General features: G+C 37.4%; 93 protein-coding genes, 3 tRNA genes and 2 pseudogenes (1 of these 98 running past the window's edge). 45 read left to right on the top strand and 53 right to left on the bottom strand.

Going from position 1 to position 115,343, the window contains the following annotated elements; translation table 11 throughout:
* Together rpoB and rpoC are read left to right on the top strand one after the other, a co-directional pair.
* On the top strand, positions 1-1,641 hold the 3' end of the coding sequence (gene rpoB, locus BUC21_RS11135) for a DNA-directed RNA polymerase subunit beta (protein WP_073402363.1). Its footprint begins 2,172 nt before the window's first position; the window shows 1,641 of its 3,813 coding nt (coding positions 2,173-3,813); the start codon falls outside the window, past its left edge; it ends in the stop codon at positions 1,639-1,641.
* Between the two features lie 32 nt (positions 1,642-1,673).
* Complete coding sequence (gene rpoC, locus BUC21_RS11130) at positions 1,674-5,960, top strand: DNA-directed RNA polymerase subunit beta' (RefSeq protein ID WP_073402361.1); 4,287 nt, start codon at positions 1,674-1,676, stop codon at positions 5,958-5,960.
* Positions 5,961-6,549: 589 nt separating this feature from the next.
* Here rpoC and BUC21_RS11125 read toward each other — a convergent pair.
* Positions 6,550-7,173, bottom strand: a complete 624-nt coding sequence (locus tag BUC21_RS11125) for a phosphatase PAP2 family protein (protein ID WP_073402524.1) — start codon at positions 7,171-7,173, stop codon at positions 6,550-6,552.
* A gap of 400 nt (positions 7,174-7,573) precedes the next feature.
* Here BUC21_RS11125 and BUC21_RS11120 point away from each other — a divergent pair, with 400 nt between their 5' ends.
* The 3 genes from BUC21_RS11120 to BUC21_RS11110 are packed head-to-tail and all read left to right on the top strand — an operon-like array spanning position 7,574 to position 11,014.
* Entirely contained in the window at positions 7,574-8,251 is a 678-nt protein-coding gene (locus BUC21_RS11120; protein WP_073402358.1) for a succinate dehydrogenase/fumarate reductase cytochrome b subunit, read from the top strand.
* Between the two features lie 50 nt (positions 8,252-8,301).
* Complete coding sequence (locus tag BUC21_RS11115) at positions 8,302-10,245, top strand: fumarate reductase/succinate dehydrogenase flavoprotein subunit (protein ID WP_073402355.1); 1,944 nt, start codon at positions 8,302-8,304, stop codon at positions 10,243-10,245.
* A gap of 13 nt (positions 10,246-10,258) precedes the next feature.
* Entirely contained in the window at positions 10,259-11,014 is a 756-nt protein-coding gene (locus BUC21_RS11110; RefSeq protein WP_073402353.1) for a succinate dehydrogenase/fumarate reductase iron-sulfur subunit, read from the top strand.
* A 304-nt stretch (positions 11,015-11,318) separates the two neighbouring features.
* On the opposite strand, the gene dprA is transcribed toward BUC21_RS11110, so the two are convergent.
* The 3 genes from dprA to BUC21_RS11095 form a co-directional block, all read right to left on the bottom strand.
* On the bottom strand, positions 11,319-12,431 hold the full coding sequence (gene dprA, locus BUC21_RS11105) for a DNA-processing protein DprA (protein ID WP_073402350.1): 1,113 nt from the start codon (positions 12,429-12,431) through the stop codon (positions 11,319-11,321).
* Positions 12,428-12,835 (bottom strand): acyl-CoA thioesterase, encoded by a 408-nt coding sequence (locus BUC21_RS11100; RefSeq protein ID WP_073402522.1) that lies wholly within the window; start codon positions 12,833-12,835, stop codon positions 12,428-12,430. The genes dprA and BUC21_RS11100 overlap by 4 nt, the downstream gene beginning before the upstream one ends.
* Before the next feature lie 97 nt (positions 12,836-12,932).
* The gene (locus BUC21_RS11095) at positions 12,933-14,207 is read right to left on the bottom strand and encodes a peptidase U32 family protein (protein WP_073402347.1); all 1,275 of its coding nucleotides are present in this window, start codon (positions 14,205-14,207) and stop codon (positions 12,933-12,935) included.
* A 73-nt stretch (positions 14,208-14,280) separates the two neighbouring features.
* On the opposite strand from BUC21_RS11095, the gene dusB reads away from it, so the two are divergent.
* A complete protein-coding gene (gene dusB / locus BUC21_RS11090) occupies positions 14,281-15,261 on the top strand; it encodes a tRNA dihydrouridine synthase DusB (RefSeq protein WP_073402520.1) in 981 nt (326 codons plus the stop codon).
* A gap of 76 nt (positions 15,262-15,337) precedes the next feature.
* On the opposite strand, the gene BUC21_RS11085 is transcribed toward dusB, so the two are convergent.
* The 4 genes from BUC21_RS11085 to BUC21_RS11070 all read right to left on the bottom strand — a co-directional run bounded on the left by BUC21_RS11085 (position 15,338) and on the right by BUC21_RS11070 (position 20,952).
* On the bottom strand, positions 15,338-16,468 hold the full coding sequence (locus BUC21_RS11085; protein ID WP_083547680.1) for a PepSY-associated TM helix domain-containing protein: 1,131 nt from the start codon (positions 16,466-16,468) through the stop codon (positions 15,338-15,340).
* A complete protein-coding gene (locus tag BUC21_RS11080) occupies positions 16,468-18,834 on the bottom strand; it encodes a TonB-dependent receptor (RefSeq protein WP_073402344.1) in 2,367 nt (788 codons plus the stop codon). The genes BUC21_RS11085 and BUC21_RS11080 overlap by 1 nt, the downstream gene beginning before the upstream one ends.
* 151 nt (positions 18,835-18,985) lie before the next feature.
* Positions 18,986-19,951 carry a phosphatase PAP2 family protein gene (locus BUC21_RS11075; RefSeq protein ID WP_073402341.1) on the bottom strand — a complete coding sequence of 322 codons (966 nt, stop codon included), beginning with the start codon at positions 19,949-19,951 and terminating at the stop codon, positions 18,986-18,988.
* A complete protein-coding gene (locus BUC21_RS11070; protein WP_073402337.1) occupies positions 19,942-20,952 on the bottom strand; it encodes an NAD-dependent epimerase/dehydratase family protein in 1,011 nt (336 codons plus the stop codon). Before BUC21_RS11070 ends, BUC21_RS11075 begins: the two co-directional genes overlap by 10 nt.
* Before the next feature lie 234 nt (positions 20,953-21,186).
* Here BUC21_RS11070 and rnr point away from each other — a divergent pair, with 234 nt between their 5' ends.
* The 3 genes from rnr to BUC21_RS11055 all read left to right on the top strand — a co-directional run bounded on the left by rnr (position 21,187) and on the right by BUC21_RS11055 (position 24,340).
* Positions 21,187-23,331, top strand: coding sequence for a ribonuclease R (gene rnr / locus BUC21_RS11065; RefSeq protein WP_073402334.1), 2,145 nt, complete (start codon positions 21,187-21,189; stop codon positions 23,329-23,331).
* A 68-nt stretch (positions 23,332-23,399) separates the two neighbouring features.
* Complete coding sequence (locus tag BUC21_RS11060) at positions 23,400-23,870, top strand: lipocalin family protein (RefSeq protein ID WP_073402331.1); 471 nt, start codon at positions 23,400-23,402, stop codon at positions 23,868-23,870.
* The gene (locus BUC21_RS11055; RefSeq protein ID WP_073402329.1) at positions 23,867-24,340 is read left to right on the top strand and encodes a pyridoxamine 5'-phosphate oxidase family protein; all 474 of its coding nucleotides are present in this window, start codon (positions 23,867-23,869) and stop codon (positions 24,338-24,340) included. Before BUC21_RS11060 ends, BUC21_RS11055 begins: the two co-directional genes overlap by 4 nt.
* Positions 24,341-24,499: 159 nt before the next feature.
* On the opposite strand, the gene porN is transcribed toward BUC21_RS11055, so the two are convergent.
* The 20 genes from porN to BUC21_RS16315 form a co-directional block, all read right to left on the bottom strand.
* A complete protein-coding gene (gene porN / locus BUC21_RS11050) occupies positions 24,500-25,543 on the bottom strand; it encodes a type IX secretion system ring subunit PorN/GldN (RefSeq protein ID WP_073402327.1) in 1,044 nt (347 codons plus the stop codon).
* Between the two features lie 14 nt (positions 25,544-25,557).
* Positions 25,558-27,123, bottom strand: coding sequence for a type IX secretion system motor protein PorM/GldM (gene porM / locus BUC21_RS11045; RefSeq protein WP_073402324.1), 1,566 nt, complete (start codon positions 27,121-27,123; stop codon positions 25,558-25,560).
* Positions 27,124-27,137: 14 nt separating this feature from the next.
* The gene (gene porL, locus BUC21_RS11040; protein ID WP_073402322.1) at positions 27,138-28,157 is read right to left on the bottom strand and encodes a type IX secretion system motor protein PorL/GldL; all 1,020 of its coding nucleotides are present in this window, start codon (positions 28,155-28,157) and stop codon (positions 27,138-27,140) included.
* A gap of 2 nt (positions 28,158-28,159) precedes the next feature.
* Positions 28,160-29,587: a T9SS ring complex lipoprotein PorK/GldK gene (gene porK, locus BUC21_RS11035; RefSeq protein WP_073402319.1), complete on the bottom strand. Its 1,428-nt coding sequence runs from the start codon at positions 29,585-29,587 to the stop codon at positions 28,160-28,162.
* 4 nt (positions 29,588-29,591) lie between these two features.
* The gene (locus BUC21_RS11030) at positions 29,592-30,533 is read right to left on the bottom strand and encodes a PorP/SprF family type IX secretion system membrane protein (RefSeq protein ID WP_073402316.1); all 942 of its coding nucleotides are present in this window, start codon (positions 30,531-30,533) and stop codon (positions 29,592-29,594) included.
* Positions 30,534-30,694: 161 nt separating this feature from the next.
* Positions 30,695-30,916 (bottom strand): DUF2795 domain-containing protein, encoded by a 222-nt coding sequence (locus BUC21_RS11025; protein ID WP_073402313.1) that lies wholly within the window; start codon positions 30,914-30,916, stop codon positions 30,695-30,697.
* A gap of 69 nt (positions 30,917-30,985) precedes the next feature.
* The gene (locus BUC21_RS11020) at positions 30,986-31,549 is read right to left on the bottom strand and encodes a cob(I)yrinic acid a,c-diamide adenosyltransferase (protein ID WP_073402310.1); all 564 of its coding nucleotides are present in this window, start codon (positions 31,547-31,549) and stop codon (positions 30,986-30,988) included.
* Between the two features lie 44 nt (positions 31,550-31,593).
* The gene (locus tag BUC21_RS11015) at positions 31,594-32,319 is read right to left on the bottom strand and encodes an O-methyltransferase (protein WP_073402307.1); all 726 of its coding nucleotides are present in this window, start codon (positions 32,317-32,319) and stop codon (positions 31,594-31,596) included.
* Positions 32,320-32,712: 393 nt separating this feature from the next.
* Positions 32,713-36,057 carry a DUF4450 domain-containing protein gene (locus BUC21_RS11010; RefSeq protein WP_394332757.1) on the bottom strand — a complete coding sequence of 1,115 codons (3,345 nt, stop codon included), beginning with the start codon at positions 36,055-36,057 and terminating at the stop codon, positions 32,713-32,715.
* Positions 36,058-36,107: 50 nt separating this feature from the next.
* Positions 36,108-38,213: a hypothetical protein gene (locus BUC21_RS11005; RefSeq protein ID WP_073402304.1), complete on the bottom strand. Its 2,106-nt coding sequence runs from the start codon at positions 38,211-38,213 to the stop codon at positions 36,108-36,110.
* Positions 38,214-38,763: 550 nt separating this feature from the next.
* Entirely contained in the window at positions 38,764-39,678 is a 915-nt protein-coding gene (locus tag BUC21_RS10995) for a helix-turn-helix domain-containing protein (protein WP_073402299.1), read from the bottom strand.
* A 171-nt stretch (positions 39,679-39,849) separates the two neighbouring features.
* Entirely contained in the window at positions 39,850-41,157 is a 1,308-nt protein-coding gene (locus BUC21_RS10990; RefSeq protein WP_175550516.1) for a glycoside hydrolase family 88/105 protein, read from the bottom strand.
* Positions 41,158-41,251: 94 nt separating this feature from the next.
* Positions 41,252-42,061 (bottom strand): rhamnulose-1-phosphate aldolase, encoded by an 810-nt coding sequence (gene rhaD / locus BUC21_RS10985; RefSeq protein ID WP_073402297.1) that lies wholly within the window; start codon positions 42,059-42,061, stop codon positions 41,252-41,254.
* Positions 42,062-42,088: 27 nt separating this feature from the next.
* Positions 42,089-43,120, bottom strand: coding sequence for an L-rhamnose/proton symporter RhaT (rhaT, locus tag BUC21_RS10980; protein WP_073402295.1), 1,032 nt, complete (start codon positions 43,118-43,120; stop codon positions 42,089-42,091).
* Between the two features lie 91 nt (positions 43,121-43,211).
* Positions 43,212-44,465: an L-rhamnose isomerase gene (locus tag BUC21_RS10975; RefSeq protein ID WP_073402292.1), complete on the bottom strand. Its 1,254-nt coding sequence runs from the start codon at positions 44,463-44,465 to the stop codon at positions 43,212-43,214.
* Positions 44,466-44,483: 18 nt separating this feature from the next.
* Positions 44,484-45,956: a rhamnulokinase gene (gene rhaB / locus BUC21_RS10970; RefSeq protein ID WP_073402289.1), complete on the bottom strand. Its 1,473-nt coding sequence runs from the start codon at positions 45,954-45,956 to the stop codon at positions 44,484-44,486.
* Positions 45,957-46,200: 244 nt separating this feature from the next.
* The gene (locus tag BUC21_RS10965) at positions 46,201-47,772 is read right to left on the bottom strand and encodes a glycoside hydrolase family 28 protein (protein WP_073402286.1); all 1,572 of its coding nucleotides are present in this window, start codon (positions 47,770-47,772) and stop codon (positions 46,201-46,203) included.
* Positions 47,773-47,881: 109 nt separating this feature from the next.
* The gene (locus BUC21_RS10960; protein ID WP_139261414.1) at positions 47,882-50,662 is read right to left on the bottom strand and encodes an alpha-L-rhamnosidase; all 2,781 of its coding nucleotides are present in this window, start codon (positions 50,660-50,662) and stop codon (positions 47,882-47,884) included.
* 107 nt (positions 50,663-50,769) lie between these two features.
* Positions 50,770-53,187, bottom strand: coding sequence for a glycoside hydrolase family 88 protein (locus tag BUC21_RS10955; protein WP_394332758.1), 2,418 nt, complete (start codon positions 53,185-53,187; stop codon positions 50,770-50,772).
* Between the two features lie 316 nt (positions 53,188-53,503).
* On the bottom strand, positions 53,504-53,617 hold the full coding sequence (locus tag BUC21_RS16315) for an RNA-binding protein (protein WP_139261412.1): 114 nt from the start codon (positions 53,615-53,617) through the stop codon (positions 53,504-53,506).
* Between the two features lie 354 nt (positions 53,618-53,971).
* Between BUC21_RS16315 and BUC21_RS10950 the strand changes: the two genes are divergently transcribed.
* The gene (locus BUC21_RS10950; RefSeq protein WP_073402281.1) at positions 53,972-54,307 is read left to right on the top strand and encodes a DUF3795 domain-containing protein; all 336 of its coding nucleotides are present in this window, start codon (positions 53,972-53,974) and stop codon (positions 54,305-54,307) included.
* A gap of 95 nt (positions 54,308-54,402) precedes the next feature.
* Here the strand turns inward: BUC21_RS10950 and BUC21_RS10945 are convergent.
* Positions 54,403-54,486 (bottom strand) — tRNA-Leu (locus tag BUC21_RS10945).
* Positions 54,487-54,633: 147 nt separating this feature from the next.
* On the opposite strand from BUC21_RS10945, the gene BUC21_RS10940 reads away from it, so the two are divergent.
* The gene (locus BUC21_RS10940) at positions 54,634-55,716 is read left to right on the top strand and encodes a mannose-1-phosphate guanylyltransferase (protein WP_073402278.1); all 1,083 of its coding nucleotides are present in this window, start codon (positions 54,634-54,636) and stop codon (positions 55,714-55,716) included.
* 54 nt (positions 55,717-55,770) lie between these two features.
* On the opposite strand, the gene BUC21_RS10935 is transcribed toward BUC21_RS10940, so the two are convergent.
* The 3 genes from BUC21_RS10935 to BUC21_RS10925 form a co-directional block, all read right to left on the bottom strand.
* The gene (locus BUC21_RS10935) at positions 55,771-56,184 is read right to left on the bottom strand and encodes an HIT family protein (protein ID WP_073402275.1); all 414 of its coding nucleotides are present in this window, start codon (positions 56,182-56,184) and stop codon (positions 55,771-55,773) included.
* 14 nt (positions 56,185-56,198) lie between these two features.
* A complete protein-coding gene (gene greA, locus BUC21_RS10930; protein ID WP_073402272.1) occupies positions 56,199-56,663 on the bottom strand; it encodes a transcription elongation factor GreA in 465 nt (154 codons plus the stop codon).
* Positions 56,664-56,875: 212 nt separating this feature from the next.
* Entirely contained in the window at positions 56,876-58,027 is a 1,152-nt protein-coding gene (locus BUC21_RS10925; protein WP_073402269.1) for a thioredoxin-like domain-containing protein, read from the bottom strand.
* Positions 58,028-58,245: 218 nt separating this feature from the next.
* Between BUC21_RS10925 and pnp the strand changes: the two genes are divergently transcribed.
* Entirely contained in the window at positions 58,246-60,381 is a 2,136-nt protein-coding gene (gene pnp, locus BUC21_RS10920; RefSeq protein ID WP_073402267.1) for a polyribonucleotide nucleotidyltransferase, read from the top strand.
* Positions 60,382-60,516: 135 nt separating this feature from the next.
* On the opposite strand, the gene BUC21_RS10915 is transcribed toward pnp, so the two are convergent.
* From BUC21_RS10915 to BUC21_RS10905, 3 genes are all read right to left on the bottom strand, one after another.
* Positions 60,517-61,929, bottom strand: coding sequence for a BNR repeat-containing protein (locus BUC21_RS10915; protein WP_083547678.1), 1,413 nt, complete (start codon positions 61,927-61,929; stop codon positions 60,517-60,519).
* Positions 61,930-61,934: 5 nt separating this feature from the next.
* The gene (locus tag BUC21_RS10910; protein WP_073402264.1) at positions 61,935-63,476 is read right to left on the bottom strand and encodes an alpha-N-arabinofuranosidase; all 1,542 of its coding nucleotides are present in this window, start codon (positions 63,474-63,476) and stop codon (positions 61,935-61,937) included.
* Between the two features lie 220 nt (positions 63,477-63,696).
* Positions 63,697-63,924: a hypothetical protein gene (locus BUC21_RS10905; RefSeq protein ID WP_139261410.1), complete on the bottom strand. Its 228-nt coding sequence runs from the start codon at positions 63,922-63,924 to the stop codon at positions 63,697-63,699.
* A gap of 210 nt (positions 63,925-64,134) precedes the next feature.
* Here BUC21_RS10905 and BUC21_RS10900 point away from each other — a divergent pair, with 210 nt between their 5' ends.
* From BUC21_RS10900 to BUC21_RS10860, 9 genes and pseudogenes are all read left to right on the top strand, one after another.
* Positions 64,135-64,545 carry a hypothetical protein gene (locus tag BUC21_RS10900; RefSeq protein WP_073402258.1) on the top strand — a complete coding sequence of 137 codons (411 nt, stop codon included), beginning with the start codon at positions 64,135-64,137 and terminating at the stop codon, positions 64,543-64,545.
* 976 nt (positions 64,546-65,521) lie between these two features.
* A complete protein-coding gene (locus BUC21_RS10895; protein ID WP_073402256.1) occupies positions 65,522-66,250 on the top strand; it encodes a hypothetical protein in 729 nt (242 codons plus the stop codon).
* Between the two features lie 203 nt (positions 66,251-66,453).
* Positions 66,454-67,143 (top strand): hypothetical protein, encoded by a 690-nt coding sequence (locus tag BUC21_RS10890; protein WP_073402508.1) that lies wholly within the window; start codon positions 66,454-66,456, stop codon positions 67,141-67,143.
* Between the two features lie 21 nt (positions 67,144-67,164).
* Positions 67,165-67,419, top strand: a complete 255-nt coding sequence (locus BUC21_RS10885; RefSeq protein ID WP_139261408.1) for a hypothetical protein — start codon at positions 67,165-67,167, stop codon at positions 67,417-67,419.
* A 75-nt stretch (positions 67,420-67,494) separates the two neighbouring features.
* The gene (locus BUC21_RS10880; RefSeq protein WP_073402251.1) at positions 67,495-68,271 is read left to right on the top strand and encodes a YoaP domain-containing protein; all 777 of its coding nucleotides are present in this window, start codon (positions 67,495-67,497) and stop codon (positions 68,269-68,271) included.
* 179 nt (positions 68,272-68,450) lie between these two features.
* On the top strand, positions 68,451-69,374 hold the full coding sequence (locus tag BUC21_RS10875) for an AraC family transcriptional regulator (protein WP_073402249.1): 924 nt from the start codon (positions 68,451-68,453) through the stop codon (positions 69,372-69,374).
* Between the two features lie 3 nt (positions 69,375-69,377).
* A complete protein-coding gene (locus BUC21_RS10870; RefSeq protein ID WP_073402246.1) occupies positions 69,378-69,809 on the top strand; it encodes a YjdF family protein in 432 nt (143 codons plus the stop codon).
* A 223-nt stretch (positions 69,810-70,032) separates the two neighbouring features.
* Positions 70,033-70,266 carry an ISAon1 family transposase N-terminal region protein gene (locus BUC21_RS16800; protein WP_449374832.1) on the top strand — a complete coding sequence of 78 codons (234 nt, stop codon included), beginning with the start codon at positions 70,033-70,035 and terminating at the stop codon, positions 70,264-70,266.
* A 49-nt stretch (positions 70,267-70,315) separates the two neighbouring features.
* Positions 70,316-71,239 (top strand): annotated as a pseudogene (locus BUC21_RS10860) (ISAon1 family transposase); the annotation flags it as partial.
* Between the two features lie 132 nt (positions 71,240-71,371).
* Here BUC21_RS10860 and BUC21_RS10855 read toward each other — a convergent pair.
* The 10 genes from BUC21_RS10855 to prmC form a co-directional block, all read right to left on the bottom strand.
* A tRNA-Leu gene (locus BUC21_RS10855) sits at positions 71,372-71,455 on the bottom strand.
* A 13-nt stretch (positions 71,456-71,468) separates the two neighbouring features.
* Positions 71,469-71,541, bottom strand: a tRNA-Gly gene (locus tag BUC21_RS10850).
* A 73-nt stretch (positions 71,542-71,614) separates the two neighbouring features.
* Positions 71,615-72,058, bottom strand: coding sequence for a hypothetical protein (locus BUC21_RS10845; RefSeq protein WP_073402240.1), 444 nt, complete (start codon positions 72,056-72,058; stop codon positions 71,615-71,617).
* Positions 72,059-72,070: 12 nt separating this feature from the next.
* Complete coding sequence (locus BUC21_RS10840; protein ID WP_073402236.1) at positions 72,071-73,075, bottom strand: aldo/keto reductase; 1,005 nt, start codon at positions 73,073-73,075, stop codon at positions 72,071-72,073.
* 24 nt (positions 73,076-73,099) lie between these two features.
* Positions 73,100-74,440: an argininosuccinate lyase gene (gene argH / locus BUC21_RS10835; protein ID WP_073402233.1), complete on the bottom strand. Its 1,341-nt coding sequence runs from the start codon at positions 74,438-74,440 to the stop codon at positions 73,100-73,102.
* Between the two features lie 16 nt (positions 74,441-74,456).
* Entirely contained in the window at positions 74,457-74,867 is a 411-nt protein-coding gene (locus tag BUC21_RS10830) for an SRPBCC family protein (protein ID WP_073402230.1), read from the bottom strand.
* Positions 74,868-74,879: 12 nt separating this feature from the next.
* Positions 74,880-75,518, bottom strand: coding sequence for an orotate phosphoribosyltransferase (gene pyrE / locus BUC21_RS10825; protein WP_073402227.1), 639 nt, complete (start codon positions 75,516-75,518; stop codon positions 74,880-74,882).
* Between the two features lie 254 nt (positions 75,519-75,772).
* Positions 75,773-76,459: a ComF family protein gene (locus tag BUC21_RS10815; protein WP_073402506.1), complete on the bottom strand. Its 687-nt coding sequence runs from the start codon at positions 76,457-76,459 to the stop codon at positions 75,773-75,775.
* Positions 76,443-76,922, bottom strand: a complete 480-nt coding sequence (locus BUC21_RS10810; protein ID WP_073402222.1) for a regulatory protein RecX — start codon at positions 76,920-76,922, stop codon at positions 76,443-76,445. The genes BUC21_RS10815 and BUC21_RS10810 overlap by 17 nt, the downstream gene beginning before the upstream one ends.
* A complete protein-coding gene (gene prmC, locus BUC21_RS10805) occupies positions 76,919-77,755 on the bottom strand; it encodes a peptide chain release factor N(5)-glutamine methyltransferase (RefSeq protein WP_073402220.1) in 837 nt (278 codons plus the stop codon). The genes BUC21_RS10810 and prmC overlap by 4 nt, the downstream gene beginning before the upstream one ends.
* Positions 77,756-77,789: 34 nt before the next feature.
* Here prmC and ribD point away from each other — a divergent pair, with 34 nt between their 5' ends.
* The 9 genes from ribD (at position 77,790) to BUC21_RS10760 (ending at position 87,643) form a co-directional block, all read left to right on the top strand.
* Positions 77,790-78,860: a bifunctional diaminohydroxyphosphoribosylaminopyrimidine deaminase/5-amino-6-(5-phosphoribosylamino)uracil reductase RibD gene (gene ribD / locus BUC21_RS10800; RefSeq protein ID WP_073402217.1), complete on the top strand. Its 1,071-nt coding sequence runs from the start codon at positions 77,790-77,792 to the stop codon at positions 78,858-78,860.
* A 209-nt stretch (positions 78,861-79,069) separates the two neighbouring features.
* Positions 79,070-79,768 (top strand): type IX secretion system protein PorG, encoded by a 699-nt coding sequence (gene porG, locus BUC21_RS10795; RefSeq protein ID WP_073402214.1) that lies wholly within the window; start codon positions 79,070-79,072, stop codon positions 79,766-79,768.
* A gap of 8 nt (positions 79,769-79,776) precedes the next feature.
* The gene (locus BUC21_RS10790) at positions 79,777-80,508 is read left to right on the top strand and encodes an isoprenyl transferase (protein WP_073402211.1); all 732 of its coding nucleotides are present in this window, start codon (positions 79,777-79,779) and stop codon (positions 80,506-80,508) included.
* A 10-nt stretch (positions 80,509-80,518) separates the two neighbouring features.
* Positions 80,519-83,137, top strand: a complete 2,619-nt coding sequence (gene bamA / locus BUC21_RS10785) for an outer membrane protein assembly factor BamA (protein ID WP_073402207.1) — start codon at positions 80,519-80,521, stop codon at positions 83,135-83,137.
* A gap of 26 nt (positions 83,138-83,163) precedes the next feature.
* Positions 83,164-83,679 (top strand): OmpH/Skp family outer membrane protein, encoded by a 516-nt coding sequence (locus tag BUC21_RS10780; RefSeq protein WP_073402205.1) that lies wholly within the window; start codon positions 83,164-83,166, stop codon positions 83,677-83,679.
* 54 nt (positions 83,680-83,733) lie between these two features.
* Complete coding sequence (locus BUC21_RS10775; RefSeq protein WP_073402202.1) at positions 83,734-84,246, top strand: OmpH/Skp family outer membrane protein; 513 nt, start codon at positions 83,734-83,736, stop codon at positions 84,244-84,246.
* Positions 84,247-84,339: 93 nt separating this feature from the next.
* Positions 84,340-85,182: a glutamate racemase gene (gene murI, locus BUC21_RS10770; RefSeq protein ID WP_073402199.1), complete on the top strand. Its 843-nt coding sequence runs from the start codon at positions 84,340-84,342 to the stop codon at positions 85,180-85,182.
* 142 nt (positions 85,183-85,324) lie between these two features.
* Complete coding sequence (locus BUC21_RS10765) at positions 85,325-87,382, top strand: fibronectin type III domain-containing protein (protein WP_073402196.1); 2,058 nt, start codon at positions 85,325-85,327, stop codon at positions 87,380-87,382.
* A gap of 12 nt (positions 87,383-87,394) precedes the next feature.
* Entirely contained in the window at positions 87,395-87,643 is a 249-nt protein-coding gene (locus BUC21_RS10760) for a hypothetical protein (RefSeq protein WP_139261404.1), read from the top strand.
* A 68-nt stretch (positions 87,644-87,711) separates the two neighbouring features.
* Here BUC21_RS10760 and BUC21_RS10755 read toward each other — a convergent pair whose 3' ends face one another.
* Genes BUC21_RS10755 through aroQ form a run of 5 tightly spaced genes read right to left on the bottom strand, consistent with a single transcriptional unit; the run spans position 87,712 to position 91,848 of the window.
* The gene (locus tag BUC21_RS10755; RefSeq protein ID WP_073402191.1) at positions 87,712-88,944 is read right to left on the bottom strand and encodes an FtsX-like permease family protein; all 1,233 of its coding nucleotides are present in this window, start codon (positions 88,942-88,944) and stop codon (positions 87,712-87,714) included.
* A gap of 4 nt (positions 88,945-88,948) precedes the next feature.
* Positions 88,949-89,281: a 30S ribosome-binding factor RbfA gene (gene rbfA / locus BUC21_RS10750; RefSeq protein WP_073402188.1), complete on the bottom strand. Its 333-nt coding sequence runs from the start codon at positions 89,279-89,281 to the stop codon at positions 88,949-88,951.
* 5 nt (positions 89,282-89,286) lie between these two features.
* On the bottom strand, positions 89,287-89,928 hold the full coding sequence (locus BUC21_RS10745) for an O-methyltransferase (protein ID WP_139261418.1): 642 nt from the start codon (positions 89,926-89,928) through the stop codon (positions 89,287-89,289).
* Complete coding sequence (pyk, locus tag BUC21_RS10740) at positions 89,928-91,376, bottom strand: pyruvate kinase (protein WP_073402182.1); 1,449 nt, start codon at positions 91,374-91,376, stop codon at positions 89,928-89,930. Before pyk ends, BUC21_RS10745 begins: the two co-directional genes overlap by 1 nt.
* Positions 91,377-91,422: 46 nt before the next feature.
* The gene (gene aroQ, locus BUC21_RS10735) at positions 91,423-91,848 is read right to left on the bottom strand and encodes a type II 3-dehydroquinate dehydratase (RefSeq protein ID WP_073402504.1); all 426 of its coding nucleotides are present in this window, start codon (positions 91,846-91,848) and stop codon (positions 91,423-91,425) included.
* Between the two features lie 73 nt (positions 91,849-91,921).
* Between aroQ and xerD the strand changes: the two genes are divergently transcribed.
* From xerD to BUC21_RS10710, 5 genes are all read left to right on the top strand, one after another.
* Complete coding sequence (gene xerD, locus BUC21_RS10730) at positions 91,922-92,914, top strand: site-specific tyrosine recombinase XerD (protein WP_073402179.1); 993 nt, start codon at positions 91,922-91,924, stop codon at positions 92,912-92,914.
* A 160-nt stretch (positions 92,915-93,074) separates the two neighbouring features.
* Positions 93,075-94,772: a tetratricopeptide repeat protein gene (locus BUC21_RS10725; RefSeq protein WP_073402502.1), complete on the top strand. Its 1,698-nt coding sequence runs from the start codon at positions 93,075-93,077 to the stop codon at positions 94,770-94,772.
* A gap of 149 nt (positions 94,773-94,921) precedes the next feature.
* Positions 94,922-96,046: a TlpA disulfide reductase family protein gene (locus BUC21_RS10720; protein WP_073402176.1), complete on the top strand. Its 1,125-nt coding sequence runs from the start codon at positions 94,922-94,924 to the stop codon at positions 96,044-96,046.
* A gap of 9 nt (positions 96,047-96,055) precedes the next feature.
* Complete coding sequence (locus tag BUC21_RS10715) at positions 96,056-97,594, top strand: YifB family Mg chelatase-like AAA ATPase (RefSeq protein ID WP_073402173.1); 1,539 nt, start codon at positions 96,056-96,058, stop codon at positions 97,592-97,594.
* Positions 97,595-97,668: 74 nt separating this feature from the next.
* The gene (locus BUC21_RS10710; protein WP_139261402.1) at positions 97,669-98,223 is read left to right on the top strand and encodes a hypothetical protein; all 555 of its coding nucleotides are present in this window, start codon (positions 97,669-97,671) and stop codon (positions 98,221-98,223) included.
* 214 nt (positions 98,224-98,437) lie between these two features.
* Here BUC21_RS10710 and BUC21_RS10705 read toward each other — a convergent pair whose 3' ends face one another.
* The gene (locus BUC21_RS10705) at positions 98,438-100,498 is read right to left on the bottom strand and encodes an acetate--CoA ligase family protein (RefSeq protein WP_073402167.1); all 2,061 of its coding nucleotides are present in this window, start codon (positions 100,496-100,498) and stop codon (positions 98,438-98,440) included.
* A gap of 403 nt (positions 100,499-100,901) precedes the next feature.
* Here BUC21_RS10705 and metG point away from each other — a divergent pair.
* From metG to BUC21_RS10675, 6 genes and pseudogenes are all read left to right on the top strand, one after another.
* Positions 100,902-102,953, top strand: a pseudogene (metG, locus tag BUC21_RS10700) (methionine--tRNA ligase); the annotation flags it as partial.
* 16 nt (positions 102,954-102,969) lie between these two features.
* Positions 102,970-104,433: a lipopolysaccharide biosynthesis protein gene (locus tag BUC21_RS10695; RefSeq protein WP_073402161.1), complete on the top strand. Its 1,464-nt coding sequence runs from the start codon at positions 102,970-102,972 to the stop codon at positions 104,431-104,433.
* Positions 104,430-105,431, top strand: coding sequence for a glycosyltransferase (locus BUC21_RS10690; protein WP_073402158.1), 1,002 nt, complete (start codon positions 104,430-104,432; stop codon positions 105,429-105,431). The genes BUC21_RS10695 and BUC21_RS10690 overlap by 4 nt, the downstream gene beginning before the upstream one ends.
* Positions 105,432-105,434: 3 nt before the next feature.
* Complete coding sequence (locus BUC21_RS10685) at positions 105,435-106,328, top strand: FkbM family methyltransferase (protein WP_073402155.1); 894 nt, start codon at positions 105,435-105,437, stop codon at positions 106,326-106,328.
* Positions 106,329-106,331: 3 nt separating this feature from the next.
* Positions 106,332-107,231 (top strand): glycosyltransferase family 2 protein, encoded by a 900-nt coding sequence (locus BUC21_RS10680; protein WP_073402153.1) that lies wholly within the window; start codon positions 106,332-106,334, stop codon positions 107,229-107,231.
* A gap of 37 nt (positions 107,232-107,268) precedes the next feature.
* Positions 107,269-108,474, top strand: a complete 1,206-nt coding sequence (locus tag BUC21_RS10675; protein ID WP_073402151.1) for a glycosyltransferase family 4 protein — start codon at positions 107,269-107,271, stop codon at positions 108,472-108,474.
* Positions 108,475-108,529: 55 nt separating this feature from the next.
* Here BUC21_RS10675 and wecB read toward each other — a convergent pair whose 3' ends face one another.
* Positions 108,530-109,660: a non-hydrolyzing UDP-N-acetylglucosamine 2-epimerase gene (wecB, locus tag BUC21_RS10670; RefSeq protein ID WP_073402148.1), complete on the bottom strand. Its 1,131-nt coding sequence runs from the start codon at positions 109,658-109,660 to the stop codon at positions 108,530-108,532.
* 11 nt (positions 109,661-109,671) lie between these two features.
* Positions 109,672-110,880: a UDP-N-acetyl-D-mannosamine dehydrogenase gene (gene wecC / locus BUC21_RS10665; protein ID WP_073402146.1), complete on the bottom strand. Its 1,209-nt coding sequence runs from the start codon at positions 110,878-110,880 to the stop codon at positions 109,672-109,674.
* Positions 110,881-110,983: 103 nt separating this feature from the next.
* Here wecC and BUC21_RS10660 point away from each other — a divergent pair, with 103 nt between their 5' ends.
* The 4 genes from BUC21_RS10660 (at position 110,984) to BUC21_RS10645 (ending at position 115,280) form a co-directional block, all read left to right on the top strand.
* A complete protein-coding gene (locus BUC21_RS10660; RefSeq protein ID WP_073402144.1) occupies positions 110,984-112,249 on the top strand; it encodes a glycosyltransferase family 4 protein in 1,266 nt (421 codons plus the stop codon).
* A complete protein-coding gene (locus BUC21_RS10655) occupies positions 112,242-112,994 on the top strand; it encodes a glycosyltransferase family 2 protein (RefSeq protein ID WP_073402141.1) in 753 nt (250 codons plus the stop codon). Before BUC21_RS10660 ends, BUC21_RS10655 begins: the two co-directional genes overlap by 8 nt.
* Positions 112,995-113,101: 107 nt before the next feature.
* On the top strand, positions 113,102-113,785 hold the full coding sequence (locus BUC21_RS10650; protein WP_073402138.1) for an SGNH/GDSL hydrolase family protein: 684 nt from the start codon (positions 113,102-113,104) through the stop codon (positions 113,783-113,785).
* A gap of 415 nt (positions 113,786-114,200) precedes the next feature.
* Entirely contained in the window at positions 114,201-115,280 is a 1,080-nt protein-coding gene (locus BUC21_RS10645) for an IS110 family RNA-guided transposase (RefSeq protein ID WP_073402135.1), read from the top strand.
* The last annotated feature ends 63 nt before the right edge of the window (positions 115,281-115,343 follow it).

Here is a 115,343-nt window from a genome sequence, read left to right as displayed (position 1 = left end):
AAAACTAACCAAAATATGACAATTGACCTTCGTCCAATATGCTCTAAAGGACAAAGAGTCAAAGCTGGAGATATCTTAACAGAAGGTTATTCTACACAAAATGGTGAACTTGCTCTTGGTAAGAATCTTTTAGTAGCATTCATGCCATGGAAAGGTTATAATTATGAGGATGCAATCGTTTTAAATGAGAGAGTTGTTCGTGAAGACTTACTAACATCTGTACACGTTGAAGAATATGCATTAGAGGTTCGTGAAACAAAACGTGGTATGGAAGAATTAACTGCTGATATACCAAATGTTAGTGAGGAAGCCACAAAAGACCTTGATGAAAACGGAATTGTACGTATTGGTGCAAGAATCCAACCAGGGGATATACTTATTGGAAAAATTACGCCAAAAGGCGAATCTGATCCTTCTCCAGAAGAGAAACTTCTTAGAGCTATCTTTGGAGATAAAGCAGGTGATGTTAAAGATGCATCTTTAAAAGCTTCTCCTTCGCTGAAAGGAGTCATTATTGATAAAAGACTCTTCTCTAGAGTGGTTAAAAATAGGAGTTCAAAATTAGCAGATAAAGCTCTATTACCAAAAATTGATGATGAATTTGAAGCTAAAGCTGATGATTTGAAATCAATTTTAATAGAGAAACTCCTTACTTTAACAGAAGGAAAAACATCACAAGGAGTAAAAGACTACTTAGGCGCAGATGTTATTGCAAAAGGAGCACCTTTTACAGCAACAGTTCTTGGTAACCTTGACTACACTGCTATCCAGCTAAGCAAGTGGACTGCAGATGCTCATAAGAATGAAATGATTCGTGACTTGATTCTTAACTATTTGAAAAAATACAAAGAATTAGACGCTGAATTAAAACGCAAGAAGTTCAGTATCACTATTGGTGATGAACTACCAGCCGGTATCATCCAAATGGCTAAAGTTTATATCGCTAAGAAACGTAAAATCAGCGTAGGTGATAAAATGGCAGGACGACATGGTAATAAAGGTATCGTATCTAGAATTGTAAGACAAGAAGATATGCCATTCCTTGCAGACGGTACTCCTGTAGACATTTGTCTTAACCCATTAGGTGTACCATCTCGTATGAACTTAGGACAGATTTTTGAAACTGTTCTTGGATGGGCAGGTAAAGAACTTGGTGTAAAATTTGCAACTCCAATATTTGATGGTGCTACACTAGAGAGCATCACAGAATGGACAGACAAAGCAGGTGTACCTCGCTTCGGTAAAAGCTACCTATATGATGGTGGTACTGGTGATCGTTTTGACCAACCAGCTACAGTAGGTGTAATTTACATGCTTAAGTTAGGACACATGGTTGAAGATAAGATGCATGCACGTTCTATCGGACCATACTCATTAATCACTCAACAACCGCTAGGTGGTAAAGCACAATTTGGTGGACAGCGTTTTGGAGAAATGGAAGTTTGGGCTTTGGAAGCATTTGGTGCATCGCATATTCTCCAAGAGATCCTTACAATTAAATCTGATGACGTGGTAGGACGCTCAAAAGCTTATGAAGCTATTGTTAAAGGTGATCCTATGCCACAGCCTGGTATTCCAGAATCTCTCAATGTATTATTGCATGAATTAAGAGGTCTTGGACTAAGTATTAACTTAGAATAATTAATAGATAACTCTTTACATAAATTAATCGTATGGCTTTTAGAAAAGAAAATAAGATAAAGAGTAATTTCTCGAAAATCTCAATAGGATTAGCTTCTCCTGAAGAAATCCTTGAGAATTCGAGTGGTGAAGTATTGAAGCCTGAAACTATCAATTACCGTACATATAAACCCGAACGAGATGGTTTATTTTGTGAGCGTATTTTTGGTCCAATTAAGGATTACGAATGTCATTGTGGTAAATACAAAAGAATTCGTTATAAAGGAATCGTTTGTGACAGATGTGGTGTTGAAGTTACAGAAAAGAAAGTTAGACGTGAACGCATGGGACACATCCAATTGGTTGTTCCAGTTGCACATATCTGGTATTTTCGCTCACTTCCAAACAAGATTGGCTATTTGCTAGGTTTACCTACCAAGAAGCTTGATTCAATCATTTACTATGAGCGTTATGTAGTTATTCAGCCAGGTATAAAAGAAGCTGATGGCATTAATGCATATGATTTATTATCGGAAGAAGAATATCTAGATTTGCTAGAAACACTTCCAAAAGAAAACCAATATTTAGAAGATACAGATCCTAATAAGTTTATTGCTAAAATGGGAGCTGAAGCTATCTATGATTTATTGGCACGTCTTGACCTGGACTCTTTGTCTTATGAATTAAGACATAAAGCAAGCAATGATTCATCACAACAACGCAAAAACGAAGCGTTAAAGCGTTTACAAGTTGTTGAATCATTTAGAGCTTCGAAAGGACGCAATAAGCCAGAGTGGATGATTGTACGTATCGTACCAGTTATTCCACCTGAATTAAGACCATTGGTTCCTCTGGACGGAGGTCGCTTTGCAACATCAGATCTAAATGATTTATATCGCCGTGTTATCATTCGTAATAATCGTCTTAAGAGATTGATCGAGATTAAGGCTCCTGAGGTTATTCTACGTAATGAAAAGCGTATGCTTCAAGAATCTATCGATTCATTATTCGATAATTCTCGTAAATCAAGTGCTGTTAAAACAGATGCTAACCGTCCTTTGAAATCTTTATCTGATAGTTTAAAAGGTAAACAAGGACGTTTCCGTCAGAACTTATTAGGTAAACGTGTTGACTACTCTGCACGTTCTGTAATTGTTGTAGGACCAGAATTGAGAATGCACGAATGTGGTATTCCAAAACTGATGGCTGCAGAGTTATACAAACCATTTGTCATTCGTAAACTGATTGAAAGAGGTATTGTTAAGACAGTTAAATCTGCTAAAAAGATTGTAGATCGCAAAGAGCCTGTTATTTGGGATATTTTGGAATATGTAATGAAAGGTCATCCAGTTCTGTTGAACCGTGCACCGACATTGCACCGTTTGGGTATCCAAGCTTTCCAACCTAAGATGATTGAAGGAAAAGCTATCCAACTTCACCCACTTGCATGTACAGCGTTCAATGCCGACTTCGATGGTGACCAGATGGCTGTTCACTTGCCACTTAGCAATGAAGCTGTTTTGGAAGCTCAGATGTTGATGCTTGCATCACATAACATTCTTAACCCAGCTAATGGTGCTCCTATTACTGTTCCTTCACAGGATATGGTGCTTGGTTTGTATTATATTACAAAACTAAGAAAGGGAGCTAAAGGAGAAGGTCTTACTTTCTACGGACCAGAAGAAGCAACAATTGCATATAACGAAGGTAAAGTAGACATACACGCCATTATCAACGTAGTTGTTAAAGACCTCGATGAGAATGGTAATATTGTTGATGTATTGATGAAAGAAACTTCTGTTGGACGTGTTATTGTAAATGAAATTGTTCCTGCAGAAGTTGGATATATTAATAGAATTATTTCCAAGAAATCTCTTCGCGAGATTATTGGTGATGTAATTAAGGTTTGTGGAGTTGCTAAAACAGCAGATTTCCTTGATGGTATCAAGAACTTAGGTTATAGAATGGCATTCCAAGGTGGTCTGTCTTTCAACTTAGATGATATTATCATTCCAAAAGAAAAACAAACATTAGTTCAGCGTGGATACGATGAAGTTGAACAGGTTGTAAATAACTACAACATGGGATTCATCACCAACAACGAACGTTATAATCAGGTTATTGATATTTGGACACACGTAAATTCAGAGTTATCTAACATCTTGATGAAAACCATTTCTACGGATGACCAAGGTTTCAACTCTGTATATATGATGCTTGATTCAGGTGCCCGTGGTTCTAAAGAACAGATCCGTCAGCTTTCAGGTATGCGTGGTTTGATGGCTAAACCACAAAAAGCTGGTGCTGAAGGAGGTCAAATTATTGAAAACCCAATTCTTTCTAACTTTAAAGAAGGGTTGTCAGTACTTGAGTACTTTATTTCAACTCACGGTGCCCGTAAAGGTTTGGCCGATACAGCGCTTAAAACTGCCGATGCCGGATACTTGACTCGTCGTTTGGTTGACGTTTCACATGACGTTATTATCAACGAAGAAGACTGTGGTACACTTCGTGGATTAATCTGCACAGAGCTGAAAAACAACGAAGATGTTATTGCAACTCTTTTCGAACGAATCCTTGGCCGTGTTTCTGTACACGATATTATTCACCCAACAACAGGAGAATTACTTGTTTCAAGCGGTGAACAGATCACAGAAGAAATTGCACAAAAGATTGAGGAATCTCCTATCGAAAGTGTAGAAATCCGTTCTGTTTTAACATGTGAATCAAAGAAAGGGGTTTGTGCTAAGTGTTATGGTCGTAATCTTGCAACAAACAGAATGGTTCAAAAGGGAGAAGCAGTCGGAGTTATCGCTGCACAATCTATTGGTGAGCCAGGTACTCAGTTGACTCTTCGTACATTCCACGCCGGTGGTACTGCTGCCAATATTGCAGCAAATGCAGGTGTAAAAGCAAAATACAATGGACGCTTGGAATTTGAAGAATTGCGTACTGTAGATGCTGTTGACGAAAATGGTGAAGCTATTAAGATCGTTGTTGGACGTCTTGCAGAATTAAGAATCGTTGATGTAAATACAAATATAGTTCTTTCAAACCACACAATACCTTACGGTTCTACTTTATATGCTAATGAAGGAGAAGTTGTAGAAAAAGGTAAAGTTATCTGTAAATGGGATCCATTTAATGCAGTTATTATTACTGAAGCAACTGGTAAGATTGAATTTGAAAGCGTTATCGAAAACGTTACATATAAAGTTGAATCTGACGAAGCAACAGGTTTACGCGAATACATCATTATCGAATCAAGAGATAAGACAAAAGTTCCTTCAGCTCACATCTTAGATGAGAATGGCGAACTAATTCGTACTTATAACTTTCCAGTAGGTGGTCACGTTGTAATTGAGAATGGGCAGAAAGTTAAATCCGGAGATATTCTTGTTAAGATTCCTCGTGCTGTAGGTAAGGCTGGTGATATCACTGGTGGTCTTCCTCGTGTTACTGAGTTGTTCGAAGCTCGTAATCCTTCAAATCCTGCTATTGTATCAGAAATTGATGGTGAAGTAACAATGGGTAAGATTAAACGCGGTAATCGTGAAATCGTTGTTACATCTAAAACTGGTGAGGTTAAAAAATATCTGGTTTCTCTTTCTAAACAGATTCTTGTTCAGGAGAATGACTATGTACGTGCAGGAACTCCTCTATCTGATGGAGCTACTACACCTGCAGATATCTTGGCTATCAAAGGTCCAACAGCAGTTCAGGAATATATCGTGAATGAAGTTCAGGATGTATACCGTCTTCAGGGTGTAAAAATCAACGATAAGCACTTTGAGGTAATTGTACGTCAGATGATGCGTAAAGTTCAGATCAATGATCCAGGTGATACTAGATTCCTAGAGCAACAAGTTGTAGACAAACTTGACTTCATGGAAGAAAATGATCATATCTGGGGTAAGAAAGTTGTGACTGACGCAGGAGACTCTCAAAATTTACAACCTGGACAGATTGTTACAGCTCGTAAACTTAGAGATGAAAACAGTATGTTGAAACGTCGTGACTTGAAACCAGTAGAAGTACGTGATGCTATTGCTGCTACATCTACACAGATTCTTCAAGGTATTACTCGTGCAGCACTTCAGACTAAGAGCTTTATGTCAGCTGCTTCCTTCCAGGAAACAACTAAGGTATTGAATGAAGCTGCTATCAATGGTAAAATTGACAAGCTAGAAGGTATGAAAGAAAATGTTATATGTGGACATTTAATTCCTGCCGGAACTGGTCAGCGTGAATTTGATAAGATTATTGTTGGTTCTAAAGAAGAATATGATCGAATCCTTGCAAATCGTAAAACAGTGTTAGACTACAGTGAAGTAGAATAAACATTAAATATATTTAAAAAAAGAGAGTGTTCTAAAAGGGCACTCTCTTTTTTTTGATTATATTGTCTAGTTCTAAAAAGCATTACACAAAAAAACGTGATAGACTAAGAAATTGACAATCAGTATGTAAGACGAAGTAAAAAGGATTATAAGATAGAGCGGGGCGATATAAGTATAACCATTCCAACTAAAAAATATTGTATACAAGTTAGTGTAACAGCTAATAATTGGTTCGGGGAATTTGGTCTCTTGACAGAGAAACTCTAACTAATTTGGTCCAGTAGATGCAGTTACATTTTAAATTTGGGTCTTTGATTGCGAAACCAAACCCCATCGAATATACCAAAGGAAAAAGATCAAAAGATTCTGGGAGTAAAATAGAAAATCAAGATTTTATTGAAGTAAGAGTTCTTTTTGAAGAAGAAAATTGAACTCTCAGACAAGACAGTCGTCTTCTCCAATATATCTTGTCCTGATTTTAGTTGGATGTGATTAATAATAAAACTAGCACTACTCGTTTCGTGCTGATTAATTTCTCAAGAACATAAAATGCCCAATTAGAACTGATTTTCGCAAATGGAATTAAAATTTAATAACTAACAAGGCGAGTATGATTCTTTTCAAACAACAATTCATTAAGCCATTTGTTAACATACACATTTACTACTGCACAGCCAGAACCTATAGCAGCGCCAGCAATAACATCAGAAGGATAATGCACGCCCCTGTTCATTCTTGAAAATCCAACAGAGCAAGCCCACAAATAACCTGGAGCAATAATATACCATTTAGGATATCTAATGCTTAAAGATGTAACTAAAGAAAAAGCAGTAGCAGTATGAGCAGAAGGAAAAGAAGAACTCGATACAGATTCTCTATTCTCAATCAAATCAGGATAACGTTCAAAAGGACGTTCACGATCAACAGCATACTTAATTCCGGAAGTAATAACAACAGCTTCGACTACACTTGTGCCGATATAAACAGCATCACTTAACAAATCACGATCTTTATTCAGCAAAGCATAAGTACCAAGAATTAGAGGTACTCCAACAGCGATAACAGGCTCTGTATTTGAAATGGTCTTACTATAGCCTGTTACAAATTCATTATCAATACCATTAATTTTCTTCAAAGTATTTATATCCCAGTTTTGCGCATAGCAATCAAAACCAGAAAAGAGAGCAATCAGGAGCAAGAGAATTTGTTTCATCAGCATTAACTATACAATTATATATACAAAGATATATATTAAAAGTTATAAATAGCGCATATTAAGACTATCATTCATAAAATGGGAAATGATGAATTTATCATTTAAATCACTCTATACAGATTTTTTATATTCAATGTATTTGGGGAAAGTATAATCATCGTTTCATTATCATCACTTTACATAGAAGAATTAGCTCTTTAGGAATATTTTTAATAAGCGCCAAATAAGAAATTAAGTTAAAAGTGAGAACGGTAAAAACCCGGTATGTTTTAATTAACGAATAATTTCTTTAATCCCTTGCTTAATAGGTGGATTTCATGTACTTTTGCGCAAATAAAGCAGACACTCAAAAAAAAATTATAGTTCTAACAATTAAATAATTTAAATTCAATCATTTATGTGGTTAACTAATTCATCTGTAGGAAGGAAAGTAGTCATGAGCGTATCAGGACTATTCCTTGTCCTTTTTCTAACATTTCACATGTCGATGAATCTTGTGGCGGTTTTCTCTGAAGACGCTTACAACATGGTATGTGAGTTTTTGGGAGCAAATTGGTATGCTATTGCTGGGACACTGGTTTTAGCTGCTGGTTTTGTTGTACACATCGTTTATGCTTTCTGGTTAACAATGCAAAATCGCAAAGCACGCGGTAATGAGAGTTACGCGGTATTTGAAAAGCCTAAAAATGTAGAATGGGCTTCTCAAAACATGCTAGTTTTGGGTATCATTGTTGCTCTTTTCTTTGTTCTACACCTTGCACAGTTTTGGTTTAAAATGCAGTTTGTAGAACTTAGCGGCCTTGAAAGTATCAACCCTACTCCACAAGACGGTGCTGCTTTAATTAGTCAAACATTTGCTAATCCTTTGTTTGCTGTACTTTACCTTGTATGGTTTGTTGCTATTTGGTTCCATCTTACTCACGGTTTCTGGAGTGCACTTCAAACTTTAGGTTGGAGCAATAAGATCTGGTTCGAACGTTGGAAATGTATCTCAAACATTTTTTCAACTGTAATCTTCTTAGGCTTTGCCTTAGTAGTAGTAGTTTTCTACGTAAAATACGGATTACTTGGTTAATTAACCAGTAAATGTGAACTCTAATAAAATCAGAAAAAAGAAATAAAATTATGACTAAGATAGATTCAAGAATTCCTGAAGGCCCATTGGCTGAGAAATGGAGTAACTATAAAGCTCATCAGAAACTCGTAAACCCTGCTAACAAACGTCGTTTAGATATAATCGTAGTTGGTACAGGTCTTGCTGGAGCATCAGCTGCCGCTTCTCTAGGTGAACTAGGTTTCAAAGTATTTAACTTCTGCATTCAAGACTCTCCACGCCGTGCTCACTCTATTGCTGCACAAGGTGGTATCAATGCTGCAAAGAATTACCAGAATGACGGTGACTCTGTTTACCGTTTATATTATGATACAATCAAAGGTGGAGACTACCGCGCACGCGAATCAAACGTTTACCGTTTGGCTGAAGTTTCCAACGAAATTATTGACCAATGCGTAGCTCAAGGTGTTCCTTTCGCTCGTGAATACGGTGGTACACTTGATAACCGTTCTTTCGGTGGTGCTCAGGTTTCACGTACATTCTATGCTAAAGGCCAAACAGGACAACAGTTATTACTTGGTGCTTACTCTGCATTGAGCCGTCAGGTTAACAAAGGAACAGTAAAATTATTCACTCGTTACGAAATGCTCGACGTTGTACTTATCGAAGGTCGCGCACGTGGTATCATTGCACGCAACCTTGTAACAGGTAAAATTGAACGTTTCTCAGCTCATGCTGTAGTTATTGGTACCGGTGGTTACGGAAATACATACTTCCTTTCTACAAATGCAATGGCTTCTAATGGTTCTGCTGCAATCCAATGCTACAAGAAAGGTGCTTATTTCGCAAATCCATGTTATGTACAGATTCACCCAACTTGTATTCCAGTACACGGAGATGTTCAGTCTAAACTGACTTTGATGTCTGAATCACTTCGTAACGACGGACGTATTTGGGTACCAAAGAATTTGGAAGATGCAAAAGCACTTCAGGCTGGAAAGATCAAAGGATCTGATATTCCTGAAGCTGACCGCGATTACTATCTAGAACGTCGTTACCCTGCATTTGGTAACCTTGTACCTCGTGACGTTGCATCTCGTGCAGCTAAAGAACGTTGCGACAAAGGTTTCGGAGTTAACAATACAGGTTTGGCTGTATTCCTTGATTTCTCAGAAGCAATCAACCGTCTTGGTGAAGATGTTGTAAGAGCTCGCTACGGTAACTTGTTTGATATGTATGAAGAAATCACCAATGAAAATCCATATAAGACTCCAATGATGATCTTCCCTGCTATCCACTATACAATGGGTGGTATCTGGGTTGACTATGAATTGATGACTTCAATCCCTGGATTGTTTGCTATTGGTGAAGCTAACTTCTCAGACCACGGAGCTAACCGTCTAGGTGCTTCTGCTTTGATGCAAGGTTTGGCCGACGGATACTTCGTATTACCATATACTATTCAAAACTATTTGTCTAATCAGATTCAGGTTCCACGTTTCTCTACAGATCTTCCTGAATTTGTTGAAGCAGAAAAGGCTATTAATGACAAGATCAACAAGATCAAAGACATCAATGGTAACCACTCTGTTGATTCAATTCACAAGAAACTTGGTCACGTGATGTGGGAATTCGTTGGAATGGGACGTACAAAAGAATCTTTGGAAACAGCTATTGCTAAGCTTAAAGAAGTTAAGAAAGACTTCTGGACAAATGTTCGTATCCCTGGAGATGTAAACGATCAGAATATTGAGCTGGAAAAAGCTCTTCGTTTATCAGACTTTATTGAAATTGGTCTGTTGATGGCTTATGACGGTTTGAACCGCGAAGAATCTTGCGGTGGACACTTCCGTGAAGAACATCAGACACCAGAAGGTGAAGCTAAACGTGATGACGATAAGTTCTCATACGTAGCTTGCTGGAAGTACACAGGTGAAGACTCTAAACCAGAGTTGATTAAGGAAGATTTGAACTATGAATTCACTAAGGTTCAAACACGTAATTACAAAGCTTAATAATTAGTAGACAATGGAAAAAATTATAAATTTCACGCTAAAGGTTTGGCGTCAGAAAGGTCCGAAAGCTAAAGGTGCTTTTGAATCATATCCAATGGAAAACATTTCAGGCGATACTTCATTTCTTGAAATGCTAGACATCCTGAATGAAAAACTTATCAACGAAGGTAAAGAACCAGTAGTATTCGATCACGACTGTCGCGAAGGTATCTGCGGAATGTGTTCACTTTACATCAACGGACACCCACACGGACCTGCAACCGGAGCTACAACTTGTCAGATTTACATGCGTCGTTTCGAAGACGGGGATACAATCACTGTTGAGCCATGGCGTTCTGCTGGTTTCCCAGTAATCCGCGACTTAATGGTAGACCGTAATGCATTCGATAAGATTATGCAAGCTGGTGGTTACGTATCAGTAAATACTGGTGGTACTCCAGATGCTAACGCAATTGCTATTCCAAAGCCAATCGCTGACGAAGCAATGGATTCAGCTTCTTGTATCGGTTGTGGTGCTTGTGTTGCAGCTTGTAAGAATGGTTCGGCTATGTTGTTCCTTTCTGCAAAAGTTAGTCAATTATCTCTTCTTCCTCAAGGAAAAGCAGAAGCTGGCCGCCGTGCAAAAGCTATGGTTTCTAAAATGGATGAACTTGGTTTCGGTAACTGTACTAACACAAGAGCTTGTGAAGCTGAATGTCCAAAGTCTATTTCAATCAGCAACATTGCTAGATTGAACCGCGACTTTATCGCAGCTAAACTGAAAGATTAATCAACTGATTAGATCACTACATAATAAATCCTCTGCCTGGGAACGGGTAGAGGATTTGTTTTTTATATGTATTAACAAAAGAATGGGCTAAAGTAGCCAAACTGCTAATTTTAGTTTCAAAATGATATTTCGTGTGCGGAAACAATAAAAAGTCGTGAAAGAAAATTAAAAGAAAGGGCTACAATGGTCAAAAGTTTGGTGGGAATGGCCAAAAGGTTTACATTTGCAATGTGTTTTTCATAGTATTAGATTTAAGGTTAACAAAGATTGGTTGTCGTGATGACAACCATTTTTTTTGCCCCTACTAAAGTAACTGATACATCCCTCCCGCAAGCACTCTGACAACGCCTTTCATTTCCAGTTCAAACAAGATGGTATTCATTTTATTCACAGGCATATCCGCTTCTACAACAAGGGAATTAATCTGAGAATCTCCGTTTTCCTGAAGGATATCCACAACTATCTGCTCCTCTTCAGTAAGGTCAACGAAAAGCTGACGTTGAACAGCCACTGGAACAGCTTTGGAATCTGCATCCCAGCACATTGCTTTTACAAAATCTTCCGCAGAAAGAATTAATGCTGCCTTATTATCCTTAATAAGATTGTTGCAGCCAATAGAAAATTCATCGGCAACACGACCAGGAAAAGCAAAGCAATCGCGGTGATAACTTTGAGCAATATCCGCAGTAATAAGTGCACCGCCCTTTACAGCCGATTCAACCACAATAGTTGCATCACTCATACCCGCAACAATCCGGTTTCGTTTTACAAAATTCTGGCGATCAGGGTTAGTCTCCGATAGAAATTCAGTGAGCAAGCCACCATTTTCGAGCATATCGATAGCAGTTTTTCGATGAACAGACGGATAGATACGGTCCAACCCATGGGCTAACACACCAATAGTTGAAAGACCATTATTTAAAGCACCCCGATGAGCATGTATATCAATTCCGTAAGCAAGACCGCTGACTACAAGTACATCCGGACAAAGAGCCTTAAGATCTGCCAGAAAATCCCGACAAATACGTTGTCCGTAATCGGTAGCATTACGAGTTCCTACCATATTAATCACCCTCAATGCATTCATATCAGTGTTTCCTTTAAAAAACAACGCAACAGGAGCATCGGGACATTCCCTTAACCTGGAAGGATAAGCCTCATCATTTATAGTAATACAATTTATTTTGTTTTTCTGTGCAAAAGAGAATTCAGCCTCAGCACGTAAAAGAGCCTGAGGTGAACTGAGCATCTCCATCATGCGTGGAGTAATTCCTGGTACAATTTGTGTAAGTTCTGCATGGTGAGAAAAGATTTTCTCAGCACTACCCACAGCATTTATTAAATTCCGGGCACCAACAGATCCCACTCCCGGTATCTGTGTAAGCGCTATGCTGGCAATTATTTCCTGCTCCGTCATTTGGCGAAGTAAGGTTCGAATGCTTTATCAAAAAGTTCACTGTGTCCTAATCGCCCGTTGGTAATGCACACCAACTCTACTTTTGATTTAATGGATGGCTTTCCATCCGATAGGCGAAATATATCCTGATAGAAAACATACTTCACCCCTTCTTTCTCAATATAAAGCTTGGAAACAAATTCTTCCCCGCTATGTAATGGAGTTTTATAAGCAATAGAAATCCGGGCAACTACAGGATCGAGTCCTTGCCCGTGCAATTCGGCAAAATTAATCCCGAGGGTGGTTATAAATTCGTGGCGTGTATGTTCCAGATAATGCTGATAGATAGCATTATTGACTATTCCCTGCATATCACATTCATAGTCGCGCACTTTCATGTTCAGTTCAAAAATATATTTATTCATAAGAGTGTTTTTAAGGTTATTAGAATAATTAAAATTCTCTTGTACAAAAGATTGTATTCTTCTGTACAAAAGAATTAATTGTTCTGTACAAAAGAAATCATTCTTTTGTACGAGATTTCTTTAACTCCTCGGCGGAGATTAATTTATATAACTTATCGCTTGGACGAATCTTCTCGGCAAATTTCATAGAGAAGTGCTCTCTTTTATGAACTACCTCTACAGGCTTCAAATCTACCCGCGCTTCTTCGAGTGTAGCAAAGAGAGCTCCGGTAGTAGGACCGGTAACCAGCAGTTTGTCTCCCAGTTTCAGTTCGCCTGCTTCCAGCATAAATTCGGCCACATTGATGTTGCTGAAGTATTTCACTGCCTTACCTACATAAACTTTCCGTTCAGTAGCTTCCGAACCATAGTTTTTGCTCCACTCTCCTAGCTTTTGTCCGAGATAATATCCGTTCCAGAATCCACGGTTAAAGACAGTCTTCAATCGATTATCCCAGGCCTCAACTTTTTCGTCGGTAAATGTTCCGTCCAAACAAGACTGAATAGCCTGTTTGTAACACTCTACAACAGTACGAACATACTCAGGTCCGCGAGCCCGACCTTCGATCTTGAACACTCTTACGCCCGCTTCTATCATCTCATCCATGAAATGAATTGTTTTCAAATCCTTCGGAGACATAATATATTCGTTGTCCACTTCCAGCTCAAGGCCGGTATCCTTATCTTTCACTTCGTAAGCCCTGCGGCATATCTGCATGCAAGCTCCGCGATTGGCAGATGAATTCATTTCATGCAAAGAAAGATAGCATTTACCCGACACTGCCATACAAAGCGCACCGTGGCAAAACATCTCAATACGAAGTTCTTCTCCGCTTGGTCCGCATATATTATCTTCTTTTATCTTATCGTAAATTGCACGCACCTGCTTTAAATTCAGTTCGCGGGCAAGTACCACAACATCGGCAAACTGTGCGTAGAATTTCAAGGCTTCAGCATTCGAAATATTAAGCTGAGTAGAAAGATGCACTTCCTGATCAATAGACCGGGCATAAGTCATCACTGCAACATCTGCAGCAATAATAGCAGAAATTCCGGCTTCTTTTGCAGCATCAATAATGCTACGCATCAAAGGAATATCGTTATCGTAAATAATTGTATTTATAGTCAGATAACTCTTCATGTTATGCTCATTACATATCTGAGCAATCTCTTTCAAGTCATTTATAGTAAAGGTGTTTGCTGAGTGGGCACGCATGTTCAGATTCTCTATACCGAAGTAAATTGAATCTGCTCCTGCCTGAATTGCGGCGGCTAAAGATTCGCGAGAACCCGCAGGCGCCATAATTTCAAAATCTTTTAACTGGTGATTCATACCTATTTTATAATTAGTTGTGTGCAAAGGTAGTGGTTTTTTGTGTAATTTTGCAGCCAAGAATAAGATGATTATGAAAATTGGCTCTATAGATTTAGGGGAACGCCCCATATTCCTTGCTCCCATGGAGGATGTTACAGATATTGCTTTCCGACTGCTGTGCAAGCAATTCGGGGCAGACATGGTATATACAGAGTTTATATCTAGCGATGCATTGGTGCGTTTTGTGAATAAAACCACCCAGAAGCTCACCATTTGCGATGAAGAGCGCCCGGTTGCCATGCAAATTTACGGACGTGAAGTAGAACCGATGGTTGAAGCAGCAAAGATAGTAGAGGCAGCAAAGCCAGATATTTTGGATATTAACTTTGGTTGTCCCGTGAAAAAGGTAGCAGGTAAAGGTGCCGGAGCAGGTATGCTTCAAAACATTCCTAAAATGCTTGAGATAACTAAAGCAGTGGTAGATGCGGTTAATATTCCTGTTACAGTTAAAACTCGTCTTGGTTGGGATAGCAACAGCAAGGTTATTGTAGAACTTGCCGAGCAATTACAGGATTGTGGTATTGCTGCTCTTACCATTCACGGCAGAACAAGAAGCCAGATGTATACTGGTGAGGCCGACTGGACACTTATTGGTGAAGTGAAAAATAACCCACGTATGCATATTCCGATTATTGGTAACGGAGACATAACAACCCCTCAGCAAGTAAAGGAATATTTTGACCGCTATGGCGTTGACGCTATTATGGTTGGTCGTGCAACCTTTGGCCGTCCGTGGATATTCAAGGAAATAAAGCACTATCTTGAAACCGGAGAGGAACTTCCTCCACTAACCTTTGACTGGAAAATGAATGTCCTTCGTGAACAGGTAAATCAAAGTATTGACAGACTTGATGAGCGTAGGGGAATTATACATGTGCGCCGCCACTTGGCAGCATCCCCATTATTCAAAGGCATTCCAAACTTCAGGGATACGCGTATTGCAATGCTAAGAGCAAATACCAGAGAAGAACTGTTTACGATATTTGAGAAGATTATCCAGGAACATGCATAAATAGCAAAAAGATAAAAAGGCGGAAAGATATCACATCTTCCCGCCTTTTACTATAATAAGTGATTAACTATAAATTTCAATGTTTCTTTTTCTTTTGTGTACGTCTCCACCATAACAGAAAACCTGTAACCGGCAATGTAGCGCCTATCAAGGCAGCAAAAAATACAATAACTTTTCCAGGTAATCCCCATATAGCTCCAACATGGATATCATAATTCATTCTTCGAAGCTTATCTCCAAAACCAGCATCAGCATACTTACCCACATAAGGACCTTTTTGAGGAATTTCCTTCAAGGAGTAACGGTCGAATGAAAAAACATCACGGTTATAATATTTATCTACGTCAGGATAAACAGCAGCATATATGGAAGAAGATGCCTCTTCTGGGCTGGCATAACCAAATTGAAAACCTTCGGCTTCAGGATATTCGGGCAATAATTTAAAGAAAACATAATCAACAGCCTTGTCCAGCGTTATTTTTGTTCCTGTTTTAAGGGTATCCGACTGAGCAACTCCCCAATCCGGCAGTTTCTCGCCTCCGGTTGTTAGCCAATATGTTCCTTCCGACCACCATTCCAATCCCCAAACCATACCTGTCATCCCAATAGCCAATAACACAATGCAGGCATAAAAACCCAGAACATTATGCAAGTCAAACAGGCGCTTAGTACTCCCTGTAGACTTTTTCCACATAAATCTAGTTCCGTTACGTAATCCTTTCCGGCTTTTAGGCCACCAAAGTACCAAGCCTGACAATAGAGTGATGACGAAGATCATCACTCCGTAGTTAACAACCAGATGTCCTATATCTTTAGGCAGCCAAAGAGTGCGATGCCCATTCAAAACAAAACGGAAAAAGTCAAAGGAATTCCCCTTTCTATATATCACAGCACCTGTATAAGGATTAACAAAAAGCTGCGTTCTTTCTTTTTCCTTCATTAAAGTTAGTTGAGCTGCTCTGCCCTTATTGTATTGTACATTCACAGCTTCCGCCTCCGGGCAATAAGCCTCAGCAATAGTCTTTAATCTGGAAGGAGGAAGCAGGTGTCCCGAATTCTGAGCAGACATATCGGGAAGAAATGCGCTGTTTATTTCTTTATTAAACACCCATAGACAACCTGTAACACAGACAATAAACACTACGATTCCAGAAGCCAATCCCAACCATAAATGTATCTTCTTTATTGCTTTCTTTAAACTAATCATTAGAAGTTATATGTTAAATTCAAACGGAAATTACGAAGTGGTTCTGTTTGCCAATAATAGAAATTTCCATAAGGAGAACCGGAATAAAGGTAGTCATTTAATAGATTATTCACATTAAGCGACAAAGAAATCTTATCTTTTTTCCAGGATACAGCACCATCCATTCTAAAATAATCAGGCAACTCTGAATTTGTACCACTAAATACATACCAGGCTGAGCGGTCTAGCTGCCATTGGTAGCCTAAAGAAAATCCTATATTAGCCAAAACTCCTTCCTGAATTGTGTAGTTTACCCAACCATTGGTAATATGTTTGGTTGTGCCAGCCATACTTTGTCCAACTTTGTTTATATCAGCGTCTTTTGTAACCTTTGAATCTGTATACGCATAATTAAAAATCACATTCATACCTTTAAACAGACGTCCTTTTAAGTCGAATTCAACACCCTGAGTACGGCTCTGGCCTAACTGAACTGAATATTGCGGATGATTTTCATCGGTTGTTAATACATTGTTCTTTGTTATTCTATATACGCTGACGGTTGAATTCCAGTTACCATCAAACCAATTTTTCTTTACCCCAAATTCAAGATTGTTCCCGGTAATAGGATCAAAAGCCTTTCCAGTATAGTCGGTTCCTGTTTGAGGAACAAATGCCTGATCATATAATCCGTAAACAGAAGTAGTCTTATCAATAGCAGCGCTGACTCCTACACGAGGAGTGAATTTTGTATCATTAGTATTACTTCCGTAACTACTTGTTTTATTTCCGGTAACACGCCCCGCAAGTGTTACACGAAGAATATCATTAAAAAATCCAAGTTCATCCTGAACATATAATGCTGTATAATTCTGGTTTACAATATTATTACCGGCACGGGCTCTAAGGCTGAGACTTCTATCAAACTTTGGAAGTGTGGATGCGGTGAGCGTTCCATGTTGTGGATTATATATATTAAAGGGAACTGATCCTTCTAAATCAAAAGCTTGTCCCCAATCAGCAATATAATTTTTACTTCCCATATCAAGGCCGGCCAAAATGCGGTGATTTATACCACCCGTAGTAACTTTTCCATTAACAAAGAATTGCCCGAGTTTTGCTTCATTAAAAGCATCCCATATTGTTAAGCGGCGATGTAATGTTCCATCCAAGTCCAATGATGTAGGCCATATAGAAGAACCTTTCTGATTAAAATTTAAATAAGCGAGCTGTCCGGTAAATTTCCAGTCTTTATTAAACTGATGATTCAAAGTAAGAAATAAACTATGATCGTTAATACTGGTTGGATCAAGATTAGGTTCAACCGTAGTAAAGTCATAAGGCAATTCACCATATCCATTTAGTCCGAAAACATAATTAGAACCAACAACAGACATTTGCTGATGCTGATAAGTATATTCGGCAGTCAAAGATGTTTTATCGTCAAACTTATAACTCAGAACAGGAGCAATTATATATTTCTTACTCCACTCATTCGGTCGGTGAGAACCAGCACTCTGCCCCATCATATTTAATCTGACAAGAAGCTTTTTATCTTTTGTAAGTATACCATCAACATCTAATGCTGCACGATATAAATCGTTGCTTCCTAAAGAGGTAGAAATACTCCCCTTAGTATTACCTGTAGGTTTCTTTGTTACAATATTATAAAAACCGCTGGGCTCACCGTTAGCTAACATGAATCCGGCTGGTCCTTTTACAAACTCAATTCGGTCTACCATGCTCATGTCTTCAGCTAAAGGCCCCCACGGCATCTGAACATTCATTCCATTTCGGAAAGCGGCAACCTGAGACCCACGCATATACAACAACGCATACGTATCCCAATGTTCCATACGTCTTACTCCACTTACATTTCTTGAAACTCCTTCTAGCATTGAATTGACTTGCTGATCAGCCAAAAGCGACTGATCAATTACCTGAACATTCTGAGGTATATTTAAGATAGGAGTTCCCAGCCTCAAAGATGAAGAGATTTCTTTTGGATTATAAATTTGTTTCGAGGATATAATTGTTACCTCATTAAGGTGGTAAGCATTATCATCCAGCATAAAACTGCATTCAGTAATTTCTCCTGATGAAATTGTTATTTGCTTCTTCTGAGTTCTATAACCTATCATTGTTACAACCAACGTATTACTGCCTGATTGAACATTATCCAGAGAGAATTCTCCGGAATTATTGGATATAGCATTTACAGATGTGCCTTCTATTGCAACGTTAACATTCTGAAGAGGCTTATTCTTTGTATTCTTCACAAAGCCTTTAATTTTACCAAATCCAGTATCAGCATTAGCTATTAGTACGCCAAGCAATAAAAATAAAGTAAAACAAACGTTGAATTTTAAACTAAATCTCTTTCCCATTTACTTATACCATTTATATGTTTATTAATGGCAGCAAAGGTACAGCACCTAGTAATCAAAGGAAATCACCACATTTAGGTAAAACAAGGATACAACATCACCAATAGTAGTGATATTCTTAAATCTATTTAGCTATTTAACGAAATATGTCTCAACGAAACATCGGTTCAGCAAACCATTTCTTATAAATCTTCGATGTAAGAATATAGATAAAGAAAGCAGAGATAAATCCTGCAATTGCATCAATCAGGTAATGAGCCTGAATGTATACTGTGGCACAACAAAGAAGAAAATAGAAAGGCAAAAGGAAAGAGGCTAGTTTTCTGTTTTCCCTGAAAGCAGACAACATTAATATGGTCGACATTCCCACGTGCGAACTTGGGAAAGCTGCTGTTGGACGTTCACCCACTTGCTGTGAGCCATCAACCAGACTATAAAAGAATCCATGGGCATAATCTGGTCCGGGGAGTAGCTCATGATGGAAATTAAAATAATTACCTATAGCAGGGAATATTCCTTGCGACACATTCTCCATACCAATGGCAGGAAAATAGAACTGAGGGCCGGCAACAGGAAGAAAAATATAAATAAAATAATAGATAAAAAACGAAGTAACAATCACAAAAGACCATTTCTCAAACAACTCATACCGGTGAAAGAAATAGTATAATGCCACAACCAAAATCATTGGATAATAAGAAAAATAGCCCAGATTTAATGGTTCACTTACCCATTCATAAGGCAAATGCTTACTAAATTCTACAGCTGGCTGACAACCAAATATAAACTGTTCAGCAGAGGCGAATATGTGATCCAGGTTAGTGAATAACCTATTGAGTTCATAAGTATCCGGGTACCAGTAAGAAAGAAGCCCCATTTGAACTGCAATTCTTACAAAAGCTGAAAATTTACAAGGAGCAAGGCGATAAAGGTACATCAAGCAGAAGGTTAATACTGCAATTACGATTCTATCCCACAGCATTTGCATGGGATGACTCATTTGAGAAAACATAAAAAGAATCAATATTGATGTCAGAAGATTATATATCAACGAAATCTTCTCTACGGCGAATAACCCTTTCTGAGTCTCAACCTTCTTAAACAAATCTAAAGCCATCCTTCTTTTTTATACCAGGCAATTGTTTGCTTTACTCCTTTATCCAATTGATATTGGGGCATATATCCCAATTCCTCTATTAAAGGGGTAATATCACATTGCCAGTTTCTTTGTTTCATTATTTTGTATTTATCTGCATTCAGCGTACTGCTTTTTCCTGAATATGATGCAAAAAAATCAGCGCACAAAGATATAACTTTTAAAACAATTAATGGACACTTAACATGTATTACAAAAGGAATTCTTAGCTCTTTTTGAATTAAATCTGAAAAATCCCTGCTTGTATAGACTTTTCCGTCACTCACAAAATAAGATTTTCGGCAAACATCCTTCTCTATTCCAAGGAAGATTGCCTGAGCCAAATCGGCGACATACACAAATGTAAGGAGCTGTTTACGAAATCCGGCTGCAAAATCAATATGTTTCTGAATAGACTGAGCCATCATAAAATAATCTTTCTCGCGTGGTCCATAAACACCTGTTGGACGATAAATAAGATATGGAAAATCGGGAATTTCTTTAATATATTCTTCGGCATGCAATTTGCTCAGACCATAAGCTGTATTTGGCTTAGGAGTATCGTCTTCCGAAATTGGAACCATTTTCTTTTCATGGATAGGGCCAAATACACTTAAAGAGCTTAGATATATAAATTTCTTAGGAATCATATTCAGTTTGGTTAAGACCTCTATAAAGTTCTTCGTACCAACATAATTTACCTTATCAAAATCTTTTTTATCGTTGCATTTGGTTAAACCAGCAGTATGTATAATATAATCCCATTTGGTATTAGTCTCTTTAAAATCAGCAAGCTGCACTTTTAATGTTGCCGGGTGAGCAAAATCAAGTTCTATTAAATTGATATTATTGGCCTGTAATCCTTCCAAATTACTTGTAGCACGAACTCCAGCCCATACATCATAGCCTTTGCGTAACGCCTCTTTAACTATAAAGTTGCCAATAAATCCACTTGCGCCTGTAACTAAAATACTTTTGCTCATACAACCTGACTCTCTCTTATTAAAATAGTTCCCCTCTCCATAAACAACTAGCTGAGAATATACTCAGAGCTTACAAATCAAAAACTTGTGTTTTCGGCAAAGTTAACATTTTTATTCATTTAACGAATCTTATCACTACAATTTTGATTTTAGTACTGAACTTTCCTATAAATGAAGCACACTGAATACAATAATTTGTTTACTTTGTATTTAATAACTATAAAAATAGTATTTATGGCTAAAAAAGATAAAAAGAAAGCAGGAAAGAGAATGAAGAAAGCCCAGTTAGCTGACCTAATGATGAGCCTGTTTCAAACTAAATCGGGAGAAGTCCTTAACTTAAAATATATTTTTGCAGAATTAAATCTGAACACACATCCCCTAAAGATGCTGTGCATGGATATTCTTTACGAAATGCTTTCTGATGATTATATCAGTGAAGTAGAAAAAGGAAAATATAAATTAAATACTCGCGGAACTGAAATGGTGGGTACTTTCCTTAGAAAAAGTAATGGAAAGAACTCTTTCATTCCCGATGGAAGTGAAGAATCTATTTTTGTGGCAGAACGAAACTCCGCTCATGCAATGAATGGTGATCGCGTACGCATAGCTTTTTATGCGAAATGCAAGAATAGAGAAGCTGAAGGGGAGGTAATTGAGATTTTGGAACGTGCTAATACAAACTTTGTAGGAACATTGGAAGTTTCCAAAGCTTATGCGTTTCTGATTACAGAAAACCGTACCCTGGCCAATGATATATTTATTCCAAAAGATAAACTTAAAGGTGGGAAAACCGGTGATAAAGCTGTGGTAAAAATCACAGAGTGGCCGGAAAAAGCCAAGAATCCTATTGGTCAGGTTATTGATATTTTGGGAGTTGCAGGAGATAACACAACAGAAATGCATGCTATCCTCGCAGAATTTGGACTTCCATATATTTATCCAAAGGCCGTAGAGGAAGCTGCTGACAAAATTCCTGCAGAAATTTCTGAAGAAGAAATTGCAAAACGTGAAGATTTCCGTAACGTTACAACGTTTACTATAGACCCAAAAGACGCAAAAGACTTTGATGACGCACTTTCCATCCGTAAAATGAAAGATGGCCTTTGGGAGATTGGCGTTCATATAGCGGATGTTTCTCACTACGTAAAGGAAGGAAGTATCATAGACAAAGAAGCAGAGAAACGAGCTACATCTGTTTATCTGGTTGACCGTACAATTCCTATGCTTCCAGAACGTTTATGTAACTTCATCTGTTCACTAAGACCAAACGAGGAAAAACTGGCATATTCAGTAATCTTTAATATTACAGATAAAGGAGAAGTAAAAGATTCCCGTATTGTTCATACAGTAATTAAGTCCGATCGCCGTTTTACTTACGAAGAAGCTCAGAATATTATAGAAACAAAAGAAGGTGATTATAAGGAAGAAGTACTGGCTATGGATCACATCGCTAAGATTCTTCGGGAAAAAAGATATAGTGCCGGGGCTATTAACTTTGATCGTTACGAAGTGAAATTTGAAATAGATGAAAAAGGGAAACCAATCAGTGTATATTTCAAATACTCTAAAGACGCAAATAAGTTAGTTGAAGAATTCATGTTATTAGCTAACAAAACTGTGGCAGAAAAAATAGGAAAAGTTCCGGCTGGTAAAAATCCAAAGGTTCTTCCTTATCGTATTCACGATCTTCCAGATCCTGACAAACTGGATAATTTATCTCAGTTTATTGCTCGTTTTGGATATAAGCTTCGTACCAGCGGAACAAAGACTGATATCTCGAAATCTATTAATCACTTGTTAGATGATGTTCAAGGGAAAAACGAGGAAAATCTAATTGAAACAGTATCCATACGTGCAATGCAGAAAGCAAAATATTCTGTTCACAACATTGGACATTACGGATTAGCTTTCGATTATTACACTCATTTTACATCACCTATCCGTCGTTTCCCGGATTTAATGGTTCACCGTTTACTGACCAGATATCTGGAAGGAGGAAGAACTGCTTCGGAAACAAAATATGAAGAGCTTTGTGTGCATAGTTCGGACATGGAACAGATTGCAGCCAATGCAGAACGTGCCTCAATAAAATACAAGCAAGTTGAGTTTATGAGCGAACGTCTTGGACAAATCTACGACGGAGTTATTTCGGGCATTACTGAATGGGGATTATATGTAGAACTAAATGAGAATAAGTGCGAGGGAATGGTTCCGATCCGTGATCTGGATGATGATTATTATGAATTTGATGAAAAGAATTATTGCCTAAGGGGTCGTAAGAAACACAGAACATATAGCTTAGGAGATTCTATCACTATAAAAGTTGCCCGGGCAAACATTGAAAAGAAACAGCTTGATTTTGCATTGGTTGAATAATTCTTTCTACTTTTACAAAACCTTTTTTCCATAAAATTGTTACTTACGTATTAAGTTTTATTAAATAAATGAAGCGAAAAAAAACAATAGAGCCTGTTCCCTATGTTGAAATAGATAGATATGCCGGAGTGTGGTACGAAATTGGCCGATACCAACACTGGTATGAGAAAGGCGCCACTAATGTTTCTGCAGAATACATTCAAAAAGATGGTTATCTGGAAGTTATCAACCGATACAAGAAATCAAATAAAGATGGCGAAATTAAGGGTAAAGCTTTTATTGTACCAAATAGCGGAAATGCAAAACTTAAAGTTCAGTTCCATTGGCCATTTAAAGGTGATTACTGGGTTATCGATTTAGATGAGGATTACCAATGGGCTGTTGTTTCAAACTCTTCAAGATCCAATTTATGGATTCTTTATCGCAAACCAATAATTGACAATGAAGAATTACGCCCCATCGTTTACCGATTGGTAAATAATGGATTTGAACTGGCAAAAGTACATTGGACAAAACAAACTAACGAGATAAAAGAATGAAGACAGTAGTATTAGACGAACAGGAAAAAGTAGAAGAAATAATCTCCAGATGTGATATTTGTTATGTAGGAATGGTTGATAATGAAAACAATCCATATGTTATCCCCATGAACTTTGGATATCAGGATGGAGTAATCTATCTGCATTCCGGTCCTACAGGACACTCTATTGATATTCTAAATCACAATAACAATGTTTGTATAACTTTCAGCATTGATCACGAACTGGTATTTCAACACCCTCAGGTTGCTTGCAGCTATCGCATGAAAGCAAAAAGTGTTATCTGCAGAGGAAAGGTTCACTTCATTGAGAATTTAGAGGATAAACGAGATGCACTTAATATCATTATGAAACAGTATTCTGATAAAACCTTTGAATACTCTGATCCTGCAGTAAAGAATGTGAAGATATGGGAAATTCCTATTGACAGCATTAGTGCAAAAGAATACGGAGTACCTCATAAAAGATAAAGTTAAGGCTTTATTGTACACCTCAAAAAGGTTGTAGATATAATAAATTAGTGGTCGATAAATAGTTGTGTTACTATTTATCGACCACTAACACATTTTACTCTCAGCTAATCAATTAAGATTTAAATAGTGACAGATAGCAGAATGTTTATAAAATAATTATCTTCTTTGACGGCGAACAGATGCTTTTGGTGCAGAAACAGAAGAAGACTTCTCTTTTTTCACCTTCACTTCAGATACGGCCTGTGCTTTTCGTCTGGAACTCTTTATCGCTTTCGATTTAATTGAGGAAGCCGCTTTCTTACTTGCAATATTCTTCTGTGAGATTGTATCACTTTCCCATAAATGTTCCTCAAAAGCTTTCAGCTGACCTTCTATTTTTTTCTGCTCTTTTACCATAGCACTATCGGTAGTGCAATACTGTGCAAGAGTCTGATTCATCATATTGGTAGTTTTATAAATATCCCCACTAAACTGACGAGTTGTAAAATAATCATCCAGACTTATATTAGAAGTGTTATTCAAATTGCTAGTCATCACATTCATGCGAACCAGATAAGGACTAAGATCACTGTAGTTTAACCAAAACATAGGATATTTAGTTACTTCCATAGAGAAATCACCACTACGATGAAGCACCGGACAAATTGCTACCACCTTTGAATTGTAGGTTGATGAATGTTGATCAAAGAACCAAACCTCTTTTATAAAATAACTGAGAACTTCATTGCTGGGTATATCACTATTATCAAAAGTAAAAAGAGTATCTTTGGTCTGCGCATCTTTCTTTATCTGATAATAAATATGAAAACGGTCGAGAACATCTTTAAATTTCACTTTATTATCAGTGGTCAATACTTCTGTGCCATCCAGGCGGTATTCATAAGCAGGAATCTTGCCCTCTGCCATCAATTTAAATATTAAAGTAAAAAGATTCATTTTATCCCCCATCGGTTCCACAGGATAGTACAAGGCAGTATTCTTTTCCTTCTTCAGATCAAGCGTTCTGTAAATCTCACGTTTCCAAACCACTTCCTCAGGCATATCAAGTTGCCCGGTATACTGAGTTTGTGCTCTTACAGAAAGAATCGGAGCCGATTCCTTAACTTCTTGCTTAGCTTTACGCGCTTTAGGTTGCGCAGCTACCTGATACATACCAAGTGATGTGCAAAGAAAAGCCATGATACATATAAAGCGTTTCATATCTTCGTCTTTTATTAATTAACAATTACTTCCAGAGTTGTTGGGAGCAAGCGCTCAATACCATCAGGCCCTACAGCTCTTACCCTCGAAATATAGAATCTTTTTCCGCGAGACAACTTACGGAATACATCTCTTTGTCTTGCCGAAAATTTACTGCCGGTCGAAACTTCCGGAACAGCATTCCCCATATTATCAAAAAATACCGTTTCAAAACTGAGAACTCGGAAATTTACATTTAACAGTCCATCGTCAATTGCCGCAACAATACCATCAGTCCCCATAAGAAGCGCCTTAGAAAAACCAGTTCCTCCACGATATCTTTTAGGATTATCAGCACTACCATATTCAATGAACGGCATTGGATCAGGCAACTGACGTACACGATATACAAAATTACCCATTACCTGATTCCTTCCCCCTACGTTGGCAGTTACAGCAAAATTAGTCTGTCCAATCCTTGAAGGACGAACAACATATCCTCCCGAAACTTTTCTCAATATTCCATTACCATTAGTAATGTTCATTTGCACATTTTGATTTGCTACCCCCGGAACAGATACACTCATCGGATTATCATAACCTGCATAAAGCACGTTCATCATGGTTGCCGATACCGTAGCCGATGGATCTATCACTGTATATTTCTGAGAGAAATTACGTTTCAATATATCTCCATTACCCTTGTTCAATTCCAGATAACCAGTTAAGTTAAACTCTCCTGTATTACTGCAAATAGTTTCAAACAAGCCATTACGCACACCAGGCAATAATCTGTTTCCTATATAAATAGAAGGTTTTTGTGTGGAATCTACTGCAGCCAGAATAATCTGAGCACTGAATTTTCCTCCACGTACAATGGTTTGCGCATTAGGAATAACATAAGCATTCACCTCATTTACCCGGATATCTCTTACATCGATATTCTTCACTAAAGTATGAAGAACCTCACCCTCAGCATAGCGTATATCATTTTGCAGTTTAGTCAGTAAAGTTACTGCGGCTGCCACAGGGGTATTCTCAAAAATATATTCCTGCCAGTTCTTGCCAATAGTACTAGCCCTCCGAGGAACAGATGTGCTTAGATTACTGCTTATAATCTTTCTCTGTGTACTGTCTACAACCATTGTCAAAATGGCTTTTTTATACTTGTTAACCGCGTTATACAGTTTCTTGCCCTGTCCGGTAACCGGAGCTAACATAACAAAATTTGCAGCTTCAAGATCTTCCTGATTCCTGACTTCCGCTAAATTATTAGCATCACTATCAGCAACCTTTATTATTTTCAATTTCAGTTCATCTACATACTGGTAAAGAGAGTCCGACATTTTCCGAACATACTGCGCTCTATTAAACCATTCCTGTACCTTTTCCGGATTCATTTCCAGAAAATCAGACATATCTTTATACAAAGACTTATTCTGTTTCGTGGAATTAGCAGTTGATCTGTTCAAGCTCTCATCTACAAGTGAAAAACCATTGAGCACATCTGAAGAAACATTCAAAGCCAACAAAGCCATCAAGACGAGATACATCAAGTTTATCATCTTCTGCCGTGGAGACTCCGGTCCGATTGATGCCATATCTATCTACTTGTTTATAATTGTTGTTGATTATTCATGTTCACCGTCATAGCCTTCAGCATGCGAGCATAAACTTTGTTTAATTCTTCCATTTGCTGTGCCATTTTTTCGGCTTCTTCATTGAACTTCTCACTATTACCTGTTGATCCTTCATACATCTCTTTGATGCGTTTCAAACCAACGTTTACTTTATCTATTGTATCAATCTGAGAACTGATACTCTTTAATTGAATTTCATAAATAGTATTTAACCCCATCAGGTTACGGTTCAAGGATTGCATCTGATCTACATATCCAGCCGAGTTTGTAGTGATAGAATCTGAGTTATCACTAATGCTCTTATAAGATTTCAGTAAAGTATCTGAAACCTCAGCCAAAGCATTAGTTGCTGAATTGAAACGTTCCAATGTATTTGCCATTGATTCCAATTTTGTCAGATAGACAGATGTTGCATCTGCTACCTCAGGAGAATTAGCAGCTACCTCACCACTAATCATTGATGCCCAGTCCTCACCACCAGAAACAGGAGCACCACCAGAAACTGATGCTCTTTGTGCCTGCACACCAACCGAAGCATTCAGAGCACTTACCTGTGAAGATGCCGGAACAACCGGGGAATAAGTAGGTTGTGACACTACATCACCAACAGATTTCTTAGTTGCAGACTGATTTATTGCTTGTTGAACAACATTCGGAAGTTTCGTTTCCTCGGTACCATTATCAGCATCCGGCCATTCTTTCCTTTTAGCATAAGTAGTTCCTGATATCTTTATATCAGGAAACACACTTTCCCATTTATATGTCTTAGCTGGACGATCGAAGGCAGAGATAAAGAATACCAATATTTCGGTACCCATACCAATCCACAACATCATGTTTGCACCCGGCAAATGGGTTAACTTAAACAATACACCGGTAATTACAATAGAGGCCCCCCAACTATAAGCATAATTGAGTAAAACTTTTCCTTTATAGCTAGCCATAAAATCCTGAAATCTATGGAATAGCCCTCTCTTTTTAATATTGTTCATCATAGTTATCTGCCTTTTTTATTATAACCAACCTGAGTTCTCACACAGCGGAAACCTATATAAGATCTACTTTCGTTTTGATATTCATAAGAACGTGCATCAGATCGTACATAAGCAGCCACATCTTTCCAGGATCCGCCACGAACGGTTTTCTTCTTCATCACATAAGGATCTTCCTTCGCTGCGTTGTATTTTAGTTCGGGATTCATATCATTCATGGACAATACTCCTGCTTCTGTATAAACAGTAGAAGTCCATTCAGAAACATTACCTGCCATATCGTATAAACCATTTGAATTAGGAGAATAAGAACCCACCTTTGTTGATATCAGATTTCCATCTTTTGTGTAGTTTCCCCTACCCGGTTTATAATTTGCATAATAACAACCTTCATCCGATTTTGTATCTTTTCCTTTCCACGGATAAGCATTATCTTCCTTACCCCTTGCTGCAAATTCCCATTCCACTTCGGTCGGTAAACGATAACGTTGTAAATAGCGGGCAGCACCACGAAGGCCGGCTAACAAATAATTAGTTCTCCATGCACAAAAAGCATTTGCTTGTTCCCACGATACACCAACTACAGGATAGTCGTTATAACTGGGGTGACTAAAATAGAGCTTCATATAAGGCTCGTTATAGGAATTTCGGAAATCGTTCACCCAGCAAGTTGTATCCGGATAAACGTTCACGATATAACTATTCTGAAAATCATATAAAGATGAAAGTCTGCGAGTAATTGTCCTATTCACAATTCGTCCTTCATCATCAATATATGCAGTATCTTTAGATATCATTACCACTTCATCATAATTAACCGGAACATCTGTATTCTTATTCCTTTGAGCCGGATTTAATCTGTTTTTACGAAGCGCAGCCTGAGTATAATCAAAGTCTTCATAATAATAATTCATCTGGTCGGCATCAAGCATCCTTGTTCCATCAATCGGATGAGTTTTGTAAACACTGTTAATAGCAGCCTGCTCTTCTTCAGAAGCTCTTCTCCATGGAATAGGTTTTGCCCAATTGAGATGAGGTTTTACAGGATCGCCATATCTGTCTTCAGTTATTTTATATACTTCGTTTCCCCCATAGGCAGGATCTGCCAGACGTTCACGGATAATAGAGTCTCTTACCCAAAATACAAACTGTTTATATTTGGAATTGCTCACTTCTGTTTCGTCCATCCAGAAAGCATCTACAGATATATCTTTAGACGGAACAGACTTGCCCCAAAGGCTATCGGTTTCACTTGGGCCTACCTTTACTGATCCCCGCTTAATCAGCACCATACCATAAGGTGCCGGTTCATCCCACGCCACTGCACTTATGCCGGTCAGCTCTCCTCCGGAAGAAGACTCTCCCACAGGGGCACCGCATGAAATTAGTGCAACTGTTATTACTAAACTAACTATGAATAAGAGTTTTTTCATAATCTTATAAAATACGTATACTTTTATGTCTGTTTTTACTGTGTCCCGAAAAGTTTATATCAGTCGAATAATTTATAAACAGATCGTGGCTTCCGCTTCCAATCCCTATCTGCGACGTAAACATTTCGTAAGCATAGCCTACAGTAATATTCTTTATTTTTGTTCCAACTAAAAACGTGACTGATGTTGCAGGACTGTAAGAGAGTCCTCCATAAAGAGTCTTTTCGTTATAGTTGTAGAACATTCGTCCCGTAAAATCTACTTTTGTAGATACTAAATCACTCTTCAACAAGAATGATGGCTGTAACCAAATTAACGGATTTTTCGTTTTTATATTGCATCCTCCCGTTAAATAAATAGTAGGATCCACTTTAAACTTGTTATTCTCGCCCATCAAAACAGTTGGAGCAGAAAGATGAGTGACAGATAAACCGCCATAATATTGAGGATGTGTATAATAAAGACCTACGCCTGCATCCATACTTGTTCCGGAAACAGATGTTGCAGGGAAAGCGTCGTCATTGGTCTGGTCGCCTAAGTTGATATTTGTCGGATCAAAAGATAAATTTAATGCACCAACCTGCAGGCCAACACCCATTTGTCCTTTACCCAATTGCTTTTTATAAGAATATTGCAAGCCAACTATCTGATTTCTGAAAAGGCCGATACCTTCATTAAAAAGAGTTACGCCTACACCATGTTTACTTCCTAAGAATTTAACAGGCATATCGGCAGCAAAAAACATTGATTTCGGGGCATTGGTAAACCCCATTAATTGCTGACTGTAGGCTCCGGTAATAATTAGTTTGTCGGTTTGCCCGGCATAGGCGGGATTGTAATATCCGGTCACCGCCCAATACTGACTAAACTGCACGTCGAACTGTGCTTTGACGGAAAGAGAGCAAAGCAAAGCGAAACAAAATAAAAAGTATTTTATTAAATTCATCGAAGCGTATCAATCAAAGTAAACACCTACCTTAATTAACTGCTAAAAGGTTAATAAATTGTATTCCTGAAGAAAAATTAAAAAGAAATACGAAAACAGATAATGAAGAATAAGTCAACAAAAAAGGAAGGTAATTCAAAATTCCTTCCTTTAATAAGTTTTTAGTACTCTTCTTCGTTAAAGAAGAAGTCTTCTTTGCTGGGATAATCCGGCCAAATATCTTCTATACTTTCATATATCTCACCTTCATCTTCCAAATCCTGAAGATTTTCAATAACTTCAAGCGGTGCGCCAGAGCGCATTGCGAAGTCAATAAGCTCGTCCTTACTTGCAGGCCAAGGTGCATCTTCCAGTTTAGATGCCAATTCCAACGTCCAATACATAACTGTTAGTATTAAAAATGATTACTAAACTCGTGTTTTAATTTTCCCGCAAAAGTATAATAAATAATCTCATTTGCAAGTATTATCCCAAAATATTTCATTGCGATTTATATTTATATTCTGTTTTCGGGATAAAAGGAACAAATAATCGGACAAACGGTTCATAAAGACCATTATATTTTTATCAATAAAGCAACTCTTTGATAGAGATAATATACGCCTCTCCGCTCTTCGGCAAACAGTACGGCAAACGTGACAAATTGCCGTTCCTCTACACCCGCCTGGAATAACAAAACGATTGATTGGTGGCAATTGTTCATCTATCATGTCAATCTCCCTTTCTATTTCTTCAATGTGTGACGGCAAAATAATGCTACATTCCTTCAGTGGTGTTTTATCCTGATCAGTAGCCAGGTAAGAACCAACTGAAAACAGCTTATGCTGTATCTTCAAAAGGAATTCTTTATCCGCATCATCCTCAATATACGTCATCAGCAAACCTAGGTGAGCATTCAGCTCATCTACAGTGCCGTACGATTCTAAACGAATATCTGTTTTAGAGACTCTTGTCCCTCCTACCAGTGAAGTCGTTCCTTCGTCTCCGGTTCTGGTATATACATTGCTTTTTTTCATAGTGTTTTTATTTATAGTCCAGACTGAGTTTAGCAAAATTATATCTAAAAATTAACAATATAGTGTTGTTTTATTTTTTTTCTATCGAAGAAAATAATACCGAAATCGTAAAGATCAAACGTAATGCCCACCCGTTCGTCAAGCTGAATTTCTTTCCACCATCTTTTCAAAGCTGAAGATTTATGTATATCCTGAATTAAAAAGACAGAACCTGCATTGCTTTTACTGATGCATTGTTCAAACATTGACTGAACGGCGTTCAATGGATAATCTCCCGCATGAAGAAATAAAAAATCGAGTAAGTCTAGTTCTGATATTGCTCCCGAAACCAAAGCTGAAACATCGCCAAAGCGAAAATCTATATTGCCACTATAATTTTTAAAAAGAGTAGCAGCCAAAGTATTTGTCGGAGAATTCTTATCAACAGTTATGAAACGAGCATTTTTTCTACTGCATGAAAGATAAACACTGCCTGCTCCAACAGAAGTTCCTATTTCGAGAATAGTTTGCGGATGGGCATAATTAGCCAATCTAAAAATAAACTCATATATTTTAGCACTCTCAAGATAACGATTCCAGGAAGAAGAATACTTCTGACTGGTTTTCTCAATTAAATCGTTTAAATACTCATAATCGTAATATTGAGCTTTCTCATAGATTACTCCGGTTATCAGATTAAAGGCAAAAGGAGAATGCACTCCATAGCCTTTACGATGCCTGAATCTTAACAACCAAATCAGTATTCTTTTATAAAACATTTGCTTCTTCATAAGGTAAAAAACATATCGTCATCACATTCATCCTGCTTTTTATTAATGACAAATATAGTACTTTTGGTTTAATATAATTGAGGATACAGCTTATTATTAAAAAAGCTGGCGGAAGGTTTTAAACATCTTGTACAAAAGATTGTATTCTTCTGTACAAAACAATTCTTTCTTTTGTACAGAAGAATTAATTGTTTTGTACAAGAATTCATAGACCATTCGCCATATTAAATAAATAACTCAGCAGGTTATACAAACACTTCACAAGAGTGCTTATAAAGTTCTTAAAAACAACAAGGGCAGAATTTCGCTCCTTCACAGGACTAAAATTCCGCCTCTTGTAACACTAACAAATCTAATCTAAACAAACATATATTTTAATTCTAACTAATCATCTTATCTCTGCAGAGTTGCAGCCATCAAACCAATAATCACATCATTAGCTTCAGTCCCCAACTCCAGACTCTTTAATTCTTTATTCTTATTCAATGGAAGATCAAGTAATACACCGGCACCTCCTTTGATACTTCTTCCGTAAACACCTTCTATGTGAAGTTCCTTTTCCAGATTATCACTCACAATACCCGATAGCAGATGTAATCTGTAAGGACGAGGAGATTGAAGTTTAAACGCAGCTCCATCTACAAAATAATCTTGTTCGATAGGGCACCAATTATCCGGATTAATTAAGTTCAGCACTTCTGCTGATCCATCCTTATAAGTCACTTTTACAATTCCATTTACTATATGACTCTGCATGTGGTTTGTTGTACCCGCCAAAAGCAAATAAATATGAGAAGCTTTTCCATTTAATTCTACAGAAACCCTTTCTGGATAGTTTTTCCAGAGAGATGTAAAAGCAATATTATTACCCACAGTTGGAGTTCTGAAAGGCACTCCAAGAGTAGTTGACAATATTCCATCACGAACTTTAGAACGAACACCCGAGTCGTCAATATCCGCTGTTGTCTGAGGATGACACCATTCACCAATACCTTGCTTTGGCAACTGAAGCGTTGTATATGGTGAGCGTGGCGACAGATATTCATTTTTAAATATCTTACTTACCGAATCGTTCAATGCTCCATCCATATTAACCGGTTCGCAAGTGGAGCCGTTTACATCGACAAATGCCTTAAATGCAACTTTGTTTTCTCCTTTCACATTAATATTAACCGGCATCCACCACTCCATTTTTCCCTGAGAAACAAGAGCAAACAGTGTATGACTACCAGCCTCAGCAATTACATTACCCGATAAGTTATTACCAGAGATTTTTGCATTAGCTAAAATATTCTGCGGATCATAGATCTTCTTTACTGAACAATTCAGATTTACTGAATAGGAAGAACCATTCATAACAGATACTACTTCCGGAGATTTAACCAGCTTATTTTCTCCCCAAACAATTTCTATCTTGTTCTTCTTAGCAGAAGGAGAAGATATTTTCATTATTGGATATCCGGCAGCAGACTCAACAAATGACCACTTAGCATCTTTACCGTTTACCTTTACAGATTTAATTTTATCTGAGAGAGCACGAACTTGTAATTCCAAAGCCAGCTGCTTTTCAAATTTAAGTTCAACGTTATAAACTTCTGTATTATTAGTACGCTTAAAAGCAATATCAATATCCGGTGTGGAAATAGATGCATGATCCCAGGCTGAAGGAAAACCGGGGCGAACCAAAACTCGTCCATTCATTGCATCAGGCAACACACCAAAAAGTCCCTGAACAAGCGCACGGGAGGCAACTCCTATCGGGTCACCAAAATCCCGGTAGCATTCTCCGCGTGCTGCATCGTAAAAGCTGACTTGTCCGAAGTTACCCGGACTGCTACCCAAATACATTCCATCGAGAACCGAGCTCTTTAATAATTTAAATGCTTCTTCATTTCTTCCGGCTTGCCAGTAAGCAAGCGAAGTATGCATTACCTCGGCAAAAGCAACATTATTGATTGACCATGAATAAGGAAGCCAGTTGGTCGTGGAAACTGTTGCATAACCTTCATCCTTTAAACCTTTTGCAACAACCGGAATATGAGGAATCTCTGTATCTACATAACGGGTAGCCTGATAACCCTGGAATGGATTATGAATATCCGAGTCTATTGCATGATAGATAGTCCACACCGCAGCACTCTCATGAAGCTTCTTTTTGCCCATGAAATCTTGGAATTCAGCCCAATGTCCTTTGGAAGGAATCCACAGTCGGGTATTCAATGCATTCAAAATCTTCTTAGCCTCATCGGCATAAGGTTTAGGATCTTCTCCTATCTTGGCAGCAATCTCGGCAGCCATACTGTTGGCACGATAATTATAAGCTGAAGAGTGTGTAACCGCTCCACTGTTGTAATACAAGGCATCACTGGCCCAGATACAACAATAAGCATCATACAATCCATCATTATCCGGATCAAAGTTTCTTTTTTCCCAGGCTAAGTGACGGGTAATAACCGGCCACATCTGTTTTGCATAGGCTAAATCTCCCGTCCAATTAAAATGCCACAAGAGTTCATCGATATAACACAAGTTCATATCGTAATGATGCATCTTGTTATTCTCACGAGGATTGCGACAAATATAGCCATTGCTATACATCTGAGTACCCCACTTCTTTTCCGAACGGGAAAGATTCATTGCACTATCCTGAGTTGGATGAGGATACACAGCGGGAACATCAGTAACCTGACTTGCTGCATAAGCATTGAAATGAGAACGGGCACGATCGTGCCAGCCCAGTGCATCTCCTGTATAAGCTGCACGCCAACCACTAAGAGGCATTCGCCAACCTACTGCTCCGTGAAGCCATACTTCTCCACTCCATATACCATCTGCCGCTACAGCCAGTGTTGGACCAAGCGTATTAAAGTAAGGATCGGGAGTATTTATTTTAATTCTTGAAGCCAGCTGAACACGAGCAGCTTCGGACTTAGCAAAACAATCTGCCAATGCCGGATAATCTAATGATTTATCCAGATTTGAACTTTGCAAAGCCATATAATATGTTTTACCTCCGGCAACAGATAATTTTCCATCCAGTACAGGTAAATCTGTGGTAACATTCAATTTTGCATCTAAAGGAAATATTCCTTTCAACTGACGTGGTTCTTTTTTTCCAAACTTCAGGGTAAAACTGTTGCGGTCTATTGAATAGACATTACCCGCACAATATTCGGGTTTAAGATCGAAGCTGTCATAAGGATCAACACCCAAATCACCTTCCCGGCTGAATCGTTTATCGGCAGCACCGCCAAAGCGCCAGGTTAGAAAAGTATTACCTGGCAAATTATTCGTTTCAATTTTAAACACAGCACCATCGGCGCCATACATTGAAAGAACTGTTATACGAATAAATCCTTTTCCCAAAACAGGATCTTTAATAGTATATATACGCGAGCCGGCTCTATAACGGCTTTCAATATAAGATGCTTTATTTAGTGATAAAGTTTTAGAATCGCGGACAATTCCAAAGCTAAGGTTTCCACCCATTCGTGGGAGGTAAAGAGCAAATTCGGGCACATCACCTGTCTCTACACGAAAACCTGTATGATCACCGTAGAGTGCACGATTAAACTTCTTATCACCATTAACAATCACAAAGTCTTCCCCATCGGGAGTATAACGTAATTTACGTTGCGCTCCTCGCTGAGAATCATTAAGTGAAGCTAATGGCTGTGCAGAAGCTGTAATTCCCAAAAAGAGGAATAGCAGCATCTTCACTAATTTCAGATTAAACATATCTTTTTTATTTTATCAAGATCTGATTATTATTCATCAAATAGATCCTGTTAAGGCATTGGAGAAAGCCCTTCCCACTTCACATCCCAGTTTCCATCTTTAGGGAAGCCCGGATTCTTTTCCTTACAACCATCCCAGCCTGCACACATCATAGAGATAGCAGTCAACAAGCCACCATTCCCAGGAAGATAGATACGCAAACGATCGTCCTGATAATTGTGTCCGTTCACCAGATAAGTATTTGTGCGTTTATTCATCAACAGTGCACCAACAGCTTTTTCCGGTTCACCAAGGCGAGCCGCATTCATTGCAGTCATCGGATAATCCCATCCCCAGGTTTCGTTCCAGTTCCAGTTATCCCAGATCCAGTTTAATGTATTCTTCATATAATCTTCACGAACAAGATTACACTTAGGCAAGATACCTTCTGCACCAAGTACAGCCATGTGGTCGGAAGTAAAGCGAATATCTTTATATGTATCGAGTGCCGTTTCTGCTGCCAGATATAAAGTATCTTGTGCAGCAAGCGGAGAAAGCTTCTGTATCAGTTCATCCCATTTCTTATTACGTTCTTCACCGATACGTTCGCGCCATTTCTGAGCAACACTCATAGCAAAGTGCCAATAAGAAAGTTCAAAAGGAGGATTTACAGTTTCGGCAGCACGAAGAGTTTCCTGTGCAGGGATAGCTCCTTTCAACACAAAACGATCTTTATCTTTTTCGTAAGTAGCAAACGAGTACATAAATTCAGCAGTTTCCTGCACCAGTTTGTTATATTTCTTAAGAACCTCAGCATTAGGATTGCTGCGATAAAGCAGTTCGGCCATATAGATTAAGTGAGGCTGTTGCCAGATAAGGAATGAACCTACTTTTGAAGGAGCTTCAATTCCTGAAGGGTCTGTCATCTTCATCCAACGAATGCCATCAAAACCTTGACGTTTTGCAATTTCTTTTGCTATCGGATAAGCTTTCTCATACCATCCCAGCGTGCGGTCCAGAAGTTCCGGACGATTCCACAATGCAAACTGTGCCTGGTGCCACCAGATCATTTCAAGGTGGAACTTGCCAAACCATGAATTATAAGTCAGTCCGGTTTCTTGTGGAGGTGTAGAACCAGCACATTGAATTGCAAGAAGATATTGTGAAAGCACAACGCGACGTTCAAGTTCTTTAGCACGAGCATCTTTACATGCAGAAAAGTCTACTGCACCACCATTCTTCCAAAAGGAAGTCCAGTATTTACCCGACGCAGCAAATGTATTTGCAACACCAGGTTGCTTATCATATTGAATATTTGAAGTAAATAAACAAGTAAAAGCAAACTTATCTGATTGGGGAGTAAGTACAAAATAGTTTTTCTGCTTTTCCGATAGTTTCGCTTTTCCTTCCCACTTTATCTGAACATAATAAACTGTTTCACCAAGTTGTCTTTTAAGAATTGCCGAGTTTGCATCCTGAGAAACAACAACAGTGGTGTGAAGATCATTCTTTGTCCAGTCGCAAGCATCGTCACAATGTCCGCCGGTTGGATAAGGGAAACGGAAATTAACTGCAGGGCGCAATGATGAATTGATTTTTGCAGCAATCATATCCTTCTGAGGATGACAAGCTGTTTCCACTTGCACAGATTTGCCATTCAGGGTAAAGTTGCTTATTATATCACCTTTCCACAAATCTAATTTCTGGTTGATGTTAGTAATATCGCTTGCTTTTATATTCTTTCCTAATTCGAAACCTACAATTCCCAGGTGTAAACGATGAGGATTTACTCTAAACCAGTTGGACGCTTCTTTTGGGCGACCATCTTCATTAAACTGCGTTGAGTAAGGTTCTTGCTTTCCATGACCAAAATCATAGTTTTTCAGCGTCTCTTCATGTTTGTAATTATTAGGATTGGCATAACTGTGCCATCCCCACTGAGATTGAGTTCCTAGTGGTACTCCATTTGAATAGATTTCAGGGAATGTTTGCAAACCTGTAGCATCAACAGTATAAGCAAACTCTCCATTCCCTACTGAAAGAGAAGAAAGAGAATTAAATGCTGTAACCTGTGGATTATTACGGGTAACCAAAGCCAGACGATTAATCGGCGTTTGTTTTGCAACTCCGCTCACTGAACAGATGAGTGCTAAACAAGAATATAAAATCTTTTTCATAGTGTTTCTTGGCTATTTAGATAGTATTTTGATTATAAGCACAAATATAGACGTTTATTTTTCCTTATTTTATATAAACAATGACATTTATGCTGTGTTATTTGACTGTAAACTAACGCAAATACAAGATAAATGCTATCTTGTATTATCATTAAATTTTAATTATTCACCAATAAATAAAATCCATTGGTGAATGGCTGAAAAGCAAAGGCGAATAAAAAATAAAAAGCAACCATCACTCCATCACTTTCTTTGTGCATCTATTTGATTACTTGCTAATTAAATGGTGATGGTAGCATTTTCATCCATCACTATTTCCCTCACTTTCGAACCCATCCCTCACCATTTCGTGCCATTTCTTGCCATTTCCGGCAAAGGCTCAGGGGCGAGATACCATATACACAAAGAGGATTTTAATATTAATGGAAGTGTTTTTTCATTGAATCTCTTCCCAGAATCTGTTGATTGTGGTTAAAATAGTGAGAACAGAACTTTTTTCGTGATGTTTCAGTTAGGGATAATAACACTCAGCATATTCATTATTAAAGTTTTAGAGTTCAGACTCTGTCTCACGACCAAAACTACGATATTCAAGTGGTGTAAATCCTGTTCTTCTCTTAAATAAAGAGAAAAAGTGTTCTGTTGAAGTATAATTTAATTGATACGAGATTTCTTTGACTGATTGTGAGGTGCCAACTAAAAGTTGCTTTGCTTTACGCAACTTCAGTTCCTGAAAATATTTTGCAGGAGCATATCCGGTATAGTCCTTAAATATTTTTCTGAACCAGGAATAACTGATATTCAGCTTCATAGCAAGTTCTTCAGGATCAACATCTTTAAAGACATTTTCGTTCATAATAATTTTAGCTTGCTCTATTTTTTGATCCATATCTCCAAGCTCAAACATTTTATTCTTGGATATGGATAAAATCATTCCAAGCATATGCAATACAATTCCTGCGAGATATTGTTGGGACGATATCTTATCGGTTTCTGCAACCTCTATTGCACGCGAGAACAGATTTACCAGTTCTTCATTTAAACCAACTTCAAGAATCTGCTTTTCTGGTGACAAAAATGAATTTTTGACAATGTTATCAATCATTTCTCCCTCAAATCCTATGTAATATTCATTCCATCCGGTATGTATTAGTGGATGGTAAGTGTGCCATTGACCTGGAAAAAGAACCATTAAGCGGCCTTTACAAATTTGAGTCTCAGGTGTTGAATCAGAAGTGAAAAGTCCGCGGCCTTTTGTGATATATACAAACTGATATTCTCTTAATATACGGCCTTTTTGAGCATTAAAAAAATAACCTGAAGGATGGTCTTTCAGAGGATAAGGAGAATTTGGAACTATAGATTGAAAACCCACAGTATTAACAGACAGACCAAACTTGTGGTCCATGTCATTAACAATTAAATATTTAAAATCTACACCCAAATCGTTATAATCCCTTGTCATTGTTGCTTAAAGTGTTGTTATCTAGGCAAAAATAGATATTATTTCTGACAATGAAACGACAAAGAACAAAAGGAACCCTAAAAAAATAAAAAAATAAATGTGAGTTTTTTGCAAAAACAAATATATATTTTTACAAAAAACTCACATAAAGATAATAAAATAAGGTTATTCTTATTTCTTCACTACTATTTTATCATATTGTTCCTCAGCTCTTATTTCTTTATAACTAGGAGCATCAATCATTTCAACCAGTGCCCTTAAAACAGGACCTTCTCCCATTGGATCATTTTCCTGAGTAGGACGATTATAATAATATGTAATAGCAGGCATAATTCCGGTACCTACACAGATACCAGTAACATCGCCATTATCTGTAATTAACTTCATCATTCCTTTAAGCCCCTGCTCAGCCACATAAATAAAATCAGGGTGCAACCACCCTTCTTTAACACCACGAGCAATACCAAATACAAACATTGCAGTACCTGTTATTTCTTCAAAGGAATCTTCTTTATCAAGAAGCTGATGCCATAAGCCATTCTTACCTTGATAACGGGCTACACCACTAGCTTGTCGCTGGAAATTCTTAATCACAGCATCACGCAATGGATGATTCTTTGCCATTCTGGTAAGAAGATCTGCCTGTGCCATAAATACCCATCCATTTGCACGGCTCCAATGAGCAACTCCATGCTCATTATTATCAGTATGGTAACAGTGGTAATATATATTTTTCTCAGGGCACCACAAATACTTAGTATAATTCAAAATCTGAGTAGCAGCATCAGTAAAATACTTTTCATCTCCTGTCAGAGTGCCCATTCTGGACAAGAAAGATATAGCCATAAAAGCATCATCAGCCCAAATTGTATTAACATGCGGCCAAAGGCGCGCTATAGTTCCATCAGCCAAACGTGGCTCTGCATAATTTAAATGATCAGCTGTCTGATTAATATAATTCAAGAATGATTTATTAGGATGACGTTTCTGAAGTTCTATCAAACTTGCTCCCATGGGTCCATTATCATCAAGACGTTTTCCACGGAAAATCATGTGCCAGTTTACTTCACGAACAGCTTTCCATCCTCCTTCTTTTAATGTCTTATCATATAATTTCCTGAAATAATCAAGATTTCCTTCATTAAATACGAAGTTCATGTTTTTTAAGACATATTCATCATACTTTTTGTCGCCAATCTTATCTGCTAATTCAAGTAAAGCAATGTTTGTTACACCATTTGTATAATGCCAATCATTATATTTACTTTCAACTTTAACATCAGTTGTAAGAGGCACATTTTTAAGTGACTTATATACCTCTCCTGTCTTTTTATTTTTAAACTCACATGTAGTACTGCTTAAAATACGATCGGCAATTTTAACAGCAGCCTCTTTTGGAGTCATCTTAGTTTGAGCAGAAATAGGCACAAAAAAAAGGGTGATAACACCCAGCAATAAATTCTTCTTTAAATTCATCATAAACGAATATAGATTATATTAGAACAAGAGATGAATTTGATTTTTCAAATTCAATTCTCTTATTCTAACATAATATTTTTAATTATACACTTTACTATTTAGGGAGATTAAAAGCTACTTTCAATTCTTCCATCAATTCATCGGCCATACCTGTAGGTTCAAAGCCCATAGACTTTGCTGTCAGATATATCTGAGCTGATTTAGAAAGTGTGTCAACCATATCAAATGCTTCCATTACATTTTCGCCAACAGCACAAACACCATGCTTTTCCCACATTACTACATCGTAATCTGCAAGTTCCTTAACTGTCGCTTCGGCCAATTCAATTGAACTAGGTAATTTATAAGGAATAATACCTAATCCTCTTGGACAGAATGCTCTTGTTTCAGGAATCATACTCCAAAGTAGTTTTGTAAGCACATCTTTTTCCAGGAATGCAGGATTGTGAGTCATAGCAACCAAGTCAATTGGATGAGTATGCATTGCTGCTTTATAGTTTGATCCGCTGCCAATTAAATAATTGTGCATAGACAAGTGAGCAGGAAGTTCTGAAGTAGGGCGAACAACCTGATCTGCTATAATTTCATAACTTGCACAATCGTCACAAATACGGATAACAGAACCGTTTTCCATTGGCCAACGTGCTAAGTCGCGCATACGTTTGTTAGTACCTTTGCAGAAGAAATAGCAACCTTTAAGATGTGGAAGAGTTGTTCCTATTTGCATCTTATCGCTAATAGCTTTCATCTCTCTGATTTCATCAGTAACTACATCTGTAATATTTATAGTGATGTTACCACCATTACGTTCTGCCCAACCTTTTTGCCAAAGGTATCCAGCTACTTCAGCCACTTCAGCTACTTGTTTTGCAAGAGCCGGATTATTTTCTAAAATAGATTTCATATATTCTAATACTAATTAATTATCATTTTAAGATTGCGCCATGGCAACTACGATTATTGAAGATATAAGAACCACTAAACCAAGAACTAATACTCCAATAGTAGCACTACTTGCACCTTTCCATTCCTTAAGGATAATTCCCCAAAAATTACTAAAAGTAACATTAAGAGACATAAGAATACTCCATGAGAAAGCCAATAAAACAGGACTGTCAAGAAGAAAACTTTTACCCATTTCTAAACCAAAGAACTGTGAATACCAAAGTACACCGGCAAGAGCACAAAATAACACATTATTTGTTAAAGTCTGACTACCAACCGAGAAATATTCTTTTCCAGTCTTGTTTTTTATATTTTGCTGTATGCAATATGCTGCATTGGTTAAGAATCCACCAAGTGTTACAAGGAATATAACCGGAAGACCAGCATACAAACCTTCAACTCCACCTGCTATTGCAGCTTCTTTAATTGGTGTACCAGCGTCGAGTCCTAAAGCAAAGCAAGCACTCATTACACCTGCAAGTAAAGCAACAAGCAAACCTTTAGTTAAAGCAAAATCCTTAACAGCAGCTTTCTTCTCCTCTTCAGTCATATTTTTAGAGCGAAGACTTCCTGCATATCCGATAACAGCTATTCCGGCCAAAGTAATACATACTCCGATAAGAAGCATTAAACCTTCTCCGTGAAACAAATCTTTACCGCTGAATATTGCAGGAAAAAGGGTTCCAAATCCGGCACAAGTACCAAGAGCAATACTCTGCCCCAGAGCAACTCCAAGGTAACGCATACTTAATCCGAAGGTCAAACCTCCTACTCCCCAAAGCACACCATAAGCCATTGAAGGAAGAGCACCACCAGAACTTAGTAATTGAAAGAGATTGCTACCTGCAGGGATTGCAAGTAATGCACCTAGTAAAGGGAATACTAACCAGGCAAAGATACCTTGCACGAGCCAAAAACTTTCCCAGCTCCATTGCTTAACTTTTTTAATAGGCACATACGAACTACTTTGTCCAAAACTACCTATAGCAATAATAATTAAACCAATCAGTGTATTCATAATATTATATCAACATTACACCTATTTGTACGAATGAACCCATATGCTAAAAAGCATATGGGTATCCATGCACATTCGGCTTAATTAATTATTATCTTTTAATTGTTACGTCAGCTTCGTATTTCTGTATTTCAGCGATGAACTCTTCACCTACTGGAACATTGTTCTGTAAGCAGAACATATCCCAAACTGCATTCCAAGGAAGACTCTTAGCTTCTTCAAGAAGAGCAAGACGTTCAAAGAACTGACCGTTAGCTTCGTATTCACGTAACTTAGCGATTGGTTCAAGTAATGCTTGCATGAAACATTTTTGTGTTGCACGTGAACCGATAACATAAGCACCGATACGGTTAATTGAAGCATCGAAATAGTCAAGACCAATATTTACACGATCAAGTGCATTGCAACGTACAATTTCTTTAGCTAAATCTAAAGTATCATCATTCATGATAGTTACGTGGTCAGAATCCCAACGGATAGGACGACTTACGTGAAGCATGATTTCTGGAGTAAATAACAACAAAGATGAAATCTTATCAGCAATGCTTTCTGTTAAGTGGAAGTGACCTGTATCCAAAGTTACGATCTTATTGTTCTTAGCACCGTAACCTAAGTAGAAGTCATAAGAACCTACAGTGTAGCTTTCAGCACCAATACCGAACAATTTAGCTTCGATACAGTCTTTCATGTTATCATATTTAGTTGCAAAAATCTCATCCAAAGAGTCTTTCAACAATTCACGATACTTAAGACGATTAACTGTTTGATCCTTAGAACCGTCATGAATCCATAAGTTCATAACACAAGGAGAACCCTGGAACTTACCCATTTCTTCAGAAATAGCACGGCTACGTTTTGTATGTTCAATCCAGAAATCACGAATTTCTTTGTCTGGGTTAGCCAAAGTAAGGCTTCCACTCTTTGGGTGAGAGAAAGAAGAAGAGTTGAAGTCCAACTTCATATTCTGTTCTTTTGCCCATTCCATCCAGCTTTGGAAATGTTTTGGTTCAATTTGGTCGCGATCAACAAACTTGCCACCGAAATCGCCATAAATAGCGTGCAAGTTCAAACGATGAGTTCCAGGGATATAAGAAGCAGCCTTCTTTATATCAGCTCTAAGTTCCTCAATGTTGCGAGCTTTTCCAGGATAGTTTCCTGTTGCCTGAATACCACCAGACAATTGTCCGTCTGGATTTTCAAAACCAGTTACATCATCCGCTTGCCAACAGTGTAGTGATAATGAAATCTTTTGTAGATCTTCCAATGCTTTGTTTACATCTACCCCAACTGCAGCGTATCTTTCAACTGCAATGTCATAAGCTTTTTTAATTAATTCGTCTTTCATGATGTTTTTGTTTTATTTTTAAATATCCTCTCTATATACTTTTAAGAATTCAGCATAAGCACTACTCCACAGCTCTTCATCAGCTGGAGTAAACACATTTACTTCAACAGAGCTACGAATTAGTTCGCGCATTTTTTGAATATCAGGCACCAGTCCGGCAGCTTTAGCCTGCAACATAATATTTCCTATAGCAGTAGCTTCAGAAGGTCCGGCAATTACTTCAATACCCAATGCATTAGAAGTAAATGAATTCAGTAGATTATTCTTTGAGCCACCACCAATTACATGCAATTTTTCAATTGGGTAAGTTGACATTTTCTGTAAGCTTTCCAATACCTGACGATATCTTAAAGCCAGACTTTCAAAAATACAACGTGTAATTTCACCGAAGGTTTCAGGAACTGCTTGATTAGTCTTAACACAATAATTCTTAATCGCATCAATCATTGAAACCGGATTTGCAAAACATGGAGCGTCCGGATTAATCAGGCATTTAAAAGCTGGAGCAGCTAATGCCGCATCAATCAATTCGCCATAAGAGTAATCTTTTTCCCATTCTTTACGGCAGCGTTCGAGCAACCACATACCACAGATATTCTTTAAGAAACGAATTGTACCTTCAACTCCACCTTCGTTTGTAAAGTTCAGTTCATAACTTTCTTTTGTTACAACTGGCTTATCCAATTCAATACCCATCAATGACCAAGTACCAGAACTTAAATATGCAAAGTTTTTGTTTTCAGCAGGAACAGCAGCAACGGCAGAGGCTGTATCGTGTCCAGCAACTGCAACTACAGGAATATCTCCCAGGCCTGTTTGCTCTTTAACTGATTTAGAAAGAGAACCAACAACTGTTCCTGGATAAACTATATCATTGAACATTTCTTTCTTAATCCCAATAGCTTCCAACAATTCCGGATCAAATCGCTTTGTTTCCGGATTAAGCATCTGAGCTGTAGAAGCAAATGTATATTCAGTAACCATTTTTCCAGTAAGCATGTAAGACAACGCATCTGGAATAAACAAAATCTTGTCTGTAACAGGCAATACTGAAGAGTTATTTTTCTGAATGGTAGCCAACTGGAACAAAGTATTGAAGTTCATAATCTGAATTCCAGTCAAACCATATACTTTCTCACGAGGCATTTTCTTAAAGAATTCTTCAGGAGCTCCCACAGTGTGAGGGTCTCTATAACTATAAGGATTACGAAGGATCTCACCATCTTTACCAATGCAAACGAAATCCACACCCCATGTATCAATACCAATAGAGGTAATTTCAATTTTCTCTTTAGCAACAAGCTTCAGTCCATTAACTATCTCATTATACAGAGCAAATATATCCCAATAAAAATGTCCATTAACCTCAATTATATTATTGGGGAATCTGGTCAATTCTCTAAGTTCTATAGAACCATCTTTAACTGTGCCAAGAATTGTGCGTCCACTAGTTGCACCTAGATCTACGGCAAAAAAGTTTTTGTTCTCCATTACGTATTTTCTTTTATAATTTAACACTCCAGAAGTTATTCACTGTAACTTTCTCGCCATTGATTGTTTTACAGAGAAATCATTAAAGGTCAATCTCTTAGCAAAACAAATTTCCTAAAGATGCCCCCTCAGACATATAACCGGATTATATAATAATTAATATTGATTTTATCGCAAATATACTTATTATTATTTGAGTGTTATTGTAAAATTTGATTTTAAAACTGCTCGTTTTGGTAATTGATTATTTGGAATCATTTATGCGTTTTACGTCCCCTTTAAAATCACCAAGATTAACTTCTTTACAGTTTCTGATAATCAAAGCAGGTCCCTCAGCCGGATGTATTATTACATTGTTAAGTTTAATATGATCTGATTCTGCTATTTCTCCTCCAATTTTTGAAGTTACGAAAACATCTTCTATGGCTATACCGTGTATGTTTTGCTCCGGCAAACCATTAAAAAACATTGCACGTCGTGCATTACTACAATTTAATCCTTTTATATGAATATTCTTAAAAGCCGGTGTAGTTTCATCAACCTTAGGCAACACTTTCACCTTAGACTGTCCTTCTTCACCATCTTCCAACACCTCTACAGCTGATTTCCCAGCATAATAAAGATCAAACAGCAGTGGCTCAGTTGCAATATCCATCATACTGACATCTTTTACAAAAATATTTTCTACAACTCCACCTCGTCCACGACGACTCTTAAAACGAAGTCCTACATCTGTTCCTAAAAATTTGCAGTTTGTAACCATCACATTCTTAACACCACCAGACATTTCACTACCAACAACAAAGCCTCCATGACCTTTAAAAACCGTACAATTATCAACAATCACATTTTCACACGGACGAGCACGGCGTCTACCATCTTCATCTTTACCCGATTTAAGACAAATGCCGTCATCACCAACATCAAATGTACTATTAATGATCAAAGCATTTTTGCATGATTCAAGATCAAGCCCATCGCCATTCTGAGCAAAAGAAGGATTCCGAACTGCAACATCCTCGATAATTATATTCTCGCACATTAACGGATGAAGATTCCATGCCGGAGAATTTTGAAATATAACGCCTTGAAGATATACATTTTTACATTCTATCAGGCTAACCATTACCGGACGAAGGAAATTTTTAACAGCAAGCCACTCTTCTTCTGTTTTCAGATTACGAGGAACGTTCATATCTGCTATTTTATCACCCATCAATGTTTTCTCTGAAGGAAACCAGTAATCATCACGTTTATAAGTACCACCCCGTGAAGTAAATTCTTTCCATTGACTTTCAGTTACTTTCTGTCTTTTAACCGGACGCCAGTAATCTCCATTACCATCAATTGCTCCTTCACCTGTAATAGCTACATTGGTTAGATTACGTCCTGAAATTGGTGACTGGCAACGACGTGTGTCAAGTCCTTCAAAAGATGTTTCAACAAGTGGATAAAGATCTACATTAGGAGAAAATAAGATTATTGCTCCTTTTTCAAGATGAAGATTTATATTACTCTTCAAAACAATAGGACCAGTAAACCATACGCCACTAGGAACAACAAGTTCACCACCACCTTTCTTACTTAAACTTTCTATTGCTTTATTAAAAGCCTCGGTACATAAATCAACGCCATTACCTTTTACGCCAAAATCTGCAATATTAACTCTATTAGAGGGAAATACAGGCACCTTAATACGAGGCATCTCAAAAGGAAGATTTTTATATAAAGAGCTATATTTATCAGAGTTTCCCGATGCAAATACGGCACCACTCAAAGCTAAAGCAGCAAGAAAAAGTTTTGTTTTCAAAATCATATAAATATTATAAGTTAATTAATCGTTTATTCATTTTTCATCAAAAAAAATATCGACAATTGAGACTCAATTACACACAAAGCCCCAATTGCCGATATCAAGAATACAACTATTCATTAATCAAGTTAACCGGAATAAGCCTTACCGGTCCCAGCAAGCCAGATGGTACAACTTCCCAATTACCGTATTTAGTTGGTTTATAATTGATATCAACTAAGTTTATTTCTTTAAAGTTTCTCCATTCAATGCCACGACGATCATAATCAGCAATACGATTTGCCGGTAGATTAGTTACTTCTACTTCAATCTTATTTTCACCCGGTTTCAGGAATTTTCCAACTTTAGCAGTAAAAGGAACCGACCAGAGTGTTGCAACTTCTTTACCATTGATTTTAACGCGGGCACTTTCTCTTACATCGCCTAAATCAAGCACCCATTCTTCTGCTGCAATCGTTGGAAGATTGAAATTTACGCTATAAACACCAGTTCCCATATTTATCTTCGCCTTAGGCTCATTCAACTCAGTCCATGAGCACAATTTACCAATATTATAAACATCATCTATTTCAGGTTCACTTTTAACAAAATGAAGTTTCCAGTTATTATCAATTGTCAGCCCTACAGTCTGCGGAACTATATATTCCCAATCAGCCATCTGTACATCATCATTTGTGAATGTTTTCAAGATAATAGACTCACCCGATTTGATTTGAACATATACCTGAGTACGTCCATTGGCTTGTCTGATTTTCGCTTTACCACTTTCACCATTTAATGGGTTATAAATAACTGCCGAAACCGCCTTTACACCAAGATTAATCCAGCCTTCAACATCTTTTGGCTGTAAAGAAGCTATAAAATAGTGATAACCTGACTCATTAGAACGACGGATACAGTTCAAGCCATTAATGGTTTTCATTTCTTCGTTAACTACACCTGTTGCAGCCAACGTTTTCAGATAGTCACTTCCAGTAATAACCGTTCCTTTTTTCAAAGACTTACATGCTGTTTCTTTAAAATCGGGAGCAACAGGAAGCAGACTCAATAAGTTTTTAAAATGAGAACGTCTCTGTTCCAATTTAGAAAATCCAGGAACATCCAAAGGATAATTCTCTATAAAAATAATCTTAGCACCTTGCTCTGCGAGAGATATGAGATGAGCTAATACATCATCGGGCATCTTTTTTACAGCAGGAATAATAATTGCTTTATATTTAACTCCACCTTTTGTAAGCAGCATACCATCAACACACTTTGTATTGCGAATGAAATTATCAGAGATATAATCTACATCATATCCACTTTGATTAATCTTATGAACGGTTTCAATAAATTTTGGAGCGTTTTTATCCATTTTATGAATATCAAACTGCAACAAGCGACCATTCACATCATTCCACATATCATAAACCGGCAAATAAACAAGGAAGTCATTATCCGGTTTACCCATTTGCAAGAAAGACTGGCAACGAGTAATATACTGGAAAAGTGCAGGAGCATCATGCCAGATTGTATTAGTTGGCGACATATTTATTGAAGCATAAAACAACCAGCCCGGCCACTTGGCATCTTGGGGAGAATAAGGAGTTCCATGAAAATAAGTATGATTTATACCCGAAACAAACATCAAATCAATATCAGGTTTACATTGAGACAATGAAGTACGGAAATGCTCAGTAAGCCAGGTAAATGTTTCGGCAGAAGTATAAGGTTTCCCGGAAATGTGAGCTGCAGAAGATGCATATTTCAACATAGAGAGATCTGAGAAATTCTTCAAAGTCAATGAATCCTTTCTTAAACCTTTAATTCCAAAATTCGAAAGACCAAAACCTTCACATTCCGGTACATCTACAGTTGCGTAAAGATCAATGAGATTTCCAGGTGAACCATGAGCCTGATTACGTGTCATGCTTCCATGAGAATGCGCCCAGTTAGTCCACTGACTGGTAAAGTTTACCTGAAGCAGTTCAGATATTGTTTCCCGATAATCGGAAATAATACGGGCTGTTATCTCATTACGATTCTGATCCAGAAATTCCGGAAGATATTCCTCCAGTTTGTATCCGCGACGTTTATAGAATTGTTCGAGAAGATCGGGAGTCCAGTCTGCATTATATACTTCGTAAGAATCATTAAAAAAGTTATGTGGATAAGGAGTTTTTGTAGAAGCAAATGCTCTTTCAAAACGATTAAGATAGTTAGCTACAGCTTTGCGTGAAAAATGATTCATAACATATCCTTCACCACCAGGAGCCGCACGCTTTACTTTTTGTAACGTTTTACCATTAAAGACTGCTATCAATCTCCATTTGCCGGCAGGTGCAACCCAATTAAGTTTGCCTTGTTTATCTACTTTTGAAGTAATATCCTTACGCTGGCCATTATCAGAAAAAGCCATTAAACGATAAAGAGTAGCAATAGATTTTTGCTTTTCATCAGAAACCTGAATATTTGTAGTAAGACGTTCGCCTCCATTAAGTTGGTATTCTTCAAAAAGAACCTTACTTGCAGCATCTTCAATACTAACTTCAGGTCCACCAAATGGCCAACCCGTACCAGTATTCATATCCATTTGCATATCCAGCCTTTTTGCTTCAGACTCTGTATGACGTAACATCTTCATCCATTCGGGAGAAAGAAAATTAAGATCACGAGCTTCATTACCCATTACTCCATAAATAGGAGTAATCTCCATTGTTCCCATGCCTGCATGAGAATATTCCTGCAAGTTATAAGTAAGATTCTTTTCATCTACAGCACTTCCGAGCCACCACCAACGTGCTGCAGGTTTAGCTTCTGTTTTTACAGCAGGCCATCCAAGCTGCTGAGCAGAACAATAGATATAAAATGAGGAAAAGCAACTAACTAATAAAATTCTTTTTATCATCATAGTACAGTTTAAGTTCATATAATTAGCAAAAAGCACAAAGTAAATCTTCTCAGAAAATAAACTCTGTGCTTTCTTTTTAACCTGTTATCCTTTTTACCTTAAAAAAATTAATGTCCCAATTCTATACATCCCATTATATAAGGACCTGTAGCCTTAGCATCATTATCGCGCATTTTTTCTCCAATATAATATTCAAAGCTTCCGTCACGATAAGGGTTTCCACCTAAACCACCAACCTGGCAACAACGTGTCAGCGTAAGTGTTCCATCTTCATTTTCCTTAATCAGCTTATTTTTCAATCCTTCAAATGCCTTTTCTGCATAAGCACGATACTTCTTATCAAGATATCCTTTGTTTACAGCTTTTGCATACGCATACATAAACTGAGTAGTAACAGATGCTTCAGGGAAGTTACCTTCGCGTTTAGGCTGATCAAGAACCTGATACCACAATCCATCCTTATCCTGATATTTAGGAAGAGCATCAGCTAATCCTTGTATTTGTTTAATGACAACTTCGCGTCCTTCGTGTCCTGCCGGAATAAAATCAAGCGCATCAACCATAGCCATGAAATACCATCCGATGCTTCTTCCCCAGAAGTTTGGAGAAAGTCCGGTTTCCGGATTAGCCCAACGCTGTGATTTGCTTTCATCCCAAGCATGATAATAAAGACCTGTTTTTGGATCGTAAGTATGTTTGTGGCAAAGAGTGATTTGCTTAACAGCTTCATCAATCCATTCTGGCTGATTAAACTCAGCACCATACTGAGCCATAAAAGGGGAAGCCATATAAATACCATCCAACCATATTTGGTGTTGGTAGACCAACTTATGCCAGTAACCACCTTCCAAAGTTCTTGGCTGATCTTTTAATTGCTTAATAAGTACATCCATGGCAAGTTTATACTTCTTATTGCCAGTTTCCTTATATATATCAAAAAGAACTTTTCCTGAATTCACAAAATCAACATTATAAGAAGACTTGTCATACAGATAAATATCGCCATTATCACTAATAAGACTATCAGCCCATTCTTTTACATAATTGAAATAACGTTTGTCACCAGTCTGTTTCCACATCTTAAGCATTGCGCAGCAACCCACTCCCTGAGCATAGCCAAAGAAAGGTTTCTTTCCATGATCTAACATATAAGCCTTAGGGAAACGTCTCATTTCAGAATCAGCAAAACGTCTGGCATAAGTATCTTCCTGAAAAGAATCTGTTCTAAAAGGAGAAGCAGGCAAACCAGCTTCATTGAATAAGTTAGTACGGAAGAAAAATCCCCATCCGTAGCGTACCGCAACAGGATCTAATACCTCAGGTGCAGAAACTTCAACCTTATTATTAACAATCACAGCTTTCGCCGGATAAAAGCGTCTGTCTGTCCCCGCAATAAAGAAACCCTTTAAAGCGTCACCTTTTGATGTTAGTCCACCTTCTACATAATCAAAAGTAAGGATAGCTTTATTACCCGATATCTTCATTGATTTATACAGCGGACCCGAATATGCACAATTTCTTCCGTAAGTTTTAGCTAATGCCCATAATGCAAGACGCTCTCCTGTAATACGTTTATTACGAGGATGAATATCTGTAGAATCACCTGCATCTGTAATCACAGCCAGACCCGTATTCTTAACTGTTTGCCAGGTTTTCAGCTGAGCTTCACGAATTCCGGCAGGTTGTTTATACTGAGGAGCAATTTGCACAAAGTAGAAAGGCATTTCCGACTGCGACCATTCTTTACGCCAGCTGCTAATTAAATCGGTAAGAACTTCCTGATACTTCTCAAAACGTACAGAATTTGATTCACCCTGATACCAAATATTTCCTTTTACAGTGAAAGGAAGAATTGGATTAATCATACCATTCCACAAAGTAGCCGGAACTTTACAATAATCTTTTTCTCTTTTTACATTACTCAAAGCAAAATCCTTAAGAACGTCTGCATAAAGAGGTTTGCTTTCCATCAATTCTTTCTTCATCCATGATTCTGCATGAGTTCCACCCCAGGTAGACTGAATTAACCCCACAGGAACATTCAAACTTTTATAAAGTTTGCGCCCAAAAACAAAACCTACGGCAGAAAACTCTTTAAGGTTAGTCGGATTACATACGACCCAATGTCCTACGCAATCATCCTTTGGTCCTTCAGGAGATAGTTGATGTTGTACCTGAAATAATCGAATCTCAGGATAATCAGCATCCTTCATTTCTTCTTCTTCATTCAACATTCCGGTTTTCCATCCTTTGTCTTTAGCAACCTGAAATTCCATATTCGACTGTCCTGTACAAAGCCAAACTTCACCAATCAATACATTATTGATTTTGATCACATTTTCACCCTTTACAGTAATATTCTGTTCTTTTGTTGCTCTAGGAGTTTTTATTTTCAACTCCCACTTTCCGGCAGCATCAGCAGTAGTAACATATCTTTTAAAATTCCATGAAGTAGTAATGGCTACTTTCTCATTTGCAGAAGCTGCACCCCAGATATTAATCCATGTATTTTGCTGCAATACCATATTATCAGAAAATATAGCAGGCAGCTTAACCGTTGCATTGATCTTAACCGAACATGCAATAAAAAATAAAACAGTAAATAAATAAGTGATTTGTCTTTTCATAATGTATGTTATCTGTCGTTCTAGTTTTCGCAAAACAATTGACTTTACAAAAATAAAGAATAGAAAGCATAAAAGTATCTGTATTTTGATGGGAATATTGTCTTTTTTGTTGTTTATTAGCATTATAGCTAACAAAACTAACCGAGCGAAATAAAAGAGCCCATTGAAAAAAGTTTTTTCGATGGACTCTATTTGGGTAAGAAAAGGGACTGAATTATTTTTTATGCTTGCCGCCAACAACAGCAGTAGCCTGTTCCAATTGATACTCAGATTTAACTTTCAACTTGTCTTTTGCCTTTTTGGGCTTTTTGTTTCCTGCAGCTCCCATTTTTCTAAAATTTAAAAAGTTAATTTATATGTCTGACAATTTGTGACAGTTCACAAATTGTTATATCAAGATGCAAAAAGTATACCAACAGAGATCAATGGCAGTTAAATAAGTTAAACGAAAAGATTAGTAACAAAACAGAATTCAATCTTACTTCAAATAAAAATGATCTAAAGAAAATTATTGCTCACAAATTTTCCTAATATTCCTATTTTAAAAAAGTGACAATTTTCTGAAGAAAAAAAATCTCTCAGAAAATATTATTTTTGAAATTTAATTTTGCAATTTAGCGACTTATCTCATGATATGAATTTTCACTAAAACTTTGATAATAAAAATTGTAATTAAAAAAAGATGAAACAATTGATTGCATGTTGCGGATTAGATTGCGAAAATTGCGACGCCCGCATAGCCACAGTCCAAAATGACAATGAGTTAAGAGAAAAAACTGCCCAGAAATGGAGTTCCATGAACAATGCACCGCAAATTACAGCAGCAACCATAAATTGCATGGGCTGTCGTGTAGACGGAGCAAAGTTTGCATATTGCAGCGAATATTGCGAAATCCGTAAATGTGTACATGAAAAAGGATTTAACACATGCGGTGACTGCAAAGAATTGGATAATTGTCAGATCGTTGGCCCTGTTTTTCAACACTCTCCAAATGCTAAAGAAAATCTTCTGTCTTAGGCAATAAAATAGATTATTATATTAAAAATGGTGCAATTGTAGTGTGACTTTTAAAAGAAGAAGCCTCTCAATCTAATGATTAAGAGGCTTCTTAGTACCCAGAGCCGGGATCGAACCGGCATGGAAGTGAATCCACTGGTGTTTGAGACCAGCGCGTCTACCAATTCCGCCATCTGGGCGAATTGCGAGTGCAAAGATACAGCTTTTTTCTATATTTGCAATAGTTGAACTAAAAAAAGATGAAAAAAAGAGAAATAGGTTAAGATGAACACGCTTTTTATAAAATTAATAGTACCTTAGCGGAAACTTTTAAAATAGCTATTATCATGACAAACAGCAATAATTATTGTGTAATCATGGGTGGAGGTATAGGAAGTCGTTTCTGGCCTTTCAGTCGTAAAAGTCTCCCCAAACAATTTCTTGATTTTTTTGGAACAGGACGTTCTCTACTTCAACAAACTTATGATCGTTTCAGCAAAATTATACCTGCAGAAAACATATTTATTGTAACCAATGATTTATACTCTTCGTTGGTTAAAGAACAACTACCACAGTTATCACAAGATCAGATCTTATTAGAACCAACTCGCAGAAATACAGCACCTTGCATTGCATGGGCATCATATCATATTCAGGCAATTAATCCAAATGCAAATATAATAGTAGCTCCATCCGACCACCTGATTTTAAAAGAAGGTGAATTCCTGGAAGCTATAGAAAAAGGCTTGAAATTCGCAGCAAGCTCTAACAACCTGCTTACATTGGGTATTAAACCTAACAGACCAGAAACTGGTTATGGTTACATCCAGGTTGACGAGCAAAAAGACGGTGATTTTTATAAAGTAAAAACATTTACAGAAAAGCCTGAATTAGAGCTTGCTAAGGTTTTTTTGGAAAGCGGTGAATTCTACTGGAACTCGGGACTATTTATCTGGAATGTAAATTCTATATTAAAAGCATTCAATGAACTATTACCCGAATTAGTAGCCAAACTATCAGTCGGCGATAACATTTATGCAACCGAAAATGAGAAAGCATTCATCGATGAAAATTTCCCGGCATGCCCAAACATTTCAATAGACTTTGGAATAATGGAAAAAGCAGACAATGTGTATGTTTTAATGGGTGATTTTGGTTGGTCAGATCTTGGAACATGGGGATCGCTTTATGACTTATCTTCAAAAGACGAGAACAATAATGTTTCTCTGAAATGTGAGACATTAATGTATAACTGTAAAAATAACATTGTTGTATTACCAGAGGGAAAATTGGCAGTGCTTCAGAATATGGAAGATTATTTAATTGCAGAATCAGATAACGTTTTGTTAATCTGCAAGAAAGATGAAGAACATGCTATACGTAAGTTTGTAAACGATGCCCAAATAAAGATGGGCGAAGATTATATTTAATAGATCAACTATAAAAAAAGAATGCGCGTGATTATAATCATGCGCATTCTTTTTTTATAAATCGACCTTATTTTTCTCCCAAGCTGCTTTAATAGCAGAAGCTATCCCAACGAATTCTTCGTCAGACAGTTTTTGTTTAGGATTTGAGATAATCATATCTGATTCCTTATTAATTGGAATAAGATGAATATGAGCGTGAGGAACCTCCAGCCCCATAACAGCAACACCAACTCTTTTACAAGGAATAGCTTTCTCAATAGCCTTAGCTACGCTTTTTGCAAAAAGATGCATATCTGCCAATTCTTCATCTTCCATATCGAAAATATAATCCACTTCACGTCTAGGAATAACTAATGTATGTCCCTTAACCAAAGGATTAATATCCAGGAAAGCATAGAATTTATCGTTTTCAGCTATTTTATAGCTTGGTATCTCACCTGCTGCAATTTTACTAAATATTGTCGCCATTGTTCTATTGAATTTTATAGAGAAATATTCACCACTTCAAGAGATATCTTTCCTTGTGGAACTGTTATTTCTGCTATATCTCCAACTTTCTTTCCAAGAAGTCCTTTAGCTATCGGAGTTTTAACAGACAACTTGCCTTCTTTCAGATTAGCTTCACTTTCAGAAACAATAGTATACACCATCTTCATTCCGTTCTTTACATTCTTAAGTTCTACCTTATTCAGAATCTGAACAGAATCTGTTTTCAATTTAGACTCATCGATAATTTTAGCGTTGCCAACAATATTCTTCAACTGACTAATTTTCATTTCAAGCATACCCTGTGCTTCTTTTGCCGCATCATATTCTGCGTTTTCAGACAAGTCACCTTTATCTCTTGCTTCAGCAATCTGTCTTGAAATCTCAGGACGATTTACAGTTTCGAGAATTCTCAGTTCCTCAACTAATTTCTTGTAGCCTTCTTCTGACATATAAGCCATATTGATCCTCCTATTTTAATTAATTAATAATATTCTTTTTAAGCAATAAGCAATTTAACGGTCATATAAACAAAAAAGAATTCCAACATAGATATGTCGGAACCCTCTTTCTATTTGAATACTTTGCAAAGATAAGATTTTAAATAACACATGTCAAGCAAATTGGTATGCTTTGTAACATGTTTTACATAAAAGTCCTATATATTAGCAAATTAAAGAAGTTTTTGCAATCCAGATTCTATATTTTTAAGACTTTCAAAACGTGAATTAAGCTCGTTATTCTTATTAATCAAGAATAGAGTTGGCACGTTCTTTATATTATACAATGGAATATATCTTGATTCTGCTCCATCTTCATCACGAACACAGATCCAAGGTAATTTGTCTGTTACAGTTTTCCAATAATGTTCGTCGGCATCTAAAGAAACCTGATATATCTGCAAACCTTTGGATGCATATTTATTGTACAACTCACGTAAGTTAAGATTATGTTCGGCAGAAGCCTGACTCTGATAAACTACAAAATCTAATAACACGACCTTACCCTTTAACTGACTCAATTTACGAGAAACGCCTTGAACGTCTTTCAAGTCTATATCTATTAATCCTGCTTCTGAAATTTTATTTATTGGAATTTGCAGTGTTTTTTGTTTCGCCGGTCTGGTATTCTTCAGACCCTTGATAACAACATTATATAAATTTTTTGTTCTTACAGCATTTGGATAAGCATTGGTTAAACTTGTAGCCACAGCCTGAAAGCATCTAATATCTTCTTTGCTATTCATAGGATCGAAAGCATAATAATCGCCTATTCTCTGAAAAAGGGCAAAATAAGCATACGTCATATTAGGAGCAGCAAAAATATATTTAGTTTTCACCTTATCTTTATATTTGCTTATCATATCAGAAACGCTATCCTGAAAGACATCATTTGTAATCTTATTTCGTTGAGCATCTTTAACCAATCCATCAATCTTGTTTTGAAGATCAATCTGCATTAATGTAAGCTCTTTTATTTTTGCACAATTCTCTGAGCCAGTAATAGTGTAGCCAGTTGAAAAATCACCATATTTAGCTTTAAGATCAAGATTTTCAGTGCTGTCAACAGAAAAATTGATCACCTTCTCATCAATTCTCAATCTATAAAATTCTGGAGATTCCGGGCGCACCTGTTTAAAACTAAACTCCCCATCACTTTTCAATTTAACAGAATCAAGCGCTTCAACTCCTTCAATGCCAGAAGCTTCAAGATACAACATTTTTCCTTCGGCATCAGATACGGTTCCTTTGATATTGAATTTGGGCTCCTTGTTACAAGATGCTAAAACGAAAGCTCCAAATATGAATAAACTAATTTTTTTCATGATATAATTCTATAATTCGAACGGTTAATTTGTCATTAATGAGTTGCAAATATAGCCTTTTTCACGTTTAGACAAAGCATTTACTTATCTACTTCTCTTTAAAAAACGAAAAAAAACGATTTTACAGTAACTTTTTCACTCATTTACACTGTCTTAGAAATAAGAAATATATATCTTTGCCATAATTTTGAAAGAAAGAAATAGATAAAACAATTTTTATGATCAACCCAATTGTTAAAACAATCGAGCTAGGAGATGGAAGAACCATCACACTCGAGACGGGAAAATTGGCAAAACAGGCAGACGGTTCTGTAATGCTTCGCATGGGAAACACCATGTTGCTAGCTACTGTTTGTGCCGCTAAAGATGCAGTTCCCGGAACAGATTTCATGCCCTTACAGGTAGAGTACAAAGAAAAATACGCCGCATTCGGTCGTTTCCCTGGTGGTTTCACAAAAAGAGAAGGTAGAGCTTCTGATTATGAAATCCTTACCTGTCGTCTTGTAGACCGTGCTCTACGCCCATTATTCCCAGACAACTACCATGCAGAAGTATATGTAAACATTATCCTTTTCTCTGCAGATGGTGAAGATATGCCCGATGCTTTGGCAGGACTTGCTGCTTCTGCAGCATTAGCTGTTTCAGACATACCTTTCAACGGACCAATTTCTGAAGTACGTGTTGCACGTATTGACGGTAAGTTTGTTATTAACCAAACTTTCACTGAACTTGAAAAAGCTGACATGGATATCATAGTTGCTGCAACTTATGATAACATCATGATGGTTGAAGGTGAAATGAAAGAAGCTTCAGAAGCTGAACTATTGGAAGCAATGAAAGTTGCTCACGAAGCAATCAAAGTACATTGCAAGGCTCAAATAGAACTAGCTGAAGCTGTAGGTTCAACTGTTAAACGCGAATATTGCCACGAAGTAAACGATGACGAACTTCGCAAAGCTGTTCATGAAGCATGCTATGATAAATCATACGCAATAGCAGCATCAGGAAACAGAAACAAGCACGAACGTGAAGATGCGTTCAATGCTATCCGCGATGAATTCAAAGCTCAGTTATCTGAAGAGGAATTAGCTGAAAAGGGAGCTTTGATCGACAAATATTATCACGATGTAGAAAAAGAAGCTATGCGTCGTTGCATTCTTGATGAAGGCAAACGTCTTGACGGAAGAAAGACTACCGAAATTCGCCCAATCTGGAGTGAAGTAGGTTACTTACCAGGACCTCACGGATCTGCGATCTTTACCCGTGGTGAAACTCAATCTCTGACTTCTGTTACTTTAGGTACCAAGATGGATGAGAAAATCATTGATAATGTATTGGCAAAAGGAAAAGAACGTTTCTTGTTACACTATAATTTCCCTCCATTCAGTACAGGTGAAGCAAAAGCTCAACGAGGCACAGGCCGTCGCGAAATCGGACACGGAAACCTTGCTCACATGGCTTTAAAAAATATAATCCCAGATAACTATCCTTATGTAGTTCGTGTAGTATCTGAGATTCTTGAATCAAACGGTTCTTCTTCAATGGCTACTGTATGTGCCGGAACATTAGCTCTTATGGATGCTGGTGTGAAGATTAAGAAACCAGTTTCTGGTATCGCAATGGGATTAATCAAGAATGCAGGCGAAGATAAATTTGCTGTATTATCTGATATCCTGGGTGATGAAGACCACTTAGGCGATATGGACTTCAAGGTTACAGGAACAAAAGACGGTATTACTGCTACTCAGATGGATATCAAGGTAGACGGACTTTCTTTTGATATTCTGGAACAAGCACTGAGTCAAGCTAAAGAAGGTCGTATGCACATTCTTGGTAAGATGATGGAAACAATTCAAGAGCCTCGTGCTGACTTGAAAGACCATGCTCCACGTATTGAAACATTGATTATTCCTAAAGAATTCATTGGTGCAATTATCGGCCCTGGTGGAAAAATCATTCAAGGAATGCAGGAAGAAACTGGCGCAACTATCACTATCGAAGAGATTGAAGGTGTTGGTAAAATTGAAGTTTCAGGAACAAATAAAGCTGCTATTGATAATGCAATGCGCTTAATCAAGGGTATTGTTGCAGTACCTGAAGTTGGTGAAGTTTATAAAGGCAAAGTACGCTCAGTTATGCCTTATGGTGCATTCGTAGAATTCCTTCCAGGAAAAGACGGATTACTTCACATCTCTGAAATTGACTGGAAACGCCTTGAAACAGTTGAAGAAGCTGGAATCAAAGAAGGTGACGAAATTGAGGTTAAGTTAATCGATGTTGATTCTAAGACTGGTAAGTTCAAACTTTCTAAGAAAGCTTTAATGCCACGTCCACCAAAGAAAGAAGATAAGTAATTAAATACTTCCTTATATAACGAAAGGGGTTGTTCATTTTGAACAACCCCTTTTTTATGCTTATTCGGGTATCTTCTAAGCTTGTTTTCAAAGATTCAATTCCCGGAATATATTTTTAGCAGTAAAGGTCTTCTTTTACTTAGTCAATTCATAGAGTCGAAGAACCGATGGTTGAGGAAGTTTACCTGTTCGTTTCTGGTCACGATTAGGCGACAAAGCCTCCCAGCGAAGTACATACTGAATGTTCTTTTTGCTAGCTCCTGAATCTTTTATCTTATAAACCAACATACCCGGAAATGTAGAATCCAGAGTTTCCATTTCTTTTGGATAGATAGACGGAATAGATTCTTCACCTAAAGGAGCAAACGCACTCTCACTGGCAATAATCTGAGCATCTTTCAAGTTAAGTCGATGATATCCCATTGTTACCTTACCGTCTTTCACAATAGGGGCATCAATTAATAACTCATTGACAATAGTTCCACCACCTTTGAAATCCCAACGGTAATCCCAGTTGGTTTGCTTTACTGAATTCCACTTTCCACCTTTATTACGTGATAAGTAAAGCTGTGTATTCCCTTTATCATCATATTTATGATAACCAATCATTACCCGATTAGAAGAATCAAAACCTAGTTTAATACCTATATTAATAAGCCCCCCTTTCTCTGGAGTATTATCAACCACCAGACAAGAATCTTTCAAAGTAATAGGGAATCCTGCTTTTTCGCCATTCACACTTTCCCAATGAAGCAAATCTTTGCTACGTGCATAAGATAGAGTGTGATTACTTGAGCAATCAGGAGTTTCTCGCCATACCCATAATAAATGGAAATATCCATCCGGACCAAGAATTGGTCCCTGCATATAGGCATTTCGTTCTCCCTCACCATCAATTAAAGGTTTATCAATAAGTCTGCTCCAGGTTTGAGAAGATACATTCAACTCATTAAACACTTCATATCCATTGCCACTACGACCGTATCGATAATGAAAAAGAGTTTCACCCTTCGGACCATACATAAACTCAGGATAAGTAGTAACATCCTCTTCCTTTCCGGTCATCTTATGAAGAGCCTGAATAGAACTAATATCCCAAGGTTTTGCGCTTTTAAAATAAACAAGAGGAGAAGAGTGCATATTTCCTACTACATGAATATATCCGGCTTCATCCACAAGTAATGATATATAATTATGACTATCCCAAGGCACTTTTGTATCCAAGGACTCATAACTCCACTTTTTCTGATTCAGCTTACGGGAAGCCACAACCATCTGATGAGTAGTATCATAGTAAGCCAAATACTGATAATTGCCCTTAGTATAAAGAGCAAAGTTCACCGGAAAATCAGCCGGGACTTTTGCTATATCTACAACTCTTTTAATCTTTAATTTACCCTGCTCAACGACTTTCGACTGATTCAAATGAGCTGCTTTTCCAGTAGCTAAAAGAACAGCCCCCTCAAAAGAGGAAGCTGTTTGCGCCGTTGCTGATATTGCAGCGGCAAATAATAAAGTCGAATATAGAATTCGTTTAATACCCATCATCTTAATTAAATTATCTCCAATACAACAATCGACTTAGCTGGCATCTTCACCTTTAAGCCCTGTTTGGTAATTTTTGCATCCTTAAATTCTTTTGGCTGAACCTTTTCAGGAGCACCAAACTCATTATAATCGTCTACCTCTTTAGAAGTAAGGATACGGCCAGTTACCTTCGCAGCTTTTAATGAAGGAATATTAATTTCCACTTCTTCAGCATTGTCAATATCCGGATTTGCTATTGTTATATGTATAGCTCCCTTAGCATCTTTAGATGCAGAAGCACTCAACATAGGAACCGCACGATTCTTTTCAAGCTTCATTGTATCGCAAGAAAGAGTAAGCGGAAGATAAGTAGCATCCTGATGCACTTTATACATATCAAACACATAGTAAGTTGGAGTAAGTACCATTTGCTTTCCTTTGGTGAGAATCATTGACTGAAGCACATTAACAACCTGAGCAATATTCGCCATTTGAATACGATCACCATATTTATTGAATACATTCAAGGTAAGAGCAGCTACAAAAGCGTCACGCAAAGTATTCTGTTGAAAAAGGTGTCCAGGATTTGTACCCGGTTCTACATCCCACCAAGTTCCCCATTCATCGACCATCAATCCAATTTTCTTCTTTGCATCATATTTATCCATAATAGCAATGTGTTTCTTCACAACATCCTCTATTTCCAAACATTTGCCTAGAGTCCAGTAGTAATCATCCTTTGAGAATTTAGTAGCAGAACCTTTGCTTCCGTCCCATCCTTTCACAGTATAATAATGAAGAGATACACCATCCATCTTATTACCTATTTTCTTCATCAGAGTCTCTGTCCAGTCATAATCATAATCACTGGCACCACTGGCAATCTTGAACAACTTATTATCGTCATAATTTCTGCAGTAAGTAGAATAACGACGGTACAAATCAGCATAATAAGCAGGTTCCATGCTTCCTCCGCAACCCCAGCTTTCGTTTCCTACACCCAGGAACTTAACTTTCCAGGCTTTGTCACGACCATTTTTACGACGAAGATTAGCCATCGGACTATCGCCATCGGAAGTCATGTATTCCACCCATTTTGCAAGTTCTTCCACAGTACCACTACCTACATTTCCACTAATATAAGGTTCACAACCTAGCAGTTCGCAAAGATTAAGGAACTCGTGTGTACCAAAACTGTTATCCTCTATTGTACCTCCCCAGTTATTATTAACCATCTTAGGACGATTTTCTTTAGGCCCGATACCATCCGTCCAGTGATATTCATCGGCAAAACATCCACCCGGCCAACGAAGATTTGGAATTTGTAAATTCTTTAAAGCTCCCAACACATCTGTACGATAACCTTTCGTGTTTGGAATATCAGAATTTTCCCCTACCCAAAGTCCGCCATAGATACAGCTGCCAAGGTGTTCGGCAAAATGTCCGTAAATGTGTTTACTGATTTTTTGTGTTCCTTGTTCAGGATTAATTTCGATTGTAGCTTTCTTCTGCGCGGAAAGAGATAAGCTTGCGGCAAGTAAAGTGCCTAAAAGAAGCGATTTCCTCATGTCTTTAAAAGTATTAAATATATTTATAATGATATCATAACAAATTATACATTACAAATATAACTACTTTCAACCAATTTATGGTTCAAATAAGGAGCATAAGGGTAGACAAATGTATCAAAAGCACCAATTTAAGCAATTATTAGTTGCTTTATAAGCACTGCTATTTTGTGATAGATAAAAAATTAGCGAGATTGTTTATCTCGCTAACAAAATATAACTAAGCCTTCCTGGCTCTTCGCCCAGCACATGCCTGCATGTTGGTTTTTCCTGGTTTAAAGAATGCTTGTCTCACTGCTTTCTCAAAACTTTCATGCATGCTTGATTTACCAAATTTAGGAATCACCGGTTTGGTTGTTTTTCCTGGTTCGGGAAGGACAGATCTCGGCATTTTTTCTCCCCCAAAGTTCGGCAATATCCTGGTAATGAATTTCCCGAGATTGCTCATCTTCGATTTTTTCTCCATGATAAATTGAGTTTAAATATAAATACCCTTGTATTTATGTAACGCTCCTATTTCGCATTTGTTCGGTAAAAAGCCGACAAATTCAACCCATCTGATATTATAAAAAAAGGAATATTTAACCGTTTTTACATTCATAAGCGGAGCAAATGCACTTTCTTTGCAGAGAAAGAATGAAGCATAAACATTATTTAAATGAAGTTTAAAGTAAACAACAAGCAATTACTTCTCTTAGCTGGAATGGTATGGATAGTGGCCGGAATTAACATCTTAAGAATTGGCATTCTCACATGGCTCACAGACTCCCAATGTTGGTTATTTAAAGCAGGAGAGGCAACCATTGTTTTCCTTCTCTTTTTCAATCTGATATTCAGAAGGCTATATATAAAACATACAGACCGAATTTGCAAAAAAGCCAATAATAACCACCTACTTTCATTCTTCGACCTCAAAGGATGGATCATTATGCTCTTTATGATCACCCTCGGAGTAACAGTCCGCAAGTTCCAACTCCTGCCAAACTCTTTTATCTCGGTATTTTATACCGGACTCTCAACAGCCTTAATTATTACCGGTATTCTATTTTTCCGCAAAGGTATCAGTTAAAAGTCAAAATCATCTTCCACATCTTCCACTAAAATGGACAAAATGCCCTTGCAGAAAGACTTTCAGCTGGTAGCAGATAAAATTATTCAACCAATCATCTGCTACTAAATCTTGCTTATCTGCTACAAACCATGGCTATCTGCCACTAAATTCAGCACTCCACAGCATCATAGTAAGATACTCTCACTTATAATTGGGTGAGAAATGTTCAGCTTTAAATAGCAAGATAAAACTGAGCATAGCTTGTGGTAATAAGCATATTAACTACTTTCCCCAGATAAATTAACCAAATTTGCAAAGAAACATAAGTAAGCCCTCGGCCGCGGGCCCATGGGTTCATGAATGAAGGCCCATGGGTTCTTGAATGCAGGCTTACTTAGATAAAATGCAAGAAATGGTTAGCTCATTAAATAAGACACCGTACATTAGTTAGTTAAACAAGCTGTTGATTTCAGAATTATAACGCAATCTGAAAAACTGATTGGTGGCAGATAACTGATTTTAGTGGGAGATGAATTGTATAGTAATTTTATCTGCCACCAAGCTATTATATTATGGATCAAGGCTTTGATGCCTATTTAGTAGCAGGTGGCAGATAAAGTGATGAAAAAGAATATTTCATTCCAGAGATTTTAAAAAGGTATCGGAGCTAATTAACTATTATTTAAGGATATAGATAATTTAATAGCGTTTATTAACGGAGCTGATACTTTACTTGTTGAAGCTTTATACACAAAAGTAAAAAAATGCTTATTACAACATATTTTTGGATAAGTTGAGAATAATTCTAAAAAAAGAGTAGTCTAAATCTTTAACATAAGTATCGAAAATAAAAAACAAACAAGAATACACAAATAATGAATTAAGTTTTTATATTTGTAACATATAAATGTCAAGCATTATACATTATTCATAGTATCAATGAACAGAATAAATGTAGCATAATATCAATTACAAATCATTAAAACATTTAGCAATGAATACCTTAGAACAAATCAAAAATGAAATTACGTCTTTGTACAATGACTTTTATGAAAAGAATGAAATTGATCCTAAAGTAGGAATCTGGCATAATGCACCAGAAGGTAAAGAACTTCGATTTGCAACTATGCCACATATCGGAGAACATTATGCTGAAGCTGATAAAAAAATATTGTTTGTTGGACTTGACATTGGGATGGAGGAAGAAAAATACATTATTCCTTTAAAGTATCGTAGAGATTGCTTTGTACATGAAATCAAGAACTGTCCAAATGCTCACGTATCAGGAATGATGATAACTACATTATTTCTTCAACGTGAAAAATATACAGAATTATGGAATGAAGTTTTAGCACATCGTAATTTGCAAAACAGAGCGATTATAAATAAAATGCGAGATAGTTTCCATTCTATTCTTGATAATGTAGCACAAACTAATTTCTACAAATTTGTTACTGTAGGTCGTACTTCTCGAACAGGTGCAAGCGACAGACAATTCTTTGGTGAAGAACAAGGGAAAATAGAAGACCTTTTTCTTAAGGAGGTAGAAATACTAAATCCAGATATTATTTGGTTTCAAGGAAAAGAATTTGAAGGATATTCAGTTTATCGTGAACTTAAAAAAACTTCAAAGAAAGTGATTGTATCTTGTCATCCTTCATATATAAGAGCATGCACGCCTAATTACATAATAGAATTAACAAAAAATCTAGAAAAGCAATAACACAATAATCATTAGAAAAAGTAAATCTCAGTTATTCACCGATATATGGCTAATCGACTGTATATAGTTTCTATATGATCGATTAAAGAAGGAATACTAGTATTGCTTTGGTGCCATTATAAAACTTCATGGCTATTTTTTACGGCGGTAAAATTTACCCCCGTTAAAAATAGCCATGATAAAAAATGATCAATCTTATAGTCATGAAAAAGATATTATCAATTGTTATACTGTTCATATACTCAGTAGCATTATACGCACAGAAAGATGTAATCCAATTTCTTGGCATTCCTGTAAATGGGAACAAATCTGTAATGATACAGAAATTAAAAGCAAAAGGATATAAAAGTAATCCATATAATAAAGATGTATTATTTGGCGAATTTAATGGAGCAAAAGTCAATATACATATTGTAACAAACAACAATAAGGTATGTCGAATTATAGTTTGTGATGCCAATACAATGGATGAGAGCGATATTAAAATAAGATTCAATAATTTATGCCAGCAGTTTCAGAATAATAAAAAGTATATTCCAGCATCTCTATCATCACCAGACTTCACAATATCAGATGATGAAAAGATATCTTATGAATTATTAGTAAATAAAAAGCGATACGAAGCAGCTTATTATCAACTGCCAGCAACCGTGGATTCTATTTTTGCCTCAAAAGAAATGCGTTCCGTCCTCTTGTCGAAATACACAGAAGAGCAACTATCTAATCAAACAGAAGAATTACAAAAAGATATGATAATGACTGGCTTTTCATATATGATGGAAAAATATTCAAAGAAGTCAGTTTGGTTTATGATTAATGAGGATTATGGAAAATATTATATTTCAATATTCTATGACAATGAATACAACAGAGCAAACGGAGAAGATTTATAATAACAAATAAAGAATAAAAATATGAAGAAGAGAATTTACCCCTCTAAGATTTATATTAAATGTAATAAAACAAAATATAGCTTCGAGAAACTGCAAATGCGATGTAAAGAAGAGGCAGAAAAACTATCAGCAACTATTGAGATTTCGAATCAATCGAAGATTTCAGTTTCTTTCTGGACATTCGACTTTCCAGAACTTATTTGTGTAGGAAATTTTAGCAAGGATGAAAGTGGTTCTATTGTATATGAATTAGATTTCTCGGAATCCACATTGTGATTCAACAAATTAACAGTATCGTCAACTTAGTTAAATACTAAATATTTTATCTTTCAGAAAAGAAATATAATTATTATGCAGATAATTACAATCTCGAAAGAGAATCTGACACAGGAGCACATTTGTTGCGCCATAGCCAGCAACAAAAGTATAATGGTGTCTACAAAGAAAGCATGGATGGAAGCACGACTTGATGACGGACTTATTTTTAAAAAAGGTGACGTACGCGGCAAATGCTTTATCGAATATATTCCTGCCGAGAAAGCATGGGCACCAATCAGCGCCGAAGGCTATATGTACATCAATTGCCTATGGGTATCAGGACAATTTAAGGGACATGGCAATGCTAATCTGTTGCTCGACGAGTGTATCAGCGACAGCAAGGCAAAGGGAAAGAAAGGATTAGTTATTCTCTCGTCAAATAAGAATACAGCATTTCTCGCTGACCCTAAATTTTTGAAACATAAGAAATTCTTGCTTGCCGATGAAGCTGAACCTTTTTTCCAACTAATGTATCTACCGTTTGATACTTCAGATAAGAATGCCGCCAAACCACGATTCATGCCACAAGTGAAATCACAACAAACATCAGAATATGATAAAGGAGTCACCATTTATTATACTCATCAATGCCCGTTCACGTCAAAGTATGTTCCGCTAATCGAAATCGTTGCTAACGAAATGAACATTCCTTTTCGCACAATATTAATAGAGTCAGCAGAGCAAGCACAGTCTTCACCTACCCCTTTTACAACATATTCGTTATTTAATGATGGTAAATTCATAACACATGAAATATTATCAGAACCTAAATTTCTAAAAATTATGGCGGCGCTGGGATATAATCGCTAATATAAAACTCCAATTAGTCTTTGACTCGTCTTTTTGGGCATAGTGCAAAGCAAATATTTTTGTATCTATCTTTTTAGCAAGATAGGGAAAGCCGTCCGTATAAGTTTGCCATACATTTGCATACGATAAAGGGACTAAAAGTTGGTTCCGTTCGTTAAAGCATATACAACCATTGAGTCATGCAACAAAAGTTATCAACAAGAGAGGAGTATTCCAAGCGGATAAACATCGTGATAGAATACATTAACAACCACCTGAGCGAAGAAATGTCGGTAGAGACACTGGCCTGTATCTCTAATTTCTCGCCTTATCATTTCCACCGCATTATGCGAGCCGTACTCGGTGAACCTGTTGGCGCATTTATCACAAGAATGCGGGTCGAGACTGCAGCCCGACTATTGCGTTACTCAGATATGCCCATCCAGGAAGTAGCTTATAAAGTGGGATATGATGTGCCAAGTTCTCTATCGAAAGCTTTTAAGACATTCTATGGTATTTCGCCAAACGAATATCCTAACAACAAAACTTATTCAATTATGAAACCAATTCAAGTTAATCCTGATTTTAAATTAGAGCAAAGGATTGTTGACCTCAAGTCGATGCAGGCTATTTACATTCACCTTCAGGGAGATTATAACAATAACGATTACGGTGCGGCATGGGGAAAACTTTGGGAGCATGTTCACAAATCAGGACTGTTCACTGAACAGATGTCTCGTCTGTGCAGCAATACGCCAAAGTCGCATATATTAAGAAAGATGTGCGATGAGACAGGGATCAATCACATCTGTATTTATCATGATGATCCTAAAGTAACTGAGGGGGATAAGCAGCGCGCTGATGTTTGTTTGTCTATCAAAGCAAAGGTTGAACCAAAAGGTGAAATCGGGGTTAAACAGATAGAAGGTGGCAAATATGTTGCTTTTCTATACAAAGGCCCATACAGCAACCTTGGAAGTGTATATGATACGATTTATGGTAAGTCTATTTTTGAGTTCAAACATCTGCTGGCTTCTCGTCCTGGTTTTGAGGTCTATCTTAACGACCCTGAATGCACCAAACCAGAAGACTTGATGACCGAGATTTATGTGCCAATAGAGTAAACCATGTTCACGCATTCTGTAACAATCACATTCTGTCCACCATTGTGGATCGCATTATTTGAGATTTACGATAGTGGACAGTATTCTGTTGCCCGGGAAATAATAGGGAGTTCAGAGCCAACAGGTTCAGATACGAAGCTGTTCTTTGAAAGACTTGACTACAACAGATTACGATATACAAAGAATTTGGAAGAGTCCGCTAATACTGAAAATAAAAAAATCAGTTATAAGAAATTGCAGAAGAAAGTTAAACGCGAAACAGAGAATATAAATTTCAAATATGCTTTTACTAAGGCACAAGTTGAATTAAAGAAACAGCAAGAAGAAAAGAAAGCCAATAGCAAACGTCAGTTAAAGGAAATACGTATTGCATTAGAAGAAAAGAAATTTGAAATAAAACAAATCAAAAGAAAAGATAAACATCGTGGACATTAACCCCAACCTGAATTATCATTTACACAATTATATGGATGGTCCCGATATTTTTTGCCGCTATTATAAAATTTCATAACTACTATTTTTACGGCTGTAAATTTTACCATCGTTGCAAAGATTATAGAGATGTCTATTTACAAATAAAGACATTGGAGTTGCTAACTAAAATCGAACATAAAGTTAAGCTAAATGTTTTAACTAATTATGGGAGAAAGAAAAGAATATTGTTCCTGATGAAATCTCCACCTTAAATCTTCATTCTCATGGCTTTCATCCAGAAATAGAAGTTCAGGATTTTCCCATTAGAGGCAAAGCTGTTTTTCTTCGTATAAAAAGACGCAGATGGAAAGATATTGATACTGGAAAGGTTTATTCTCGAGATTGGAGGATTGTTGCTCACGGAACTCGCATCACTGCAGAGTTCGGTTCTTTTTTAAAAGAATTACTTAGACAATAATGCTGTCAGTGCAGAATCTGTAGCTTCCTTCAATAAACTTAATGGCAAACAGCTACAACGATACTATAAAGATACATTGAGTGATTTTCATTCATGGAACCAATTATCTCATGCTGAGGATTATCTTCTTTATTCCAAGAATATAGGCCCTAATCTGTGTATTGATGAAACATCCTTCTCGTGTGGCGAACTTTATACCCTTCTATTAAACAGAGATGCTCATGGAAAAAAGGGCAGTATTATTGCTATTGTAAAAGGTACTAAAGCAGATACGGTTACAGAGATTATCAAAAAGATACCTATAAAAGAAAGATATAAAGTACGTGAAGTAACATTGGATATGTCTCCAAGCATGCAGAAGATTATCCGGTCATGCTTTCCTAAAGCAACCCAGGTTGTTGACAGATTCCATGTTCAGAAACAGGTCTTTGATGCATTACAGGAGTTACGCGTAGCTTATAGATGGCAAGTTATAAGAGAGGAAGAAAAGAATATTAAAGAGGCTAAAAGAAAAGGTATAGAATACAAATCAAAAGAATTAGAAAATGGCGACACACTCAGGCAATTGCTCGTCAGAAGCCGGTTTCTTCTATTTAAAGCACCTAATAAATGGGGAGAATCACAAAAACAAAGAGCTGAAATCTTGTTTAATTATTTTCCAGATATAAAACACATGTACTATCACTGTATAAGAGTCGGGAGTATTTTCTCGCAAACAAAAGATAAAAATGTGGCACGTTTAAAGTTTGCCAAATGGTATGAGGAGGTAGAAAATCAAGGGTATCCTAACTTCTCTGCAATAATATCTATGTTTGAGAATCATTCGGAAAGAATATTAAACTATTTTGAAAATCGAAGTACTAACGCTGCAGCAGAATCTTTTAATGCAAAACTAAAGGCTTTTAGAGCATCTTTTAGAGGAGTTAATGATATGAAATTCTTTCTTTACAGAGTGGCTAAAATTTACGCATAAGCTGATGAAACTTTTAACATTCCCACAAATTTATTGACTGATCCAAAAGAAGTAATTAAGAAGAATTGGGGGCAGAAATTAAAAAAGCTCCGTAAATTATTCATTTACGAAGCTTTTAAGGATGCACCTTTGTACCCGAAGCGGGACTTGAACCCGCACAGCTGCAATAGCCAAAGGATTTTAAGTCCTTCGTGTCTACCATTCCACCATCCGGGCATCCTTGATAGAGAGCGAAAGACGGGACTCGAACCCGCGACCCTAACCTTGGCAAGGTTATGCTCTACCAACTGAGCTACTTTCGCGTTTTAACGGGTGCAAAGATATGACTATTTCCTATATCTGCCAAATTTTTCCTTAACTTTTTTGCGCATTTCTTTAATTACTTACGTAAAGCTTATCCTGACTTTGAACTATTACCCTATAATCTTTCAAATATTCAGTGCCCACACCATTGGGGGCACCATAGTTATTTAAATCGTATATAGTACTGCATTTAGGACATACAGCTTTTCCCAAGCCATCGTTAGTAAGTTCTACTATTACATCACGGCTTGCTTCAACCGGACAAGCTGCGTCATAAGCACAATAGCCATTGTAATATGAATTGCCTATAATCAATCCTCCGAATCCTAGCTTTACATTGTGCTCATTCATGGTTACCGGTACAAAACAGCCTGGTAATCGTATCGATTGAAACTTAGCTTGTAGCAAGTCTACTTCAAAGCCAAACCTTCCAACATTCGGTATGCTAGATTCAAAGCTATCTCCACATGAGACTGTGCAAAATAGCAATGAGATAAAAAGGATCAGCTTCTTCATTATTATCAGCTTCTATGGTTTTATTGAAGAGATCAGAGAACTGATTTGATTAACTTCATCATCTGTAAACTCTAAATTCTCTACGGTCTTTAAATTGTCGCTTAATTGCTTAACAGAACTTGCACCAACAATTACAGATGTAACCCGTTCGTCTTTAAGAACCCATGCTAATGCCATTTGAGCAAGAGTTTGGCCTCGCCTCTGGGCTATTTCATTCAATTGACGGGCAATTACTATCTTATCTTCCGTTACCTGATCTTTTTTCAGGAATCCTGTAGATTTTGCGGCACGTGAATCTTCTGGAATGCCATGCAGATATTTATTAGTCAGTATCCCTTGTGCTAATGGCGAGAAAGCAATAAAACCTGCTCCGAATTCGTCGGCCAAAGCCAACGTTCCATTCTCCACTTCGCGGTCGAACATGCTATATCGGGATTGATTTATCAGACAAGGAACGCCATTATCCTTTAGCATCTGATATGCAATTCTGGCTTTCTCGGGTGGATACTTGGAAATACCTGCATAAAGAGCTTTACCTCTTTTTACAATATCGATAAGTGCCTGAATTGTTTCTTCAACTGGAGTAACCCCATCATAACGATGAGAATAAAAGATATCAAAGTATTCGAGACCGGTTCTACGAAGGCTTTGGTCGATACTTGCCATCAGATTCTTTCTGGAACTACCATCACCATAAGGGCCAGCCCACATTTCGTGTCCGGCTTTGGAAGAGATAATCATCTCGTCACGATATCCCTGAAAGTTATTTTTTAAGATTTTCCCGAAGTTTATTTCTGCAGAACCAGGGCTAGGACCATAATTATTTGCTAAGTCGAAATGGGTAATACCATTGTCGAATGCATACTTAACCATATCGGTTGCAATACCGAAATCGTCAACATCACCAAAGTTATGCCACAGTCCCAAAGAAATACGGGGAAGTAACAGACCGCTGTTTCCGCAATACTTATATTGCATCTTGCCGAAATACCGGTCCTTTGCAGGTTCGTATTCCATAATATTATATATTAAGATTAAGAATTATCTTCCTAAAAGGCCTTTTTCAGCCTGAATCATTTTATCGAAGTTGAATCCGTCAACAATATTCTGCATTAACAAAGATATTTTTTCGTTGCACAGATTACCTATACTTCCTTCGTGTGTATGGTCAACAGTCTTTTCGTGAGTAAATTTACCAGCTTCGATATCTAGTCCCACTTTTTTATAAGCATCACGGAAAGGCATTCCTTCCGCAGCAAGACGGTTTACCTCTTCAACACTGAAGATAAGAAGGTATTTATCATCGTCAAGAATATGTTCATTGACTTTAATTTCGTTCATGATATAAGTTGTCATGTGAAGACAATCTTTCAATTCCTGAAAAGCAGGAATAAAGACTTCTTTTATAATCTGCAGATCTCTGAAATATCCTGAAGGCAGATTATTGGCAATCATCATGATTTGTTGAGGTAGAGATTGAATCTTGTTGCATTTGGCACGAGTAAGTTCAAATACATCCGGATTCTTTTTGTGTGGCATAATGCTTGAACCTGTTGTACATTCATCAGGCAACTTCACAAAGTTGAAGTTCTGACTGTTAAACATACAAGCATCAAAAGCCAGTTTTGAGATTGTGCCCGCAATACTTGCCAGGGCAAAAGCTACATTTCTTTCCATCTTTCCGCGCCCCATCTGTGCATAAACCACATTGTAGTTCATAGAGTCGAAGCCCAAAAGATTTGTTGTAAGGGTTCGGTTTAAAGGAAAAGAAGATCCATAACCGGCAGCAGACCCAAGTGGATTGCGGTTACACATTTTAAATGCTGCCTGCAAAAACATCATATCGTCTACCAGGCTTTCTGCATAAGCACCAAACCATAATCCAAAAGAAGAAGGCATGGCTATTTGAAGATGCGTATAACCAGGCATCAGAACCTTTTTATATTTTTCGCTCTGTGCTATTAAAACATGAAACAGTTGTTCAACCATATCTGCAATTTCCTGCAGCTGAGTACGGGTAAACAACTTTAAATCCAAAAGAACCTGATCGTTTCTTGAACGGCCACTATGAATTTTTTTTCCTACATCACCTAATTTACGAGTAAGCATCAATTCTACTTGGGAATGAACATCTTCTACGCCTTCTTCGATAACAAATGTTCCATTTTCGGCAGTAGCATAGATGTTCTTCAATTCCTCAAGAAGAAGATGAAGCTCCTCAGATGTGAGCAGATCAATGGTTTGAAGCATAGTAATGTGTGCCATTGAGCCAATAACGTCATGTTTAGCCAGAAAGATATCCATCTCCCGGTCACGACCGACTGTAAATTTCTCAATATCCTTATTTACTTGTACACTCTTCTCCCAAAGTTTCTGCGCCATAATTTTTGTTTTATTTTTAATAAGGAATCTTAGATAGCATTTCTGCCATTTTCTCTAATCCATCCTTGAGCGGCTTTTGAATCATTCCTTTAATAAAAGGATTGATCTCAGCCTTAATTGTAAGTTTAATCTTGCACTCTTCGTCAGCCGTTGGTACAATCTGTATCCAAAGGTTGAAAGGAAGAGGCGAATTTGTTGTTTCGAATTTAATACACTTCTCAGGCTCACGTTCACAGATACGAAGTGTTATCTTACCAACAGGAGCGATGCTAAAGCTTAAACTGTCTGAATCAAAACTTAAATCCTGAATTTTATCGGCCGGCAAGCGGTCTTTAACTCCTTCCAGATTACTTAAATCAGAAAGTTTACCGTATACACGCCCATGAGCGTAAGGAATAACCTTTATATCACTTTCAAATTGAGTCATAATTATTGTATTTTATTTTGCAGCATCCCAGTGAGCAGGATCATTTCTCCAGGATTCCAATGTAGGAATATCTTCTTCATCGATATATCCGGTACGAAGAGCAACTTCAAGAACTGCTTCATAGTTGGTTAAAGTAACCAATTCTACGTTTGCATCCTTAAATGCTTTCACTGCAACATTGAATCCATAGGTAAATGCAGCAATCATTCCGATAACTTCACAACCGTCACGACGAATTGCTTCTACCGCTTTCAAACTGCTACCGCCAGTCGAAATCAAATCTTCTACAACAACAACCTTCATACCTGGACGAAGCTCTCCTTCAATAAGGTTCTCCAAACCGTGATCTTTCGGTGTTGAACGTACATAAACAAACGGAAGGTTCAGTTCTTCCGCAACCAAAGCACCCTGAGGGATAGCACCTGTTGCCACACCTGCAATTGCATCAACCTGGCCAAATCTTTCTAAAATCAAACGACAAATTTCTATCTTCACAAAGTTACGAAGTGAAGGATAAGAAAGAGTCTTACGATTATCACAATAGAAAGGAGATTTCCATCCGGAAGCCCAGGTAAAGGGGTTTGCCGGCTGAAGCTTAATGGCCTTAATCTTGAGTAATTTCTCAGCAAATAATCTCTCTAAAGTTTTCATAAATTTATTAACTATGTGTATCGTTGCAAAGTTACTTAAACTCATTGAAAATGGGACAAGCAAAACTATTATTTTTTCATTTATTAATATTCTTCTTTCGTTTTATCACCTGAATAATTGAATTGGTATCTATATAGCTTTTTGCACCCTTGTACAAAAGATTGCATTCTTTTGTACAGAAGAATGAATTGTTCTGTACAAAAGAATTAATTGTTTTGTACAATATAAAAACAACGTAACAAGAATAATTATTTTCAGGCAACGGCAAGTGTTATAATACTAATCTTTACATCAGACGATTCTAACAGTTTTGCGGCACAAGATACAAGGGTGGCACCTGTGGTAAGCACGTCATCTACTAGCAAAATATGCTTTCCCTGGATCTTTTCAGGAGAAGCTACCTGAAAAACATCTTTCACATTCTCCCACCGGTCAAACACACTTTTCCGAGTCTGGGTATTGTTCGACACAGATCTAACTAATGTATTCAAATCCATTGGAATACCTATTGCATGAGATATACCCAAAGCAACCCATTCACTTTGGTTGTAACCACGAACTCTCTTCCTCTTTGAATGAAGCGGAACCGGTATAACAACATCTACCCCCTTAAAGAAATCCGAAGCCAGAAGTTCATTAGCCATATAGCGCCCCATCACTTCGCCAAGTTCTTTATAGCCGTTGTATTTCAGTTTAAAAAGGATGTGCCTGTAATCGCTTCCTTTGTTATAAAAGAAGTATGAGGTAGCTTTTTCTATTTCCGCCTTTCCCCAGAAACGCTGCTCTATTTCGTTATTCGGCTGAAGATGGTAATTGGTACGCGGCATTCTTGAGTTGCACATTGTACAAACGGCCTCTTCTCCTTTCACCAGGCATCCGCCGCACACCACGCAAGAACGTGGAAACAGCAAGTTCAGAAGTGCATCAATCCATTGAATCATACTCATCGGATAGTTGCATGCATTTACGTATTATGCTCATTTCAAAGCCACGGCTAAGTGCAAACCGGATTAGTTTAGTGTTCAATTGGTAATCGTCCGAAGCATGAATTGATTTTTTCTTTGAAGCTAATAATGATCGCAGCGTATTCATATATTCTTTCTCGTCAATCTCATTCAGGCAATCACGACTCATTTCTGATGGGATTTTTTTCATATAAAGAGCCTGACTGATCTTTATCCGACCCCACTTATTGAACTTAAATTTATCGTTCACAAAAAAACGACAATATCTTTCTTCATCAATAAATCGTTCGTCAATAAGTCGCTTAAGAATTCTTTCCTTAGCATCGGCATCCACCCCCCACTGAGTAAGTTTGGTTCCAACTTCAGAAAGACAGTGCTCGGATGCAGTACAATATGCCGCTGCTTTATTCAATGCTTCTTTTTCTGTCAGTTCGCTCATCTTAATGCTTTTACTATCCTGTCTCTGCCGGATAAATCTTTTATAATTTTTGCATCACAATACCCAAGAGAAAGAAGCAGATCGGCCATCTCCTTCCCAAAAGCCTGATTTATCTCAAAATAGATTTTCCCACCGGGCGTCAACATATCAAGACCAAGTTCGGCAATCTTTCTATAAAACAACAACGGATCTTCATCAGGAACAAACAAGGCCAAAGAGGGTTCCCAATCGAGAACATTGTTCTCCATATCAGCTTTTTCAGCATTCGTTATATAAGGAGGGTTACTCACTATCACATTAAACTTCTCGCCAAAGGGCTTATATCCCAAAACATCAACCTTACTAAAGGTAACAGAAACACCTAACTTTTCGTTATTTTCTCGGGCTACTTTCAGCGCTTCGTCCGAAACATCCCATGATGAGACTTTTGCCTGTGGAAGATTCTTTGCCAGAGAGATTGCAATACAACCACTTCCGGCACCAATATCCAGAATCTTTGCAGAACAATCAACATTTTCTTTAATAATCAAGGATACAAGTTCGGCAGTCTCAGGACGGGGAATAAGAACAGCCGGAGTAACACAAAAAGTCATTCCGTAGAATTCGGTATAACCTAATATATATTGAATAGGTTCGTTTTTTTGAAGACGGGCAAGAATCTCGTCGAGTTGTTCTGCCTCATTTGCAGATAAATTAATATCTTTGCCCATATAATAATCAAGCATATTGAAATGAAATACTTCGGTAAAAATAATTTTCGTGAAGCCCTTGATTTCCGATTCAGGATATATGCCGGTCAACGCCTGCTTGATATGTAACTCAACTGCATGCATAAATTATGATTTGTTTGCAAAAGTAGAAAAATAAATGGAAAACAACAGAATTTTTACACAAGAAGAAATCTATATGGCCCGTTGCATAGAATTGGCCAGAAAAGGAAAATGTGAGGCTTCTCCAAATCCTATGGTAGGAGCTGTCATTGTGTGTGATGGTAAGATAATTGGCGAAGGATATCATCGAATATGCGGAGATGCACATGCTGAAGTAAATGCAATAAATTCTATAAAAGATAAATCAAAACTCAAACAGTCAACAATATATGTTAGTCTGGAACCTTGTTCTCACTACGGAAAAACTCCTCCTTGTGCCGATTTAATCATAGAAAAAGGGATTCCTAAAGTTGTAATAGGATGTATAGATCCTTTCGCCAAAGTAGCCGGAAGAGGTATAAAGAAGTTACAAGATGCAGGTATAGAAGTCACAGTTGGAGTTCTTGAACAGGAATGTAGCAATCTGAACAAGAGATTTATCACATTCCATTCTAAGAAAAGACCTTATATAATATTAAAATGGGCAGAATCTTCCGACGGTTTTTTAGATGTAAAAAGAACCGGTGGCCATCCTATCGCTCTTTCTACCCCCATGACCAATATGCTTGTACATAAAAGACGCGCCGAAGTTGATGCTATTATTGTAGGAACAAGAACCGCTCTTTTAGACAATCCTACGCTTAGCGTACGAAACTGGTACGGAAAAGATCCGCTCCGTGTTGTAATAGACAGAACCTTAAAAATTCCCGAAAATTTCCATCTGCTGGATGATAAAATAAAAACATGGATCGTAACAGAAAAAGAACATATTAACAGCAATAACACATGTTATAAGAAACTTCCATTTACTGACGATCTTTTACCTGAGTTATTAGCAGAACTTCACAGGAATAACATCCAGTCAATCATGGTAGAAGGAGGAAGTGTGTTGTTACAATCATTTATCGATAAAAACTTATGGGATGAAGCATTTATTGAGAAATCGGCCATAATTCTAAATGATGGAATAAAGGCTCCGCACATCAACGGAAAAAGACATTTTATAGATTTCCATTTTTGCGTTCCAATATTACATTATTATAACGGAAATAATGTACCCGCGCTCTAATAATAGAATATTTGTCGAGAAAAACACACTTATTATCTATAAATATTTATAAAACTTGCCCTGAATGTTCAATTGAGAGAAAAAACTTTCTATTTTTGCAATTTGTAAATAAGCATTTTATGATCAAATATACAATAATTTGATTTAAGATGTAATTATTGAAAAAAAACAGCGTTTTATAGGAAAACAAACTTATAAATAATGTAGGTATGAAATTTATCAATAAAACGCTCATTTTTATATTGTTAGCCTTGTTTACACCTATATTTATCCATGCACAGGAGAATGAATATAGAATGGAAGCAGGAGGATTGCTTGGAGGTAGTTTTTATATGGGAGACGCAAATAATTCTGCCCCTTTTAAAGACTTACAATTTGCTGGTGGCGTTATGGCAAGATATGTATTGAATCCGCACATGGCAATAAAGACGAACTTAACAATAGGAAAAATATCCGGTAATACGGAAAATTTTGAAAACAAATACCCTGAGGGTAAGCAAGTGAGTTTCAGTCGGAATATTTATGATTTAGGCACTCAATTTGAATACAACTTCCGGGGATATGGAATAGGCCACGAATACAAAGGCTATAAAAGGTTTACGCCTTATTTATTGGGAGGAGTTGGATTAACTTTTGCACCTGCAACAGCAAAAGATGTTTTTACAGTAAACTTTCCAATTGGTATAGGAATTAAATATAAATTTGCCAAAAGGCTAAATATTGGTTGCGAAATGACTATGAGATTTAGTTTATCTGATAATCTGGATGTAACCAATGCGGATGGGTTAATATTAAATGATCCATACGGTATAAAAGGAAAGGGATTTAAGAATAAGGACAGTTATTCTTTTACAACAGTATTCATTACTTATGATCTTTTTCCTAAATGCAAAAAATGTAATAATTAAAAGAATTTATGCCATATAAAGAAGAAATAGATATTAATCGGATACCCGGGCATATCGCAATAATAATGGACGGTAATGGAAGATGGGCAAAACAACGTGGACATGAACGAAGTTTTGGACATCAGGCAGGAGCTGAAACTGTACATATTATTGCCGAAGAAGCAGCAAGGTTAGGGGTTAAGTTCCTTACTTTATATACTTTCTCAACAGAAAACTGGAACAGACCAGCCAATGAAGTATCTGCTATCATGAAACTATTGCTGGACTCTATTGAGGAAGAGATTTTCATGAAAAACAATATTAGCTTCCGGATAATAGGTGATATGAACACATTACCGGAAGATGTGAAAATAAGCTTGAATAACTGCATTGAAAGAACATCGGGCAATACCGGCATGTGTATGGTATTGGCACTTAGCTACTCATCCCGATGGGAAATCATAGAAACAACTAAACAGATTGCTAAAGAAGTACAGCAAGGAAAACTTTCCATTGATCAGATTACTGATGAATGCATTTCTTCTCATCTTGCTACATACTTTATGCCAGATCCCGACCTGTTAATAAGAACTGGAGGAGAACTGCGCTTAAGCAATTATTTGTTGTGGCAAAGTGCTTATTCAGAACTTTATTTTTGCGATACATTCTGGCCTGATTTCAGAGAAGAAGAATTTAGGAAAGCAATTTGTGAGTATCAAAAAAGAGAACGCCGCTTCGGCAAAACTAGTGAACAAATATAAAATAAATAAAATGCATTATCGTATTTCCCGAATACTACTATTTATCAGCCTGTTTTTCTTTACACTATCAGGCTTTGCACAAGAAAAAAGCAATTCAGAGAAGTCTGACAAGCCAGTTATTCTTTATTCCGCGACTCCGAAGAAATATGAAATTGGAGGAATAACCGTTTCAGGTGTTAAAGATCAGGAGGATTACTTACTCATAGGTTTATCTGGTCTGTCTGTCGGACAAGTTGTTTCTGTTCCTGGTGACGAAATTACACAAGCCGTCAAAAGATATATGCGGCATGGGCTTTTTTCTGATGTTCATATATATGCTACAAAAATAGAAGGCGATAAAGTATATTTGGAAATTGCGCTGAAACAACGCCCTCGTATATCGGAAATCCATTACCATGGAATTAAAAAATCAGACAGGGAAGATCTGGAAGCTAAATTAGGATTGGCTAAGGGAAGTCAGATTACTCCGAATCTTGTTGACCGTGCAAAAACCATAATCAAAAGACACTTTGACGACAAGGGATTCAAAAATGCAGAAGTTGTTATTGTTCAACGAGATGACGTATCAGATGAAAACAAAGTAATTGTTGACGTCAACATTGATAAAAAAGATAAAGTAAAAGTTCACAAAATAACAATCGAAGGGAATTTAGCGATTAAAGCCAACAAGCTGAAACGCGTAATGAAAAAGACTAACGAAAAAGGCAAAATACTGAACCTTTTCCGTACAAAGAAGTTTGTGAACGAAAAATATGAAGAAGACAAACAGCTTATCATTGACAAGTATAACGAATTGGGATACCGTGATGCACGTATTGTTGTTGATAGTGTTACTCCGTATGATGATAAAAGTGTAGACGTATACATGAAAATAGCTGAAGGAGATAAATATTATCTGAGAAAAGTAACCTGGGTAGGTAACACTCTATACACTACTGATTACTTAAACTTCTTACTTCGCATGAAGAAAGGTGATGTTTACAACCAGAAGTTACTTGGCAAACGTACTTCATCTGATGATGATGCTATCGGCAACTTGTATTATAATAATGGTTATCTTTTTTACAGACTTGACCCTGTAGAAGTAAACGTTGACAACGATTCTATTGACCTTGAAATGAGAATCTATGAAGGTCGTCAGGCTACACTGAACAAAATCAAGATTAATGGTAACGACCGCTTATATGAAAATGTTGTTCGTCGTGAACTTCGTACTAAGCCAGGACAACTATTCAGCAAAGAAGACCTTGAAAGATCTATGCGTGAAATTTCTCAGATGGGGCATTTCAACCCAGAGAATATCAAACCAGATATCCAACCAGATGAAGCTAACGGAACTGTAGATATTGCTTACAACCTGGAATCTAAAGCTAACGACCAGGTAGAGTTCTCTGCCGGTTGGGGACAGACCGGTGTAATCGGTAAATTAAGTCTGAAGTTTACAAACTTCTCAATAGCTAACTTATTCCACCCGGGAGAAAACTATAGAGGTATTCTTCCTCAAGGTGACGGACAGACTTTAACAGTCAGCGGACAGACTAACGGTAGTTACTATCAATCATACAGTTTATCATTCTTTGATCCTTGGTTTGGAGGAAAGCGTCCTAACTCATTCTCTGTCTCTGCTTTCTACTCAAAACAGACTGATATCAATAGCCGCTATTATAGTTCTCTTTATTCAAACAGCTATTACAATAGTCTTTATAGTGGATATGGAGGATATGGTAATTACGATTATGCTAACACTAAGAACATGTATGATAAGAGCAAATCTATTCAGATGTTTGGTCTTTCGGCTGGTTGGGGAAAACGTTTAAGATGGCCTGATGATTATTTCACTCTATCTGCAGAATTATCATATCAGAAATATATTCTTAAGGATTGGCAATATTTCCCTGTTACAAATGGTAATTGTAACAACATCAGCATGAAAATTGCTCTTGCAAGAAGTTCTTCTGACAATCCTATTTATCCACGTCGTGGTTCTGAATTCTCATTATCTGTTCAGTTTACACCTCCTTATTCTATGTTTGATGGAATAGACTACGGTTCATACAACACAAGCAATCAGAAAGACATGAACAAAATGCACAAGTGGATTGAGTATCATAAGTGGAGTTTTAAATCCAAAACTTATACTGCATTAACAGACGGTGCGAAATGTCCAGTCTTAATGACCAGAGCTGATTTTGGATTCTTAGGTCACTATAACAGCAATAAAAAATCACCTTTTGAAACATACGATATGGGAGGTGACGGTATGACTGGATATTCTTCATACGCAACAGAAAGTGTAGCTCTACGTGGATACGAAAACAACTCACTTACCCCTACAGGATTGGCTGGTTATGCTTATACACGTTTTGGTCTTGAATTGAGATATCCGTTGATGTTGCAATCATCAACCAGTATCTATGCTCTAAGTTTTGTTGAAGCTGGTAATGCATGGCACGATGTAAAGAATTTCAATCCATTCGATCTGAAACGTTCTGCAGGTGTCGGTGTTCGTATCTTCTTACCTATGATTGGTATGATGGGTATCGACTGGGCATATGGATTCGATAAAGTATTTGGTTCAAAACAATATGGAGGCAGTCAATTCCACTTTATCTTAGGACAGGAATTCTAATTTATTAATATTAAAACCGAAAAGTTATGAAAAAGTCTATTCTTTTTTCGATGCTGTTATTTGCCTTTTCAATAGCTGCCAATGCACAAAGATTTGCTTTGATTGACATGGAATATATTTTAAAGAATATCCCAGCCTATGAAAGAGCTAACGAACAATTAAATCAAATTTCTAAGAAGTGGCAAAGTGAAGTTGAGACTTTAACTAATGAAGCTCAAAAATTGTATAAGAACTATCAATCAGAAGCTGTATTTCTTTCTGAAGAACAAAAAACCAAGAAAGAAAATGAGATTGTAGAAAAAGAGAAAGCTGCCGGAGAACTGAAACGTAAATATTTTGGTCCTGAAGGGGAATTGTTTAAAAAGCGTGAAAGTTTAATAAAACCTATTCAAGACGAAATCTACAATGCGGTTAAAACAATAGCTGAAACCAAAGGCTACTCCGCTATTATTGACAGAGCATCGGCTTCTAGCATTATATTTGCATCACCACAAATAGATATTAGCAATGATGTTCTTACAAAATTAGGATATTCAAATTAATTTCATACATTTGCATCCAGTATTAAACTGTAATCATTAATAAAAAATAGAATTATGCTTAAAAAAATTGCCTTACTATTATTGTTAGCTCTTCCTCTTGGAGCTTCTGCTCAAACGTTCAAGTTTGGACACATGAAATTCGCTGATATTATTACCATTATGCCTGAGTATATTAAGGCACAAGCTGATTTGCAGGCACTGCAAAAACAATATACCACAGAGATTAAAAGAACTTCCGACGAATTTAATAAGAAATATGCTGAATTTGTAGCAGCAAAAGATACATTACCACAAAACATTTCTGAAAGAAGACAAAAAGAATTGCAGGATATGGCTCAAAGAGGTCAGGAATACGAGCAACAAGCTCAACAAGAACTACAAAAGGCTCAGGAAGAAAAAACTGCTCCTATCTTTAAGAAACTGGAAGATGCAATCGCTGCTGTAGGACAAGCTGAAGGATATACTTATATCTTTGATGTAAGTAACAAAACAACTATTCCTTTCTTTAACGAAAAAGTAAGTATCGACGTTACTCCAGCTATCAAAGCTAAATTAGGAATTAAATAATTAGTTCATAGATATTACGAAATTAAAAAGGATGATAATAATATCATCCTTTTTCTATATAATAGAATATAGTCTTTTTTAATATAAAGCCAGATGGAAAAAGAATTATCAAAAACAGCAGGTGCAATCGGAGTATTCGACTCAGGATATGGTGGATTAACTATTTTAAATCAAATTAGGCAGGTTCTACCTGAATACGATTATATCTATCTGGGCGATAATGCAAGAACCCCTTATGGTACACGCTCTTTTGAAATTGTGTATGAGTTCACATTACAAGCTGTAAACAAACTCTTTGAGATGGGATGTCATCTGGTTATTCTTGCCTGCAACACAGCTTCGGCAAAAGCTCTCCGAAGCATCCAAATTAACGATTTACCCAATATAGATCCTAATCGTAGAGTTTTGGGTGTTATTCGTCCAACAGTAGAATCTATTGGAAGCATAACTCAATCAAAACATGTAGGAGTATTGGCGACCTCTGGAACAATAAACTCCGGCTCTTATCCTTTAGAGATTCATAAACTCTATCCAGACATAGTTGTTAGTGGCGAGGCTTGTCCTATGTGGGTTCCATTAGTAGAAAATAAAGAATATGATTCTCCTGGAGCTGACTATTTTGTAAAGAAGCATATTGAAAATCTAATTAAAAAAGATACCGAAATTGACACTATCATTCTAGGATGCACACATTACCCTCTTCTTCTAACAAAGATCAATCAATTTTTACCAAAGGGAATCACTGTTGTATCTCAAGGTGAATATGTTGCCGAAAGTCTAAAAAGTTATTTAAGAAGACATCCAGAGATGGATACTCTTTGCACAAAGAATGGTAAATGTAAATTCATAACCACAGAATCAGAAACAAAATTTTCAGAGTCTGCTTCAGCATTTCTAAACGAAGAAATCTCAGTAGAAAAGGTTGTAATTGAGTAATTTAGCACGTATTTAGATAAATATATATCCTCAATAGTTGTAACTTCAAATAATTTAATATTGAAAATTATTTTCATGTAACAATAAAATAACATATCTTTGACATAAATATAAAATTATATACTGAATAACACAGAAAAAAATGCCAAAGATTACCCCACTCAAAAAGCGAGGAGCAACCTTCTTTATTTTTCTTTTCTTACTTGTTTTTAACTACACAAACTGTTACAGTGACACAATTGTTCCAAAATTAGATGGACAAACTGCATCATCCGTTGGATGGACGTTGAACAATTTATCAAGAAAAACTGATTACTGGCTCATGAATAGTAGTGATTCATATGCAGAGACCACACAGTTCTATGACCTCTCAGTTTTCACAGAGATTAGCATTACATCTAAAATTGGGACATTTTCTGATTACAAATGTTCCTCTACTAAACTTGAAATTTCAGAAGACGGCATAAACTGGACACAACTCCAAAATAACTCATTTTCTGCCACCTCAACAGGAACTATATTCACATTTACAAATACGCTCTCTTATAAACATGCTAAAATAAGGCTAAGCTCAATAAATGCCAATGTGAATGCTGGTCCTAAAATACTAAGTATTGAAATAAAAGGAACAGCGAGGTTCATTTCTACACCAATTTCAAAGAGTGCTAATAATATTACGAATAGCTCTTTTACCGCAAATTGGAACAACTGCGATAATGCAACCGATTATATACTTAATGTATATAGCAAGACAACAGGTAACTACGAAAAAACAATATTAAACGAAGACTTTAGAGAACAAGTAAAATACGAGGAATACATAGATTTAGCAACATATCTTCCTAAATGGAGCGGAGATCTTATAAAGGTAGTAACATCTGACTCTGAAACTGAAAAATTCTTAAGAGTTGGAGTGTCAAATACAGCAGGATACATTCAAACCCCAACACTCAATTTATCTGGTAATAGTGGAAATTTTGAACTTAGTTTTGACATAGGAACTGTCAGTATCAGCAAGGCCACAACTGTTAACCTCTATGTCAATAACAATCTTATAAAAAATATAGCTGTTAATCCATCAAGTCAATTAGCAACTCAACACTTCAGTTACCCTCTGACAGGTGGAACAAACAACTGTATAATAAAGTTTCAGGGAGGTATGAAAAATAACTATGGATTTGTAATAGACAACATAAAAATAACACAAGTTCTTGACAGTATAGAAACTTCACTCTCTGGCTTTCCTAAGCAAGTTGGAAACACAACATCATACACAATAGATGATCTTAGTCAAAACACGAACTATAATTATACAGTAAAAGCAACTAATGGATATATAACCACAAATGAGTCTGAATCAGTATGTCTAAAAACACTGCCCGATGATCAACAAATAGTTGAAGCAGATGAGGTGAAGATATACAATGACGAAACTATAAATGGAGACTTACGCATAATAGATGGAGCTAAAATAAATGGGAAAGTTACTGTTAAAGGAGAAATATCTTATGTTTGCAGATTTACACCAGACAAATGGCATAGCTTTTCACTCCCATTTATTCCAAAAGTTGTAGGAGGCTATATTAATGGTATAGCATACGCTTTAAGGCCTAACCATGACTATTTTCTAAAAAGTTACCAAAATGAGAAGTTTGTCAATAGCGCATTCAATGGCAGTGGATATATAATAAAAGTCTTACCCAATATTGATAATGGAGAACTATTTTTCTTTTCTGAGAAAGGAATAACACTCAATGAAAACAATAATATCTATTCAATTAGCAACGGGTATACACACTTAGGTAACCCGTATACATATAGTATCAGTCCAAAAGAACTTGTTTCTGCAGATAAATACTACTGTCTAAAAAACAATAAATTCGTTGAAAGTGATGAAGATCTACTGCCATTTCAGTCATTCATCGTCTATAAAGGCACTAAGCTTAACCAAACATCATACGAGATTTCAATCGAACCCGAAAGTGTTGGTATCACAACAGCTAAATCTAAAGAAATAAAAACTTGGCAGAACGAAGGAAACTTATGGATTACAGGCACCGAAGATGAAATTAACATCTATTCTGCTCAGGGTAAGCTTGTTTATACAGGATACAACGATGGAAAAACACCAATACAACTTCTTCCTGGTATGTATTTAATAAGAACGAATGATTCAATCACCAAAATAATTATCAAATAACAATTTATGACTATGAAAAAAATTTTAATTTGCTATTTCTTCTATATGATGGGTATTGGTATTACAACAGCTAAGGCTTACGATAGCAGTGGTTCATTCTCTTTATATTCAAACAGTCCTTATGCAGAAGATAATACAGCAGAAGAGGTAGAACCAGAAAATGCGCCAGTAGATGGAGGAACAATAATTTTATTATCAATGGCAGCAATATACGCTTATAGGATCTATAGAAAATCAAAGAAAGAAATACAATCTAACTAATAATATTACTGGCCTGCAAAGAATATAAATAGAGATTCTTTGCAGGCCAGTAACATATTAAAGAGTTCTTATTTTACAAGCAGCCGTTTACTCAGATAACGAACTGGATACCAAACAGAAAGGTACCCAACAACCAAGACTGTGATAAAAATAAGCAATATATCTAACGGGCGAACGCTCACAGGATATGCATCAACAACAAAAGTTCCATGAGAGCCACCTAATGAGATTATTCCATATTTTTGCTGAATATAACAAAGTACTAGCCCTAGAATAATACCAATTACAGCACCAATCGTTGAAATCATTCTACCTTCGAAAAGAAAAATACGCGCTATTAATTTATCATTTGCACCCAAATTGCGAAGCGTCTCAACATCATTCTTTTTATCAATAATAAGCATTGAAAGCGATCCAATCACATTAAAGCATGCAATCATCAAAATAAAGGTCAAAAAAAGATATGAAATAAATTTTTCAATCTTCATAATACGAAAAACATCAGCTTGTTGCTCGTATCTATCTTTTACAACAAATGAGTCGCCAAGAATTTGCTTTATATCGCTCTTTACCTTGTCTACATTTGCTTCAGGCTTTAGCTTTAATTCAATAGCTGACGCCTCAGTAGTATAATGGAACAGCCTTCGCGCAAAATCAAGAGATGTTAGTATATACGAGCCATCATATTTAAGTTGCTTAACAATAAAGACAACACCTGGAGAATAAAGGTACTGCATATTAAATGAGGCTGCAGGATTTGCCATATTCACTTTTGCATCCCTTATCGGAGCATAAACTTCCAACGGATCAACAAACTTGACTCCAGAACTTAATTTGGAAACCAGTTCAACCCCCATTACACAATAATCCACAATGGAATCATGAAGCATAAATCGCCCATTGCCATAAAGGATACTATCAATCTTTGTCAGCTCCTCAAAATTATCCTGAACCCCTTTTATCACAGCCATAGCCTGACGCCCTTTATACTGCACCATAGCATTTTCTTCAAGAGTTTCAGTAAACACTGCAACATCCTTTAAAGTACGTATTTTTTGGATACGTTCATCCTTTGTATCAAAAGTCTTTCCATGGGCCACAGTTATTTTAATTTGCGGATCGAAAGCTGTAAAGAAAGAGGCTACCATATCCTGAAAGCCATTAAACACAGATAGGGTGCAAACCAAAGCAAGTGTAGCAAGGGCAACTCCACAAACGGATATTGCAGAAATTATATTAATAGCGTTATGAGATTTTTTAGAAAAAAGATAACGCTTAGCTATGTAAATAGGAAAATTCACGATATTATTTCAACAAAGAATCAATTTTTTCAATATAGTCAAGCGAATCATCTATAAAGAATTTCAGTTCTGGAATAATCCTCAACTGATGACGTACACGAGTTCCTAGTTCAAAACGAATAGACTTCATGTTATCATTTATATTCTTTACTAACTCAGTTCCTTTGTCTGAAGGAAAAACGCTCAGATATACACGAGCAATACTCATATCAGGACTGATTCTTACTGCACTTACTGAAACCAGAACTCCCTTCATTGATTTTGTCTGCAACAAGAAGATATCACTCAGCTCCTTTTGGAGTAAACGGGCTATTTTATTTTGTCTGGTAGTTTCCATTATTTCTATTTTTTTCTGATAATTGTTAATCCGTCTCTCAACGGTAAAATTACTTTTTCAACTCTTTTATCGAGAGCAATATAATCATTAAAGTTCTTAATCCCAATCGTTTGGTAATCATTACTCTTTGGTTCTTCCAGAACATGACCGTCCCAAAGTGTATTATCAGCTATAATATAACCACCATCAGATAATTTGGAAAGAACCAATTCATAATATTCAATGTAATTTCTCTTATCTCCATCAACAAATGCCAAATCAAAGGTGATATCCATAGAAGGAAGAAGTTGTAAAGCATCACCTATATAAAATTTAATTTTATCTGCTACAGGAGAGTTTTCTAACCATGGACGGGTAAAATCTTCTTGTTCATCATTGATTTCAAAAGTATGAAGCATTCCTCCTTCTTTCAAGCCTTCGGCTAAACATATAGCGGAATATCCACTATATGTTCCAATTTCCAATATATGTTTGGGACGAATCATTTCAACAAACATCTTTAGCATTCTGCCCTGCAAATGGCCTGAAGCCATTCTTGGTCGCAATAATTTCACATGAGTATCTCTGTATAGAGCGTGAAGATAATCTCCTTCGTCGTCAATGTGCTCAAGAATGTACTGTTCTAATGATTCGTCATAAGTATTCATCATTCAAGAAAACTTGGCAACAGATATTTATCTGCTTTCTTTAAAATATCTTCTACTTTATTTATTTCCAGGAATGTAGTACCGCCGCCTTCGCCGTGACTTCCACTAAGATAAGCAACCATATCATCTACAAACACTCTTTTTTCATTCATCAGCAATTTCAATGCTTCAAAGAAATAAGCCTGAGCATTAGCCTTCTCTTCCTGGAAGATAGGCAAAACTCCATAAGAAAGAGCAAGACGGCGCATTGCTTTTTCATTGTAACATATAGCAATAACAGGATATTTTCCACGGAAAGCAGCCAAATTTCTAGCAGTTCTGCCAGTATAGCTATCAGTTATTATTGCACGAATATTCATTTTAGCAGTAGCTTTAACTGCTTGTTTAGCTAAGAATTCTGTAACATCCGGATGGTCAGAGAAAGGTATACGAATGTCATTTTCTGCCAACTTATCTTTTTCAGCCTCTTCGGCAATCTTAGCCATAGTTTTCACTGCTTCAACCGGATATTTTCCGTAAGCAGTTTCACCACTTAGCATCAAAGCATCAGTACGATAATAGATAGCATTTGCAATATCTGTAACCTCGGCACGAGTTGGACGAGGATTATTTATCATAGTGTGAAGCATTTGAGTAGCAACAATCACCGGTTTCTTTGCCAATACACATTTACGGATCAAATCGCGTTGAATACCCGGAATCTTCTCCTGAGGAACTTCAATACCCAAATCTCCTCTGGCAATCATCACACCATAAGCAACTTCCAAAATCTCATCGATATTATCTACACCTTCCTGATTTTCTATTTTGGCAATAATCTTAATATCACTGTTATGTTCATCAAGAATCTTCTGAATATCCAAAACATCTTGCTTATTACGAACAAACGAATGAGCAATGAAGTCAATATCCTTTTCAATAGCAAAAAGAATGTTATTTCTATCCTTTTCTGTTAGCGAAGGTAAGTTGATACGTACTCCCGGAACATTTACACTTTTTCTGCTTCCTAGAGTTGTTTCATTCATTATTTCAGCTTCCAAATAGCCATCACACTTCTTAATTACGTGCAGATCAAGATCTCCATCATCTATTAGAATTTGGCCGCCTTCTGATAAATCGCGCACAAAATTTGGATATGAAACTGCAATACAATCATGAGTCGTTTCAGCTGAAGGATCGCCAATAATGCGCACCTTTTCACCTATTTTAAAATCTATCGGAGCAGCACAAGCAGTTGTTCTGACTTCTGGACCTTTGGTGTCTATAAGAATAGCAATCTTATTAGAGACTGTTCTAACATTATTGATAATCTCCTCAAGACCTTCAGTTCCAGCATGAGCCGTATTCATACGAACTACATTCATCCCTGCTTCATACAATTTAGTAAGAAAGTCAACATCACAACGTCTGTCTGAAATCGATGCTACAATTTTTGTATGCTTTTTCATAAAAATTAATACGTTTAGTTTTCCTTTATATTTATAATTATACCTTTCATTTTAATTTGGCAAGCAATGCTTCCAAAGCCAAACGATAAGAATCAAGTCCAAACCCACAAATCACCCCAAGACAAGCAACTGAAATCATAGAAACATGACGGAACGATTCGCGAGCATGCACATTAGAGATATGCACTTCTATCACTGGTGATTTAATTGCTCTTATGGCGTCCTGGAGAGCTATTGAAGTATGAGTGTAAGCTCCCGCATTTAGAATAATGCCATCAAAATCAAAACCTACTTCATGAATTTTATTAATCATTTCTCCTTCCACATTTGACTGGAAATATTGGATCTCAATATCCGGATATTTTTCGCATAGATCTTTAAGATATTCTTCAAAAGAAACTGCGCCATAAATAGAAGGCTCACGTTTACCTAATAGGTTGATATTAGGTCCATTTATAATTTGTATTCTCATAAAACCAACAATTCTACTTAATTCAATATCTTTGCGTGGACTATTTATCAAGGTGCAAAGGTAGAAAAAAGAAATGAAAATAAATAATAAAAGAGATAATAACGACAAAAACAGACTGTTAATAAAGAAATATGAGCAGTATTTACTCTTAGAGAAGGCCTATTCAAGGAATACTCTGGATGCCTATTTGAGCGATTTAGATAAGCTACTTAGCTTTCTAATGCTAGAAGATATAGAAATAGAGGATGTAGCCTTAGACAATTTACAAAATTTTGCAGCCGGGCTGCATGATATTGGGATACACCCTCGTTCACAAGCACGCATTATTTCGGGCATAAAATCGTTTTATCGCTTTTTAATTCTGGATGATTATATAGAATCAGATCCAACAGAATTACTGGAATGCCCTAAGATAGGCTTTAAGCTACCAGATGTTTTATCAGTTCAGGAAATCGACTCCATGATTTCAACAATTGATTTAGGGAAAAAGGAAGGACAACGAAACAGGGCTATTTTAGAAACACTTTATAGTTGTGGGCTTCGTGTTTCAGAGCTCATCAACTTGAAACTTTCAGAATTATACTTTGATGAAGGTTTTATCAAAGTAGAAGGCAAAGGAAATAAGCAACGACTTGTCCCCATATCTCCCCGAGCCATCAAGGAAATAAAAAACTATTTTATAGATCGTAACACCATCAAAATTAAAAAGGATTTTGAAGATTATCTTTTCATAAGCAGAAGAGGTACAAGCCTTTCCCGCATTATGGTTTTTCACATAATCAAAGAGCAAGCAGAGATTACAGGGATCAAGAAGAACGTTAGTCCACACACCTTCCGTCATTCCTTTGCTACCCATCTGTTAGAAGGGGGAGCAAATCTTCGTGCAATTCAATGCATGCTCGGGCACGAATCAATTACAACCACAGAAATATATACTCATATAGACCGCAATATGCTTAGAAGTGAGATAATTGAACACCATCCACGAAACATCAGATATCGAGAAAAACAGAATATTATAGTTAAAGAAGCAGAAAACAAAGATTGTTTACCAGATAAAACGTAATAAAAGCACCATATTATCATACACAGCAGCAAGAAAATACGTATAAGATTTGCCAATATATTTAAGTTTTAATATCTTTGTCCGAGTTTCTGTTCATAAGTGAATGTTCAGAGTTACAAATGATTTCAATTACAAACATTTAATTTATATCAAAAAAAACATGGTTAAGAAGTTGTATTTGCCATTACTTATGGCTTTAGTTGTTGCACTTTCTTCTTGTGGAAAGATGGGTGCATTATCATCTGAATACTTCACAACTAATCCTCAAGTTTTAGAGGCTGTTGGAGGTAAAGTTCCAGTAACAATTAACGGCAAGTTCCCTGAAAAGTATTTCAAGAAAAATGCTGTTGTAGAAGTTACTCCAGTTTTAAGATGGAATGGTGGTGAGGCTAAGAGTCAACCAGCTGTTTTCCAAGGTGAAAAAATTGAAGGTAATGATCAGACTATCTCTTACAAGATGGGTGGTAATTACACAATGAAAGGTAATTTTGATTATGTTCCTGAAATGGCTAAGTCAGAATTATATTTAGCATTCAATGTAAAACAAGGAAAAAAGACTATTAGCATTCCTGACGTAAAGGTTGCTGATGGTGTTATCTCAACTTCTGAATTAATCAACAACACTTTATCAAGTGCAAACACTGCTGGTTCTGAAGATGCATTCCAACGCATTATCAAACAAGCTCAGGAAGCTAAGATCATGTTCCTTATCCAACAAGCCAACCTTCGCACCAGCGAATTGAAATCTGCAAGCATTGCTGATTTCCAAAAAGCTGTAACAGAAGCTAACGCTGACACTAAAGGAAAGAAAATCAACAATATCGAAATTTCTGCTTACGCATCTCCAGATGGTGGTATGGACTTAAATACTGGTCTTGCTGAAAAACGTGAAGCTAACACAGCTAAATACTTGAACAAAGAACTTAAGAAAGGTAAAGTAAACGCAACTGTAGATTCTAAATATACAGCTGAAGACTGGGAAGGTTTCCAGGAACTCGTTTCTAAATCTAACATCCAGGATAAAGATCTTATCCTTCGCGTTCTTTCTATGTATCAGGATCCTCAACAAAGAGAAACTGAAATCAAGAATCTTTCTACAGTATTCAAAAATCTTGCTGACGAAATCCTTCCTCAGTTAAGACGTTCACGTTTAACTTTGAACTATGATCTTATTGGTAAATCTGATGAAGAAATCACAACTTTTGCTAACGAAGATGCAAGCAAACTTAACATCGAAGAATTACTTTACGCTGCAACATTAACTAAAGATAATTCTAAAAAAGAAGCTATCTACAAAAAAGCTACAGAATTATATTCTAACGATTACCGTGCATATAACAACTTAGCTGCGCTTGCTTTCCAAAATGGTGATACTTCTAAAGCTCAATCTTATTTAGCTAAAGCTGCTAATTTGAAATCAGCTCCTGAAGTTAACATGAACTTAGGTTTGGTAGCATTGAAGAATGGCAATAAATCAGCTGCTGAATCTTTCTTCGGCAAAGCTGCTGGTGCTAAATCATTGAACGAATCACTTGGTAACTTATATGTTTCAAGAGGTGAATATGACAGAGCTGTAAGTTCATTCGGCGATTCAAAAACAAACAGTGCTGCTCTTGCTCAGATCCTTGCTAAGGATTACAACAAAGCAAAGAACACTCTTTCTAACGTTGAAACTCCAGATGCTTACACTGACTACCTGATGGCTATCTTAGGTGCAAGAACAAACAATGCTTCTATGGTAACTAGCAGCTTGTCAAGCGCAGTTAAGAAAGATGCTTCTTTAGCTAAGAAAGCTGCAACTGACTTAGAATTTGCAAAATTCGCAACTAACTCTGATTTCCTTAGCATTATCAAATAATAAGGAACAGAATTATTATAACTAATAATATTATCGGGGGCATCTGTTTATTCAGATGTCCCCGATTTTTTTTTATATTTGTAAAAAAACATGTTAGCCATATAGCGGCATAAAACTAATTTGTTACATTTGCAGAAAAAATATTTAGCATGAAAAAAGTTAGTATTATCATTACATTGATGCTATGTTTATTTAGCTGTACAAGCAAAAACAAGAAGATTGTTATTGAAGGGGATATTGATGGCTTAAAAAATGAAATGATTTTAGTTTATGGAGCAGATAGAAATGGAGATGCATTAGATACTATAAAAGCCAAAGATGGAAAGTTCAAATATCAAGCACCTGTTGATACTTTAACTCAGGTAGTGCTACTTTTCAGCAATATGGAAGAATGTGTTGTTTTTGCTAATAAAGGCGACAAAATAAAGATAAGTGGTGATGCTTCTTCATTAGATTTACTCAAAGTCAGTGGTAATGATCAGAATGAAGAAATGAATGATTTCAAAGAAAGCATAAGCGACATATCTAAATCCACAAGCAAAATAAGAAAAGATTTATTCACTGCTTACACATCCGGGAATGAGACAAAGTACAATGATTTATTACAATCACCGGAATTAACCAAATATACCAAAGAAATAAAAGATAAAGCAAGTGCTTTTATAGGTGCACACTCATCTTCACCTGTTAGTGTTTACCTTTTGGACCGTTATTTTGTACAGGAGCAAAATCCTGATATTAAGAAAATCAAAGAATTAGCAAACAGAATAACCGGCGATCTTAAAAATGCTCCTTATATGCAGCAAATTTTACGATTTATAAATAATGAAGAGACTGTTTCTGATGGTAAAAAGGCTCCTTACTTTAATATTATAAATGCAAAAGGAGAGTCTGTCAATCTTACCCAATTCACCGGTAAGTATCTGCTTCTTAACTTTTGGGCTTCATGGAGCAATTCATCAAAAAAAGAGAATTCTATAATTAATTCTATTTATAAACGATTTGGCAAGAACCATTTTTCCATAGTCAACATATCATTAGATACTGATAAAAAACAATGGAACGATGCAATAAAAAGAGACTCACTTGCCGGAGAACAAATATGCGATTTCTTTGGATGGAGTTCTACTACAGCTCAACAATACGGCATAGAATCTTTGCCGGCAAATGTTCTAATTGATCCCCAAGGAATTATTATAGCCCGCAACTTAAAAGAAGCTGAGCTGAACAAAAGATTAGGAGAACTTTTCATCGAGAACAAAACCGCAAACTAAAAAACATTTATGCTTGTAAAGGTATTCGGAGCTGCTGTTCAAGGGATAGACGCTACAGTTATAACTATTGAAGTGAACAGCACAAGAGGATGCATGTTCCATCTTGTAGGATTACCCGATTCGGCAGTAAAGGAGAGCCATGAACGTATCCTTTCGGCTTTACAGGTGAACGGTTACAAGTTCCCGACTTCACAAATAGTCATAAACATGGCTCCGGCAGATATCCGCAAGGAAGGATCGGCTTATGATTTACCTTTAGCCATTGGAATGATGGCGGCAAAAGAGAATGTATCAACAGAGAAGCTGGGCAAATACATTATTATGGGTGAACTAAGTCTGGACGGTAGTCTGCAAACCATCAAAGGTGCATTGCCTATTGCAATCAAAGCACGCGAAGAAGGTTACGAAGGACTGATCGTTCCCCGGCAAAATGCCAAAGAAGCTGCAGTTGTTAATAACCTGAAAGTTTACGGAGCTAACAACATTAAAGAGGTGATGGGTTTCTTTAATGGAGAAGAGACACTTGAACAGACTGTTGTAAATACCCGCGAAGAGTTTTATGCTCAACAAACCTCTTTTGAGTTTGATTTCTCGGATGTAAAAGGACAGGAAAATGTAAAGCGTTCTCTTGAGGTTGCGGCCGCTGGTGGGCATAATCTTATAATGATCGGTGCTCCAGGCAGTGGAAAATCTATGATGGCAAAACGACTTCCTTCCATCTTACCTCCGCTATCTTTGGGCGAAAGTCTGGAAACAACCAAAATTCATTCGGTTGCAGGGAAATTAGGAAAAGATACTTCATTGATTGCCAAACGACCTTTCCGAAGCCCTCATCATACTATTTCTCAAGTCGCAATGGTCGGTGGTGGGGCGTACCCCCAGCCTGGCGAAATCAGCCTAGCTCATAATGGGTTACTTTATCTTGATGAGCTGGCAGAATTCAATAGAAGTGTGCTTGAAGTTCTTCGCCAACCGCTTGAAGACAGAACTATATCTGTTTCAAGAGCAAAATATAGTATTGATTATCCTGCCGGATTCATGATGATTGCTTCAATGAATCCTTGTCCGTGTGGTTACTACAATCACCCAACCAAAGCTTGTGTATGCAGCAGTGGACAAGTACAAAAGTACCTGAATAGAATATCGGGACCGCTTTTAGATAGAATAGATATACAGGTTGAGATTGTACCTGTGCCATTTGAAAAGATATCCGACAAAAGAACATCCGAACCAAGTTCTGCTATAAGAGAACGGGTAATAAAAGCACGCCAGATTCAGGAACAACGATATGCCGATTACCCCGGAGTGTATTGCAATGCACAAATGAGCACAAAGTTGCTTCATACTTTCGCCGAACCGGATAGCACCGGATTAACCCTTCTAAAGAATGCCATGAACCGGTTAAACCTATCGGCTCGGGCTTACGATCGTATATTAAAAGTTTCGCGTACCATTGCCGATCTTGATGGCAGTGAAAAGGTAAAATCAGCTCACCTGGCAGAAGCTATCAGTTATCGAAATCTGGATAGAGAAAGCTGGGCCGGATAATAACTCAACGGTAAACCTGAATAGAAAAGCCTGATTGTAAAACCTGAGGATACAATATTTAATAGACAATGAATATGACCAGATTTATATTTTCGTTACTATTTTGTTCGGTTATTGCGTGCACCTTGCATGGGCAGAATCTGAAAATAAAGAATATAGCTATCTCTCGTGTTATTACTAAAATAGAAAATAACGTTCACAAGAAGGATGAGAACAAAGGGCCAAGAGCATATTTCAAGATTGAATTAGAAAATAATACAGATACAGTACTTGTACTAGATCCCGCTCATTCTAAATTCATGCTTCAATTCAGGTATAATGGACTTGATTACAAGAGAAAAGTTCTTTCTGTATTCCTGAGCTCATTCAATGAAATAAAAGAGATACGCCTTAAGCCCAATGAAAAATACCCTGTTGAATTTGGAATCCATATATTCTCGGGAACTAGTCTGATTAAAGAAAAGAAAAACAAAAAGAACTGCTACGATTATTCTCAGGAAATGCTAAAAGCATTACCTACACTACAACTGCAGTATATGGACCCGGATTTGAGAATCATTTCAGGAAAGATAGAAAATATTGAAACTGAAGATTATATCTACATTCCAAAGAAAACAACCAAGCACTAAAAAAAATATCTGAAGAACCTCTGTCCTTCAGATATCTTATATACCACCCTAACCAGTTTTTATTACTGAATATCGCTCTATACAGTAATTTAGATACCGGGTACAATATCTACTTTTGCATAAATGCAATTACCACACTATTACTGCATAGAGAAATTCATATTTATCATTTATTAACTAAATATTCAACCTTTAAGGCTTCATTCTTCAGACTCTACTTCTCAATCCGTATACGGGCATCCACAGCAATAACATCCTTATTAGTTGCCAGCAACGGGTTAATATCCATCTCTTTTATCTCTGTTGCAAAACGAAGCAAGGTTGATAAACGAACAATTATTTCAGCAAACTTATCTTCATTTACCCCTTTCTGACCACGGGTTCCCTGAATAATTTTATATGCCTTCAAAGAGCGAATCATAGAATATGCTTCTTCATAAGATAATGGAGCAAGACCGGATGATACATCTTTCAGCACTTCCACAAAGATTCCTCCCAATCCGCAAAGAACCACATGCCCGAACTTTTCCTCGTATTTAGCTCCGATAAATAATTCCGTGCCTTTCAACATGGGTTGAACCATTATAGCTGTCACCTCCGGAAGTTTCATCATCCGTTCAAAGTCGAGTGCCAGGTGCTGTTCCGATTTTATATTTAATGCAACACCGCCAATATCCGATTTGTGTATAGGACCAACCACTTTCGCCACCACAGGGAAACCACATTTCCGTGCAAAAGCAAGTATTTCTTCTTTATCTGCAGAAACAAATTCTTCTACGACAGGAATGCCAGCCGAGCGTAATAAGTCCTGCACAAGACGGGGTTCTATATATCCATTGTCCTGAATGGAATCTATAATCCTTCGAATATGGGGGATATCAACTCCGAAGAGTTCTATTTCCTTCACGGCAGGTTGAGGAACATTCATTATCCGTATTAAAGCAGTGCCCAACGTTACCTCATCAGCAAAGTTTACATGTCCTTTTTTCAGGAAGGCATCCACTTCTTTCCCCGCAGTATGCAAAGAAGGAAGTACAGGGAATACAGGTTTCTTGCAGGTTAGCATCTTCTGATGGAGAACATCATAGGCTTCAAACATGGAGACCAATCCGGGAGTTCCGAAGATTACCAGAATAGCATCTATCTCTTCAAACTTCTCTTCGCAATAATCGATAGTAAGACCCAGATGTTCAGGTGTTCCTGTTGCCAGAATATCAATCGGATTCCCCACTGCAGCTCCAGGAAACAGCTTCCCTTTCAGTTCATCGGCCAATTCACCTTCAAGTTTAGGAACATTGAGTCCGCCTTTTGATAATGCATCGGTCAGCATTACTCCAGGACCTCCGGCATGGGTAACGATTGCAAAATTCTTTCCTTTTAAAGGAGGAAGAGTGAAAATACAACCAACTGTTGTAAGTTCCTCACGGGAATAGCAGCGAACAATACCCGCTTTACGGAACAAAGCCTCAACAGCCGAGTCCGAACTGGCAATAGCTCCGGTGTGTGATGATGCAGCTCTGCTCCCACTCTCTGAACTTCCCGATTTAATAGCAGCAATACGGCATCCTTTACGGATTAATGAAGATGCATGAATCAGTAATCTATCAGGGTCCTTGATACTTTCTATGTATATCAGCTTTATCTTTGAATCTGTTTCCGGGTTAAAAGTTTCGTCCATGTATTGCAGCACATCTTCCACCCCAATTTGTTTGGCATTGCCCACTGACCATACGGAATTAAACTGTAGACCTTTGGTTACTGCACTCTCCAAAATAAAAACCGCCGTAGCTCCGGAACTTGAAATAAGATCCACTCCCTTTGGATTAAGCAGCGGAATAGGTTTTGTAAAGACACTGTGATGCCAGGTATTCATTAACCCTATGCAGTTTGGCCCAATCAATGAAGCTTCATACTTATTCACCGTTTCGAGAATGGCATCTTCCAACAAAGCACCTTCATGAGTTTCTTCGCCGAAGCCGGCAGATAAGATAATAAAAGCACGAACCTGCTTGTCGCGAGCCAAAGTCTCAACAGTAGCCGGGCACATTCCTGCAGGAATTGCCAGAATAGCCAGATCCGTTTCAGGAATCTCAGAAACATCCGAATACGATTTTATTCCTTGCACCTCGTTTTCTTTTGGATTCACTGCCCTAAGCTCTCCCTGATAACCGCCCGAAATAAGATTCCGAAGTATTGCCCCTCCGGGTTTATGAACATTATTTGAAGCCCCCACTACTACTATACTTTGTGGATGCAGTAACTCTTTTGTTATCATAAAATGTATATTTTTCGTTTTTTTATAGAAAACAAAGTTAGCAATTTTGTGAAATTATCCATCTGTCACCAGTTCTTTTTCACCTCACCCTGAAATATTTATCAACACATAAGATTAAACTAACCAATCATTGCCCAAACATTAACAAAAACTCCCTGAAAGATTATAATTAAGGTCGGGACCCTAATTTCTTAGCCTCACGAGGCTAGCATATTGAGGTCGGGACCCTAACACAACAGCCTCATGAGGCTAATAATAATGTTTCACCGGAAAATTGTTAAGCTTTCTGTTTTTCCAGACTAATATTCCATTATTCCCCTAAAAACCTTTATCTTTGCACGTTGCAATTGCTGAAGCTTTACGGCGTAAAGCCCGCATTTACAACCAAAGAATGTAATATAAAAATTCATCATACATGGAAAAGAAATATAAAAGAACCACGGTGACCTCAGCGTTGCCTTATGCAAACGGACCGGTTCACATCGGACACCTTGCCGGAGTATACGTTCCGGCGGACATTTATGTACGTTACCTTCGCCTTAAAAAAGAAGATGTGCTCTTCGTTGGCGGTTCAGACGAACATGGTGTGCCTATCACTATCCGTGCAAAGAAGGAAGGTGTTACGCCACAGGACGTTGTTGACAAATACCACGGCATTATTAAAAAATCTTTCGAGGATTTCGGCATCTCATTCGATGTTTACTCTCGAACTTCTTCAAAGACTCATCACGAAGTGGCTTCTGATTTCTTCAAAAAATTGTATGACAAAGGAGAATTTATCGAAAAGACTTCTGAACAATACTACGACGAAGAGGCAAAACAATTCCTTGCCGACAGATATATTACCGGAAAATGTCCTCATTGCGGCAATGAAAATGCTTATGGTGACCAATGCGAAGCCTGCGGAACTTCATTGAGTCCTACAGATTTGATCGATCCTAAATCGGCTATCAGCGGTAGCAAACCGGTTATGCGCGAAACAAAGCACTGGTACTTGCCACTCGATAAGCACGAAGCATGGTTGCGTCAATGGATATTGGAAGACCACAAGGAATGGAAATCGAATGTTTACGGACAATGCAAGTCATGGTTAGATATGGGACTCCAACCACGTGCCGTGAGCCGCGACCTCGACTGGGGTATTCCTGTTCCCGTTGAAGGTGCCGAAGGTAAAGTGCTTTACGTATGGTTTGACGCTCCAATCGGATATATTTCAAATACAAAAGAATTGCTTCCCGATTCATGGGAGAAATGGTGGAAAGATTCAGATACCCGCCTGCTTCACTTCATCGGAAAAGATAATATTGTATTCCATTGCATTGTGTTCCCTGCAATGTTGAAGGCAGAAGGCAGCTATATCCTGCCGGATAATGTTCCTGCCAATGAGTTCCTGAACCTTGAAGGTGATAAGATTTCAACTTCACGCAACTGGGCTGTATGGTTACACGAATACCTGGAAGATTTCCCTGGAAAACAGGATGTTCTTCGTTATGTATTGACAGCCAATGCTCCAGAAACAAAAGATAACGACTTTACCTGGAAAGATTTTCAGGCTCGCAATAACAACGAACTGGTTGCCGTATTCGGTAACTTCGTGAATCGTGCTTTGGTTCTTACCGAGAAGTACTTCGGTGCTCAGGTTCCTGCTGCTGGCGAACTAAGTGAATACGACAAGCAGACTCTTGCCGATTTCGAGAACGTGAAGAAGGATGTAGAACACTATCTGGATACATTCAAATTCCGTGAAGCTCAGAAAGAAGCAATGAACCTTGCACGTATCGGTAACAAGTATCTTGCAGATACAGAACCATGGAAACTTGCAAAGACCGACCTTAACCGTGTGGCTACAATTCTGAATATCAGCTTGCAGCTTGCTGCTAATCTGGCTATTGCTTTCGAACCATTCTTACCGTTTACCTCAGAGAAACTGAGAGAGATGCTGAATATGCCTACTTTTGACTGGGCAGAACTTGGTCAGACAAACCTTCTTGAAGCCGGTCATAAGCTGAACAAAGCAGAACTTCTTTTCGAAAAGATAGAAGACAGTGTAATTGAAGCACAGGTTCAAAAGCTTCTGGATACCAAGAAAGCAAATGAAGAAGCCAACTATAAAGCAAATCCTATCCGTGAAAACATTGAGTTCGATGATTTCACTAAGCTGGATATTCGTGTTGGTACAGTATTGGAATGCCAGAAAGTACCAAAGGCTGACAAACTACTTCAGTTCAAGATTGACGACGGACTGGAATGCCGCACCATTGTATCGGGTATAGCTAAACATTATGCACCAGAGGAACTGGTAGGCAAGCAAGTTTGCTTCATCGCTAACCTCGCTCCCCGCAAGCTGAAAGGCATTGTTTCTGAAGGAATGATTCTTTCTGCCGAAAACAATGACGGTAGTCTGGCTCTAATCATGCCGGGCAAAGAAGTAAAACCGGGTAGCGAAGTAAAATAAACAAGGATAAAAAAGGATGGCAAAAACGCTGAAGGAGAAAACCATTTGGGCTCTGATTTGGAATGTACTGGATAAAGTTGGACAACAAATTATTCTTTTCATTGTAGGAATACTGGTAGCCCGAATCCTTTCTTCGGAAGATTATGCCTTGGTGGGCATGCTTTCCATTTTTACAGCTTTAGCAAATATTGTAATTGAGAGCGGTTTTTCAACTGCTCTCATTCGCAAAAACGATGCAACATCAACAGACTACAGTTCTGTGTTCTATTTCAATATGGGCGCAAGTATTGTAGTCTATCTTTTACTCTTTCTGTGCGCTCCGCTCATTGCAACTTTTTTCAACCAGCCATCACTTACACTAATTGCCCGGATTGTCTTTCTGGCTATTCCTGTTAATTCACTAAGCCTGATTCAAACAACCATACTTACCAAGCAGATTAATTTCAAGAAGCTCACCAAAGTAAATTTTATCTCTTTGTTAGCTTCGGGATTACTCTCCTTGTATATGGCATATACGGGATGTGGTGTATGGACACTGGTTGTACAACCTGTATCTCTGGCCATTGTCCGCTCCATGCTTCTTTGGATTGCAAGCAGCTGGCGCCCTGTTAAGGAATTCAGTATCCAATCCATAAAAGAACTGTTTGCTTTTGCTTCCAATCTTATGTTGTCAAGCATCATCAATACAGGTTTCCTCAACATCTATTCCGTCTTTATCGGGAAAATCTACCCGTTGCAACAACTGGGATACTACAGTCAAGGCGGTAAGATGTCCGATATGGGAGTAACCACTATCTATGGAAGCATCCAAAGTGCCACTTTCCCTATTTTTTCATCCATACAAGATGACAAGGAACGCTTGTTGCGTGCTTATCGCAAGACTATAAGATTTACCTCCTTCCTCACTTTTCCGGCTATGATTGGTATGGTGTTGGTAGGCAACCCGTTTATACGAATAGCATTGACCGACAAGTGGGCTAACACTATCCCTTTCTTTCAGTTATTATGTGTGGGAGGTATATTTACCATACTGACAGCCATCAACAGCAACTTCCTTAAAGTGAGCGGGCGTTCAGATATCATGCTGAAACTGGAAGTATTCAAACTGATAGTTACAGCAATAGCTCTGGTATGCACTCTTGATCAGAGCGTATGGGTTATGGTGGCCGGACAGGTAGTTGCTCGCATTGTTATATATTTATCGAATGTAGTAATGGTTCACAAATGCGGAAATTATCCGGGATGGTACCAGATTAAGGATATCACTCCTTACCTCAGCATGTCCCTGGTTCTTTTCGCCTGTTTGTATCCATTAAGTTTTATCATATCAAACCTTGTTCTGTTACTTTGTACGCAAATCATTCTTTTTGCAATTGCATACATTGTATTGAATAAGTTATTAGGATCGGCAATCTTTGATGAAATCATGGCATTGCTTTTCAAAAAGAAAACAACACAAAATAATCAGTCGGCCGAATGAATGCAAAAGTAAAAGTAAGCGTATTGATGCTTACCTACAATCATGAGAAATACATTGTAGATGCTATAGAAAGCGTAATGAAGCAGCAAACAGATTTCCCGTTCGAGCTGGTTATTGGTGAAGACCGCAGTACAGATAGCACAGCCGACATCTGCCGTGAGTATCAGAAAAAATATCCGGAGATCATCAAGCTTACAACAAATGAGGAGAATTTGGGACTCCAAGAGAACTTTATCCGTTCCTATAACCGCTGCTCCGGGGAATATATGGCAATTTGCGAAGGAGACGACTTCTGGATAAACAAACACAAACTGCAAATACAAGCAGATTTTCTGGACAGCCATAAAGAATATTCAGCTTGTTTTCACCGTGCACTGAATTATTATCAGGAGGATGGAAGCAAAAGTATTGGCAATGGCGGTTATCAAAAGAAGGTAAATACTGTTTTCGATATCATAAACTGTAATCCCATCACAAACGTAACGGTTATGTTTCGTTTAGGACTGTTTGGAGAATTGCCTTCATGGTTCAGCAAAGTAACATCATACGATTTTGCCATTCATGTACTTAACGCTGAACATGGAGATGCTTATTTCATGAATAATGTAATGGCGGTGTATCGCCAGCATAAGGAAAGCATCTGGAGCATGGCCAGCTCTGAAAAACAGATGCTTATTTCTGTTATAAACAGGCAACTGCTTATTGATCATTACAAAGAAAAGAATAAAGCTATCTGTGATAAACTCACAGAAACATATACAAACGGCTGCATACGGTTAGTGCAATATTACCAATCCATAGGGAATGAAGAAAAAGTAGCCGAAACAGAACTGTTTATTTTAAAAGCCAACCCTTCATTTACCGTTGAGCAGGTGAAGGAAATGGAAAAAATAAGAAAAGCACCATTAAAGAAGATAATATCACAACGCATATTCCGTTTGGTAAAAGTTATCAGACGTGAAATTTCCAAACTAATACCTTTGCCTAAAATCAAATGATCTATGAAAGCTGCAAGTTTTATTCACACCATTCAATATAAATTGAATTGTGAATTAAATAACATTAAAAGGAAAAAAGCTCTTTCCAGAAAAAAGAACGATATATTTTCCTATTTCAAAAAAAACACCCCACAGAATAAAGAGATAGAAGAAGCCCTGAATTACTTAAAGGATTCTCCTCTTCATACATTCTGTGCCCCGTTTCGTGAAGCTTATAACTGGAAAGATATCAATGTTCTTATTGATGCTTCGAATGGGCTACCCTATGTAATGCATCAGGGAAAGAAACTATATTTTGTCCGTTCCTTCAATGACAGAACTGTAAAATACAGCTATAACGGATTGAGAACCGAACAAGATCCTGATTCGCCGCACTGTTATCTAAGTGATAACTTTACAGTGCAGCAAGACGATGTTTTATTGGATGTAGGTAGTGCTGAAGGAATCTTTGCCCTTACACATATAGAAAAGCTGAAACACGTGGTTCTCTTCGAAAGAAATGCTGAATGGGTGGAAGCTTTGGAAGCAACCTTTGCTCCCTGGAAAGAGAAAGTTACTATTATCAGGAAATATGTATCCGACTGTGATGATACAGAAAACATAACCATCGATTCTTTTCTGGCAGATAAACCTTATGTACCGACATTTATTAAGATTGACGTGGAAGGAGCCGAGAAGAGAGTCTTAAACGGAATGCAGAAAACCATTCAGTTACCCGAGCTGAAAATTGCGCTTTGCACTTATCATCAGCAAAAAGATTTTGTGGAATTCTCACACTATCTTACAGAAGCAGGTTTCAAATGGAATGCATCAAAAGGGGTAATGCTTTTCCTTAATGATATGGAAAGCTTGCAAACTCCATTTTTCAGAAAAGGATTAATCAGAGCGAATAAATAAAATATGAAAGTATCGGTTATCATCGTGTCCTACAATTTCGAGCAATGGATAGATCGTTGCTTAGGTAGTTTGCGCCGTTCAACCTCTCCCATTTCGGTGATTGTTGTTGATAATGGTTCCAAAGACAACACAACTCAGATTCTTGAAAAGAATTATCCAGAGGTGCATTTAATAAAGACAGGAGCAAATCTAGGATTTGGTAAGGCAAACAATATTGGTATCCGATATGCAATGGAACAAGGTGCTGATTATTTCTTTCTTCTCAATCAGGATGCATGGATAGATGAAGATACTATAGAAATATTGCTTGCCCTCTTTGAGAAACATCCAGAATATGGAATACTCTCACCTGCCCACTTAAATGGGAAAGGTGATAAACCAGACTTCGGTTTTTCCACTTATTCAGGGATAAAAGAAAAAGAAGAATTCCTTTCCCTGCAAAAAGATAATGAAGTAGTAAGCCTAAGGTTTATTAATGCTGCTTTTTGGATGATTTCCATTAAGGCAATAAAAGATTTAGGTGGTTTTTGTCCTTTGTTCTTTCATTATGGAGAAGACATTGACTATATTAACCGATTGCACTATCATGGCTACATGTTAGGATACTCTCCCCATGTATTTGGTTATCATGATCGGGAGAACAGAGAGATTTCAAGGGAGACCTTTCTTCGATCTGAAAAGATATATTTGCTTTCTGAATATGCAAATATCAATTATTCTTTTTATAAAGCTTTCGGCTATGGCATTCTGGCCGGAATTAAAAAAGCCATGATAGCTCTTAAAAAGGGGAAAGTAGCCAATAGCTTAACATTTATCAATATCAGTATCGGTCTACTTTGTAAGACTAAACAAGTTTTACAGATGACAAATAAAAATAGAAAAAAAGCATTAAACTATATTTGATTATATACACCAATGTTTATCGTTTAGTTTTAACACAATGAAAGTACTCTATACATTTGGCGGAATACCACATTATCTGGACGCCATGCTCAATAAGCTTCACAACAAAGGTGTCGAAATAGTTGTTGTCACACCGCAAAAAGGAAATGCAACAATTGGTAAAGGAGTAAAAATGGTGGAGGGAGGCAGCTACAAGCACCTCACAGCCATAGAAAAGAAAATGTTCTATGGAAAAATGGCCTATCCTTCATTGCCACAAATCGTAAGTGAGGAAAAACCGGACATCTTAGTGATGGGCTGGCCCTATTTCCTGCAACTATTCTTTCAGCCTTCACTGCGCAAGGCATTGAAGAGCAGCGGAACACGAATTGTCATTCGCGAAATTCCCTTCCAAACGCCACCTTACGGAAAGATGAAAGCCTACTTTAAGACACATCCCATGTATGATGAAAACATGCAGTTGCAAAGTACGGGAATTAACTTCTACCTGAAACAATGGTTAACCATGTGCATCCGTCGGTATTGCTACTCCAAAGCAGTTGGAACACTCAATTACTCTACCGTAGCGTATGACATTCTGCCATCTTATGGTGTAAATAAGGAGGATATACATGTTACCTTCAATTCTACCGACACCGAAGCTTTACTCAAAGAGCAGGAAGCAGTATTGAAGAATGAGCCAATACTCCCTCCTTGCGAACATCGCATACTCCACATCGGACGTTTAGTGAAATGGAAACGGGTAGATTTGCTTTTTGATGCAATGCCGGGAGTGATAGCTAAATTTCCCGATGCAGAACTAGTAGTGGTAGGCGATGGTCCGGAACTGGAAAACCTGAAACAACAAGCAGCAAACCTTCAGTTGAATGAGCATATTCGTTTTGCAGGAAGTGTGTATAAACCCGAAGAGCTGGGGGCTTACATGAACGAATCTACAGTCTATGTACTTGCCGGTATGGGAGGTCTTTCCATCAATGATGCCATGACGTATGGCATGCCGGTTATCTGCTCGGTGTGCGACGGAACAGAGTGCGACCTGGTAACAGAGGGCAAGAACGGCTTCTTCTTCCAAGAAGGCAATGCCGACAGTCTATGCGAAAAAATTACGACTCTCTTCGCATCACCTGACTTATGCAGGGAAATGGGAAAAGAGTCGCAACGTATTATTAATGAAATAATAAACATAGAAACGGTAAGCGAACGTTACTTGAATGCTTTCCGCAATATAATGGCAAAGAGTTGAGACGAAAGATTCAAAACGATCTATCCTTGCTTACTCTCTAAAAAGAAAACAAAAATCATCTCAGCGCAGCCATAATGCGCTCGCATGCCTTGCCGTCACCATAAGGATTGTGGGTTTCGGACATTTGTCGATAGAGTTCTTTATCGGCAAGCAAGGCATTTACCTCACTCACGATAGTCGCATAATCTGTACCAACCAGTTTTACCGTGCCAGCCTCAACAGCTTCAGGCCGTTCGGTTGTATCACGCATTACCAAAACAGGTTTGCCCAAAGAAGGAGCCTCTTCTTGTACACCACCGCTATCGGTAAGCAACAGCTTGCTGTGCTGCATGGCATAGATAAAAGGCAAGTAATCAAGCGGAGAGATCAAATAGACATTACTCAATCCAGAGAGCAATTCGTAAACAGGCTTTTGCACATTTGGGTTGAGGTGCACTGGATATACTATATCTATCTCAGGATGCTCCTCGGCAAGTTTGCTGATAGCCTTGCAGATATGCAGGAATCCATCGCCAAAGTTCTCACGTCTATGTCCGGTTACCAGGATATAATCACGTTCCGGATTCACAATATAACCTTTCGCCTTCAATTCAGTGTGAAGTTCTTCTTGTTTTCCGGGAGTTTGTGAAATGATATCAACAGCCATCAAAAGAGCATCAATCACAGTGTTTCCAGTCACATAAATGCGACTGCCGTCAATATTCTCGCTAAGCAAGTTTTCTTCCGATTGCTTGGTAGGTGCAAAATAGTAACGGCAGAAACGATCTGTCACTTGGCGGTTCATTTCTTCGGGCCATGGCGAAAGCAAATCATAGGTACGCAAGCCAGCTTCTACATGTCCTACGGCTATTTGCTGATAAAAAGCAGCCAATCCGGCAGCCATCGAAGTCGTTGTATCACCATGAACCAAAACTACATCGGGTGCAAATTCGGTTAACACATCGCGCAATCCCAATAATACTTTCGTAGTTATGTCATACAAGTCCTGCCCCGGTGCCATGATATTTAAATCATATTCGGGAACAATGCCAAACACCTCAAGCACCTGGTCGAGCATCTGACGATGTTGTGCGGTTACACAAACACATGTCTCGAAATGTTCCGTATCCTTCTGCAGAGCTTTAACCAGAGGAGCCATTTTGATAGCCTCGGGACGAGTCCCGAATACCAGTAATATTTTCTTCATAATTTAATTCATTAAATACCTTTCCGAACACCACAGAAATCAAGTTCCATCTTACCTTCCTCACGTGGCAATTCCATAAACGGAGTGTGGCAAACCAACCATACAACAATATCTGCTTTTTGATATGCTTCACGATAATCGGTCAGGTTGAAGCTAGGATGTTTGCTGATATTAGGTTCCACCACCAACACTTCAGCCCGCGACTCAGAGATGATACGTGAAGCAATGTATTTGGCAGGCGATTCACGCAAATCATCAATATTTGGTTTAAAGGCAAGTCCCATACAAGCCACAATAGGCTCACGGTCGTTCTCGGTTACAAACTGTTGACAAGCTTCTACTACGCGGTTGGCGCACCAGTCGGCTTTATAGTCGTTTGTTTCGCGAGCCCGTTTAATGATTTGTGCCTGTTCTGGATAATCAGAAACAATAAACCATGGATCAACGGCAATACAGTGTCCGCCTACACCACAACCTGGTTGCAATATATTAACGCGTGGATGTTTGTTAGCAAGTGAAATAAGTTCCCACACATTGATTCCAGCCTTGTCACAGATCATTGAAAGCTCGTTGGCAAAGGCAATCTGCGAGTCACGTGAAGAATTCTCAGTCAGTTTACACATTTCAGCCGTACGAGCATTGGTGCGATGAAGTTTTCCTTGTACAAAGGCAGAATAAAACTCAATGGCCTTTTCAGTAGATTCGGGATTAATACCTCCAATCACCCTGTCATTGTGTACTAGTTCGTAAAGCGTATTGCCCGGCAATACACGCTCAGGACAGTAAGCAATATATATTTTTCCTTTTAATTCGGGACGTTCCTTGAAAATAACCTCAGCCATTCGTTCTGTTGTCAGCACCGGCGATGTTGACTCGATAACAAACAAATCACCCTCTTTGAGAAAAGGGATAACCGAACGGGTCGCCGATTCTACATAAGTAATATCCGCCCGGTGATTTTGCTTAAAAGGAGTAGGCACTACCACAAAGAAAGCATCTGCCTGCTCGGGCTTCAATACTGACCGGAGGTTCCCTTTTTGAACAGCTTCCTTGACCATCTGGTCCAAATCCGGCTCTACAATATGAATTTTGCCTTGATTGATCGTTTCTACTACCACCGGATTCACATCCACACCGATCACCTCAAAACCATGATTGGCAGCAACCGCTGCCGTAGGAAGGCCAATGTAGCCTAAGCCTAAAAAAAGAACCTTTTTCATATCTACATCACTTTTATTTAAGTGCCGCAAAAATACAAATAATACGTGACTTTGCACGGATTATTACAGAAAACTACTACTTTTGTGGAAACATTTCACAAAAATGAGAGTACTTATTATTAATACTTCGGAACGTATCGGAGGAGCTGCAATTGCAGCCAGCCGATTAATGGAATCCCTGAAGAATAACGGGGTAAAAGCAAAGATGCTGGTACGCGATAAACAAACCGACCAGATTAGTGTAGTACCATTAGACCGTTCATGGAAAACCGTTGCACGATTTGTATGGGAACGAGTTGTTATCTGGAAAGCAAACAGCTTTAAAAAGAATAACCTTTTTGCTGTTTCAATTGCAAATACAGGAGCAAACATTACCTCTCTGCCGGAGTTTAAGCAAGCGGATGTTATTCACCTGCACTGGATTAATCAGGGAATGCTCTCATTAAATGACATTAAGCACATCGTTAATTCCGGGAAACCTATTGTATGGACCATGCACGATATGTGGCCTTGCACCGGAATCTGTCACCATGCACGTGAATGTACAAACTATCAGGATGAATGTCATAACTGTCCTTTCATTTATAAGAATGGAAGTAAAAAGGACCTATCATACAGAACTTTCAAAAAGAAACTGGAGCTTTATAAAAACGCAAATATTACGTTTGTTGCCTGCAGTGCATGGCTTCGCTCCCTGGCCGAGAAAAGCAGATTGCTTACCGGACACCGCACAACTAATATACCAAACCCAATCAATACAAACTTATTCAGACCGGCTGATAAGAAAGAAGCTCGCTATAAATGCAACCTTCCTCAGGATAAGAAACTATTGTTGTTTGGTTCCGTAAAAATTACCGATAAACGAAAAGGTATTGATTATCTGGTAGAATCCTGCCATCTATTGGCGGATAAGTATCCCGAGATGAAAGACAAGATAGGCGTTGTAGTTTTCGGAAAACAATCTTCACAGCTTAAAGAGATGATTCCTTTCCCTGTTTATGCCCTCGATTTCGTGAGCGACGAGAAAGCTATTGTAGATATATATAATTCTGTTGATTTATTCGTTACCCCATCGTTGGAAGAGAATCTTCCGAATACCATTATGGAAGCGATGGCGTGCGGTATTCCTTGTGTTGGTTTCAACATTGGCGGTATTCCCGAAATGATAGATCATCTGCACAATGGTTATGTTGCCGAATATAAATCTGCACAGGATTTTGCCAATGGAATACGCTGGGCTTTGAATGAATCTGAATATCCTACCCTGTCAGAACAGGCTACACGAAAAGTAGTATCTTCATATTCAGAAGGCATTATCGCAAAGAAATACATCGATATCTATAACAAAATAACCGGAAAAGATGCATAGCAAACTTAATCCGCGCTTCTCAATCATTACAGTTACTTACAATGCGGAAAAAGTAATTGAAGAGACCATTCAGAGCGTTATAACGCAATCGTATAAAAATTACGAATACATCATTATTGACGGGGCCTCGAAAGATAATACACTTTCCGTTATAGAAAAATATAAAGATATGATAAGCAACGTGGTAAGTGAGCCCGACAAAGGACTCTACGATGCCATGAACAAGGGAATTGCTGCTGCAACGGGCGATTATCTATGTTTTTTGAATGCAGGAGATAGCTTTCACGAAGACGACACTCTTCAACTGATGGTTCATGCAATTAATGGCGATGAACTGCCTGACGTACTTTACGGAGAAACAGCTATCGTTAATAAGGATGGACATTTCCTGCACATGCGTCGTTTGCAGACTCCCGAAAAGCTTACCTGGAAAAGTTTTAAGCAGGGAATGCTGGTATGCCATCAAGCTTTCTTTGCCAAGCGATCTCTGGCCGAACCTTTCGACTTATCCTATCGTTTCTCTGCCGATTTCGACTGGTGTATCAGAGTTATGAAGAAAGCAAAGACCTTGCATAACACTCACATCACAGTTATTGATTATCTGGACGAAGGATTAACAACTCAGAACCACAAAGCTTCTTTAAAAGAACGGTTCCGCATTATGGCGAAACACTATGGATGGATAAGTACTGTTGCTTATCATATCTGGTTTGTTATCAGGTTAATTGTTAAGCCGGAAAAATGAGAATAGGTTCTGACTTATAGATTATTTAATGTATAAAGATCATTTTCGTAAGCTCACGAAATTGATCGAAATCAGTTAATGCGAAAAACATTAAAATACTAAATATCATGAAAACCCGTACACTACTTTTCTTATTCTGCCTGTTAAGTTGCAGCTTATCTTTCGCTCAAAGTTCAAAGTCCATCTCCATTTTAGGCGACTCTTATTCAACATTCGAGGGATACCTGCAACCGGATACGAACTTTGTTTGGTACTTTGCCTCACCAAAGAATCAAACCGACGTAACATCAGTCCGTGAAACATGGTGGCATAAGTTTATCAAAGAAAACAACTACCGCCTTTGTGTGAACAACTCTTTTTCCGGTTCAACCATTTGCAACACAGGTTATCGCAAAGAAGATTACAGCGACCGTTCATTCATCACCAGAATGAAAAAGCTGGGTAATCCGGATATCATATTCATATTTGGTGCTACCAATGATTGCTGGGCTAAATCTCCTATAGGCGAATACCAATATGAGAATTGGGCTAAGAAAGATCTATATTCATTCCGCCCAGCATTGGCATGCCTTCTTTCAAACATGATTGACTACTATCCAAACGTGAAGATCTATTTCATATTGAATAGCGAATTAACTAACGAGATTAACGAATCTACCAAAGCAATCTGCGCACATTACAAGATAGATTGCATAGAACTTCACAATATCGAAAAGAAAAGCGGCCACCCTTCAATAGCAGGAATGGCAGAGATTTCTAAGCAGATTAAGGAATATCTGGAGAAGAATTAAGAATTTATTCAGGTTTAGTCACTCCAAACATGTACAAGTTTGCACCCAATCATGTACATGTTTGCTTCCAATCTTGTACATGTTTGGATTGAACTCTCCTTTGAAAATTACTAATCTCCCTTTTCTTATGTATTAAACTGATTCCAGTTGAATACTACTGTTCATAAGCCTATAATCTGTTGATCTATTAATTTATTAACTCTGGTACGAGTTGACTTTCTGGGGTTAAAGCCCAAAAGATATCAGCCATCTTCCTGCAAGTTAAACACATCTGATTATCAATAAGATATATTTTAGAAGGTGGCAGATCCTATGTTTGCAATAAATATGCTGAAGTGAAAAAATAAGAAGCATAAGCTAAGAGTATTTTTTATATTTGAGGTACCAAACTTAAACATTCAAATATTCAAAGCTTATGCGTACACAAAGTAACAAAGTAAATTTCAATGGAGAAAATATTTATGTTGGAATTGATGTTCATCTAAAGAGTTGGGCAGTGACAATCTACACAGAACATTTGCATCATAAGACTTTTAGTCAGCCACCGGTTCCCATATTATTATGGAAATATCTGGATGAAAATTTCCCTGGTGGTAATTACTATTCTGCTTATGAAGCCGGATTCTGTGGATTTCATATTCACTTTGAACTGGAAAAGTTGAATATAAAAAATATAGTAGTCAATCCCGCTGACATACCGACTAGTCAAAAGGAACATGTGCATAAGAATGATTCTTGCGATAGTAAGAAAATAGCCCGTTCTCTGAGAGCTAAAGAACTCACCGGAATACATATTCCATTGATTGAAACCTTAGAAAATCGTTCTTTGCTTCGTTCTCGAGAAATGTTAGTAAAGGATCTGGTTCGTTTTAAACTGCGAATAAAGTCTTTTCTTTATTTTTATGGGATAGCCTATCCTCCTGAATTTGAAAAGTCATCTTGTCATTGGTCAAAACGTTTTCTTAAATGGCTAAAAGAAATATCTCTAAATACGCAAAATGGGAATGAAGCATTATCCCTATTGATAACGGAAGTAGAACAGCAGCGTCTTCTTTTATTAGAAGTGAATAAGAAAATTCATAGCTTGGCTATTTCTGATAAATATATTAAAGAGATGGAATTAATAAGAAGTGTCCCTGGAATAGGCTTGATTACAGGACTTACTTTTCTGTTGGAAATAGAAAATATAGAGCGATTTTCCAACACAGACAAGCTAGCCTGTTTTGTAGGAATAATACCAACTTGTCATTCGAGTGGAGAAACGAGTAATAATGGAGAAATGACCTTTAGAGGGCAAATTCATTTAAAGAAAGGTCTGATTGAAAGTGCTTGGGTTGCTTCAAGAATAGATCCAGCTCTGACACATAGTTTTATTAAGCTTTGCAAAAGAATGGAACCTAATAAGGCAATCATACGAATTGCGAGAAAATTGTTAAACAGAATATATTATACTCTAAAAAAGGAACATAAATACGAATATGGAATGGTTAAATAATAATATCCATATAAAACCTATATAAAGAGTGACCGCTAGCCACCTCTTGCAGCTATGCCTGCT

Origin of the sequence: Bacteroides luti (assembly GCF_900128905.1) — a bacterium.
Taxonomy (GTDB): domain Bacteria; phylum Bacteroidota; class Bacteroidia; order Bacteroidales; family Bacteroidaceae; genus Bacteroides; species Bacteroides luti.
Note: the sequence above shows the minus strand (reverse complement) of the source record. Positions and strands in the feature narration are given on the sequence as shown.

Excerpts from the sequence above, each read along its gene's own strand:
- rpoC (WP_073402361.1), top strand. The coding sequence starts at position 1,674 with ATGGCTTTTAGAAAAGAAAATAAGATAAAGAGTAATTTCTCGAAAATC.
- BUC21_RS11125 (WP_073402524.1), bottom strand. The coding sequence starts at position 7,173 with ATGAAACAAATTCTCTTGCTCCTGATTGCTCTCTTTTCTGGTTTTGAT.
- BUC21_RS11120 (WP_073402358.1), top strand. The coding sequence starts at position 7,574 with ATGTGGTTAACTAATTCATCTGTAGGAAGGAAAGTAGTCATGAGCGTA.
- BUC21_RS11115 (WP_073402355.1), top strand. The coding sequence starts at position 8,302 with ATGACTAAGATAGATTCAAGAATTCCTGAAGGCCCATTGGCTGAGAAA.
- BUC21_RS11110 (WP_073402353.1), top strand. The coding sequence starts at position 10,259 with ATGGAAAAAATTATAAATTTCACGCTAAAGGTTTGGCGTCAGAAAGGT.
- dprA (WP_073402350.1), bottom strand. The coding sequence starts at position 12,431 with ATGACGGAGCAGGAAATAATTGCCAGCATAGCGCTTACACAGATACCG.
- BUC21_RS11100 (WP_073402522.1), bottom strand. The coding sequence starts at position 12,835 with ATGAATAAATATATTTTTGAACTGAACATGAAAGTGCGCGACTATGAA.
- BUC21_RS11095 (WP_073402347.1), bottom strand. The coding sequence starts at position 14,207 with ATGAATCACCAGTTAAAAGATTTTGAAATTATGGCGCCTGCGGGTTCT.
- dusB (WP_073402520.1), top strand. The coding sequence starts at position 14,281 with ATGAAAATTGGCTCTATAGATTTAGGGGAACGCCCCATATTCCTTGCT.
- BUC21_RS11085 (WP_083547680.1), bottom strand. The coding sequence starts at position 16,468 with ATGATTAGTTTAAAGAAAGCAATAAAGAAGATACATTTATGGTTGGGA.
- BUC21_RS11080 (WP_073402344.1), bottom strand. The coding sequence starts at position 18,834 with ATGGGAAAGAGATTTAGTTTAAAATTCAACGTTTGTTTTACTTTATTT.
- BUC21_RS11075 (WP_073402341.1), bottom strand. The coding sequence starts at position 19,951 with ATGGCTTTAGATTTGTTTAAGAAGGTTGAGACTCAGAAAGGGTTATTC.
- BUC21_RS11070 (WP_073402337.1), bottom strand. The coding sequence starts at position 20,952 with ATGAGCAAAAGTATTTTAGTTACAGGCGCAAGTGGATTTATTGGCAAC.
- rnr (WP_073402334.1), top strand. The coding sequence starts at position 21,187 with ATGGCTAAAAAAGATAAAAAGAAAGCAGGAAAGAGAATGAAGAAAGCC.
- BUC21_RS11060 (WP_073402331.1), top strand. The coding sequence starts at position 23,400 with ATGAAGCGAAAAAAAACAATAGAGCCTGTTCCCTATGTTGAAATAGAT.
- BUC21_RS11055 (WP_073402329.1), top strand. The coding sequence starts at position 23,867 with ATGAAGACAGTAGTATTAGACGAACAGGAAAAAGTAGAAGAAATAATC.
- porN (WP_073402327.1), bottom strand. The coding sequence starts at position 25,543 with ATGAAACGCTTTATATGTATCATGGCTTTTCTTTGCACATCACTTGGT.
- porM (WP_073402324.1), bottom strand. The coding sequence starts at position 27,123 with ATGGCATCAATCGGACCGGAGTCTCCACGGCAGAAGATGATAAACTTG.
- porL (WP_073402322.1), bottom strand. The coding sequence starts at position 28,157 with ATGATGAACAATATTAAAAAGAGAGGGCTATTCCATAGATTTCAGGAT.
- porK (WP_073402319.1), bottom strand. The coding sequence starts at position 29,587 with ATGAAAAAACTCTTATTCATAGTTAGTTTAGTAATAACAGTTGCACTA.
- BUC21_RS11030 (WP_073402316.1), bottom strand. The coding sequence starts at position 30,533 with ATGAATTTAATAAAATACTTTTTATTTTGTTTCGCTTTGCTTTGCTCT.
- BUC21_RS11025 (WP_073402313.1), bottom strand. The coding sequence starts at position 30,916 with ATGTATTGGACGTTGGAATTGGCATCTAAACTGGAAGATGCACCTTGG.
- BUC21_RS11020 (WP_073402310.1), bottom strand. The coding sequence starts at position 31,549 with ATGAAAAAAAGCAATGTATATACCAGAACCGGAGACGAAGGAACGACT.
- BUC21_RS11015 (WP_073402307.1), bottom strand. The coding sequence starts at position 32,319 with ATGAAGAAGCAAATGTTTTATAAAAGAATACTGATTTGGTTGTTAAGA.
- BUC21_RS11010 (WP_394332757.1), bottom strand. The coding sequence starts at position 36,057 with ATGTTTAATCTGAAATTAGTGAAGATGCTGCTATTCCTCTTTTTGGGA.
- BUC21_RS11005 (WP_073402304.1), bottom strand. The coding sequence starts at position 38,213 with ATGAAAAAGATTTTATATTCTTGTTTAGCACTCATCTGTTCAGTGAGC.
- BUC21_RS10995 (WP_073402299.1), bottom strand. The coding sequence starts at position 39,678 with ATGACAAGGGATTATAACGATTTGGGTGTAGATTTTAAATATTTAATT.
- BUC21_RS10990 (WP_175550516.1), bottom strand. The coding sequence starts at position 41,157 with ATGATGAATTTAAAGAAGAATTTATTGCTGGGTGTTATCACCCTTTTT.
- rhaD (WP_073402297.1), bottom strand. The coding sequence starts at position 42,061 with ATGAAATCTATTTTAGAAAATAATCCGGCTCTTGCAAAACAAGTAGCT.
- rhaT (WP_073402295.1), bottom strand. The coding sequence starts at position 43,120 with ATGAATACACTGATTGGTTTAATTATTATTGCTATAGGTAGTTTTGGA.
- BUC21_RS10975 (WP_073402292.1), bottom strand. The coding sequence starts at position 44,465 with ATGAAAGACGAATTAATTAAAAAAGCTTATGACATTGCAGTTGAAAGA.
- rhaB (WP_073402289.1), bottom strand. The coding sequence starts at position 45,956 with ATGGAGAACAAAAACTTTTTTGCCGTAGATCTAGGTGCAACTAGTGGA.
- BUC21_RS10965 (WP_073402286.1), bottom strand. The coding sequence starts at position 47,772 with ATGATTTTGAAAACAAAACTTTTTCTTGCTGCTTTAGCTTTGAGTGGT.
- BUC21_RS10960 (WP_139261414.1), bottom strand. The coding sequence starts at position 50,662 with ATGATGATAAAAAGAATTTTATTAGTTAGTTGCTTTTCCTCATTTTAT.
- BUC21_RS10955 (WP_394332758.1), bottom strand. The coding sequence starts at position 53,187 with ATGGTATTGCAGCAAAATACATGGATTAATATCTGGGGTGCAGCTTCT.
- BUC21_RS16315 (WP_139261412.1), bottom strand. The coding sequence starts at position 53,617 with ATGGGAGCTGCAGGAAACAAAAAGCCCAAAAAGGCAAAAGACAAGTTG.
- BUC21_RS10950 (WP_073402281.1), top strand. The coding sequence starts at position 53,972 with ATGAAACAATTGATTGCATGTTGCGGATTAGATTGCGAAAATTGCGAC.
- BUC21_RS10940 (WP_073402278.1), top strand. The coding sequence starts at position 54,634 with ATGACAAACAGCAATAATTATTGTGTAATCATGGGTGGAGGTATAGGA.
- BUC21_RS10935 (WP_073402275.1), bottom strand. The coding sequence starts at position 56,184 with ATGGCGACAATATTTAGTAAAATTGCAGCAGGTGAGATACCAAGCTAT.
- greA (WP_073402272.1), bottom strand. The coding sequence starts at position 56,663 with ATGGCTTATATGTCAGAAGAAGGCTACAAGAAATTAGTTGAGGAACTG.
- BUC21_RS10925 (WP_073402269.1), bottom strand. The coding sequence starts at position 58,027 with ATGAAAAAAATTAGTTTATTCATATTTGGAGCTTTCGTTTTAGCATCT.
- pnp (WP_073402267.1), top strand. The coding sequence starts at position 58,246 with ATGATCAACCCAATTGTTAAAACAATCGAGCTAGGAGATGGAAGAACC.
- BUC21_RS10915 (WP_083547678.1), bottom strand. The coding sequence starts at position 61,929 with ATGATGGGTATTAAACGAATTCTATATTCGACTTTATTATTTGCCGCT.
- BUC21_RS10910 (WP_073402264.1), bottom strand. The coding sequence starts at position 63,476 with ATGAGGAAATCGCTTCTTTTAGGCACTTTACTTGCCGCAAGCTTATCT.
- BUC21_RS10905 (WP_139261410.1), bottom strand. The coding sequence starts at position 63,924 with ATGAGCAATCTCGGGAAATTCATTACCAGGATATTGCCGAACTTTGGG.
- BUC21_RS10900 (WP_073402258.1), top strand. The coding sequence starts at position 64,135 with ATGAAGTTTAAAGTAAACAACAAGCAATTACTTCTCTTAGCTGGAATG.
- BUC21_RS10895 (WP_073402256.1), top strand. The coding sequence starts at position 65,522 with ATGAATACCTTAGAACAAATCAAAAATGAAATTACGTCTTTGTACAAT.
- BUC21_RS10890 (WP_073402508.1), top strand. The coding sequence starts at position 66,454 with ATGAAAAAGATATTATCAATTGTTATACTGTTCATATACTCAGTAGCA.
- BUC21_RS10885 (WP_139261408.1), top strand. The coding sequence starts at position 67,165 with ATGAAGAAGAGAATTTACCCCTCTAAGATTTATATTAAATGTAATAAA.
- BUC21_RS10880 (WP_073402251.1), top strand. The coding sequence starts at position 67,495 with ATGCAGATAATTACAATCTCGAAAGAGAATCTGACACAGGAGCACATT.
- BUC21_RS10875 (WP_073402249.1), top strand. The coding sequence starts at position 68,451 with ATGCAACAAAAGTTATCAACAAGAGAGGAGTATTCCAAGCGGATAAAC.
- BUC21_RS10870 (WP_073402246.1), top strand. The coding sequence starts at position 69,378 with ATGTTCACGCATTCTGTAACAATCACATTCTGTCCACCATTGTGGATC.
- BUC21_RS10845 (WP_073402240.1), bottom strand. The coding sequence starts at position 72,058 with ATGAAGAAGCTGATCCTTTTTATCTCATTGCTATTTTGCACAGTCTCA.
- BUC21_RS10840 (WP_073402236.1), bottom strand. The coding sequence starts at position 73,075 with ATGGAATACGAACCTGCAAAGGACCGGTATTTCGGCAAGATGCAATAT.
- argH (WP_073402233.1), bottom strand. The coding sequence starts at position 74,440 with ATGGCGCAGAAACTTTGGGAGAAGAGTGTACAAGTAAATAAGGATATT.
- BUC21_RS10830 (WP_073402230.1), bottom strand. The coding sequence starts at position 74,867 with ATGACTCAATTTGAAAGTGATATAAAGGTTATTCCTTACGCTCATGGG.
- pyrE (WP_073402227.1), bottom strand. The coding sequence starts at position 75,518 with ATGAAAACTTTAGAGAGATTATTTGCTGAGAAATTACTCAAGATTAAG.
- BUC21_RS10815 (WP_073402506.1), bottom strand. The coding sequence starts at position 76,459 with ATGATTCAATGGATTGATGCACTTCTGAACTTGCTGTTTCCACGTTCT.
- BUC21_RS10810 (WP_073402222.1), bottom strand. The coding sequence starts at position 76,922 with ATGAGCGAACTGACAGAAAAAGAAGCATTGAATAAAGCAGCGGCATAT.
- prmC (WP_073402220.1), bottom strand. The coding sequence starts at position 77,755 with ATGCATGCAGTTGAGTTACATATCAAGCAGGCGTTGACCGGCATATAT.
- ribD (WP_073402217.1), top strand. The coding sequence starts at position 77,790 with ATGGAAAACAACAGAATTTTTACACAAGAAGAAATCTATATGGCCCGT.
- porG (WP_073402214.1), top strand. The coding sequence starts at position 79,070 with ATGAAATTTATCAATAAAACGCTCATTTTTATATTGTTAGCCTTGTTT.
- BUC21_RS10790 (WP_073402211.1), top strand. The coding sequence starts at position 79,777 with ATGCCATATAAAGAAGAAATAGATATTAATCGGATACCCGGGCATATC.
- bamA (WP_073402207.1), top strand. The coding sequence starts at position 80,519 with ATGCATTATCGTATTTCCCGAATACTACTATTTATCAGCCTGTTTTTC.
- BUC21_RS10780 (WP_073402205.1), top strand. The coding sequence starts at position 83,164 with ATGAAAAAGTCTATTCTTTTTTCGATGCTGTTATTTGCCTTTTCAATA.
- BUC21_RS10775 (WP_073402202.1), top strand. The coding sequence starts at position 83,734 with ATGCTTAAAAAAATTGCCTTACTATTATTGTTAGCTCTTCCTCTTGGA.
- murI (WP_073402199.1), top strand. The coding sequence starts at position 84,340 with ATGGAAAAAGAATTATCAAAAACAGCAGGTGCAATCGGAGTATTCGAC.
- BUC21_RS10765 (WP_073402196.1), top strand. The coding sequence starts at position 85,325 with ATGCCAAAGATTACCCCACTCAAAAAGCGAGGAGCAACCTTCTTTATT.
- BUC21_RS10760 (WP_139261404.1), top strand. The coding sequence starts at position 87,395 with ATGAAAAAAATTTTAATTTGCTATTTCTTCTATATGATGGGTATTGGT.
- rbfA (WP_073402188.1), bottom strand. The coding sequence starts at position 89,281 with ATGGAAACTACCAGACAAAATAAAATAGCCCGTTTACTCCAAAAGGAG.
- BUC21_RS10745 (WP_139261418.1), bottom strand. The coding sequence starts at position 89,928 with ATGAATACTTATGACGAATCATTAGAACAGTACATTCTTGAGCACATT.
- pyk (WP_073402182.1), bottom strand. The coding sequence starts at position 91,376 with ATGAAAAAGCATACAAAAATTGTAGCATCGATTTCAGACAGACGTTGT.
- aroQ (WP_073402504.1), bottom strand. The coding sequence starts at position 91,848 with ATGAGAATACAAATTATAAATGGACCTAATATCAACCTATTAGGTAAA.
- xerD (WP_073402179.1), top strand. The coding sequence starts at position 91,922 with ATGAAAATAAATAATAAAAGAGATAATAACGACAAAAACAGACTGTTA.
- BUC21_RS10725 (WP_073402502.1), top strand. The coding sequence starts at position 93,075 with ATGGTTAAGAAGTTGTATTTGCCATTACTTATGGCTTTAGTTGTTGCA.
- BUC21_RS10720 (WP_073402176.1), top strand. The coding sequence starts at position 94,922 with ATGAAAAAAGTTAGTATTATCATTACATTGATGCTATGTTTATTTAGC.
- BUC21_RS10715 (WP_073402173.1), top strand. The coding sequence starts at position 96,056 with ATGCTTGTAAAGGTATTCGGAGCTGCTGTTCAAGGGATAGACGCTACA.
- BUC21_RS10710 (WP_139261402.1), top strand. The coding sequence starts at position 97,669 with ATGACCAGATTTATATTTTCGTTACTATTTTGTTCGGTTATTGCGTGC.
- BUC21_RS10705 (WP_073402167.1), bottom strand. The coding sequence starts at position 100,498 with ATGATAACAAAAGAGTTACTGCATCCACAAAGTATAGTAGTAGTGGGG.
- BUC21_RS10695 (WP_073402161.1), top strand. The coding sequence starts at position 102,970 with ATGGCAAAAACGCTGAAGGAGAAAACCATTTGGGCTCTGATTTGGAAT.
- BUC21_RS10690 (WP_073402158.1), top strand. The coding sequence starts at position 104,430 with ATGAATGCAAAAGTAAAAGTAAGCGTATTGATGCTTACCTACAATCAT.
- BUC21_RS10685 (WP_073402155.1), top strand. The coding sequence starts at position 105,435 with ATGAAAGCTGCAAGTTTTATTCACACCATTCAATATAAATTGAATTGT.
- BUC21_RS10680 (WP_073402153.1), top strand. The coding sequence starts at position 106,332 with ATGAAAGTATCGGTTATCATCGTGTCCTACAATTTCGAGCAATGGATA.
- BUC21_RS10675 (WP_073402151.1), top strand. The coding sequence starts at position 107,269 with ATGAAAGTACTCTATACATTTGGCGGAATACCACATTATCTGGACGCC.
- wecB (WP_073402148.1), bottom strand. The coding sequence starts at position 109,660 with ATGAAGAAAATATTACTGGTATTCGGGACTCGTCCCGAGGCTATCAAA.
- wecC (WP_073402146.1), bottom strand. The coding sequence starts at position 110,880 with ATGAAAAAGGTTCTTTTTTTAGGCTTAGGCTACATTGGCCTTCCTACG.
- BUC21_RS10660 (WP_073402144.1), top strand. The coding sequence starts at position 110,984 with ATGAGAGTACTTATTATTAATACTTCGGAACGTATCGGAGGAGCTGCA.
- BUC21_RS10655 (WP_073402141.1), top strand. The coding sequence starts at position 112,242 with ATGCATAGCAAACTTAATCCGCGCTTCTCAATCATTACAGTTACTTAC.
- BUC21_RS10650 (WP_073402138.1), top strand. The coding sequence starts at position 113,102 with ATGAAAACCCGTACACTACTTTTCTTATTCTGCCTGTTAAGTTGCAGC.
- BUC21_RS10645 (WP_073402135.1), top strand. The coding sequence starts at position 114,201 with ATGCGTACACAAAGTAACAAAGTAAATTTCAATGGAGAAAATATTTAT.